At 61.6% G+C, this 111,189-nt stretch carries 107 protein-coding genes, 1 tRNA gene and 3 pseudogenes (1 of these 111 only partly in view); 60 read left to right on the forward strand and 51 right to left on the reverse strand.

Features of this window, described 5'->3' with window-relative positions; all coding sequences use genetic code 11:
• Positions 1 to 16: 16 nt before the first annotated feature.
• Positions 17 to 93 (forward strand) — tRNA-Met (locus ILFOPFJJ_RS04450).
• Between the two features lie 33 nt (positions 94 to 126).
• Here the strand turns inward: ILFOPFJJ_RS04450 and ILFOPFJJ_RS04455 are convergent.
• A complete protein-coding gene (locus tag ILFOPFJJ_RS04455) occupies positions 127 to 621 on the reverse strand; it encodes a hypothetical protein (RefSeq protein ID WP_173509327.1) in 495 nt (164 codons plus the stop codon).
• A 111-nt stretch (positions 622 to 732) separates the two neighbouring features.
• Here ILFOPFJJ_RS04455 and ILFOPFJJ_RS04460 point away from each other — a divergent pair, with 111 nt between their 5' ends.
• Positions 733 to 4,122 (forward strand): AAA family ATPase, encoded by a 3,390-nt coding sequence (locus ILFOPFJJ_RS04460; RefSeq protein WP_173509328.1) that lies wholly within the window; start codon positions 733 to 735, stop codon positions 4,120 to 4,122.
• 245 nt (positions 4,123 to 4,367) lie between these two features.
• On the opposite strand, the pseudogene ILFOPFJJ_RS04465 reads toward ILFOPFJJ_RS04460, so the two are convergent.
• The 7 genes and pseudogenes from ILFOPFJJ_RS04465 to ILFOPFJJ_RS04500 all read right to left on the reverse strand — a co-directional run.
• Positions 4,368 to 4,679, reverse strand: a pseudogene (locus ILFOPFJJ_RS04465) (tyrosine-type recombinase/integrase); the annotation flags it as partial.
• A 60-nt stretch (positions 4,680 to 4,739) separates the two neighbouring features.
• Positions 4,740 to 5,307: pseudogene (locus tag ILFOPFJJ_RS04470) on the reverse strand (pyridoxal-phosphate dependent enzyme); the annotation flags it as partial.
• A gap of 308 nt (positions 5,308 to 5,615) precedes the next feature.
• Positions 5,616 to 6,617, reverse strand: a pseudogene (locus tag ILFOPFJJ_RS04480) (mechanosensitive ion channel family protein); the annotation flags it as partial.
• 76 nt (positions 6,618 to 6,693) lie between these two features.
• On the reverse strand, positions 6,694 to 7,113 hold the full coding sequence (locus ILFOPFJJ_RS04485; RefSeq protein ID WP_173509330.1) for a cupin domain-containing protein: 420 nt from the start codon (positions 7,111 to 7,113) through the stop codon (positions 6,694 to 6,696).
• A 59-nt stretch (positions 7,114 to 7,172) separates the two neighbouring features.
• Positions 7,173 to 7,925, reverse strand: coding sequence for an SDR family oxidoreductase (locus tag ILFOPFJJ_RS04490; RefSeq protein ID WP_173509331.1), 753 nt, complete (start codon positions 7,923 to 7,925; stop codon positions 7,173 to 7,175).
• Between the two features lie 157 nt (positions 7,926 to 8,082).
• Entirely contained in the window at positions 8,083 to 9,051 is a 969-nt protein-coding gene (locus ILFOPFJJ_RS04495; protein ID WP_173509332.1) for an MBL fold metallo-hydrolase, read from the reverse strand.
• A 255-nt stretch (positions 9,052 to 9,306) separates the two neighbouring features.
• Positions 9,307 to 9,762 (reverse strand): carboxymuconolactone decarboxylase family protein, encoded by a 456-nt coding sequence (locus tag ILFOPFJJ_RS04500; RefSeq protein WP_173509333.1) that lies wholly within the window; start codon positions 9,760 to 9,762, stop codon positions 9,307 to 9,309.
• A 277-nt stretch (positions 9,763 to 10,039) separates the two neighbouring features.
• Here ILFOPFJJ_RS04500 and ILFOPFJJ_RS04505 point away from each other — a divergent pair, with 277 nt between their 5' ends.
• The 7 genes from ILFOPFJJ_RS04505 (at position 10,040) to ILFOPFJJ_RS04535 (ending at position 18,153) form a co-directional block, all read left to right on the forward strand.
• Positions 10,040 to 10,825, forward strand: a complete 786-nt coding sequence (locus ILFOPFJJ_RS04505; protein WP_173509334.1) for an alpha/beta fold hydrolase — start codon at positions 10,040 to 10,042, stop codon at positions 10,823 to 10,825.
• Between the two features lie 230 nt (positions 10,826 to 11,055).
• Complete coding sequence (locus ILFOPFJJ_RS04510) at positions 11,056 to 12,036, forward strand: alpha/beta fold hydrolase (RefSeq protein ID WP_173509335.1); 981 nt, start codon at positions 11,056 to 11,058, stop codon at positions 12,034 to 12,036.
• Positions 12,037 to 12,148: 112 nt separating this feature from the next.
• On the forward strand, positions 12,149 to 13,009 hold the full coding sequence (locus ILFOPFJJ_RS04515) for an SDR family oxidoreductase (protein WP_173509336.1): 861 nt from the start codon (positions 12,149 to 12,151) through the stop codon (positions 13,007 to 13,009).
• 222 nt (positions 13,010 to 13,231) lie between these two features.
• The gene (locus ILFOPFJJ_RS04520) at positions 13,232 to 16,438 is read left to right on the forward strand and encodes a PAS domain-containing protein (protein ID WP_173509337.1); all 3,207 of its coding nucleotides are present in this window, start codon (positions 13,232 to 13,234) and stop codon (positions 16,436 to 16,438) included.
• Positions 16,435 to 17,076, forward strand: coding sequence for a response regulator transcription factor (locus tag ILFOPFJJ_RS04525; RefSeq protein ID WP_173509338.1), 642 nt, complete (start codon positions 16,435 to 16,437; stop codon positions 17,074 to 17,076). Before ILFOPFJJ_RS04520 ends, ILFOPFJJ_RS04525 begins: the two co-directional genes overlap by 4 nt.
• Positions 17,077 to 17,078: 2 nt before the next feature.
• Entirely contained in the window at positions 17,079 to 17,456 is a 378-nt protein-coding gene (locus ILFOPFJJ_RS04530; protein WP_173509339.1) for a response regulator, read from the forward strand.
• A 1-nt stretch (position 17,457) separates the two neighbouring features.
• A complete protein-coding gene (locus ILFOPFJJ_RS04535; RefSeq protein ID WP_173509340.1) occupies positions 17,458 to 18,153 on the forward strand; it encodes a response regulator transcription factor in 696 nt (231 codons plus the stop codon).
• A gap of 50 nt (positions 18,154 to 18,203) precedes the next feature.
• Here ILFOPFJJ_RS04535 and ILFOPFJJ_RS04540 read toward each other — a convergent pair whose 3' ends face one another.
• Positions 18,204 to 19,136: a LysR family transcriptional regulator gene (locus tag ILFOPFJJ_RS04540; protein ID WP_173509341.1), complete on the reverse strand. Its 933-nt coding sequence runs from the start codon at positions 19,134 to 19,136 to the stop codon at positions 18,204 to 18,206.
• Between the two features lie 58 nt (positions 19,137 to 19,194).
• Here ILFOPFJJ_RS04540 and ILFOPFJJ_RS04545 point away from each other — a divergent pair, with 58 nt between their 5' ends.
• From ILFOPFJJ_RS04545 to ILFOPFJJ_RS04555, 3 genes are all read left to right on the forward strand, one after another.
• Positions 19,195 to 19,944, forward strand: coding sequence for an SDR family NAD(P)-dependent oxidoreductase (locus ILFOPFJJ_RS04545; protein WP_173509342.1), 750 nt, complete (start codon positions 19,195 to 19,197; stop codon positions 19,942 to 19,944).
• A 1,100-nt stretch (positions 19,945 to 21,044) separates the two neighbouring features.
• Positions 21,045 to 21,989: a glutathione synthase gene (gene gshB, locus ILFOPFJJ_RS04550; protein WP_173509343.1), complete on the forward strand. Its 945-nt coding sequence runs from the start codon at positions 21,045 to 21,047 to the stop codon at positions 21,987 to 21,989.
• Between the two features lie 311 nt (positions 21,990 to 22,300).
• Positions 22,301 to 22,936: a LysE family translocator gene (locus ILFOPFJJ_RS04555; protein WP_173509344.1), complete on the forward strand. Its 636-nt coding sequence runs from the start codon at positions 22,301 to 22,303 to the stop codon at positions 22,934 to 22,936.
• A gap of 96 nt (positions 22,937 to 23,032) precedes the next feature.
• Here the strand turns inward: ILFOPFJJ_RS04555 and ILFOPFJJ_RS04560 are convergent, their stop codons facing one another.
• Positions 23,033 to 23,974: a LysR family transcriptional regulator gene (locus ILFOPFJJ_RS04560; protein WP_173509345.1), complete on the reverse strand. Its 942-nt coding sequence runs from the start codon at positions 23,972 to 23,974 to the stop codon at positions 23,033 to 23,035.
• 357 nt (positions 23,975 to 24,331) lie between these two features.
• On the opposite strand from ILFOPFJJ_RS04560, the gene omp10 reads away from it, so the two are divergent.
• Both omp10 and ILFOPFJJ_RS04570 read left to right on the forward strand, forming a co-directional pair.
• Positions 24,332 to 24,745, forward strand: coding sequence for an outer membrane lipoprotein Omp10 (gene omp10, locus ILFOPFJJ_RS04565; protein ID WP_376741381.1), 414 nt, complete (start codon positions 24,332 to 24,334; stop codon positions 24,743 to 24,745).
• Positions 24,746 to 24,825: 80 nt separating this feature from the next.
• On the forward strand, positions 24,826 to 25,104 hold the full coding sequence (locus ILFOPFJJ_RS04570) for an ArsR/SmtB family transcription factor (RefSeq protein WP_173509347.1): 279 nt from the start codon (positions 24,826 to 24,828) through the stop codon (positions 25,102 to 25,104).
• A gap of 96 nt (positions 25,105 to 25,200) precedes the next feature.
• Here the strand turns inward: ILFOPFJJ_RS04570 and ILFOPFJJ_RS04575 are convergent, their stop codons facing one another.
• From ILFOPFJJ_RS04575 to ILFOPFJJ_RS04610, 8 genes are all read right to left on the reverse strand, one after another.
• Positions 25,201 to 26,115 (reverse strand): TIM barrel protein, encoded by a 915-nt coding sequence (locus tag ILFOPFJJ_RS04575; protein WP_173509348.1) that lies wholly within the window; start codon positions 26,113 to 26,115, stop codon positions 25,201 to 25,203.
• Between the two features lie 28 nt (positions 26,116 to 26,143).
• The gene (locus ILFOPFJJ_RS04580) at positions 26,144 to 26,893 is read right to left on the reverse strand and encodes a glycerophosphodiester phosphodiesterase family protein (RefSeq protein WP_173509349.1); all 750 of its coding nucleotides are present in this window, start codon (positions 26,891 to 26,893) and stop codon (positions 26,144 to 26,146) included.
• Between the two features lie 30 nt (positions 26,894 to 26,923).
• Complete coding sequence (locus ILFOPFJJ_RS04585) at positions 26,924 to 27,805, reverse strand: ABC transporter permease (protein ID WP_376741393.1); 882 nt, start codon at positions 27,803 to 27,805, stop codon at positions 26,924 to 26,926.
• 24 nt (positions 27,806 to 27,829) lie between these two features.
• Positions 27,830 to 28,756 (reverse strand): ABC transporter permease, encoded by a 927-nt coding sequence (locus ILFOPFJJ_RS04590; protein ID WP_173509351.1) that lies wholly within the window; start codon positions 28,754 to 28,756, stop codon positions 27,830 to 27,832.
• A 12-nt stretch (positions 28,757 to 28,768) separates the two neighbouring features.
• Entirely contained in the window at positions 28,769 to 29,755 is a 987-nt protein-coding gene (locus ILFOPFJJ_RS04595) for an ABC transporter ATP-binding protein (protein WP_173509352.1), read from the reverse strand.
• Entirely contained in the window at positions 29,752 to 30,753 is a 1,002-nt protein-coding gene (locus tag ILFOPFJJ_RS04600) for an ABC transporter ATP-binding protein (RefSeq protein WP_173509353.1), read from the reverse strand. Before ILFOPFJJ_RS04600 ends, ILFOPFJJ_RS04595 begins: the two co-directional genes overlap by 4 nt.
• Positions 30,754 to 30,868: 115 nt before the next feature.
• Positions 30,869 to 32,497, reverse strand: a complete 1,629-nt coding sequence (locus tag ILFOPFJJ_RS04605) for an ABC transporter substrate-binding protein (protein ID WP_173509354.1) — start codon at positions 32,495 to 32,497, stop codon at positions 30,869 to 30,871.
• Between the two features lie 128 nt (positions 32,498 to 32,625).
• Positions 32,626 to 33,342: an HAD family hydrolase gene (locus ILFOPFJJ_RS04610; protein ID WP_173510154.1), complete on the reverse strand. Its 717-nt coding sequence runs from the start codon at positions 33,340 to 33,342 to the stop codon at positions 32,626 to 32,628.
• Between the two features lie 223 nt (positions 33,343 to 33,565).
• On the opposite strand from ILFOPFJJ_RS04610, the gene ILFOPFJJ_RS04615 reads away from it, so the two are divergent.
• On the forward strand, positions 33,566 to 34,504 hold the full coding sequence (locus ILFOPFJJ_RS04615; RefSeq protein ID WP_376741394.1) for a sugar-binding transcriptional regulator: 939 nt from the start codon (positions 33,566 to 33,568) through the stop codon (positions 34,502 to 34,504).
• Positions 34,505 to 34,654: 150 nt separating this feature from the next.
• Entirely contained in the window at positions 34,655 to 35,662 is a 1,008-nt protein-coding gene (locus ILFOPFJJ_RS04620) for a serine hydrolase domain-containing protein (protein WP_173509356.1), read from the forward strand.
• A gap of 34 nt (positions 35,663 to 35,696) precedes the next feature.
• On the opposite strand, the gene ILFOPFJJ_RS04625 is transcribed toward ILFOPFJJ_RS04620, so the two are convergent.
• The 15 genes from ILFOPFJJ_RS04625 to ILFOPFJJ_RS04695 form a co-directional block, all read right to left on the reverse strand.
• On the reverse strand, positions 35,697 to 36,035 hold the full coding sequence (locus ILFOPFJJ_RS04625; RefSeq protein ID WP_173509357.1) for a cytochrome C oxidase subunit IV family protein: 339 nt from the start codon (positions 36,033 to 36,035) through the stop codon (positions 35,697 to 35,699).
• A 10-nt stretch (positions 36,036 to 36,045) separates the two neighbouring features.
• Positions 36,046 to 36,768, reverse strand: coding sequence for a heme-copper oxidase subunit III family protein (locus ILFOPFJJ_RS04630; RefSeq protein ID WP_173509358.1), 723 nt, complete (start codon positions 36,766 to 36,768; stop codon positions 36,046 to 36,048).
• Positions 36,769 to 36,778: 10 nt separating this feature from the next.
• Positions 36,779 to 37,477: a cytochrome c oxidase subunit 3 gene (locus ILFOPFJJ_RS04635; protein ID WP_173509359.1), complete on the reverse strand. Its 699-nt coding sequence runs from the start codon at positions 37,475 to 37,477 to the stop codon at positions 36,779 to 36,781.
• Positions 37,474 to 39,255 carry a cytochrome c oxidase subunit I gene (ctaD, locus tag ILFOPFJJ_RS04640; protein ID WP_376741382.1) on the reverse strand — a complete coding sequence of 594 codons (1,782 nt, stop codon included), beginning with the start codon at positions 39,253 to 39,255 and terminating at the stop codon, positions 37,474 to 37,476. The genes ILFOPFJJ_RS04635 and ctaD overlap by 4 nt, the downstream gene beginning before the upstream one ends.
• A gap of 141 nt (positions 39,256 to 39,396) precedes the next feature.
• Positions 39,397 to 40,239, reverse strand: a complete 843-nt coding sequence (locus ILFOPFJJ_RS04645; protein WP_173510155.1) for a cytochrome c oxidase subunit II — start codon at positions 40,237 to 40,239, stop codon at positions 39,397 to 39,399.
• Positions 40,240 to 40,383: 144 nt separating this feature from the next.
• Entirely contained in the window at positions 40,384 to 40,770 is a 387-nt protein-coding gene (locus ILFOPFJJ_RS04650) for a c-type cytochrome (protein WP_173509361.1), read from the reverse strand.
• Positions 40,771 to 40,999: 229 nt separating this feature from the next.
• Positions 41,000 to 42,067, reverse strand: a complete 1,068-nt coding sequence (locus tag ILFOPFJJ_RS04655) for an ABC transporter ATP-binding protein (RefSeq protein WP_173509362.1) — start codon at positions 42,065 to 42,067, stop codon at positions 41,000 to 41,002.
• Positions 42,068 to 42,073: 6 nt separating this feature from the next.
• Complete coding sequence (locus ILFOPFJJ_RS04660; protein ID WP_173509363.1) at positions 42,074 to 42,907, reverse strand: carbohydrate ABC transporter permease; 834 nt, start codon at positions 42,905 to 42,907, stop codon at positions 42,074 to 42,076.
• A gap of 5 nt (positions 42,908 to 42,912) precedes the next feature.
• Positions 42,913 to 43,848 carry a carbohydrate ABC transporter permease gene (locus ILFOPFJJ_RS04665; RefSeq protein WP_173509364.1) on the reverse strand — a complete coding sequence of 312 codons (936 nt, stop codon included), beginning with the start codon at positions 43,846 to 43,848 and terminating at the stop codon, positions 42,913 to 42,915.
• A gap of 101 nt (positions 43,849 to 43,949) precedes the next feature.
• The gene (locus ILFOPFJJ_RS04670) at positions 43,950 to 45,212 is read right to left on the reverse strand and encodes an ABC transporter substrate-binding protein (protein ID WP_173509365.1); all 1,263 of its coding nucleotides are present in this window, start codon (positions 45,210 to 45,212) and stop codon (positions 43,950 to 43,952) included.
• Between the two features lie 92 nt (positions 45,213 to 45,304).
• Entirely contained in the window at positions 45,305 to 46,477 is a 1,173-nt protein-coding gene (locus ILFOPFJJ_RS04675) for a PLP-dependent transferase (protein ID WP_173509366.1), read from the reverse strand.
• Positions 46,474 to 47,190, reverse strand: coding sequence for a FadR/GntR family transcriptional regulator (locus ILFOPFJJ_RS04680; protein WP_173509367.1), 717 nt, complete (start codon positions 47,188 to 47,190; stop codon positions 46,474 to 46,476). Before ILFOPFJJ_RS04680 ends, ILFOPFJJ_RS04675 begins: the two co-directional genes overlap by 4 nt.
• 322 nt (positions 47,191 to 47,512) lie before the next feature.
• Entirely contained in the window at positions 47,513 to 48,616 is a 1,104-nt protein-coding gene (locus ILFOPFJJ_RS04685) for a M24 family metallopeptidase (protein ID WP_173509368.1), read from the reverse strand.
• Between the two features lie 70 nt (positions 48,617 to 48,686).
• Positions 48,687 to 49,367 (reverse strand): helix-turn-helix domain-containing protein, encoded by a 681-nt coding sequence (locus tag ILFOPFJJ_RS04690; RefSeq protein WP_173509369.1) that lies wholly within the window; start codon positions 49,365 to 49,367, stop codon positions 48,687 to 48,689.
• A gap of 149 nt (positions 49,368 to 49,516) precedes the next feature.
• A complete protein-coding gene (locus tag ILFOPFJJ_RS04695) occupies positions 49,517 to 50,209 on the reverse strand; it encodes a GntR family transcriptional regulator (protein WP_173509370.1) in 693 nt (230 codons plus the stop codon).
• A 118-nt stretch (positions 50,210 to 50,327) separates the two neighbouring features.
• On the opposite strand from ILFOPFJJ_RS04695, the gene ILFOPFJJ_RS04700 reads away from it, so the two are divergent.
• The 7 genes from ILFOPFJJ_RS04700 (at position 50,328) to ILFOPFJJ_RS04730 (ending at position 57,447) form a co-directional block, all read left to right on the forward strand.
• Positions 50,328 to 51,695, forward strand: a complete 1,368-nt coding sequence (locus ILFOPFJJ_RS04700) for a glutamine synthetase family protein (protein WP_173509371.1) — start codon at positions 50,328 to 50,330, stop codon at positions 51,693 to 51,695.
• On the forward strand, positions 51,692 to 53,005 hold the full coding sequence (locus tag ILFOPFJJ_RS04705; protein ID WP_173509372.1) for an NAD(P)/FAD-dependent oxidoreductase: 1,314 nt from the start codon (positions 51,692 to 51,694) through the stop codon (positions 53,003 to 53,005). The genes ILFOPFJJ_RS04700 and ILFOPFJJ_RS04705 overlap by 4 nt, the downstream gene beginning before the upstream one ends.
• 299 nt (positions 53,006 to 53,304) lie before the next feature.
• Complete coding sequence (locus ILFOPFJJ_RS04710) at positions 53,305 to 54,219, forward strand: transglutaminase-like domain-containing protein (protein ID WP_173509373.1); 915 nt, start codon at positions 53,305 to 53,307, stop codon at positions 54,217 to 54,219.
• Between the two features lie 129 nt (positions 54,220 to 54,348).
• Entirely contained in the window at positions 54,349 to 54,498 is a 150-nt protein-coding gene (locus ILFOPFJJ_RS04715) for a hypothetical protein (protein ID WP_173509374.1), read from the forward strand.
• Between the two features lie 197 nt (positions 54,499 to 54,695).
• Positions 54,696 to 54,944, forward strand: a complete 249-nt coding sequence (locus ILFOPFJJ_RS36180) for a hypothetical protein (RefSeq protein WP_312032680.1) — start codon at positions 54,696 to 54,698, stop codon at positions 54,942 to 54,944.
• 16 nt (positions 54,945 to 54,960) lie between these two features.
• A complete protein-coding gene (locus ILFOPFJJ_RS04725; RefSeq protein ID WP_173509375.1) occupies positions 54,961 to 56,394 on the forward strand; it encodes an aldehyde dehydrogenase family protein in 1,434 nt (477 codons plus the stop codon).
• 162 nt (positions 56,395 to 56,556) lie between these two features.
• Positions 56,557 to 57,447: a DMT family transporter gene (locus ILFOPFJJ_RS04730; protein WP_376741383.1), complete on the forward strand. Its 891-nt coding sequence runs from the start codon at positions 56,557 to 56,559 to the stop codon at positions 57,445 to 57,447.
• Between the two features lie 6 nt (positions 57,448 to 57,453).
• Here ILFOPFJJ_RS04730 and ILFOPFJJ_RS04735 read toward each other — a convergent pair whose 3' ends face one another.
• Together ILFOPFJJ_RS04735 and ILFOPFJJ_RS04740 are read right to left on the reverse strand one after the other, a co-directional pair.
• Positions 57,454 to 58,632, reverse strand: coding sequence for an aminotransferase (locus tag ILFOPFJJ_RS04735; protein WP_173509376.1), 1,179 nt, complete (start codon positions 58,630 to 58,632; stop codon positions 57,454 to 57,456).
• A gap of 69 nt (positions 58,633 to 58,701) precedes the next feature.
• Entirely contained in the window at positions 58,702 to 59,745 is a 1,044-nt protein-coding gene (locus tag ILFOPFJJ_RS04740) for a LysR substrate-binding domain-containing protein (protein ID WP_173509377.1), read from the reverse strand.
• Between the two features lie 219 nt (positions 59,746 to 59,964).
• Here ILFOPFJJ_RS04740 and speB point away from each other — a divergent pair, with 219 nt between their 5' ends.
• From speB to ILFOPFJJ_RS04790, 10 genes are all read left to right on the forward strand, one after another.
• Positions 59,965 to 61,026: an agmatinase gene (gene speB / locus ILFOPFJJ_RS04745; RefSeq protein WP_173509378.1), complete on the forward strand. Its 1,062-nt coding sequence runs from the start codon at positions 59,965 to 59,967 to the stop codon at positions 61,024 to 61,026.
• A 233-nt stretch (positions 61,027 to 61,259) separates the two neighbouring features.
• Entirely contained in the window at positions 61,260 to 61,466 is a 207-nt protein-coding gene (locus tag ILFOPFJJ_RS04750) for a hypothetical protein (RefSeq protein ID WP_173509379.1), read from the forward strand.
• Positions 61,463 to 62,542, forward strand: a complete 1,080-nt coding sequence (locus ILFOPFJJ_RS04755) for an ABC transporter substrate-binding protein (protein ID WP_173509380.1) — start codon at positions 61,463 to 61,465, stop codon at positions 62,540 to 62,542. Before ILFOPFJJ_RS04750 ends, ILFOPFJJ_RS04755 begins: the two co-directional genes overlap by 4 nt.
• Positions 62,543 to 62,767: 225 nt before the next feature.
• Positions 62,768 to 63,805 carry an ABC transporter ATP-binding protein gene (locus tag ILFOPFJJ_RS04760; RefSeq protein WP_173509381.1) on the forward strand — a complete coding sequence of 346 codons (1,038 nt, stop codon included), beginning with the start codon at positions 62,768 to 62,770 and terminating at the stop codon, positions 63,803 to 63,805.
• The gene (locus ILFOPFJJ_RS04765) at positions 63,802 to 64,656 is read left to right on the forward strand and encodes an ABC transporter permease (protein WP_173509382.1); all 855 of its coding nucleotides are present in this window, start codon (positions 63,802 to 63,804) and stop codon (positions 64,654 to 64,656) included. Before ILFOPFJJ_RS04760 ends, ILFOPFJJ_RS04765 begins: the two co-directional genes overlap by 4 nt.
• Complete coding sequence (locus ILFOPFJJ_RS04770) at positions 64,653 to 65,453, forward strand: ABC transporter permease (RefSeq protein WP_173509383.1); 801 nt, start codon at positions 64,653 to 64,655, stop codon at positions 65,451 to 65,453. Before ILFOPFJJ_RS04765 ends, ILFOPFJJ_RS04770 begins: the two co-directional genes overlap by 4 nt.
• Positions 65,450 to 66,235 carry a carbon-nitrogen hydrolase family protein gene (locus ILFOPFJJ_RS04775; protein WP_173509384.1) on the forward strand — a complete coding sequence of 262 codons (786 nt, stop codon included), beginning with the start codon at positions 65,450 to 65,452 and terminating at the stop codon, positions 66,233 to 66,235. Before ILFOPFJJ_RS04770 ends, ILFOPFJJ_RS04775 begins: the two co-directional genes overlap by 4 nt.
• A 155-nt stretch (positions 66,236 to 66,390) precedes the next feature.
• Positions 66,391 to 67,344, forward strand: coding sequence for a ring-cleaving dioxygenase (locus ILFOPFJJ_RS04780; RefSeq protein ID WP_173509385.1), 954 nt, complete (start codon positions 66,391 to 66,393; stop codon positions 67,342 to 67,344).
• 148 nt (positions 67,345 to 67,492) lie between these two features.
• Positions 67,493 to 68,068, forward strand: coding sequence for an NADPH-dependent FMN reductase (locus ILFOPFJJ_RS04785; RefSeq protein ID WP_173509386.1), 576 nt, complete (start codon positions 67,493 to 67,495; stop codon positions 68,066 to 68,068).
• A 137-nt stretch (positions 68,069 to 68,205) separates the two neighbouring features.
• Positions 68,206 to 69,528 (forward strand): DUF6161 domain-containing protein, encoded by a 1,323-nt coding sequence (locus ILFOPFJJ_RS04790; protein ID WP_173509387.1) that lies wholly within the window; start codon positions 68,206 to 68,208, stop codon positions 69,526 to 69,528.
• A 79-nt stretch (positions 69,529 to 69,607) separates the two neighbouring features.
• On the opposite strand, the gene ILFOPFJJ_RS04795 is transcribed toward ILFOPFJJ_RS04790, so the two are convergent.
• The 3 genes from ILFOPFJJ_RS04795 to cysQ all read right to left on the reverse strand — a co-directional run bounded on the left by ILFOPFJJ_RS04795 (position 69,608) and on the right by cysQ (position 73,074).
• Entirely contained in the window at positions 69,608 to 71,164 is a 1,557-nt protein-coding gene (locus tag ILFOPFJJ_RS04795) for a VOC family protein (RefSeq protein WP_173509388.1), read from the reverse strand.
• Positions 71,165 to 71,337: 173 nt separating this feature from the next.
• Positions 71,338 to 72,189: an SDR family NAD(P)-dependent oxidoreductase gene (locus ILFOPFJJ_RS04800; protein WP_173509389.1), complete on the reverse strand. Its 852-nt coding sequence runs from the start codon at positions 72,187 to 72,189 to the stop codon at positions 71,338 to 71,340.
• A gap of 108 nt (positions 72,190 to 72,297) precedes the next feature.
• Positions 72,298 to 73,074 (reverse strand): 3'(2'),5'-bisphosphate nucleotidase CysQ, encoded by a 777-nt coding sequence (cysQ, locus tag ILFOPFJJ_RS04805; protein ID WP_173509390.1) that lies wholly within the window; start codon positions 73,072 to 73,074, stop codon positions 72,298 to 72,300.
• Between the two features lie 224 nt (positions 73,075 to 73,298).
• On the opposite strand from cysQ, the gene ILFOPFJJ_RS04810 reads away from it, so the two are divergent.
• The 10 genes from ILFOPFJJ_RS04810 (at position 73,299) to ILFOPFJJ_RS04855 (ending at position 84,232) form a co-directional block, all read left to right on the forward strand.
• Positions 73,299 to 74,549 (forward strand): sarcosine oxidase subunit beta family protein, encoded by a 1,251-nt coding sequence (locus ILFOPFJJ_RS04810; RefSeq protein WP_173509391.1) that lies wholly within the window; start codon positions 73,299 to 73,301, stop codon positions 74,547 to 74,549.
• A gap of 69 nt (positions 74,550 to 74,618) precedes the next feature.
• Positions 74,619 to 74,897, forward strand: coding sequence for a sarcosine oxidase subunit delta (locus ILFOPFJJ_RS04815; protein WP_173509392.1), 279 nt, complete (start codon positions 74,619 to 74,621; stop codon positions 74,895 to 74,897).
• Positions 74,894 to 77,851 (forward strand): sarcosine oxidase subunit alpha family protein, encoded by a 2,958-nt coding sequence (locus ILFOPFJJ_RS04820; RefSeq protein WP_173509393.1) that lies wholly within the window; start codon positions 74,894 to 74,896, stop codon positions 77,849 to 77,851. Before ILFOPFJJ_RS04815 ends, ILFOPFJJ_RS04820 begins: the two co-directional genes overlap by 4 nt.
• Positions 77,852 to 77,861: 10 nt before the next feature.
• On the forward strand, positions 77,862 to 78,416 hold the full coding sequence (locus ILFOPFJJ_RS04825) for a sarcosine oxidase subunit gamma (RefSeq protein WP_173509394.1): 555 nt from the start codon (positions 77,862 to 77,864) through the stop codon (positions 78,414 to 78,416).
• 304 nt (positions 78,417 to 78,720) lie between these two features.
• Positions 78,721 to 79,623: a branched-chain amino acid ABC transporter permease gene (locus ILFOPFJJ_RS04830; RefSeq protein ID WP_173509395.1), complete on the forward strand. Its 903-nt coding sequence runs from the start codon at positions 78,721 to 78,723 to the stop codon at positions 79,621 to 79,623.
• A 4-nt stretch (positions 79,624 to 79,627) separates the two neighbouring features.
• On the forward strand, positions 79,628 to 81,013 hold the full coding sequence (livM, locus tag ILFOPFJJ_RS04835; protein ID WP_173509396.1) for a high-affinity branched-chain amino acid ABC transporter permease LivM: 1,386 nt from the start codon (positions 79,628 to 79,630) through the stop codon (positions 81,011 to 81,013).
• Positions 81,013 to 81,906 (forward strand): ABC transporter ATP-binding protein, encoded by an 894-nt coding sequence (locus ILFOPFJJ_RS04840; protein WP_173509397.1) that lies wholly within the window; start codon positions 81,013 to 81,015, stop codon positions 81,904 to 81,906. Before livM ends, ILFOPFJJ_RS04840 begins: the two co-directional genes overlap by 1 nt.
• Entirely contained in the window at positions 81,903 to 82,628 is a 726-nt protein-coding gene (locus ILFOPFJJ_RS04845) for an ABC transporter ATP-binding protein (protein WP_173509398.1), read from the forward strand. Before ILFOPFJJ_RS04840 ends, ILFOPFJJ_RS04845 begins: the two co-directional genes overlap by 4 nt.
• A 24-nt stretch (positions 82,629 to 82,652) precedes the next feature.
• Positions 82,653 to 82,997 (forward strand): DUF6867 family protein, encoded by a 345-nt coding sequence (locus tag ILFOPFJJ_RS04850; protein WP_173509399.1) that lies wholly within the window; start codon positions 82,653 to 82,655, stop codon positions 82,995 to 82,997.
• A gap of 116 nt (positions 82,998 to 83,113) precedes the next feature.
• A complete protein-coding gene (locus ILFOPFJJ_RS04855) occupies positions 83,114 to 84,232 on the forward strand; it encodes a branched-chain amino acid ABC transporter substrate-binding protein (RefSeq protein ID WP_173509400.1) in 1,119 nt (372 codons plus the stop codon).
• Between the two features lie 208 nt (positions 84,233 to 84,440).
• Here the strand turns inward: ILFOPFJJ_RS04855 and ILFOPFJJ_RS04860 are convergent, their stop codons facing one another.
• The gene (locus ILFOPFJJ_RS04860) at positions 84,441 to 84,893 is read right to left on the reverse strand and encodes a MarR family winged helix-turn-helix transcriptional regulator (RefSeq protein ID WP_173509401.1); all 453 of its coding nucleotides are present in this window, start codon (positions 84,891 to 84,893) and stop codon (positions 84,441 to 84,443) included.
• 192 nt (positions 84,894 to 85,085) lie between these two features.
• On the opposite strand from ILFOPFJJ_RS04860, the gene ILFOPFJJ_RS04865 reads away from it, so the two are divergent.
• The 15 genes from ILFOPFJJ_RS04865 to ureG all read left to right on the forward strand — a co-directional run bounded on the left by ILFOPFJJ_RS04865 (position 85,086) and on the right by ureG (position 95,692).
• A complete protein-coding gene (locus ILFOPFJJ_RS04865; protein WP_173509402.1) occupies positions 85,086 to 86,078 on the forward strand; it encodes an alpha/beta fold hydrolase in 993 nt (330 codons plus the stop codon).
• Between the two features lie 220 nt (positions 86,079 to 86,298).
• Positions 86,299 to 87,273, forward strand: coding sequence for a 2-hydroxyacid dehydrogenase (locus ILFOPFJJ_RS04870; protein ID WP_173509403.1), 975 nt, complete (start codon positions 86,299 to 86,301; stop codon positions 87,271 to 87,273).
• Between the two features lie 139 nt (positions 87,274 to 87,412).
• Entirely contained in the window at positions 87,413 to 88,246 is an 834-nt protein-coding gene (locus ILFOPFJJ_RS04875; RefSeq protein ID WP_173509404.1) for an urease accessory protein UreD, read from the forward strand.
• A 26-nt stretch (positions 88,247 to 88,272) separates the two neighbouring features.
• A complete protein-coding gene (locus tag ILFOPFJJ_RS04880) occupies positions 88,273 to 88,575 on the forward strand; it encodes an urease subunit gamma (protein WP_173509405.1) in 303 nt (100 codons plus the stop codon).
• Between the two features lie 65 nt (positions 88,576 to 88,640).
• Positions 88,641 to 88,895: a DUF1272 domain-containing protein gene (locus tag ILFOPFJJ_RS04885; RefSeq protein WP_173509406.1), complete on the forward strand. Its 255-nt coding sequence runs from the start codon at positions 88,641 to 88,643 to the stop codon at positions 88,893 to 88,895.
• Between the two features lie 14 nt (positions 88,896 to 88,909).
• A complete protein-coding gene (locus tag ILFOPFJJ_RS04890) occupies positions 88,910 to 89,215 on the forward strand; it encodes an urease subunit beta (protein ID WP_173509407.1) in 306 nt (101 codons plus the stop codon).
• Positions 89,212 to 89,634, forward strand: a complete 423-nt coding sequence (locus tag ILFOPFJJ_RS04895) for a lysozyme inhibitor LprI family protein (RefSeq protein WP_173509408.1) — start codon at positions 89,212 to 89,214, stop codon at positions 89,632 to 89,634. The genes ILFOPFJJ_RS04890 and ILFOPFJJ_RS04895 overlap by 4 nt, the downstream gene beginning before the upstream one ends.
• 3 nt (positions 89,635 to 89,637) lie before the next feature.
• The gene (locus ILFOPFJJ_RS04900; RefSeq protein ID WP_173509409.1) at positions 89,638 to 90,285 is read left to right on the forward strand and encodes a Urease operon accessory protein; all 648 of its coding nucleotides are present in this window, start codon (positions 89,638 to 89,640) and stop codon (positions 90,283 to 90,285) included.
• 4 nt (positions 90,286 to 90,289) lie between these two features.
• The gene (gene ureC / locus ILFOPFJJ_RS04905; RefSeq protein ID WP_173509410.1) at positions 90,290 to 92,002 is read left to right on the forward strand and encodes an urease subunit alpha; all 1,713 of its coding nucleotides are present in this window, start codon (positions 90,290 to 90,292) and stop codon (positions 92,000 to 92,002) included.
• A gap of 26 nt (positions 92,003 to 92,028) precedes the next feature.
• Complete coding sequence (locus tag ILFOPFJJ_RS04910; protein ID WP_173509411.1) at positions 92,029 to 92,700, forward strand: TIGR02117 family protein; 672 nt, start codon at positions 92,029 to 92,031, stop codon at positions 92,698 to 92,700.
• A 191-nt stretch (positions 92,701 to 92,891) separates the two neighbouring features.
• Positions 92,892 to 93,431, forward strand: coding sequence for a peroxiredoxin (locus tag ILFOPFJJ_RS04915; protein WP_173509412.1), 540 nt, complete (start codon positions 92,892 to 92,894; stop codon positions 93,429 to 93,431).
• 166 nt (positions 93,432 to 93,597) lie between these two features.
• On the forward strand, positions 93,598 to 93,894 hold the full coding sequence (locus ILFOPFJJ_RS04920; RefSeq protein ID WP_173509413.1) for a putative quinol monooxygenase: 297 nt from the start codon (positions 93,598 to 93,600) through the stop codon (positions 93,892 to 93,894).
• Between the two features lies 1 nt (position 93,895).
• On the forward strand, positions 93,896 to 94,384 hold the full coding sequence (gene ureE / locus ILFOPFJJ_RS04925) for an urease accessory protein UreE (RefSeq protein ID WP_173509414.1): 489 nt from the start codon (positions 93,896 to 93,898) through the stop codon (positions 94,382 to 94,384).
• Complete coding sequence (locus ILFOPFJJ_RS04930; RefSeq protein ID WP_173510157.1) at positions 94,377 to 95,048, forward strand: urease accessory protein UreF; 672 nt, start codon at positions 94,377 to 94,379, stop codon at positions 95,046 to 95,048. The genes ureE and ILFOPFJJ_RS04930 overlap by 8 nt, the downstream gene beginning before the upstream one ends.
• A gap of 32 nt (positions 95,049 to 95,080) precedes the next feature.
• Positions 95,081 to 95,692: an urease accessory protein UreG gene (ureG, locus tag ILFOPFJJ_RS04935; RefSeq protein WP_173509415.1), complete on the forward strand. Its 612-nt coding sequence runs from the start codon at positions 95,081 to 95,083 to the stop codon at positions 95,690 to 95,692.
• Positions 95,693 to 95,720: 28 nt separating this feature from the next.
• On the opposite strand, the gene ILFOPFJJ_RS04940 is transcribed toward ureG, so the two are convergent.
• The 9 genes from ILFOPFJJ_RS04940 to ILFOPFJJ_RS04980 all read right to left on the reverse strand — a co-directional run bounded on the left by ILFOPFJJ_RS04940 (position 95,721) and on the right by ILFOPFJJ_RS04980 (position 106,077).
• The gene (locus tag ILFOPFJJ_RS04940) at positions 95,721 to 96,401 is read right to left on the reverse strand and encodes a Crp/Fnr family transcriptional regulator (RefSeq protein ID WP_173509416.1); all 681 of its coding nucleotides are present in this window, start codon (positions 96,399 to 96,401) and stop codon (positions 95,721 to 95,723) included.
• A 146-nt stretch (positions 96,402 to 96,547) separates the two neighbouring features.
• Positions 96,548 to 99,853, reverse strand: a complete 3,306-nt coding sequence (locus ILFOPFJJ_RS04945; protein ID WP_173509417.1) for an efflux RND transporter permease subunit — start codon at positions 99,851 to 99,853, stop codon at positions 96,548 to 96,550.
• 14 nt (positions 99,854 to 99,867) lie between these two features.
• On the reverse strand, positions 99,868 to 101,055 hold the full coding sequence (locus ILFOPFJJ_RS04950) for an efflux RND transporter periplasmic adaptor subunit (protein WP_173509418.1): 1,188 nt from the start codon (positions 101,053 to 101,055) through the stop codon (positions 99,868 to 99,870).
• Between the two features lie 539 nt (positions 101,056 to 101,594).
• Positions 101,595 to 102,587 (reverse strand): ABC transporter substrate-binding protein, encoded by a 993-nt coding sequence (locus ILFOPFJJ_RS04955; protein ID WP_173509419.1) that lies wholly within the window; start codon positions 102,585 to 102,587, stop codon positions 101,595 to 101,597.
• Between the two features lie 144 nt (positions 102,588 to 102,731).
• Complete coding sequence (locus ILFOPFJJ_RS04960; RefSeq protein ID WP_173509420.1) at positions 102,732 to 103,601, reverse strand: ABC transporter permease; 870 nt, start codon at positions 103,599 to 103,601, stop codon at positions 102,732 to 102,734.
• On the reverse strand, positions 103,598 to 104,482 hold the full coding sequence (locus ILFOPFJJ_RS04965; protein WP_173509421.1) for an ABC transporter permease: 885 nt from the start codon (positions 104,480 to 104,482) through the stop codon (positions 103,598 to 103,600). The genes ILFOPFJJ_RS04960 and ILFOPFJJ_RS04965 overlap by 4 nt, the downstream gene beginning before the upstream one ends.
• Positions 104,483 to 104,484: 2 nt before the next feature.
• On the reverse strand, positions 104,485 to 104,820 hold the full coding sequence (locus ILFOPFJJ_RS04970) for a hypothetical protein (protein WP_173509422.1): 336 nt from the start codon (positions 104,818 to 104,820) through the stop codon (positions 104,485 to 104,487).
• On the reverse strand, positions 104,817 to 105,296 hold the full coding sequence (locus ILFOPFJJ_RS04975) for a GNAT family N-acetyltransferase (protein WP_173509423.1): 480 nt from the start codon (positions 105,294 to 105,296) through the stop codon (positions 104,817 to 104,819). Before ILFOPFJJ_RS04975 ends, ILFOPFJJ_RS04970 begins: the two co-directional genes overlap by 4 nt.
• Positions 105,286 to 106,077 (reverse strand): ABC transporter ATP-binding protein, encoded by a 792-nt coding sequence (locus ILFOPFJJ_RS04980; RefSeq protein WP_173509424.1) that lies wholly within the window; start codon positions 106,075 to 106,077, stop codon positions 105,286 to 105,288. Before ILFOPFJJ_RS04980 ends, ILFOPFJJ_RS04975 begins: the two co-directional genes overlap by 11 nt.
• Positions 106,078 to 106,189: 112 nt before the next feature.
• On the opposite strand from ILFOPFJJ_RS04980, the gene ILFOPFJJ_RS04985 reads away from it, so the two are divergent.
• The gene (locus ILFOPFJJ_RS04985) at positions 106,190 to 106,603 is read left to right on the forward strand and encodes a cupin domain-containing protein (protein WP_173509425.1); all 414 of its coding nucleotides are present in this window, start codon (positions 106,190 to 106,192) and stop codon (positions 106,601 to 106,603) included.
• A gap of 58 nt (positions 106,604 to 106,661) precedes the next feature.
• Here ILFOPFJJ_RS04985 and hydA read toward each other — a convergent pair whose 3' ends face one another.
• Both hydA and ILFOPFJJ_RS04995 read right to left on the reverse strand, forming a co-directional pair.
• Entirely contained in the window at positions 106,662 to 108,116 is a 1,455-nt protein-coding gene (gene hydA / locus ILFOPFJJ_RS04990) for a dihydropyrimidinase (RefSeq protein WP_173509426.1), read from the reverse strand.
• Positions 108,117 to 108,198: 82 nt separating this feature from the next.
• A complete protein-coding gene (locus ILFOPFJJ_RS04995) occupies positions 108,199 to 109,449 on the reverse strand; it encodes a Zn-dependent hydrolase (RefSeq protein ID WP_173509427.1) in 1,251 nt (416 codons plus the stop codon).
• Positions 109,450 to 109,822: 373 nt separating this feature from the next.
• Here ILFOPFJJ_RS04995 and rutR point away from each other — a divergent pair, with 373 nt between their 5' ends.
• The gene (gene rutR, locus ILFOPFJJ_RS05000) at positions 109,823 to 110,494 is read left to right on the forward strand and encodes an HTH-type transcriptional regulator RutR (protein ID WP_173509428.1); all 672 of its coding nucleotides are present in this window, start codon (positions 109,823 to 109,825) and stop codon (positions 110,492 to 110,494) included.
• Between the two features lie 106 nt (positions 110,495 to 110,600).
• Here the strand turns inward: rutR and ILFOPFJJ_RS05005 are convergent, their stop codons facing one another.
• Positions 110,601 to 111,189: the end of an adenylate/guanylate cyclase domain-containing protein gene (locus ILFOPFJJ_RS05005; RefSeq protein ID WP_173509429.1), read on the reverse strand. The gene runs 1,088 nt beyond the window's last position; only the last 589 of its 1,677 coding nucleotides appear in the window; its start codon lies beyond the right edge, outside the window — the gene reads right to left on this strand; its stop codon occupies positions 110,601 to 110,603.

The following is a 111,189-nucleotide window of genomic DNA, read 5'->3' on the forward strand; positions in this document are numbered from 1 at the left end:
TGCTTTGAAACAATAACGCGGGGTGGAGCAGCCCGGTAGCTCGTCAGGCTCATAACCTGAAGGCCGCAGGTTCAAATCCTGCCCCCGCAACCACTGAAACTTGAATATTTTGCCATTCAAGTCGCTTCACAGAAAGCTCCTCCGCGTACGCGTCGAGGAGCTTTTTCTTTTTGTGCTCCGTGTCGACCTCTCCCGACGCGATCTTCGCCATAAGATCGTTCTGTGCCGCAGCGATGAACTGCTGCTCAAGCAGGTCGAGCCCTCCATCGACGCCATGATGTTGGCGATCGAGCCATGGACCTGCAGGGATGCCGGCTGGTGGCCGGGCGTCTTGCCGATCACAACGGTCTGGATGAAATCGCGCACGATCGGCATCAGGCGCTGCTTGGCATGTTCGTCGGCATGGTTGCGGGCGAGGAAGAGCAGCTTGCGGATGCTGATCTCGATATCGGCCGGATTGAACAGCGCCTTCAGCTTCGCGATCTTCACCTGAAAATCCTCCGCCGGCGCTTCGGCGTTGGCGAGTTCCAGAACCAGCTTCTCGCGGGTGGCTTCCAGTTCGTCCAATTGGTCATCCAGGATGGCGAGACGAGCATCGAACTCACGGGTCATTTCGATCATTCGACGACCAGACGGCGCTGGCCATGGTCCTCTTCGCTTAGGGTCGTGCGGCTTAGAGACTTCTGGAGTATGCTGAAGAACCTTGCACTCCGAGCAGACGGAGGAGGAGCCATGGACGTCGGTGCCTGGCTGCGCGATCAAGGGCTGGGACAGTACGAAGAAACGTTCCGCCAAAACCACATCGATCCTGAAGTCCTAAGAGATCTTACTGCCGAGGACCTGGTTGGTCTTGGCGTAACTTCGGTGGGGCACCGTCGTAAACTGCTTGCTGCCATCGCCGCACTGCGTGAGGTCGCTCAACAACCGAGCGGCCAAGCTGGGGTTGGCGGCACACCTGTAATCCTCCCGGAGCCGGAGCGCCGGCAGCTCACCGTGATGTTCGTCGACCTTGTCGACTCGACCACGCTTTCCTCACGACTCGATCCAGAGGAGATGGGCGAACTGCTGCGGGGCTACCAGCGTGCGGTGGCGGGCGCTATTGCGCGATTCGAGGGCCACGTTGCCAAGTACATGGGCGATGGCGTGCTCGCTTACTTTGGCTATCCGCGCGCTCACGAGGATGAGGCCGAACGAGCAGTGCGAGCGGGGCTTGCGGCCATCGACGCAGTGGGAAACCTGCGACCACCGCATGGGGAGACGCTGCAAGCCCGCGTCGGCATCGCGACCGGCTTGGTGGTTGTCGGCGAACTGATCGGCGAAGGTGCAGCGCGTGAGGAGACGGTAATCGGCGAGACGCCCAATTTAGCGGCACGACTGCAAAGTGTCGCCGAGCCGGGAGCGGTGGTGGTGGCATCCACCACCCGGCAGCTGATCCGCGGCCTGTTCGAGCTCGCCGAGCTCGGGTTCCACTCTTTGAAGGGCTTTCCTGCGTCCGTACCCGCTTGGCGCGTGCTCGGTGAAAGCTCTGCGGAAAGCCGTTTCGAAGCCCTGCACGGGGCGAGCCTGACTCCGCTCGTCGGTCGCGAGCACGAGATCGGACTCCTGCTTAAGCACTGGGAAGCGGCCAAAGAAGGGGAAGGCCGCGTGGTGTTGCTAGCGGGCGAACCCGGCATCGGCAAGTCGCGCCTTGTTCGTGCCCTGCGGCGGCGTCTGGAAGGCGAGCCGCATACGACTGTAAGTCACTACTGCTCGCCCTATCATCAGACCAGCCCGCTTCATCCGGTTATCCGTCTTCTGGAGCGGGCGGCTGGCTTCGCCGCGGAGGATCCCCCCGACGTAAAACTGAGCAAGCTCGAAGTGCTGCTCACGCAATCGACCGAAGACGTCGCCGAAGCGGCCGCGTTGCTCGCGGCGTTGCTGTCGGTTCCAGCGAACGATCGCTATCTACCGTTGGAGTTAAGCCCGCACCGGCAGAAGAAGCGGACGCTGGAGGTACTCGTCGATCAGCTCATCGGACTCGCGGCCCGTCGGCCCGTCCTGGCAGTATATGAGGACGTGCATTGGGCGGATCCGACCTCGCTCGAGTTGCTGGATCTCGTTGTTGACCGCGTGCAAGACTCGCCAGTGCTGGTGCTCATCACGTTCCGTTCCGAGTTTCTCCCACCGTGGATGCGCTATCCTCATGTTACCGCATTGACGCTTAGTCGTTTGAGCCGTCGGCAAGGCGCAGATATGGTCGAGAGCCTGACCGGCGGCAGGGCTCTGCCTACCGAAGTGCTCAACCAGATCGTCGGACAGACAGACGGCGTGCCGCTCTTCGTTGAAGAGCTGACGCGCGCGATATTGGAGACCAAGTTGCTCAAAGACGAGGGCGATCACTACGCTCTCGCGAGTCCGCTGTCGGCAATCGCAATTCCAGCTACGCTTCAGGAGTCGTTATTAGCCCGGCTCGACCGACTTGCGCCCGCCAGGGAGGTGGCGCAGGTGGCGGCCGCAATCGGTCGAGAATTCTCGCATGAGTTGCTGGTGACCGCCGCGCCGTTGCAGACGAGCGAGGTAGAGGAAGCACTCGACGACCTCATTGCGTCGGGATTGGTGTTCCGCCACGGGACTCCGCCGCAGCTAACCTACAGCTTCAAGCACGCGCTCGTACGCGACGCCGCCTACGCCACCCTTGTGCGCTCGAAACGACAACGGTTGCACGCGGCGATAGCTGCAGCGATCGAGCAACGCTTCCCCGAAACGGTCCAGACGCAGCCCGAACTTCTAGCCCAGCACTATGCGGAGGCGGGGCGGGTAGAACCCGCGGTCGATTACTGTCTCAGGGCCGGGCAAGCCGAGATTGCGCGCTCCGCAACGGCCGAAGCGATCACCCATCTGACAAGAGGGCTGGACCTGCTTGAAGGGCTGCCTGATGATGCCGTGCGATGGCGGCAGGAAGTCGACCTGCAAGTCGCTCTCAGCGTCGCCCTGATGACTGCCAAGGGTTGGGCAGCGCCAGAGGTTGGGCGGGCCAATACGCGAGCACGCGAGTTGTGCGAGCGGCTCGGGGACACGAGTAGGCTCCTCCCTGTTCTCTACGGAGACTGGGTCTTCCACGTCGTGCGCGCTGAACTGGAGGCGGGGAGGAAGGCGGGAGAGGAACTGCTCCGGCGCGCGCAGGAAGAACGCGAGGTGTCCGGCGAGACCGTCGGCAATCGCATCGTCGGAACCGATGCCTTCCTTCGCGGCGAGATACCTACTGCCCGCGAATATCTGGAACGGTCGCTCGCCCTTTATGACCCGCGGCAACACCGCTCCCTCGCGTTCCTGTTCGCCCAGGACCCTCGGGTGGCGGGACTGTCGGTGCTCTCCTGGACCCTCTTCGCTCTTGGTTATCCCGAGCAGGCTGAGGCCAGGAGCAACGAGGCATTGGCGGACGCAAGCGAACTTTCCCACCGCAACACGCTCGGTTACGCCCTGCTTTACGGCTGCACCCTGTCACAGCTTCGCGGCGATTGGCGAGAAGCCCGAGATCGGGCGGATTCACTGATCGCGCTCGCAAGAGCGCAGGGCTCTCCGCACTTTCTCGGCGCAGGTGCGATCATTCGAGGCTGCACGCTAGCCGAGACGGGTGAATTATCGGCGGCCCTCACACAGGTTCGAGAAGGCTTGGCGTCGTGGCAGATGACTGGAGCGAGATTCCTGGTTCCATTCTTTTTGAGCTTGCTCGCGCGCCTCGAGGCGCATACCGGGGGAGCAAGGCAAGGCTTGGATTTGCTGACCGACGCGCTGGACCGAGTTGGCGCAACGGGCGAGCGGTGGTTCGAGGCGGAATTGCATCGGCTGACGGGCGAGCTAATGCTGCAGGTGCCCGAGTTTGATCGTGCCGAGGCGGAAGCACGACTCCGCCACGCGGCCGAGGTAGCACGAGGGCAAAGCGCTGACTTATGGGAGTTGCGCGCGGCGACAAGCCTGGCCCGACTATGGATCGTGCAGAACCGGTTCGGCGACGCGCATCACCTGCTAGCGCCCCTCTGCGGCAAGTTTACGGAGGGATTCGCGACATCGGATCTGCAATCGGCCCAAGGGGTGCTTCGCGCGACAGCCGGTGTCAATGGCGCGACCAAGTCATCCGACTAGTCAGCCGAGTTGCAATGTTCTACGCCAAACCACGCTGACAGCACTGTCGGACGGCAAGGGCGTCGTGTGATGGAGCGTCGCCGAGTCGTCCGCTTTCCGGCAACGAATTAGAGCCCCTGAGTGTCCGATCCGGGGGTCAAGACCTGGCGGCGCACTCACCAAACGAAGTTCCGCTTCGGGGTCGATGTTTGGGTTTCAGCAGGCCAGGGGGGCGGCACTTAGCCGAGAAATGCCACCCCTGAGTGCTAGAGGTCAACTTGCTCAGAGAATGCGTCGTCCACGTCAATCCCGAGGTACTGCACAGTGCTCTCCAGCTTCTTGTGACCGAGCAAGAGCTGGATGGCGCGCAGGTTGCCCGTCTTCTTGTAGATGTGCGCCGCCTTCGTCCGTCTCATCGAATGCGTGCCGTAGCGCTTGGGATCAAGCCCGATGCTCGACACCCACCTTTCGACGACCCTGCTATATTGCCGCGTCGATAGATGCGGCAATATATGCACGCGGCTTGGAAACAGCTAATCCCGTTCACCGAGCCGGCGACTTCCAATCCATGCAGCGACATGAGGATCTCAGACGTTCAACTGCGATCGGGGTGGTGAACTGACCGAAGCTGGAACTGACTACCCCGCTACATTGTATATCTCGGCAAGGTCGCGTAGATCCCAGTTCCCGCCAGACAACACCGCACAGACTTTTTCATCGGGCTTGACGTCTATGGTGCCCGCCAACAGTGCTCCGACACCAATCGAGGCGGCTGGTTCAGCGATCAATTTCGCATCCTTCGCAAGAGCACGCATCCCGGCGATGATGTGCTCGTCTTCAACAAGAACAATCTCGTCCACATACTTTTCGATAATCGGATACGGGTTTTGACCCGGAGCGCTTATCCTCAAGCCATCCGCAATAGTTTTTTCAAGGGAAGCGATGTGCGCCCTTGTTGATCCGGCTGTGAAAATACTTCGGTGTCAAGGCCGGCTCTGCTCCGACAACGCGCACCGATGGTTTCGTTTCTTTTATGGCGGTAGCGATTCCCGAGATTAGGCCTCCGCCGCCTACGGGAACGATGACCGTATCTACATCGTCCAGGTCCTGCAGTATTTCACACCCGATCGTTCCCTCACCGGCCATCACGATGGGGTCCTCAAAAGCGTGAACAGCCGCGTATTTGTTTTCTTCAGCGATTTCATGTTTCGGTATCCCCTGACGCGCGCCATCTCCTTGACGGCTTGAGTCAGCGGAACAGGAAACGAAGCCGGATCTCCTCGTGGCTGGCGCGGCCGTGCATGCCGCCAGATGAAGCATGCCACCTACGACGCGCGTCACAAGCGCCGTTTGACCACCGAGCAGCCGCCGCGAGCTCTCAGAAATGACGTCGAAAACCGGTTGCACGTCGGTTCGCGACATGGAGATGACGTTGAGAATTTGCGCGGTGATGGTCTGGCGTTCCAGCGCAATCGCAAGCTCCGATTGCAGGTTGGCATTCTCGGATGAGAGCGGCTGAAGATAGCTGCGGGCTCACCGTCCATAACGGCTGGCCCCCAGAGCAGGCTCTCGGGCGGCATTGCCAGAGAAAGGCCGTTCGTCTTGCAGCCGCGGTAGACGAGATCGATGACCTCATTTTTGGCCGGCATTCGGCTCGCCGGACTCGCCACCCAGAACTGCAGCTCGACCTCGATAGCCATCGCATCGATCGCTTTGAGCGCAATGGCTGGCGGAGGAACCTTGACGATTCGCTCGCAGTCCCGCAGAACCCCCAGCATGACCTCTTCAACGACGGACGGCACGTGGGTGTGGCAATGTGCACGGCAAACGCAATGCAGTGCGTTTCGTCAGGACGGCTGAGATTGGTCACCCCTTGCTTCGCCAGGACGCTGTTGGGTACCATCACCAAATTGTGCGCGCCGGTCAGCAGATTCGTCGAGCGCCAGTTGGTTTCGGCGACGCGTCCTTCCGTGCCGTCGCTGAGCCGGATCCAGTCGCCGATGAGATAAGCCCGCCCGAGCGTGAGCGCGATCCCCGAAAAGACGTCCGCAAGCGTATTCTGCAGCGCCAGGCCGATGATGACGGCGACCACGCCCGAGGTAGCAACCAAAGGGGCCTATTGGCGCGCCAAAGACGAAGCCGATGATCGACAGCGCCACGCCGAGATAAACGACGGCGATGATCAGATCCTGCAGAAGATGTGCCTCCCGCGGCCTGTGATTGAGACCGATATAGATGTGCACGAAGCCGATGATCGTCCAAGCAAGATGAGTCCACCAGAGGATCCTCGCCGACTTGGCAATCAATAGGCCGGCGCCCTGAAGCTCGGTCTGGTCGAGCCGGTAAGGCGAAATTCTGCCCAGGCCGAGCACAAGGCTCATGGTGGCGAAGAACAGAATCTGCACGATCAGGCGACCGGTCGGACGGCTGCGCCCCTGAATGTGCCATACGAGAATGCCGGCAAGCCCCAGAATATTGATCAGGACGAGCGGCAGGAAACGATCTTCACCGAACATGGCTCGGGCTCACCGGCAGTGATTTCGAACGATCGGGAAAGGGCCAGATGCCGCAGACGACAGCTGGCCCTTTCGCCTACTCCTCGATCGGGAAGGTCAGTTCCTTCTCGCTGCTGTCGACGACGAAAACAGCCAGCAGCTTCGCCGGTTCGGTCTCGCTGGCATTCTCGCTGACGCCGTGGCGGTCTCCCGGCATTTCAGAGAAGCTCTCGCCCGCCTTGTAGGTCTTGACGGGACCGTCGTTGACCTGACTGCGGATGGCGCCCTCCAGGACAGTCGCATAGATGAAGGCCGACTCCGGATGCGTGTGGGCCGAGGAGAAGCCGCCGGGACCATATTCAACGAGAACACCCTTCATGCTCTTGCCCGGAACATTCGGCAGTTCGTGCTCGTAAACCAGCGTGACCGAAGCATCCTTATCGCCGACGTCGTGAGCAGCGGCGGCAGCGGACAAGAGAGCCGTCATGGCAACGGCGGCAAAGATTGACTTGATCATGTCGAAACTCCTTTCGTGAGGTCGGAAGGTGCGCCGCCTCATGCGACGCGCCGGATCGGTCATTTCCGCGCCGCGGTTGCGAACCACTGCTCGAAGGTGATGCTGCCGAGGCGGGGATTGTTGTCGGAAACGAGCGAGCCATCTTCCAGTTTGGCGCCGAAGTAGCGAGCCTCCGGATCTGCCCCGACCTTGCGGGCGTCGCCCATTGCTTTGAGGTAGCGGGCGACGAGCTCGTTCAGCCGGACACGCTCCGGCCCCGAGATCTCCACAACGCCATTGATCGGCGCGACCGTCGCAACGGCGGCCATGTTGTCGGCCACATCGTCCGAGGCGATGGGCTGGACGTAGGCTGGCGACAGATGCACCGTGTCGCCGATCGTGCCGGACTGGGCGATGCCGCTGAGGAATTCCATGAACTGCGTCGAGTGGACGATCGTATAGGGAATGCCGGATTCCCGGATGATCTTTTCCTGGGCCACCTTGGCGCGCATGTAGCCGCTGTCAGGCAGCCGATCGACGCCGACGATGGAAAGCGCGACGTGATGCTTTACGCCCGCGGCCTTTTCCGCAGCCATCAGATTGCGGCCCGACGTCTCAAAGAATTCCAGCACGGCCTTGTCTTCGAAGGACGGCGAGTTTGCGAGATCGATAACGACAGAGGCGCCAGCGAGCGCCTCGGCGAGACCTTCGCCGGTGATCGTGTTGACGCCGGTGTTCGGAGCGGCGGCAATGACTTCATGGCCTTGCTTGCGAAGGCGGTCGGCTGTCTTTGAACCGATCAGGCCGGTTCCGCCGATGATGACGATTTTCATGAGCTTCTCCATTCGCGGGCGCTCGGCGCGCCGCATTGTCATTCGTTTCCAGAAGGTGGTTGGGCGGTCTTAGCTCGGGCCGGTCCCGTCGAGGCCATAGACGTGTCGGCCGAACTGGAAGGATACGCACCCAGTTCGGCCCTGACCCAACAAGGGGTCAGTAGTCCCAGAAGGCCGCGACCCAACGAAAGTCGTCGCCGTCGACCGCCACCCGGCCGACGGACGGGAACGGCAGGTGAGTGGCGACCAGCTGTCCGCCGGTCTCCGCCAGCTCGCGCAAAAGACGGACCCGAACGCGCGCCGCCTCCTCGGGGTCGTGTTCGAAACCGTTGTGCCAGTCGGGGTGTTCGAACCCGACCGCGAACACGGCGTCGCCGGCGAACATCAGCCGGTCGCCGCCGGACGCCACGCGGACCACGCTGTGCCCGGGGGTGTGGCCGCCGGTACGAGAGACGACCACGCCCGGTGCCACTTCGTACTCCTCATCGAACAGCCGCAGCTGGCTTTGATACTCCTTCGCGAACCGCTTGGCGGTCGCGCGAAGCGCGTCCGGGAAGCCCGGCGGCATGGAGACGTGGGAGAAATCGGGCGACTCCCAGAACTTGACCTCGGCGGCGGCCACGTGGATCCGCAGGTCCGGACGCAGCTGCTCCTTCACCCCCTCGACGAGCAGCCCGCCGACGTGATCCATGTGCATGTGGGTAAGCACCACGTCGGTCACCGATGCAAGGTCGATGCCGGCGGCCTCCAGCCGCTTGATCAACTGCCCGGCCCGCGGCAAGTTCAGGTCCGGATCCAACCCTAGCCCAGCGTCGATGAGTATGGTCTGGTCGCCGCTCCGCACCACGACCACATTCAGCGCCCAGTCGAAGGCATCCTGCGGCAGGAACATGTCCTTCAGCCAGGCCGCCCGGGCGGCCGGGTCGGCGTTGTGTCCCAACATCTGGGTTGGGAGCGGCAGCACCCCGTCGCTGATTACCAGCACTTCAATCTCGCCGACCTGCACCGCGTAGCGCGAGGGAACCAACTCTTCGGGTCGCGATCTACCGGAGGGTGAGGTGTTGTCCAAGCTCATGTTTGTCTGCTGCTGAGCAATCGAACGGGGTTTTGTTTCTGTCTGCGACATGATGCGCTCCTGTTTTGCGTGATTGAAACGTGTCGGTTACAAGCCACGGCGCGGATTTTATGTTGAGGCGCGTTTGGCGGTCGATCCGGCCAAGGAAGAGGAAAGGCCATACCTGAGGATAGGGCAGCCTATGCTCTCAGTGCGGCCGCAGCGGAGATTTTGGCAGTGAAGAGGCTGGCATGAAGGAGCAGACGCTTTGCATTGGATGTTCCCGGGCGGATGAATCCGCCCGGTGCGTTCGCGTCTGCTCGGCGATCAAGCGGCGCGCTTGTGGTCTGCCGGATGCTGCAGCCGAAAGCCGATCGCCAGTCGGTTCCAAGCATTGATCATGGCGATGCCGATAGACAGCACCAAGAGTTCGTCTTCCGAAAAGACGCTGTGGGCAATTTCATAATCCGTATCCGGCGCACGGCTCTTTGCGATATTGGTCAGCGACTCGGCCCAGGCGAGTGCTGCGCGCTCACGGTCGCTGTAGAGCTGCGATTCGCGCCAGGCGCTCAGAAGAAGCATGCGCTCTTCCGTCTCGCCCCGTTTCAGAGCGTCCTGACGATGCATGTGCAGGCAATGGGCGCAGCCGTTGATCTGCGACACGCGCACCTTGACGAGCTCCATCAGTTTTGGATCGAAGCTCTTGGCAATCCAGGCCTCGACGGTGACGAGGCCATCGATGCCGTCATTCTTCCTGGCCAATATGTTCAAGCGTCTGGTCATCCTGCTCTCCGTAGATTGGTTGCGATCGGGTCGAAGCCACGCGCGTCGCCCGGATCACCCACTATCCACGGCATCGTGGATCATCCATCTGGCCGGAAGGCGCTCCCGGTTAGCATCTGATGGAGCTGAGCCTTGCCGATCGATCAGGTTTCCCCGCCGTTTGAGCCATCTCCTTCTATACTTCGGCAGTGGATGGGCGCGTCCCACGCAGAATGGTTTGCGACCGCAAACCCACGCATTCTCCCGGCATGGCAATCGCTGCGTTAGGAGAAAGCAGATGCTCAAACTTATCAAGGTCTTGGCGCTTGGCGCTGTGATCGCGACGCTGACTGTCGCCAGCGCACAGGCCGAAGATCGCGATCTCAAGCCGACAATCGTTCTCGTTCATGGCGCCTTTGCCGAATCGTCGAGCTGGGATGCTGTGATCGCCCGCCTGACCAAGGATGGCTATGTGGCGATCGCGGCGGCCAACCCGCTTCGCAGCGTCGCATCGGATGCAGCATCCGTCGCGGCGGTCGTTCGCGCCATCCATGGACCGGTGGTTCTGGTCGGCCACTCCTATGGTGGACCGGTCATCACCGAAGCCGCAAACGGCAATTCGAACGTGAAGGCCCTGGTTTATGTTGCAGGTTTCATGCCGGATACCGGCGAATCCAGCCTCACCCTGTCGGGCAAATTCCCGGGTAGTACGCTTGCCAGCGCGCTCGCACCCGTGATGCTGCCGGACGGCACGCAGGACCTCTACATCCAGCCGTCCAAATTTCATCTCCAGTTCGCCGCCGACGTTTCAGATGACAAGGCGGCGCTGATGGCTTCGGCGCAGCGTCCAGTCGCCCAAGCTGCGCTCGCCGAACCCTCCGGCGCCGCATCTTGGAAGCTGCTGCCCTCCTACATGATCTACGGGTCCGCCGACCGTAACATTCCACCAGCGGTCATGCAGTTCATGGCCGAACGGGCACACGCCGCGAAGACTGTCGTCGTCGACGGGGCCTCGCACGCGCTCATGGTCTCGCATCCCGCCGAAGTCACCGCTCTCATCGAAGAAGCGGCATCCGCCCGGTGAACAGCCATATTGTCGGTCCGGAGAAGTTCCGCCTCAAACGAAATTGCGGGCACGGTTCCTGACGTCGCTCGGCCGGCGTCTGGTAGCCGCGATCCTCTGGCACAAACGCCTAGTCGTTCGATGTGATCAGCTAAACTTTCGTACAGTTCCGCAGATGCTTGCGGCCAATAGTTTTCCGGGCCGCCGGTCGCCATTCTCGTTCGCATTTCAATCATCGTGAAGGATAAAATATGCAGGACATTTCAAACCCATCGGCCGTTAGCCTCTCACGCCGCGACGCCCTGCTCGGCGGCCTCACCGCCGGTATCGCAGCGGGCTTGCCCGCGGTTGCCGCCGCAAAGACTCCGAAGCAGCCTCTCCCCGCCACCATCAATCACGGAAAGCAAGCCATGAGCACGATCACCACCAAGGACGGCACAGAAATCTATTACAAGGACTGGGGCACCGGCCCGGTCGTTACCTTCTCGCACGGCTGGCCGCTGAACTCCGATGCCTGGGACGGCCAGATGCTCTTCCTCGCCCAGCAAGGCTTCCGCGTCGTCGCGCACGATCGCCGCGGCCATGGACGCTCCAGCCAGCCGACGTCGGGGAACGACATGAACGGATATGCCGACGATCTGGCCGCCGTTATCGAGGCGCTGGACCTCAGGGACGCAACGTTGGTCGGTCACTCCACCGGCGGCGGCGAGGTCGCCCGCTATATCGGCCGGCACGGTACGAAGCGTGTCGCAAAGGCCGTCCTCATCGCTGCTGTGCCGCCGGTCATGGTGAAATCGGCGACCAATCCAGAAGGCCTGCCGATTGAGGCGTTCGACGCGATCCGCGCTGGCCTCGTCAAGGATCGCTCACAATTCTACCGTGACCTTGCCTCGCAATTTTACGGCGCCAATCGTCCCGGCTCGAACGTTTCCGAGGGCACGCTCAACCAATTCTGGCTCTGGAGCATGCAGGCCGGCCTGCTGAACGCCTATGAATGCGTCAAGGCTTTCTCCGAGACCGACTTCACCGTGGATCTGAAGAAGTTCGACGTGCCGACGCTCGTCCTGCACGGGGAGGACGACCAGATCGTTCCGGTCAAGGATTCCGCCGTCAAGTCTGCCCGGCTGATCAAGGGCGCCAAGGACATCTACTATCCCGGCGCGCCGCACGGCATTACCGCCACGCATCAGGACCAGGTCAACGCCGACCTGCTCGCCTTCCTCAAGGCTTGAACCCACCACGGCTCGCGGAGCAAACCGCCGTGCTCCGCGTCCGGAACTGGCGCGGCCTTGCCGCGCCAGTTCCGCGATCCCTTTCTATCATCGCCTTTTTAGAGGTCATCCCATGCCGAAGACTTGGCTCATAACCGGCAGTGCCAGCGGAATCGGCCACAGCACGGCGGAACTGGTGCTCGCCCGCGGCGACAACCTCATCGCAACGGCCCGCAACGTCGACCGCCTTCTCGATCTTGCGCACCGCTATGAGGAGCACGTGGAACTCATCGAACTCGATGTGACAGACGCGTCCGCATCGCGCGGCGCAGTCGAAGCCGCGATGGAAAGGTTCGGACGCCTCGACGTGCTGCTGAACAATGCCGGCTATGCGCATCTCAGCCCTTTCGAACAGGTCTCTGAAGATGATTTCAGGGCGGAGATCGACACCAATTTCTACGGCGTGGTCAATCTGACGCGCGCAGCACTCCCGGTGATGCGCCAGCAGAAATCAGGACATATCATCAACATTTCGTCCAGCTCGGCGCGCTTCGGCAGTCCCGGTTCCACCGCCTATAGCGCTGCCAAATGGGCGGTGAGCGGTTTCACCGCTTCGCTCGCCAAGGAGGTCAAACCATTCGGCGTCAAGGCCATCGCCGTCGAGCCGGGCAGCATCCGCACGAACTGGACACGGGTCGCCCGCAGCCATGTCCCGCCGCTGCTGCTGGAATACGAACCAACCATCGGCGCAATCATGAGGTTAACGGAGGGCTATGCCGGCACCGAGCCCGGCGACCCCGACAAGGTGGCCTCCGTCATCTTCGATCTTTCACGCCGGGACGATCTCCCGGAACAGCTCGTCCTCGGAAGCGACGCGCTGGCGCGAATTGCCCAGAATGATGTGATCCGATCGACGGCCGCGCTCCAATGGAACGAGGTCAGCCGGTCGACGGACTTCGACGAGGATGCCACGCCCTTGCGGCTTTTGGACTGAGACAGGAACCATCCAAGCGGATGTCGGATATTATTGAGGCTTGACAGTTTTCTACCAGGGCGGTCAAGCGACGGCATCGCCGCCAATACATGGATTTCCATAAGTTGCGGCCGTGCAGTGGCGCGAATAGGGTACGACACGGGATCGCTGACGCTGCTATCGAGACTAGCCACTCGATATGCTGGCGCCGCCCAAGCTTTATTTTCCCTGCAGGAGTCGCCGATGACGCGCGTCTGGTCGTACCGCCCCCAACTCCTGCACCTGGGTCTGTTTTTTGCGGCCTATGTGCTGGGTTGCGGCTTCGCGCAGGCACTTGCAATCGTACCCGGAACAGGCATTTCCATATGGCCTCCGAGCGGGCTTTTCATTGCAACCCTTATCCTCGCACCCAAGCAGAGCTGGCAGTGGTGGGTGCTGGTCGGCTGCCTCGGCGAGCTATTCGGCAATGCCTTGTGGTTCCATAGCCCGCTGCCCGCCGCCGTCCTGATTTATGCCGGCAACGCGCTCGAAGCCATGGTCGGCGCGTGGCTCGTGAACCGGGTCCTGGGCCGGTCGGTCCGGCTGGAAACCCTGCAGGAAGTTCTCGTATTCGTCCTGCTAGGCGCCGGCGTTGCCTCAGTCGTGAGCGCGACGGTCGGAAGCGCGACGCTTGCCGGGTTCGGCATACTTTCGCAAACCTTCTCAGGGGCCTGGCCTCTCTGGTGGATCGGGGATGCCACTGGGGTCCTGATCGTCGCGCCGCTCGCGCTGGTCGTGATCCAGAACTGGAACGGCAAGGCAGAGCTATCGGCTGCGCGATGGATAGAAGCGTGTGCCGTGGGACTTATCCTTCTTGGCGTCGCGGCCCTTTCGCTCGGCGGCTACCTGCCCTTCGCCTATATCATCATGCCGCCATTGCTTTGGGCCGCGGTGCGCTTCGAGTTCAAGGGGGCTGCCGTTACTCTCGTCCTCCTCGCGCTAATAACCGCGATCTTCACGATATCCGGCGCCAGTCAGTTCGCCGGAAATGCCGAGAGCCAGCGCCACAACCAGATCATGCTACAACTCTTCCTGGCGATTTCGGCGTTTTCGGCCTTGGTCGTGGCCGCCATATCCCGGCAGCACCAGCTCGCGTTGCTGACATTGCGCCAGAGTGTGGAGGCCCTGCGCGACCGAGAGCGAGAGCTCTCGCAGATCGTGAACATGGTCCCAGTCCACATCAGACGGCTGACGCCCGAAGGCGAGCCGACCTTCTTCAACAAGCGGCTGGTGGATTTTTTCGGGTTTGACCTGCAACAGTTGAAAAGGCCGGGCACAAGCCAACTGGTGACAAACATTGAGACTCTTGCCCATCCGGATGATGCGCCCAGTCTGTTGCAGGCGGTGCGCCATGCCGTCGCCACAGGCGAACCATACTCGATGAAATATCGCATGCGCCGCGCGGACGGCGTGTATCGCTGGGTTGATGGCCGGGCGGAACCACTGCGAGACGAAGGCGGGAAGATCTTGCAATGGTACGCAATCTCCATCGACATCGATGATGAGGTGCGCGCACAGGAGGCCTTGCGCGACCGGGAGCGGGAGCTCTCGCAGCTTGTGGATGCCTTGCCAGTCCACATCTGGAGCTGGACGCCTGCTGGCGAGCTGGCCTACGTCAACAAGCGATCTTTGGAGGATCTCGGCATTTCCAAGGCGAACTTCGAAGATACCGTCCGGGTGGCGCAAAAGCTGGTTCACCCCGAAGATGCCCCCGAGGTGCTGCGAACGTCAGCCAACTCCCTTAAAACTGGCGACGCCTTCATGATGCGATATCGCCGGCGTTGGAAAGATGGCAACTATCGCTGGATAGAGGCGCGCGCGCAGCCTCTGCGCGATCACGATGGAGCGATCGTTCAATGGTATCAGGTGTCCATCGACATCGACGATCAGGTGCAGGCCGAAGAAGCGCTGAAGAGCAGCAAGCGGCAATTGGAACAAATGATCGACGCCATGCCTTTCAATATCCTGAGCTTCACCGCTTCAGGCAAGATGACCTACACCAGCAAGCGATATCTCGACGACGTTGGTTTGCCGACGGCGGACATTAAAGACTTCGATGCGCTGGCCCGAGACGTGGCTCACCCCGACGACTTTCCAACAATGTTTCAGAGAGCATCGGATGGCTTCGCGACCGGTCAGTCTTTCGTGAACCGATTTCGCCGTCGCAACAAGCAGGGCGTCTATCGCTGGATAGAGGCGCGCGCGCAACCGTTGCGCGATGCAGATGGCACAATCGTGCAATGGTACATTGCTTCGATCGACATTGAGGACGAGATGCGCGCGCAGGCGGCATTGCGCGAGAGAGAACGCTTCCTTTGGCAACTGGTGGAAACACTGCCGGCGATGATCGATTGTGCTGCGCCGAACGGCGAACCAGTCTATCGCAGCCAGCAACTGCGCGAGTTCCTTGGCTATGAGCTGGAGGAACTGGATGGGAAGGCCAAATCGCGGCTGAACGGCACGCTTGATGCCGGGGTCCATCCCGACGATGTCGCGGGCGTCAAGGAGCAATATGCCCATTGCCTCGCGACCGGCGAACCCTATCTCAGAAAGCACCGTCTGCGGCGCTTCGACGGCGAATATATCTGGGTCGAAACGCGCGCCGCGCCGATGCGCAAGGACGACGGCACCATCGTGCAATGGAACATGATCTGCCTGGATATCGATGGTGAGGTGCGGATGCAGGAAGAGCTGCGCCTGGCGCAGGAGCGGCTTGCGCGCGCCAGTCAGGCGGCGAGCCTTGCCGAACTTTCGGCCTCCATCGCCCATGAGGTAAACCAGCCTCTGGCGGCGATCGTCGCCAATTCGCATGCCTGTTACCGCTGGCTGTCAGCCGAGCCGGCCAATGTTGATCGAGCGAAGATCACGACAGAACGCGTCATCCGCGATGCCAATTCGGCGGCGGAAGTCGTCAGCCGCATCCGGGCGCTGTTCAAGCAGTCCGTGGAGAACAGGATCAGCCTGTCGCTCTCCGGCGTGATCGCGGAGGCGTGCAACCTCGTGGCAGGGGAGGCTTTGCGCCGTCGCATCCGGATCGACATCGACGTGGAAGGCAAGCTTCCGCCTATCGCGGTCGACCGCATCCAGATCCAGCAGGTCTTGGTCAATCTCATGCGCAATGGCATGGAGGCAATGGAGGCCGTCGCAGGGGAAAAATCGCTCACCGTGCGCGCCCGTCGCGTGGGTAGTGAGGTGCAGACCGAAATAGGCGACCAGGGAAACGGCATCGAGTTCCCGGATCAGATCTTCGAGCCCTTCTTCACGACGAAAGAGAATGGAATGGGCATGGGTCTCGCCATCTGCCGTTCGATCGTCGAGGCGCATGGCGGGCGTTTATGGGCCGAGAAAAATGAACCGCATGGCGCGCGGTTCATTTTCACCTTACCAATCGTGGGGAAAGCGGCGCCATGACAACGGATGACCATGTTGTTTTCGTCGTCGACGATGACGAACGCATCAGGGAGGCGCTCGGCGAGCTCCTGGAGACCCACGGCATGCGCGCCATCGCGTTCGGTTCGGCGGGCGACTATGTGGACGCTGAAAAACCGGATCTACCTGCCTGCCTGATACTCGACGTTGAATTGCCCGATATCAACGGCCTCGAACTGCAACGGCAGATCGCCGAGGGCGATCATCCGCCGATCGTCTTCATTACCGGCCATGGCGACATCCCCTCCTCGGTGCGGGCGATCAAGCATGGTGCGGTGGATTTTCTCACCAAACCGTTCAGCGACGCGGACCTTATGGCTGCGGTGCTCACGGCAATTTCCGAGGATCGGCGAAAGCGATCGGAGCGGGCTGAACTCGGCATGCTGAGACAACGCTATCTCGACCTGACGCCACGCGAACGCGACGTGCTGCCGCTCGTGGTCAGCGGCCTGCTCAACAAGCAGGCAGCATCGGAACTCGGAATCAGCGAAGTGACGCTGCAAATTCATCGGAGGAATGTGATGCAGAAAATGGCGGCGGCATCGCTCGCCGACCTCGTGCGCATAGCGGAGCGATTGGGAATACCGATCACTCATTCGCGCCGGGCTGGAGGAAACTGAGCATGGAGAAGACAGGACCGATCGTCGCGATAGTCGATGATGACCCGCGGCTGCTCGAGTCGCTGGAGGAACTGCTGGAATCCGCCGGCTATACAGCCTGCTGTTTCCGGTCGGCGGAGCATCTGCTCGCCCGTGACCTGTCGAACTTGGATTTGTTGATCACTGATATTGGCATGCCGGGCATGAACGGCTTTGAGCTTCGTGACATCGTCAAAAAGGCGCGTCCGGAACTACCGGTATTTCTGGTCACTGGCCGCCACGAGATCGCCGACCAGGGCCGCGTCAAGGGCGTCGACGGCTTTTTTCGAAAGCCATTCGATGCGCCTGCGCTACTCATTGCGATAAGCGAAGCTTTGCAGAAATCGAGAAATGGAGGGTGACATGAGAATTGACCAGCCGCTCCGCAGATCGGCACCGCTGTCGCGGCAGCACAAGAATGACACAAGTGAGCCTCTCGTTATCATCGTTGATGACGATGCGGCCGTTCGCGAGGCCTTGTCGGAGCTGATCCTCTCAGCGGGCCTGCAGCCCATGAGCTTCGCCTCGACCCATGAAGTCCTTGACGCCGACATACTGGACAGTCCGGGCTGTCTGATCCTTGACGTGCGCATGCCGGGGGCGAGCGGCCTTCACCTGCAGCACCATCTGGCGGAAAACGGCAATGCGAAGCCGATCATCTTTCTGACCGGACACGGCGATATTCCGATGACCGTGCAGGCGATGAAGGCTGGCGCGGTCGACTTTCTTACCAAGCCGGTGCGCGACCAGACGCTGCTCGACGCTGTGATAGCCGGCATCGCGCTCGACGCGGCCCGACGCGCCAACGCCTTGGTCGTCAGGCGCAATATCGAACGCCTGGAGACGCTGACGCACCGCGAGCGCGAGATCCTGCGCGAAGTGGCGCGGGGGCGGCTCAACAAGCAGATCGCCTTCGATCTCGGGATAAGCGAGGTCACGGTCAAGCTGCACCGCGCCAATGTCATGCGCAAGATGGAGGCCGGGTCGATCGGCGAGTTGATCAGGGCTTGGGAGACGCTGCCCATGGCGATGCGCGAGGATGGCGGCGCCTGGTTCTGACGGGATCGATCCTGCCCAAGGATGTCGATGTCGCCGATGATAGGTTGTACTCACATTGCTTCGATGGCTCTCGCCTCACGGGCTATGAAGTCGCAGAACAGTTTGACGCGCAAAGGCCCGGTGCGGCCGAAGGCGTGCAGCGCATTGAATGGCAGGCTCGGAAGCGCGATCTCCGATGCAAACGTGACAAGCGCACCGGCTTGCAACTCCTTCGCCACCAGACACCGCAGCAGATAGGCGGCACCCAACCCGGCGAGCGCCGCCTGGATGAGCGCGGCGCCTGAATCGCAATCGACGCGACCGGCGGGAACAAAGCTGCTGCCGTCTGCCAGACGTACAGGCTGGCTTAAGCCTCCGAGCACGTAGCGGGCAAAGGGCAAGGCTGCCAGATGTTCGACAGGCAGCGGATTGCCCCAGGTCTCAAGAAAAGCCGGAGAGGCGACGATCGCCATCGGCAGGTCGGCCAGACGGCGGACGATCAAATCGCCTTGCGTCGGATTGCCAGCGCGCAACACGACGTCATAATCCTCCCGGATCAGATCGACGAATCGATCGGTAAGGCCGATATCGAGATGTAAGTTCGGATTGTCGGCCGCAAAACCTGTAAACAGCCGCGGCAGCAGCAGGGGCGCCAGCTCGCTTGGCATGCTGACGCGGAGGCGGCCGGAGAGTGCGGCATCGGACCCGATCCCCTCGTCGCTCGAATCCAGATCCCGCAAGAGCGGTGCGACGCGCTCGAAGAAGATCTGGCCGTCCTGTGTCAACGTCAGTGCCCGGGTGGAGCGCAGGAAGAGACGCGCGCCGATCTTCTTTTCAAGCCGTGCCACGCTCTTCGACACTGCCGACGGGGTCGTATCGAGATTGCGTGCCGCGGCGCTGAAGGAACCGGCCTCCACCGTTCGCACAAAGGCCATCAATCCAGACGTCTCATTCAGCAGGTTCGGCATTTGCAACTCCGCGGCACAGATCATGTGCCCGCCCATGATCTAATGGATGAGAACGCTGACGTTTATCTCAAGCTCAGTTGAAAGGAGATAAACAATGCAACATCTGAAAGACAAGGTCGCCGTTATCACCGGTGGCAATAGCGGCATCGGCAGGGCGACCGCCAAGCTTTTCGCCGAGGAAGGCGCGCGGGTTATCATTACCGGTCGGCGGCAGGATGTCGTCGACCAGGCGGTGCGCGATATTGGTCATCATGCCATTGGCATCGTGGGCGACGTCGCCGACCTCGAACATCACCACCAGGTGGTGGACATGGTGGAGAACCATTTTGGTGGCCTCGATATCTATATTGCCAATGCCGGCGTCATCAAGCTCACTGCGTCCCACAATGTGACACCGGAGGACTACGACCGGCATTTCGCCATCAACACGCGCGGTGTGTTCTTCGGTGTGCAGACGATCGCGCCGCTAATCCATGATGGCGGCAGCGTCATCGTCACGAGCTCGCTGGCGGCAACAAAGGTCCTGCCGGACCACGCGGTTTACGCCGGCTCGAAGGCTGCCGTCGCCGCCTTCGCGAAGAACTGGGCGATCGAATTCAAGGCACGGCGCATCCGCGTCAACATACTTAGCCCAGGGCCGGTCGAGACGGAAATTCTCGGTAAGCTCGGCGTATCAGAGGCCGAACGCCCAGCATTCGATGATCACATGGCGTCGCTCATCCCGGCAGGGCGGATGGGACGGCCGGAGGAACTGGCGCGCGCCGCACTCTTCCTCGCCTCAGACGCGGGCAGCTTCGTCAATGGGATCGAACTTCATGCCGACGGTGGCATGACCTTGGCTTGAGGGGCGAGGAAAATGCCCGAGACGACTGGGTCGTCCTCGTTCGGTTACGCGCTGGCTCTGCAACGGGCCTAGTGTTTTGGGATGCCAACGATCTGGTCATCATGGCTCCTGCTGCGGACATTTCAGCCCGACACTGGGACCGCTGTGTTCTTCTGTCGGTTAGTCGAACATCCGCACGAGTCGCGGTAGGTCTACGACCGCAGAGGGGCGGGCACCGGAAAATCCGGGCCGTCTCTACGAGCGGCAGCAACGGGTCGAGACGCGACGATCGCAGCTTCTGAAGTAAGGTCTGGAAGTGGCGCACTTGAGACGTGCCACCGCGATCTGTGAGCGTTGGCTTCAGTCAGATTTCCATCAGGGCGAGTAAATCGAAGTCTCCGTGTAGTCGGGCCCCCGCAACCAAATCAATCCGCAAAAGGCGCCCCCTGGGGCGTCTTTGGCGTTAAAGCCACCATCAGCCCGCACGGCAAAGCGCGCAAACGGCAGGCAAAGATGGCCACGGCAAAGCCGATAAAAAAACAAGCCCTCGCAACAAAGCAGAACTGAAAAGCTGTCCGCAGGAAGATCCGATCCGACCGTCACGGCATTCTCGACATCGATCGCCGGCTATGCCGGGGGGAGGGGGAAGCGGCGCTCGTCCATGGCCAGCATACGCGCGAAATTCCGCGCGAATACGGTCACGGCGATGATTGCCATCGATAGCCTTCTGGGGCGCAAGGTGGCGGAGAAATCGTCGCCTACTGGATGTTTCCTGAAACCGTATTCGATTAAGAATAACACATGCATCGATTCAAAGTGCGACAGCGACCTTTGTGCGTCTGAAAAGACGCACCGCGCTGTAGAACACGATGATCTTAGGTTGCCTCGGCCTAAATCATAAACGCTTCGATGCGAAAAGGTCAGAGCGGGATGCGGGCGGATCGATCCGGCATTCTCCGAACGTTGCACGCGAGCCGAAGTCGTGCTTCAAGATGGCACGTGACTGGACATGCGGCATGGCGTTCGCAATGCTCGCTCAGACGCATGTTGCTTCGATGAGGCCGGCGAGCCCGCCAGCCGGCCTAATCCATTTTGGCGGCGGTTCTCCCGAGAGACACTCCATGGCACTCAAAGTTGCGGTCCAGATGGACCATATTTCCTCAATCAACATCGCGGGTGACAGCGCCTTTGCCTTGATGCTGGAGGCACAGGCACGCGGCCACGAGCTTTATCACTATACCCCCGACCGCCTTGCGATGATCGGCAACGACGTTTTCTGCGTGCTGGAGCCGGTCGATGTGCGCGACGAGAAGGGCAACCATTTCGTGCTCGGCGAGAAGCAACGCATGAATCTGGCCGATATCGACGTGGTGCTCATGCGCCAGGATCCGCCGTTCGACCTGTCCTACATCGCGGCGACCCATATGCTCGAAAAGATCCATCCCAGGACCCTCGTCGTCAACGATCCAGCCGAGGTGCGCAACGCCCCGGAGAAACTCTTCGTCACCGAGTTCGCAGATCTGATGCCGCCGACGCTCATCACGCGCGACAAGACGGAAATCGACCTATTCCGTGCCGAATACGGCGATATCGTCATGAAACCGCTTTTCGGTCATGGTGGCGCAGCCGTGGTCCGTCTCACCAGGGACGATCTCAACTACGGCTCACTCTATGATATCTTCGCCACGACCTTCCGTGAGCCTTGGGTCATTCAGCAGTTCCTGCCGAACGTGAAGCATGGCGACAAGCGCATTCTCCTCGTCGACGGCGAGTTCGCGGGTGCGGTCAACCGGGTGCCTGCAGCCGGCGATCTGCGCTCCAACATGGTGCGCGGCGGTGCGCCGACCGTCGCCGACCTCACCAAAAAGGAGCGGGAAATCTGCGAGCGTTTGGGCCCTTCACTGCGTGAGAAGGGGCTCATTCTCGTCGGCATTGACGTCATCGATGACAAGCTCACCGAAATAAATGTCACCGCGCCAACTGGTATCCGCGCAGTGAGGAAGCTTGGCGGTCCGGACGTGGCGGCGAAAGTATGGGACGTGCTGGAGGCGAAGCTGGCGGGGTGAGGATCGTCTGACGATATCCGCAGCCATTGGCGGCGGGATGCTAAGCGCCTCCGCGAGCGGCGATCGTTACGCTAACGCGATCGTCCTATGGGGCGCGGGTTAAGGGCGGTCACGGTCTCTCCGGAGATCGCCGGCCGCCCGCCGCTTACGTCGGGGGAGATCGAGTGCAGACAGGATTGATCCGGTGAAACTCTGTCGATGCGATGAAGATGGGAAACGAACAGCCGAAAAGAAAATCAATCAATACTAGTCATTTTTCCATCAGATGATGGAATGGTAGAGTAAAAGGATCCTCTTCTATTGGATCGCCTATGCTCGAATATTCTCTTGCCCATTGGATCGCATTCCTCACGGCCGCCGTTCTTCTGAACCTGTCGCCCGGTCCAGATATGGCTCTCATCCTCGGCCATACGATCAGGAGCGGAACAAGGGCTGGATTTTCAGCACTCTTCGGCATTTGGACCGGCTCGCTCGTCCACGTGCTTCTAGCTGCATTCGGTCTCTCCGCCGTTCTCGCCGCGTCGGCAACCGCCTTCACAGCCGTCAAGTGGATTGGGGCGCTCTATCTCGTGTGGCTCGGCATCCAGGCGCTGCGGGCAGGCGGCGGGACGGCTTTTGCGAAAGCCCAGGGCGAAACCTCAAGTTGGAGGCAGATTTACCGACAGGGTGTTCTCGTTGCGGCGCTCAACCCGAAGGTCGCCATCTTCTTTCTCGCGTTCCTGCCGCAGTTCGTCGTCGAAGGCGCTGGCCCAGCCTGGTTGCAACTCGCCGTGCACGGCCTCCTGATCATTGTCGTGGCGGCGTTCATCGAGCCGCCGCTTATCCTTGCCGGCGGACGGTTCACGGATCTTATCAAGAGGAATGGCCGCATCTCTGTTTGGCTTGACCGTGGCCTTGGCGCGCTTTTCGTAGCACTCGGCATCCGCTTGGCGTTGACGACCCGCTAGATCATCTCACCGCTTTCGTTGAAAACGGTGAAATGATCTCTCTGAAACCACGCAATCCCGAACGGAAAACCGTTACACGCTTTTCGTGGCACTGCTTTAAAATATGGGCTCCGTCGGGGCGGATTGAACTCTTGCCCATGGCGCGACGGACAAGCACTCGACAAGGTAATCCATGAGCGCCACCACACGCGCCGGCCGCAAGGTGCCAGGCGGGGTCAGAAGATTTAGCGCAATGTCATTGATGCGCCACCCAGGCAACACTTCTTCGAGCTTTCCCTCGGCCAGATCTTTCCAGACCATGAATTCCGGCTGAAGCGCCAGGCCATATCCCGCCATCAGTGCCGGAGTGAGCGCTTCAGCATTATTGAACTTCAGCCTCCCCCGCACAGAAACGATGTACTCGTCGCCGCATCGGTGGCGAAAGCGCCAGAGTTCGGGTGAGGGGAGATTGGTGTAGATCAGGCAGGCGTGCTGCTCCAGGTCGCGAGGGTGGGTGGGCCGGCCCCATTGATCGAGGTAGGCGGGGGACGCGACGAGCGGGCGACGCACAGCGCACAGCTTGCGGGCGCGAAACGAAGAGGTTGTCAGAGCCGCAATTCGCAAGGCGAGATCAAAGCCGCCGGCAACGAGATCTTCAATGTGATCGCTGAGCGAGAGCTCGATATCGACCTGGGGATAGCGCTCGAGGAAGGCCGGAATGAGGGGAGCCAGATAGCTCACGCCAAATGACATGGGAGCGGTGACGCGGACCAGTCCGCGCGGATTGAGCGCCTGTTCCGTTGCTTCGGCTTCGATGGTTTCGCCGTCGGCAAGAATGCGTGCCGCCTTGTCGCGTGCGGCTTCTCCCGTTGTGGTGAGCGATATCCGGCGGGAAGTCCGGTGCAGGAGTGCCGCGCCGAGCCGTTGTTCGAGACGGCTGATTGCCTTCGAGATCGTCGGCTGCGACATCCCAAGAGATTCAGCTGCTTTTGCAAAAGAGCCGGTCTCCGCAACACGGGCAAAGACTGCCCAGGCCTCAAGGTCAGGAAGTTTGCTCATGTAAATCTTGGAATGAATGTCTTTCCGCGCGTTCAATTCTGCATGATCCGAGATCATGCTATTTGAGGAGAGGCGTCAAGGAAAACTTCAAGATGTCTCTCAGGCTTCCTCGTCAACATCGAAATCCGGGACATGGTCGCCGAACGCCAGGCTTTTCGGCGTCCTGCGTTCATGACGTGTGGGCAATGGCATGGTCAGGCAAGTATTTCAGGTCGCCACCTATAATAGAATTGCTTACGCGGCCGGCGGTCCTCGTACGCCGGCGGAACACGTCAATCGACCTCACTTTCGGCACCCATGATATCCCTTGTCCCGACTGAAGCCGAACGGCATCACTTGAGAAGCACGCTAACCACAATGGCGCTCTGTACCGGTACTGCAATTCTCTCCGCATGTGTCGCGCCCGAGACCATGCTACGCGGCGTTGGGGGGAATCCAGTCGCGGCGCTGCCGCTCGAGCCGCAGGGTGTGGCAGGGGAGTGGCTGGACCCGAACGGATTCGTCTCAAGCTTCAGCGGGGGAGAATTCAAAACTCGCACGACCGACACCAACCAGGTGCTCGCCTACGGCACCTATGTCAGTTCCACCCCGCATCTCATCGAGATTCGCATGACGTCCCTGCTGCGCAACCGCACGACCAGGGTCAATTGTGCGCTTGTCGGTCCGAGCCAGTTGAACTGCACGGCCGAATCCGGATCGCGTTTCACGCTCCAGCGCCGGGCGGCGGTCTCCGATTCGGGCACGGCGAACGCGATCGTCGGTCCCGGCTAACGCCGGTCGGCGGTCGCCAAAGTGTGCGGATCGTTGTCGCGCGCGCCGTGCGAACAGAGACAGTAATCCGGAGGCTGGATATGGAAACGAGCTTCGATGTAGGACACGCCTCTCACGCGCTTGGGGCCATGGCGCATGCCCATCGGCTGCTCATCCTCGAATTGCTACTCGAGCGCGAATGGTCCGTTGGCACGCTCGCCGTTCGGGTCGGGCTCAGGCAGGCGACATTATCGCAGCATCTGGCGAAACTACGCGTGGCAGGCGTTGTCCAGTATCGGCGAGAAGCGCAGACGGTTCTTTATTCATGCCGTTCCGACTTCGTCATGCGTATCATGGATGCATTGAAAAAACGTCGATGAGGCGCTGTTGAGCCAGGAAGAGCGTTCTGAATTGTAACCTGGTTTCGCGCAGGCGCGGATCAGGCGCGGCAGCCGGAAGCCGCCGCGCCTTGCTAATCACTCGGCCGCGAGCGTCTGCTCGCCGCTGTTCAGCGTCATCAGCCTCCTGGCGCGCGCGAGGCTTTCGGGCTGTTCGTTGCCGTACCGAGCGCCGATTTCCATCATCAGGACGGTGTCGGGCAGGAATTCGAGTTCGCTGAAAATGCTATCCCAGTCGATATCACCCCAGCCGAGCGGCATGTGCAGGTCGCCTATGCCGAGCGCAGTCGATTCCTGAGGGTGGAACGCCTTGTAAAACCCTTGCGGGCGGCCGAAGGAATCATGGACATGCAGATGCCCGGCAACCGGTGCCATGGCGCGAAGCTGTTCGCGGAAATCGAGTCCGCGATAGGTCGATTCGATATAGGCATGGCTGAAGTCGATCAGCGCCACCAGGTTAGGGTGATCGACCGCCTTCACCGTTTCCGCCAGCTCGACGGGCGTCTGCCGGTATTGGCCCGGTTCAGTGGTGAAGATGTTCTCGAACGCGATGCGCACTCCATAGGGTTTGCAGAACTCGGCAAGCTCGAACAGGGCTTCCCGCTCGCGCCGATCTGCGGCCGCCCGGTCGAAGATCTGGTCGGCACGCAGAAAGCCGCCGTGCTGGACGAGGACACGCGCATCGATCCGGTCACATAGCTCGACCAGCGCCTTCGCCGCGTCGATCTGGTAGCGGCAGGTGACCGGGTCCATGAAATTTGACGATACGAGGCCGTGGACCGTATAGCGGAACTCGAACTGGCTGGTGAGCGCCACGAGCCTGTCGGCCCTTTCCTTGATGATGCGGCCGCCGGCGATAAGGTCGAGGCTGGTGAGCCCCAGTTCAACCGTGTCGACGCCGATTCCGGCGAGGCGGTGCAGGTCCGCTTCGAGACTGTCCAGTTCGCCGTCGGTCGAGCCGGAATTGAAGCCTGTCGCGATGATGTTGCCCATTGTTCGTCTCCGATCGTAGGATTTTGGGTTATGCGTTGACCAGTGTTTCCGCGCGCAGTCTCAGGGCCAGATCCGGACTGTCGGAGGTGAGGTGTCCGATACCGCGGTCGAGCCATTTGCGGATGAGTTCCTCATCGTTCAGCGTCCACACGCAGAGCCGGTCGAGCGGCATGGTCCTGGTGACGAGGTCCCATTCGCGCCCCATCAGTTCATGATGGACGGCGACGATCTCGACCAAATCGTCGACGCGGCCGAGAAAGCTCTGCAGTCCATCCTGCTTGTCGGCCCACGCCGCGTTGACGGAGACGAGCCGCCGGATGTGCGGCGCACGGCGACGGCAAAGCTCGAGGACCGACGTGTCGAAGGAGGTGAGATAGCTGCGGTCGTCGAGGCCGAAGCGGGCGATCTCTGACGCCACCTTCTCGACGATGCCCGGGTAAGGCGTGCCGGTTGTGTGCGACTTGATCTCCACATGCAGCGTCTTGTCCTTTGCCGGGGCGAGCACCGAAAGCACGTCGGCAAGGGTGGGGATGTTCTCGTCAGTGCCTCTCAGCTTGATCCGTGCACGGGTTTCGGGCGTGAGCGCGCGCACCGGACCGTCGCCCTCGGCCGTCCGTTCGAGCGTTGCGTCATGGATGACGACGAGCTCTCCAGCGTCTGTGAGGTGCACGTCGAATTCGACGGCGTCCACGTTGAGCGCAAGCACGTTGCGAAAGCCCGTCAGGGAGTTTTCCGGCCAGAGATTGCGGCCGCCACGATGTCCGGTGATGAGTGTCATTAGCTGGTCCTGTTGGAGTATCTGAACGGTTCAGCGCACCGTCGGATCGAGCTTGTCGCGCAGCCAGTCTCCGACGAGCGAGATCGACAGCGTGGTCAGCATGATGACGAGTGCGGGGGCAAGCATGATCCAGGGTGCGCGCGTGAGGTATTCGCGTCCGAAGCCCACCATGTTGCCGAGGCTGGTTTCCGGCGGTTGCACGCCGAGGCCAAGGAAGGAGAGGCCGCTTTCCATCAGGATGATCTCGGGGAAGGTCAGCGTCATCGACACGATGAGCGTGGAAGCGACGTTGGGCAGGATGTGACGCAGATAGACTCTCGCCGGTGTCGCCCCCAACTGCACCACGGCGGCTGCATAGCCCTGCGCGCTTGCGGAAATCGCCAGGCCACGGGCGATGCGCGCGTAGCGCTCCCAGCCGTAAAAGCCCATCAGGCAGACCAGAAGCACCATTGACGAGCCGAAAAAGGCGAGAACGGCGAGCGACATGATCAGAAACGGCAGGGCCGCTTGGAAGTCGGCCAGCACCAGCACGAGATGTTCGACCGCACCACGGAATTTGGCAGCGGCAAAACCAAGCGCCGTTCCGAAGACCGCCGACAGGATCGTCGCGCCAAAAGCGATGACGAGCGAGACGCGGATCGACTGGATGAGGCGGGAGAGCACGTCGCGGCCCAGCTCATCGGTGCCCAACCAGTGCTTGGCATTACCGGGTGATGCGAGCCGGTTGGTCAGATCCATCGCGGTGATGCCGTAGGGTCTCAAGGCGTCGGCAAAGCAGGCCACCAGGACCATGGCCGCCAGCCAGAAAATGCCGAGCCCGACCGAAAAGGGTACGTGGCGGCGAAGATACGAGATCAGCCCGAGAACGCCGCTGCGTGCCGATTGTGTTTGGGCCGATTGCTTTTGTGCCATGTCTGCCGAGGTCATCGCCGTTCCTCAATGTGCAGTTTGCGCGCGCAGGCGCGGGTCGAGCCAGCCGTAGAGCAGATCGACGACAAGATTCGAGATAACCATGGTGGCCGCGATCATCAGGAGGATGCACTGGACGACAGCCAGATCGCGGTTGCTGACGGAGACCACCAGAAGGCGGCCGATGCCGGGCCATGAAAAAATCGACTCGACCACGACGGCGCCGGCGATCAGCGAACCGACCATGAAGCCGACAATGGTGACGATCGGCACTGCCGCGTTCGGCAAAGCATGGCCCCAGACGACGTCCGACCACTTCAGCCCCTTTGCGGAGGCCGTCCGGATGTAGGGCTGGCCCATCACTTCGATCATGGCGCTGCGCGAGAAGCGTGCCAGGATGCCGATGCCGCCGATGCTCATGGTGATGGTCGGGAGGATGCTATGCATCCACGTGTCCTGACCCCCAGAGGGAAGAACGCCGAGGATCACGGAGAAGATCAACACCAGCAGCAATCCCATGACGAAGGAAGGGATGGTGAAGCCAAAAATCGCCAGCAGGATCACGCCGCGATCAGCAAAGCTCTGCCGATGAAGGGCCGCGTACACACCCGCCGGGATGCCGATCAGGAGCTTCAGCAGGAGCGCCGGAACGGTCAGTTGCAGCGTCGCCGGAATACGCTCCAGAACGAGATGCAGGGCCGAGGCCTCGTCGCGCATCGAGACGCCGAAATCTCCGGAGAAGATCGATTTGATGTAGGCGAGATATTGCACCCAGAGCGGCTGATCCAGGCCCCAGGCCTTGCGGAAGGCGTCCACAGCGTCCTGCGGAACATCCGGGCCGAGCATCACCTGTGCCGGATCGCCCGACATGCGCAGCACGACGAAAGCGAAGGTGACGACGGCGAAAATGGTGATCACGGCGCGAAGCAGGCGGGTAAGAACGAAGCGTATCATCGTCACCTCCCGTTATGCGGCGACCGGCGCGGTTTCGCCGGGGACCAGGTGACAGGCCGCGGTTCGGCCGCCTCCGATCGAACGAAGATCCGGCGCGCTTGTCCGGCAGATGTCGCTCGCCAGGGGGCACCGCGGGTGGAATGCGCATCCGGAGGGACGGTTGGCGGGGTTCGGCGGCTCGCCCTGCAGGATCCTGCGCCCCTCGAGTATCCTGCCCGGAACAGGTACGCTCGATACCAGGGCCTCAGTGTAAGGATGTCTGGGCGACTGAAAAATCACGTCGGAGGATGCCTCCTCGACGATCTGTCCGAGATACATCACGGCGACACGGTCCGCGATGTTGCGCACGACTTTCAGGTCATGGCTGATGAAGATCATGGCGATCCGATTCTGTTCCTGAAGGTCGCGCAGCATATTGACCACTTGCGCCTGGATGGAGACGTCCAACGCCGAAACAGGTTCATCGCAGACCAGTAACCGCGGACGGGAAGCGAGCGCCCTTGCGATGACCGCGCGCTGGCGCTGGCCGCCCGAAAGCTCGTGCGGAAAACGGCCGGCCTGATCTCGGCGCAAGCCGACGGCGGACATGAGTTCCTCGACACGGGCGGCACGATGTTCCTTCGGAATGAGCTTGTGAATATCCAGGGGCTCTCCGATCTGGGTGGCGATCGTCAACCGCCGGTCGAGTGCGGCAAGCGGATCCTGGTAGACGAATTGCATTCTGGCGCGTAGCGCCCGCCATTCGGCTGTCCCGGGGGCTGCCATCGGCTTGCCCTCGAATTTCACCTCACCGGATTGCGGCGGATCGATGCCGAGGAGCATGCGCCCCAGCGTGGATTTTCCGGATCCCGATTCGCCGACAATGCCAAGGGTTTCGCCCGGCATCAGTTTGATCGAGACCCCGTTCACGGCGCGAACGGGTGTCGGCGTGCCAAGGAGGCCACGGCGGACCTGATAGACCCGCACCAGGTTATTGGCTTCGAGGAGGGCGCTAGTCACGATACGGCTTCCAGAGTTCGTGTCCTGACCGGTGGCGCCGAGACGACGGGGACAGGCCGGTGGCAGGCCAGCTGCCGGCCATCATGCATCGGCGCGAGGCTCGGCAAGTCACTGCGACAAGCCTCCACGGCGCGCCCGCAGCGGGGAGAGAAGGCGCATCCGGCGGGAAGATTTTTCGGATTCGGCACGGTGCCGGGAATCGGGACCAGCCGTTGGCGGGGACCATCGATCCGCGGGATCGCGTCGAACAGGCCGCGGGTATAGGGATGGCGCGGTTCGGAGAACAATTGCTCCATGCGGCCCTGTTCGACGATGCGGCCCGCATACATGACGCAGACGCGCTCGCAGACCTGTGACACGGCGCCAAGATCGTGGCTGATGAACACCATCGCCATGCCGGTTTCCGCCCGAAGCTGGACGAGAAGATCGAGGATTTGCGCCTGGATCGTCGCGTCGAGCGCGGTCGTTGGCTCGTCGGCGATAAGGAGATCAGGTTGACCGGCAAGCGCCATCGCGATCATTAGGCGCTGGCATTGGCCGCCGGAAAATTCGTGGGGATAGAGATCGAAGCGGCGCCGGGCATCCGGAATGCCGACCATATCCATCAGTCTGAGGGCTTCAGTCTTGGCCGCCTCACCATGAAGCCCGCGATGGATCGCCAGTGCTTCGGTAATCTGTCGTCCGATACGGATCACGGGATTGAGGGAACTCGATGGGTCCTGGAAGATCATTGCGATACGGCCACCGCGAACCTCCTCCAGCACATGGCGGGAGGTACCGCAGATTTCGCGGCCCTCGATCCGAACGGAACCGGTGACGCTCGCCTTGCCCGGAAGCAGGCCCAGCGCCGCAAGCCAGGTCACCGATTTGCCGCATCCGGATTCGCCGACAAGCCCCACGGACTCGCCGCGCCCGACATCAAGGTCGATGCCGTGCAGGACCTGGACGCCGTCAAAGGCAACTCTCAGGCTGCGCAATTCCACGAGGTTGGGGATCATTCCACTGACCTCCTTCGATGTCCGCGCTTGCGTGCCTTCCGGTTCGCAACGGCGCGTGCTGAAAAGGGGAAAGACACCGGGACCTTCGGGCCGCCGGTGTCTTTTTGTTTGCGGATCACATGGTCCAGTTGCTGGCGCGGAAGTCCATTGCGAAGGCCGGAGCAGCCTTCCACTTCAGCGACGACTTCATGCCGGTGAAGACGGCGTTCTGGTGCAGAACCTGATAGACCGGGTCTTCGCGCTCGCAGATTTCGAGCATGCGGGCGAATGCCTTCTTGCGCAGGGCCGGATCGGTGCTGGTTTCCAGAACGACCGACAGTTCGTTTGCCTCGGCATTGGTCCAGTCCTTCTTCTGCTGGACTTCGCCGTTCGGGCCGAACTGGGCGACCATCGGCGTTACCGGGTCGTTGATATTGGCCGAGGCCGACCAGTCGCGGACGCCCTTGACGCCGGACGGATCGTGGATCTGGCCCCAGTTTTCCTTCATTTCGATCTCGACGTTCAGGCCCACCTGTTTCCACATCTCCACCATGACCTGACCGTTGGCGGTCTGGTTGGTGTAGTAGTTGTTGAGCAGGCGGAAGGGGATCGGATCACCTTTGTATCCCGCCTGTTTCAGAAGGTCCTGGGCCAGTTGCGGATTGTATTCGGGCGCTTTCCAGTCCTTGATGAACATGTCGCCATAGGACGAGAATTGAAGCCCGTCCGGAACCACGGTCTGGCCGGCCCAAAGCGCATCGACGATCGCCTGGCGGTCGATCGAATGCGTCATGGCGCGGCGCACGAGCGGATCGGCCAACACCGGATTCTGTACGTTGAAGACCGAAATGCGATGGTTGAGAATGGTGGAACCCTGCACCTCGAAGCCCGATGCGGCGCGAACGGCGCCGATCTGATCCGGCGGCAGGTCGCAGGCGAAATCATATTCTCCGGAGAGCAGACCGTTTACACGGGACGAAACCTCGGGAACTTCCACGAAACGGATCTCTTCGAGCGGCGGGCGGCCACCCCAATATTCGTCAAAGGCGACCAGCGTCAGGGAAACGTCCGGCTTGTACTCGCCGACCATATAGGGGCCGGTCGTGACCGGCTTGCGGGCCCAATCGGCGTAGGTCGCAGCTTCGTCCCAAGCACGACGGTTTGCGATCTGGCTGCCGAATGCATAGAGGCGACCTTCGAGCGTGATGTCCGGTGTCGCATTGTGGAAGCGCACGGTATACTTGTCGACCGCTTCGACGCCGGCGAGCGCCGGCCAGAGACGACGGCCGATGCCCGGAACGGAGGCAGGCAATTCCTTCGCCGTCGTGGGCTTGTGTTCATCGGCGAAGATCGTCTTGCCGCCGGCGGGCTGCGTATCGCCGAAGAGGCGTTGGGCCGAGAAGCTGAAGACGACATCGTCGGAGGTCAGTTCGTCGCCATTGTGGAACTTGACGCCCTGGCGCAGCTTGAGTTCAAGCGTCTTGTCGTCGATCCGCTTCCATTCGGTGGCGAGACCCGGGACCGGACCCTGGCTGCCCATCCAGTCGCGCAGGATCAGGCCCTCCCAGAAATTGGGAAAGAAAATGCGCTCGCCGACGTTCGACTGTTCGTTCCAGATGTCGAGCGTGTTGTTGTTGGTGATCTTCTGGACGGCGATCGTGACGGACGGGCGCTTGCCCTGGCTGAAGGCCATGCGCGGCAGTATCAGGCTGCCGGCGGTGGCTCCCATTAGTCCAAGCGCGCTGCGTCGGGTGATTGAAAGCATCTGGATCCTCTCCTTCTACAAGGGACAACTCAAAAAGCGCAGAAATCTGTCTTGTGCATTCCGGGTGTCGGCTTCTTGATAATCCTGTGAATTTTCAGTGACATCGCCTGCACCCGCGAGGGCGCCAGTCATACCGGCGTTGGAATCTTCACCGCGCGCTCGGCCGGATTAACGGGTGCTGCGGAAAAGACGGTGCTCAAGGCCGCCGACAGTTCCTCGACGCCGGTAGCGACCAGTGTCGCGCCCGCCTCGGCGAGCACCGCGCTACGCCCCTCGCGAGGGTCCGCAGGGTCGACGAAGCCGATCCCGCTCATTCCGGCGGCGACGGCGCCGGCAATTCCGTGAGGGCTGTCGTCGATCACCAGGCACTTGGCTGGGTCGACGCCAATGGTTTCGGCACACAGCAGGAAGAGATCGGGCGCAGGCTTGGCACGCGCGACCATGTCGGCGCTGAAGATGTTCGGGGCGAATTCATCCCAGAGATCGAAGAGACCGAGACTGTTCTCCAAGCGCTCCATCGTGCTGTTGGATGCGACACATTTCATGTGCGGCAGGGAGCGGATGAGCTCTGCAATGCCCGGCATCGGCGCCAGCGAACGGGCGAACTCGGCGTAGAGATTGTCGCGGGCATCCGCAAAAATACCGTCGACGTCCTTAAGCCCCAACTCCTGGATACAAATGTCTCTTGCATCCGCCTCCGAATAACCGGTGAACCGCTTGTGGACCTCGGCGTGGGACAATGTTGCGCCAGCGCTCTGCAACGCCTTCCAAAAGACACGGCTTGCGACAGGTTCGCTGTCTATCAACACGCCGTCGCAGTCGAAAATAAGCAGTTCTGGGGTCATCATGATGCACGTGCCTGGTGGTTTATGCGGGCATGTTGGAATGCAGGAAGGCGAACTCCCGAAGAGTTTCGGATTGCCGTTTTCCAATTCGGTTGCTGACCGGCTGGCTCGGCGTGAGAATTGTCTTCGACCGAGCAACCGTGTTGCGCTGCTTCTAGGTTACAATTGTTACGCCGGTGTGACATTTGCTCAGGAGGAATTGAGCTTGGACATCCAGGAACTGATGGTGAAGGCGTCGTGGCTCTACCACGTGGAAGGTCTCACGCAGGCAGAGATCGGCGAACGGATGAACCTCACGCGGCGTCGGGTGAATGAGCTGCTCGCCGCCGCGCTACACAAGGGCATCGTGCGGGTCAGCTTCAATTCCCCGCTTGCGGAGAGCGTCGAACTGGAAGCGCAGCTATGCAGCCGCTTCGGCCTCCAGGAAGCTGTGGTCGTGCCTACGCCCTCGGATTCTGGCCAGATGCATGCCGTGCTCGGCCGTGCCGCCGCCGCTTTCCTCGATCGCCTGATCCAGGTCCGCAAACCAGGGGCCATCGGTGTCGGCTGGGGTGCGACATTGCGTGAGACGGTGCAACATCTGACGACCAGGAACGAGCCGCATATCGAAATCTGCTCCATGATGGGTGGGCTGACGCGCGGTTCTGAAATCAACACCTTCGAAATCGTGCGTAGCTTCGCTGAGGTTCTCAATGCCAAGTGCCACTATTTCGCGGCACCGATCTATGCGAGCAGCGAGCAATCGCGCGATGTCATCATCGCGCAGCCGGTGTTCCAGGAGCTGCTTCGGGAAAGTTCAAACGTCGATATGTCCTTCCTGAGCGTCGGCGATGTCTCCGACCAGTCCCTGCAGGTCCGCTACGGACTGCCGTTGCAAAGCGACATACGGGAGCTTGTTGCGACCGGTGCCGTGGGCGATTTGCTCGGGCGCTACCTCGATGCCGAGGGGAGACCTGTCGATCATCCGCTCAACCGCCAGGTCATCTCGCCAGACCTTGCGGACTATCGCGGCATTCCCTGTCGCATAATCGCATCGGGTGGATCCCATAAGCGCGCCATTCTCTTGGCCACGCTGAAGGCGCGCTTGGCAACGGCGCTCGTTACGGACTCGGATAGCGCCCGTTGGCTGCTCATGCAGCCCCCGGCGGAGGTCGGCCGTTGATCAGCCGCGCTGGCAGCTCGATCAATGGCCGAACCAGTTTGAGGGCGAGGTCTGTCGCCCGCCGGGAGTCGCAATAAACTGGTTTCACATCGACGTGAGCTTCGGGGTCGGCGTGATGATTTCCTCGAGCATCCACCCTAGGGTGCGTCGATGATCAAGATGGTTGCTGCATTTCTGTCGTTCTTGGCGTTCCTGCCGTTTGCGATCGCACAGGAGGTCCCCTCCGTGCCTTCGCTGCTCGATGGCCTTGCTGCCCGCGACGATCTGAATGCATTGAAAACCGTCGTCATTGCCCGCGGCGGCAAGGTCGTCGCGGAACGCGGCTATCGCGGTCATACGCCTCGGGAATCGACCAATATCAAATCGGCATCGAAGGCTATCGTATCGGCGCTTGTCGGGATTGCGATCCACAAGGGTCTGCTCGAAGGGCCGGATCAGAAGATCGCGCCGATCCTGAAAAGCGAGCTGCCGGCTTCACCGGACCCGCGGATCAACGACATCACGATCGGCAACCTGCTTTCGATGCAGGCGGGACTTGGGCGGATGTCGGGGCCGAACTATGGACGCTGGGTCTCCAGCCGCAATTGGGTTCGTTTTGCGCTCGCGCAGCCCTTTGACGACGAGCCGGGAGGGCGGATGCTTTATTCGACGGCCTCTACCCATCTCCTTTCGGCGATCCTGACGAAAGTCGGCGGCAAATCGACCCTGGCGCTTGCGCGCGAATGGCTGGGACCGGTCGAAGGCTTCCGGATCGGCGCCTGGGAGCGCGATCCGCAGGGCATCTATCTCGGCGGCAACCAGATGGCGATGAGCGCCCACTCGCTGCTTGCTTTCGGAGAACTTTACCGCAATCGCGGCAGGACGGCCGAAGGCCGGCAGATCGTTCCGGAAGATTGGATCGATCTCTCATGGCAGGCGCGCACCAATTCCCGTTTCTCAGGCGACGCCTATGGCTACGGCTGGTTCGGACGGCAGATCGGCGGCGAGGACGTGTATTTCGCCTGGGGATATGGCGGCCAGATGCTCTATATCGTGCCGTCGCTGCAGCTCACCGTGGTGATGACCTCGGCGGAGAGCGGACCTTCGGCGCGCAATGGCTATCGTGACGCGCTGCACGGCGTCATGGCCGATATCGTAAGAACGGTTCGCGCATCCTGAAGGTGAGCCCACCGCAGGAATGGCATCCGCGCCTTCACTGTCCCGCGCCGAAGAACGCGTGCCGGGTGAAGAGCACGTAGTTCGATTCCGACACCATCAGTGCCACGAAAACCAATACGAGGAGGGGCGGCAGCAGGATCGCGTAGGTCAGCGCGAGGCGCTCCCAGGCCATGTGCATGAACACAGCGACGATGAGACCGGCCTTGAGCATCATGAAGATCAGGATCAGCGACCAGCGCAGATAACCCTCGAGGCCGAGGTAGTCCACCATGTAGGAGAAAGCGCTGAGGACGAACAACAGTCCCCAGACCAGAAGATAGAGCTTGATCGGGTGGTGTTGCTGCTGCTCGGCATGCGCCTCTACCGGAGCCATGATGCCCTCCTCACCAAAGATAGAAGAATGCAAAGATGAAGACCCAGACCAGATCGACGAAGTGCCAGTAGAGGCCGGTGATCTCGACGATTTCGTAGTGACCTTTGCGGCTGGTGAAGAAACCGCGCCGCTCCGTATCGAAATCGCCGCGCCAGACCTTGCGGGCAATGATCAGCAGGAAAATCACGCCGAACGTGACGTGGGTGCCGTGAAAGCCGGTGATCATGAAGAAGGTCGAGCCGAACTGCGCCGCTCCCCAGGGGTTGCCCCAGGGCCGCACGCCTTCAGCAATGAGCTTCGACCATTCGAAGGCCTGCATGCCGACGAAAGTGGCGCCGAACAGCGCCGTCAGAAGCATCAAAGCGGCCGTCTTGCGCCGGTCGCGGCGGTAACCGTAATTGACGGCCATCGCCATGGTGCCGCTGCTGGAGATGAGGACGAACGTCATGATCGCGATAAGGATCAGCGGCACATGGACGCCGCCGATCTCCAGCGCGAAGACCTCGCTCGGGTTCGGCCAGGGCACGGTTGTCGACATGCGCGCCGACATGTAGGCGATCAGGAAGCAGCCGAAGACGAACGTATCGCTCAGGAGAAAGATCCACATCATGGCCTTTCCCCAGGAGACGTTCTTGAATGCCCGCTGGTCCGAGGCCCAGTCGGAGGCAAAGCCGGCGAGGCCGGACGAGCGGGGCAGCGGTTCCAAGGCAGACGGCTTTAGCGGAGCAGACATGTCAGCGTTCCTATGTCAGCAATTGACGGCAGAGGTCGACGACGTCGTTGGCCCAACCGGAAAAGAGGGCGAAGAGAACCACCCAGACGGCCAGCATGAAATGCCAATACGTGGCGCAGAGCCCGATCGCGAGACGCGTCCGCCGGTCGATCGGCGCGTCCCATGTGCGCAGCGCGACGCGCCCCAGCGCCGCAAGTCCGCCGACGATGTGCAGGCCGTGCATTCCGGTGATCATGTAGAAAAAGCTGTTGGCTGGGTTGCCGCTCAAGAGGTAGCCGGCCGAAGAGAGCGCTCGCCAGGCGAAAAGCTGTCCAACGAGAAAGGCGAGGCCAGCGGCGAGCGCGACGAGCAGACTGGTCCGTGCCGCTTCGTCGTTCCGCCGCTCGGCTTCGACCTTTGCCCAATGCAGGGTCACGCTGCTCAAGACGAGAACGCCGGTATTGATCCAGAGGAAGCGCGGCAGCGGCATTGGCGACCAGTCGGACGAGGCCATGCGCATGAAGTAGGCGCTGATGAAAAGCGTGAAGAGCGCGCCGACGACCGCGAGAAAGACGCCGAGACCGATCTTGGCGGCCGGCACCGGCTCGATGCCACGGTGGTCGTGCGTGTGCCCAACTTCCAGCCACGGTTTCGAGGCCAGTCGCTGCTGTGCCAGCCACCAGGCGATGATGACGGCGATGACCGCCAGGAAGACCATCACGACCGTCATAAAGTGGCCTCATGGGACATGCGTCCGGGCGCCGGCTGGTTCTGCGGAATGAAGTCCTCGGGCGCGCCCGGGACGCTATAGTCGTAGGCCCAGCGATAGACGATCGGCAGTTCCTTGCCCCAGTTGCCGTGGGGCGGCGGCGTTTCGGGTGTTTGCCATTCGAGCGTCGTTGCGCGCCAGGGATTGCCGCCGGCCTCTCTGCCATGGCGCAGGCTCCAGACCAGGTTGAAGAGAAAGACGATCTGGGCCGCGCCGACGATGAGCGCTGCGACGCTGATGAACGCGTTGAGGCTGTGAACGGAGTCCGTCACGAACGACGCATCGCCAAGCTCGTGGTATCGCCGCGGCACGCCAACAAGGCCGAGATAGTGCATCGGGAAGAAGATCGCATAGGCACCAAGGAAGGTGATCCAGAAATGCAGTTGACCGAGCGCCTCGTTGAGCATGCGTCCGGTGACCTTGGGATACCAATGGTAAATCGCGCCGAAGATGACGAGAATCGGCGCAACGCCCATCACCATGTGGAAATGCGCCACCACGAACATGGTATCGGAGAGCGGCACATCGATGACGACATTGCCGAGGAAGAGGCCGGTCAGCCCGCCATTGACGAACGTGACGATGAAGGCGAGCGCGAAAAGCATCGGCAATGTCAGGTGAATGTCGCCGCGCCAAAGCGTCAGCACCCAATTGTAGACCTTGATTGCCGTCGGCACGGCGATGATCAGGGTCGTGGTCGCGAAGAAGAAACCGAAATACGGGTTCATGCCGCTGACATACATATGGTGCGCCCAGACCACGAAGGAGAGCGCGCCGATGATGACGATCGCCCAGACCATCATCCGGTAGCCGAAGATGTTCTTGCGGGCATGGGTGCTGATGAGATCGGAAACTATGCCGAAAGCGGGCAGGGCGACGATATAGACTTCCGGATGGCCGAAGAACCAGAAGAGGTGCTGGAACAGGATCGGACTGCCGCCGCCATATTCCAACTGCTCTCCCATCTCGGCGATCGCCGGCATGAAGAAGCTCGTACCGAGCAGGCGGTCGAAGAGCATCATGACGCAGGCGACGAACAGCGCCGGGAAGGCGAGGAGCGCCATGACCGTGGCGGTGATGATGCCCCAGACCGTCAGCGGCATGCGCATCAGCGTCATGCCACGGGTCCGGCCCTGCAGGACCGTGACGACATAATTGAGGCCGCCCATCGTGAAGCCGATGATGAAGATAATCAGCGAAGAGAGCATGAGGATGATGCCCCAGTCCCTGCCGCCCGGTGTGTTGGAGAGGATCGCCTGCGGCGGATAAAGCGTCCAGCCCGCTCCAGTCGGTCCGCCGGGCGCGAAGAAGCTTGCGGCCAGCACCAGCACCGCGAGCAGATAGATCCAATAGCTCAGCATGTTCGCGTAGGGAAAGACCATGTCGCGAGCGCCGACCATCAGCGGAATGAGATAGTTGCCGAAGCCGCCGAGGAAGAGCGCGGTGAGCAGATAGATCACCATGATCATTCCATGCATGGTGATGAACTGGTAGTAGCGTTCCGCATCGATCAGTTCGAAGGTGCCGGGAAAGCCGAGTTGCAGGCGGATCAACCAGGAGAGCACCAGCGCGACCATGCCTATGGCGATTGCGGTCGTCGAATATTGGATGGCGATGATCTTCGCGTCCTGGCTGAAAACGTATCGGGTCCACCAGCTGTGCGGATGATAAAGTTCAACATCCTCGACTTCGGCGGGCGGGACCGCCTCGCCAATACCTGACCGGACGTCGACCATCATGTTCCTCCCCGTTCCCTACCGCATGCTTCCTCAAACCGGAGCCGATTCAGGGGCAAAAACATGCAGTAATTCAAAGTGCTACAGCGACCCTGTGCATCTGATTAAGACGCCCGGCGCCGTAGTGTTCTGTCCTGGCGCCTCCTATTGCGCCGACGAGGCGTCGGCCGTGGCTGCCGTCGGGCTCCCAGCGGCCGATGCCGTCAATTGCGAAAAAGTCTGCTGCTCGGCGAGCCACGTCTGGTAATCGGCCTCGGTGTCGACCACCACCGTGCCGCGCATCTGCGGATGGCCAACGCCGCAGAGCTCGGCACAGAGGATCTCGAACGTGCCCGTCCGCGTCGGCGTGAACCAGAAATAGGTTACCATGCCGGGCACCATGTCCATTTTGGCGCGGAATTCCGGCACATAGAAATCATGCAGGACGTCGACCGAGCGCAGAAGGACCTTGACCGGTTTGCCGATCGGCAGGTGCAACTCGCCGCCTTCTATAATGAGGTCGTCCAGAGTGGCCGCGTCGTTGCGGTTGAGGCCGAGGGAGTTCTCGGGCGCGACGTCCCGGGTTTCCGATGTTCCGAGCTTTCCGTCCGCGCCCGGCAGCCGGAAGCTCCACAACCACTGCTGGCCGACCACTTCGACTTCCGTGGCCTCCGCCGGGACGGTGACAAACTGGTTCCAGACGAACAGGCCGGGCGCGAGCATTGCGATGACGCCAACCGTCGTGCTCATCGCGAGCCAGCCTTCAAGCCGCTTGTTTTCGGGTTCGTAAGCGGCCTGATTGCCCGGGCGATGGCGGAAGCGCAGAACGCAATAGGCCATGAACAGGACGACCGCGACGAAGACGAAGCCGGTAATCCAGAAGGTTATGATCAGGGTATTGTCTATGTAATTCCAGTTGGAGGCGATTGGTGTCCACCACCAGGGACTCAACAAATGGAACAACACTGATCCGGCGGCCAACAACACCAGAATCACCACCACGGCCATTTCTTGTCCCTCCTCGCCGTGATCGGCTGTGGGCATGAATACGCAATCCGCAGAGTTCCGATCACGATTATTGCACGAACGGAAAATAGTCGCAAATCGCCCGAAAGGGTTGTTGTCAGGTTCCCTTTCGCGCGTGAGTTTTGGCTATTGAGAATGTTGTTTGAGGTAGGCAATCACGTTCGAGATATCGGCTTCTTCCTTCAGGCCGGGAAAGACCATCTTGGTTCCTTTCACCTTTGCCTTCGGATTCTGGAGGTATTCACGCAGCGTCGCCTCATCCCAGACCAAGCCGCCCTTGCCGGCCTCGACCATAGCCGTTGAATAGCGGAAATTGGGATGCGTGCCGGCTGTCCTGCCCATGACATGATTGAGCGATGGGCCGACTTTGTTGGTGTCTTTGTCGACGACGTGACAGACCGAGCATTTCTTGAAGACGACCGCGCCGGCCTCGGCGTCACCCTCTTGCGCGAGGGCCGTCACGGGACAGAGTGAGAGTGCCGAAAAGGAGAGGGCAACAACAGAAATTCGCATGACACTTCCTCAATTTCGCCGGGCGCGGGGCAAGGAGGACTATCGTCAATTCGTCGTATTGGCGGTGCTTGCTTCTCTCAATGGTGGCGCGCCGAGGGCGGTTGATACTTGCGACAAGAACAAAACTAAGGCCCGCTTGGCAGAAGTCAATTGCCATGTCGGGGCGCGTCCAGCGGTGCCAAGGCCCGGGAGATGCGCTCCTTGACGGCTTCCGCGACGCCGCGCCGGGTCAGACGCGGTTTCCCGCCACGTCGAAGAAATGCAGGTAGTGCGCGGGAAAGTGGACCGGGATCGTGCCGGAGGTCGTCAGAAACGACCGGTCATTGGTGAAGGCCTTGAAGCTTGTCCGGCCGAGCGACAGGTGCAGGATGATGCCGAAGCCGGTGGGCTCGACAAGTTCCACCGTCGCGAGCAGGCTGTCCGGGCCGTGCCCCGCAAGCACGACGTGCTCGGGACGGATGCCGAGCGTCGCCTTGGCATTGTCCGCGGCCGAGGCGGACGCATCGAGCGGAATGCTGACGCCGCTCTCCGTCTCGAAGCTCGGCCTTTCTCCGGCACGGTATGTGCCCTCGAAGAAGTTCATGCCGGGGGAGCCGATGAAGCCTGCAACGAAGAGATTGGCGGGTCGGTCGTAGAGTTCGAGCGGGCTTCCCACCTGTTGGACCACGCCGGCATTCATGGCGACGATGCGGTCGGCCAGCGTCATCGCCTCGATCTGGTCGTGCGTCACGTAGATCGACGTGGCGCCGAGGTCCTTGTGCAGTTTCTTGATCTCGGCGCGCATCTGTTCGCGCAGGCGAGCGTCGAGGTTGGAGAGCGGCTCGTCGAAGAGAAAAGCCTTCGGCTGGCGGACGATCGCGCGCCCCATGGCGACGCGCTGGCGCTGGCCGCCAGAGAGCGCACGCGGGCGGCGCTCCAGCAGGGGTTCGAGACCGAGCTTGGCGGCGGCGCCGGAAACGACGGTCGTGATTCTGTCCTTGGCCGTCTTACGAAGGCGCAAGCTGTAGCTCATGTTCTTCTCGACCGACATATGCGGGTAGAGCGCATAGGACTGGAAAACCATCGCGATGTCGCGGTCCTTCGGCGCAAGTTCGTTGACCCGCTTGCCGGCAATCCGGATCTCGCCGGCCGTCACGCTTTCAAGCCCCGCGATCATGCGCAGGAGGGTGGACTTGCCGCAGCCGGACGGGCCGACGAGGACGACGAACTCACCGTCGCGGATCTTGAGGTCGACGTCGTGCAGCACCGGGTGGATGCCGTAGGATTTCTGGATATTGGCGATATCGATGGAAGCCATGGGTAATCAGCCTTTGACCGCGCCGGCCGTGAGGCCCTGGACGAGATAACGTTGAATGAGCAGGAAGAAGAGGCAGGCGGGGATCAATGCCAGCACGCCGGCCGCCATCATCTGTCCGAAATCGACCGAAAACTTCGAGACGAAGGAGAGGAGCCCGACCGGGAAGGTCGCCTGCTCGTTGCCGGAGATCAGCATCAGCGAGAAGAGCAGTTCGCTCCAGGCGGCGGTGAATACGAAACCGAGCGTTGCGGCGATGCCGGGCAGCGTCAGCGGCAGAATGATCTGGCGGAAGGCGACGAATTGCGTGGCGCCGTCGATCATCGCCGCTTCCTCAAGATCCTTCGGAATGCCATCGAAGAAGGACTGCATCAGGAAGGTGGCGAAGGGTACGTTGAAAGCCGTGTAGACGACCACGAGGCCGGTGAGGCTGTTGGTCAGCCCCATCGGTGACAGGATCTTGAAGATCGGCGCGACCAACATCACCAGCGGGAACATCTGAGTAAGCAGCATCAACGTCACCAGCCAGTACTTGCCGCGGAAACGGAAGCGCGAGAGCGCATAGCCGGAGAGCGAGGCAAGGATCGTCACGATGAGCGCGGTCGAGCCCGAGACGATCAGGCTGTTGCGGAAGAAGACCGGAAAGGCGCTGTGCCTGAGCACAAAGTCGAAATGCTCGAAACTGGCGCGCGACGGCCAGAGGCGAACGCCCTCGGTATAAAGCAGGTCGTTCGGTGTGACCGCTACCTTGAGCAGCCAGAACAAGGGGAAGAGCGCAAAGGCGATATAGGCGAGGATCGCCAGGCGGTGCGCAATGGTGAGGAAGGCTGATTTGGTGCGCATCGGTTTCAATCCTTGCTCAGCAGCCACTGTCTCAGGATGACGATCAGCAGCGAATAGGCGAGCAGCAGTGCGAGCAGCACCAGCGCGATCGCCGAGGCATAACCGAAATCGAGCCGCTTGAAGGCTTGGGTGAAGATGTAGCTGGCGACGATCTGTGTCCGGTCGGCCGGCCCGCCATTGGTCATGACGATGATGAGGTCGGCGAAGTTCGAGATCCAGACCGTGCGCAGGAGGATGGTGATCGCGATCGTCGGCGCCAGGAAGGGAAGGGTGATCGAAAGAAAGCGCTGGCCCGGTCCCGCGCCGTCGATGCTGGCGGCTTCGTAGAGATCGCGCGGGATTGCCTGCAGCGCGGCAAGCAGGGTGATCGCGAAGAAGGGGATGCCCCACCAGATATTGGCGACGATCGGCCCCCACATGGCGAGCTGCGGATCAGAGAGAATATTGGCTGGCTGGCTCATCAGGCCGAGCCCGTAGAGCCAATGCGGCAGCGGACCGACGACGGGATTGAAGAGCCAGGCCCAGTTGAGGCCGGCGAGAAAGCTCGGGACGGCCCAGGGCAGGAAGACGAGCGCCTGAGCGACGGCGCGGCCGTGGAAAGGTTTGTCGAGAAGCAGGGCGAGGATCAGCCCGAAAGTGAACTGCAGCAGCACGGAAGCGCCGGTCCACCAGAGCGTGTTGCCGAGCGCGCGGAAAAACGCTTGGTCCTGCGACAGCGCCCTGAAATGATCGAGCCCGACGAAGGCGCCGGAGAAGGGGTTGAGCAACTGGATGTCGCGGAAGGCATAGGAGACGCCGAGCACGAGCGGCACGAGCATGACCGCTACGATCAGGATCAGCGCCGGCGCGCTGTAAAGATAGGGCGCGGACGCGTCGGCGATGCGTTTCATCAGCGGCGGTCGAATTGCGGGCAGGCCGTTATGGCGTGCGGCATAGGCCATCGATCGTATTTTCCCCTTTTTGACCGCCGTTATCGATCGGCGTGCCTTCTTGTCGTTACGGCGGTCGACCGGCGGCGGCACGAACCGCCGCCGGTGCCGGTTTACTTCTTGTTCGCCAGGTACTTCTGCTGCGCCTTGGTCAGGTAGTCGGCCCACTGGTTGGCGAGTTCTTCCGGCGTGATGTCGCCAAGCAGCGCTTCCTGGGTCGTCTTGATCGCCAGCGAATCCTTGAAGAAGGCGAATTCTTCGAGGTAGGTCGGCATGACGGTCAGCACGACGTCCTTGTCGGCAAGTTCATCGAACCAGCCCTTGAATTGCGGGCTTGCGTAGAAGGGGTCCTTCTCGGCCGACCTGTGGACCGGAAGCGCGCCGGTGCGCTTGTTCCACTCGATATTGCCTTCCGGGCCCTCGAGCGTTTCGATGAGCTTCCAGGACAGGTCCTTGTTCTGGCTTGCGGAAAGCATCGACCAGCCGGCAAAGCCGATCGTGGTGAAGGCCTTGCCGCTCGGACCCTTCGGCATCGTGGTGACGCCGAAGTCGTCCGGCTTCATGCGCTGGGCAATCGCGATCAGCGCATCCGGATCCTGGTCGAGGAAGGCGCAGGTGCCGCTATAGAAGCCGGCAACGATTTCATTGAAGCCCCAATTGACGCTATCCTTCGGCGCGAGCCCCTTCTTGTAGAGATCGATGACCCACGTCAGGCCCTTCACCCAGCCCTCGCTGTTCATCGTCGACGTGCCGTCTTCGTTGAAGAACTTGTTGTCGCCGGCCATGGTCGCGCCGAACATCACCCAGCCGTTGAGGCCGCCCGGACCACCGCGCAGGCAGTAGCCGGATTTGCCCGGCAGCTTGGAGACCGCTTCCGATGCCTTGACGAAATCGTCCATCGTCTTCGGTGGCTCGGCAACCCCCGCTTCGGAAAGCAGCTTCCTGTTGTAGAACATTGCCCGCAGATAGAAGCCGTAGGGCAGCATGTAGGCGGTATCGTTGACGTCGCGGCCGAGTTCGAGCGCACGCTCGGTCAGGCCGGATGTGTGCTCCCACTTTGCGAGATAGGGCTCGAGGCTTTCGAGCATGCCGTTATTGGCATAGAGCGAGAGCCAGGTGTCAGGCATTTCCATGACGTCGGGGATCTCTCCGGCCGAGACCATCGTCGCGAACTTCTGGAACGCTTCGCCCCAGGGCAGCGAAATGATCTCGACAGTGGTGCCGGGGTTTGCGGCCTCGAACTTGGCGACGATCGACTTCAGGGTTTCCGTGCGCTCGGGGCTGGTGATGACCTCGACGAGCTTCAGCTTGGTGTCGGCGAGCGCGCTGCCGGCCATCAGCGTCGCAAGCAGCGTGGCGGTGATCAGTTTCCTCATTTCAGTTCCCCTTTTTCTTGGGTGGTTGATCGCTTCTCTGAGAACGGGATGCGGGCGGAAAACCGCTTGTACTTTCCCCATCCCGCTCGTCGTCAGCCTGACGAAGCGGCGGCAATCGCCGCTTCGAGATCGCTCCAGAGGGCCTCCGTTCCCTCCAGGCCAACATGGAGCCGTACCGACCGCGGAGAAATGCCGAAGGCGGCCGCGGAATTGGGCTGGGCTTTCTGCGCCAGAACGACTTCGCCCGGCACGATGAGGCTTTCGTGACCGCCCCAGGAAACGCCGAGCTTGAACAATTGAAGATGATCGGCAAAGCGGCGCACGTCGACGCCCTCGCTGAAGATGAACGAGAACAGGCCGGACGTGCCGGAAAGACCCGGCGGCAGATGATTGGCGAGGCCGGGATGGCAAACCGTTTCGACCAGCGGATGGCTTTGAAGGCGCTGCGCAACAGTGAGTGCCGAGCGTTCGTGCGCCTTCATCCGGATCGGCAGCGTCCGAAGCCCGCGGATCAGGAGCCAGGCATCGAAAGGTGAAAGCTTGCCGCCGAGATAGGGGTAGGCTTCGGAGCGGATGCGGCCGATCAGTTCCTTCGAGCCGGCGACGACGCCGGCTACGACATCGCTGTGGCCGCCGAGATACTTCGAGGCCGAATGTATGACGAGATCGACGCCGAGCGCGATCGGCTGTTGGAACACCGGGCTCGCCCAACTGTTGTCGATCACGGTGACAATGCCCTCGGCCTTGGCAAGTGCGGCCAGGGCGGCAACGTCGTGAGTGTCCATGACCCAGCTCGTCGGGCTTTCCATATAGAAAAGTTTGGCGCCGGGCAGAGCCTTCGCCACCGCCTCTTCGTCACGCCCGTCGACATAGGTGACTTCGACGCGCATGCGCTTCAGATGCGTGCCGAACAGCCGGAAGGCGTCGGGATAAACATGCTTCACGGCGACGATGCGGTCGCCCGGCTCGACGAAGGAAAGAACGGTGGAGGAAATCGCCGACATGCCGCTGGCAAAGCCGATTGCGTCCTCGGCACCTTCGAGTTTCGCCAGCATCTCCTCGAACATCCTGACCGTCGGGTTGAGGCCGCGTGTATAGATCGGCCGCACCCGCTCGCCCCGGTAGGAGGCGACCATGTCGTCATAGTCCTTAAAGGTGAAAAGCGACGTCTGGACGATCGGCGGCACGACCGCATCGAAGGCATTGCCTTCGTCATGCGCGACGATGAGGGAGGCTGCATCGAACGGATCGAGGCCGTTGTTCATTTGGACATTTCCTTGATGTCTTCCTCGACGATCGCGAGGATTTTCAGTGTTTCCAAGCGCGCTGCGTCGGAGTCCTGCGCCGCGATCGCGTTGAAGAGCGTGCGGTGGAACGGGAAGGAGCGCCGCGCGAAATCCGGCCGGTCGAAAGGCTTCTCCCAGAAGCGCTCGAAGGCTTCGCGCATCTGTTCGAGAAGCTGGCGGAAGAGCGGATTGTGGGTGGCGTCGTAGATCGCCAGGTGGAAAGCCAGGTCTTCCGGACCAGACGTGCCCTTGGCGAGATGCACGCGTTCCATCTCATCGAGTTTTGCTTGGATGTTGATGAGGTCCGTATCCGTGCGGCGGCGCGCGGCCACCATGCCGGCCTCGGCCTCGATCCCACGCCGCACCTCGAGCGTCTGCAGAAGCGCGTCGCGAAGGTGCTGGGTATCGAGCGTCAGCGGCATGTGGATCGTCGCGCCGGAAATGGTGCGCAGAAGATAGGTGCCGCTGCCCTTGCGCGCCTCGACGACGCCGAGTGCCTGGAAATGGCTGAGGACCTCGCGGACCGTGGAACGCCCGACGGCGAGCGCCGCCATCAGCTCGCGCTCGGCCGGCAGCCGATCGCCCTGCTTCAAGCCGGAATGCTGGATGTAGTCGGCAAGAGCGGCAATGACCTGCTGCACCCGATCGACCGGGGGCAGGGGCAGGAGCGTCGCCTTGTCTTGCTGCGGCATCCGGTTCTCCCCATGACGTCAAATTGGTCTGACATCTGAGCAATATGCCGCCCGCGAGTTGGGCGGTCAAGCCCGGTTTTCTCGCTGACATTGCGGGACTTGAGTTCTGGAGCGCCGGATCATACGGCCATCTCCGGTGCGCCCGAAAGGAAGCGGGTGCCACCCAAAGCCAGCAGCCGGTATCCAGCCCATGATCTAACTCTTTGAAACAACGCAATTCCGGACGGAAACCGTTACACAATTTTCCTGGAATTGCTCTCAGCTTGAATGCAAAGGACGCCGGCGCGTTGCACCGGCGTTCTGCAAGACACGGAAAGGCGCGTCAGACCTTGGCGACATGGGCCTCGCGCGGCAGCGAGGAAAGAACCTCCGGCCCGTCGGCGCGCAGGATGACGATATCCTCGAGCCGGATGCCGAAGCGGCCGGGCAGGTAGATGCCAGGCTCGATCGAAAATACCATGCCTTCCTCAAGGATCGTTTCGGAAGTCGCGGTGATGTAGGGCGGCTCGTGACCGTCGATGCCCATGCCGTGGCCTGTGCGATGCACGAAATATTCGCCATAGCCGGCATCCGTAATCACCTTGCGGGCCGCCGCATCGACCTCCTTCGCCGGCACGCCGGGGCGGGCTGCCTTCATCGCCGCCTGCACGGCCTTCTCGACGATCGTGTGGATCTGGCCATAGCCCTCCGGCGCGCGGCCGACGACCGCCATCCGGGTGATATCGCTCGGGAAGCCCTGTTTGCGGCCGCCGATGTCGATCACCACGGCGTCGCCTTCTTCGATGATGCGGTCGCTGGCGGAGTGGTGCGGAAAGGCGCCATTGCCGCCTGCACCGACGATCCAGAAGGCCGGTGCCGCGCCTTCCGAGGAAAAGTGCGCACGGATCTCGGCGGCGAGTTCCTTCTCGGTCATGCCGGGGCGGATCTTCGAGAACGCGGCCTGCATCGCCCGGTCGGCGATCGCTGCGTTCATCTTGAGCAGTTCGTATTCACCGCGATCCTTGCGCATGCGCAGTGCACCAAGCGTGCCCGGCGTAAAATCGCGCGCGGTGTCTTCCGGCAGATTGTCGAGAAGCAGCAGCGCAAAGTCGGCGCGCATCGTCTCATCGAGAACGACGCGGCCGGGCTCTCCAGCGCCGATGCCGGAGAGCGCCGTCCTGAGCGCCTGAACGGGACCTTCCGCGTCCGACCAGCTGTAGAAGTCAATGTCGGTGTGTTCGCGCGTGCCCTCGGCATTGAGCGCCGGCATCAGAAAGGCTTCGCGTTCCGGCGCGATCAGAAGCAGGCAGGGGCGTTCGTCCGGGTGCGGATGGAAGCCGAGAACCCAGTCCATGTGCGATCCCGGTGCGATTGCGATCAGTCCTGTGCCGGTTTCCTTCATTCGCGCGCGCAATGCGGCAACCCGCGTCTTCGTCTGCTCGTTCATGTGGTTCCGTCCTGTGTTGGTGGGGAAAATGCTGTATGCGAGGCGGGTGTCGGGCGGCGTGTCTTATGCGTCAGCGCGACCCTTGTTTCTTCACTGTTCCGCGGCGGCCTGCGGCGCGGGTCACCGCCAGGCTGTTGTCCGGGTCGCCGAAAGGCTCGCCGTCGCCGAACACATCCATCGTGCAGGTATGCAGAATGGTCGCAGGCTCGTTCGTGTGGTTCCAGGTTGCGTGGGTGCGCGTGGAGGGGAAATGGGCTGAATCGCCGGCCTTCAGAACGACCCGCTCGCCGTCTATTTCCAGCGTCAGCGAACCCTCGAGGATGAAGTAGATTTCCTCGCCCTCGTGCGACATCGGCTCGCTCCGGCGCCCGGGCGGTTCATGTATGATCGTGCTTCGAAGGACGTTGCCGGGGAAGGCGGCAGAGAGGCGTTCGTAGGAGACGTTGCCGTCGCCTTTGCCGAGCGCGTAGACCGGGCGATGTGCGCGGCGGGTGACGGGCGAGGCGACCTTCGGCGGCGAGAAGAAGGTGCCGACTTCGACGTTCAAGGTGCGGCAGACGGCGATCAGCGATGTCAGGGAGGGCACGGTGATGCCGCGCTCGATCTGGGAGATGAAGCCAACGGAAAAGCCGGAGCGGTCGGCGACGTTCTGAAGCGTCAGCTTCAGTTCCTTCCGGCGCCGGCGCAGCCGCTCGCCGAGCGGCGGGTCGCCTCCACCGATGCGCGCTTCTGAACAGTTCTCCGTCTCCAAAGGCTTCTCCCGCTTTTTAGTATTTCTTCAAAGCTGGAGCAGTCATGAACCGCTGTCAACGAGATTTTTTTAGCTATACTAAAAATCTTCGTCGGATGTACTTGAGCGGGCCTGCGCCTTGGTTGCCTGTCAGTGCGTTGAGATTGGATTCATCTGGCGAGGCTGAGCAGCTTACCGATCGCCTGCTGGTCAAAGCCGCCGATGCCTTCGCGGATATCGGCTCCGATTGCTTCGGCGACAGCGTCCTCGTCGCGTCGTCTCAGCGCCTCGATCGCCTCGCGATGGCGATCGACGACGTAGAGTTCCGTGACATGCTCCATGGCAATGCCGAGAATGGGTCCGAGCTGCAGCCACACGCTCTCGATCAGCGGCATGGCGACCTGGTCCGGATTGGCCATGTAGATCTGCCGATGGAATTCCTGATTGGCGATCAGCGCCGCAGCCTTCTGGCCATCGAGGATTGCGGCCTCGATAGCTTCGTCGATTGCGACGATGCGGTCGATCTGCCGGTCGGAAAGATGGGCGACCGCCCGGCGCGCGGCGTGGCTTTCGAGCACGATCCGTAGCGAGATCAGTTCCTCGAAGCGCGCCGGCGTGATGCGCGGCACGACGATCCGCCGGTTTTCGAGGAAGTCCAGTGCGCCGATAGAAGTCAGCTGCCGCAGCGCTTCGCGTATCGGCGTCGGGCTGCTCTCCAGCGCTTCGGCCAAACCGCGGATCGTCACCGAGGTCCCGGGGCGAAAGGCGCCGACCATGATCGCCTGTCTTAGGCGTGCAAAGGCATAGTCATGCGTCGTCATGCCTTCCGGCCGTTCCAACACCGGCAAAACCAGGGCCTTCAAGATTGCGTTTCCTCCTGCCGCGTCGGTTCCCGCGGCTGATAGCACCGGCCAAGCTTGACTTCAAATCGTGAATTATGTCAATTTTCCAAAAATGTGATCACAAAATAAGAATTGAGATATGTCACTAGAGGCGGAAGATCCAAGCGCATTCAAGGTCTGGCTGGAACAGAACGGTCCGATCGAAAGCATCCAGGCGGTCATCTGTGACTTGAACGGCATCATGCGTGGCAAGCGCGTGCCGGTCGAACAGGCCTCCAAGGTGCTTGGCGGCGGCATCCGCATGCCGCTCTCGATCGTCGGCGTCGATGTATGGGGAGAGGATATCATCGGCAGCGAACAGGTTTTCGCGACCGGCGACCGCGACGGAATCTGCGGTGTCACCGGGCGCGGTGCACTGCCGGTCAACTGGACGTCCCGGCCGAGCGCCCTGGTGCCGCTCTGGCTCTTCGTCGAGGACGGCAAGCCGTTTCTTGCCGATCCTCGTCAGGCGCTTGCGGCGATCGTCAGGGAGTACCGCGAACTGGGCTTGCGTCCCGTCGTCGCCACCGAGATGGAATTCTACCTGATCGACCCGGAGCCCGACAGCGCCGTGCCGCCGATCTCGCCCTATACCGGCAAGCGACTCGATTCCGACGCGATCCTGTCGATCGACGAGCTCGACGATTTCGGCGAGTTCTTCTCCGACGTCTACAAGGAATGCACACGGCAGAACGTGCCGGCGGACGCGGCGATCGCCGAGAACGGTATCGGCCAGTTCGAGATCAACCTGCTCCACACCAACGATCCGCTGAAGGCGGCGGACGACGCGATTTTCTTCAAGCGCATCGTCAAGGGTGTCGCCCGCAAGCATGGGCTTGCCGCGACCTTCATGGCCAAACCCTACGGCACGCGGTCCGGCAATGGCATGCACGTCCATTTCAGCCTGCTCGACGAGGAAGGCAACAATGTCTTTGACGACGGCAGCGACGAAGGGTCGTCCGTGCTGAAGCATGCGGTCGCCGGACTGTTGCGCGGGATGGCGGAGACGACGCTGCTCTTCGCGCCGCATTTCAACTCCTATCGGCGGCTGCGGCCCGACACCCATGCCCCGACCTCGATTTCCTGGGGATACGAGAACCGCACTTCGGCGATCCGTATTCCGGGCGGAAATCCGGCGGCGCGGCGCATCGAGCATCGCGTGGCCGGTGCCGACGCCAACCCCTACCTCGTCATCGCCGCGATCCTTGGTGCAGCACTCGTCGGCATCCGCAACAAATGGAAGCCAGCGGCACCTGTTGAGGGGCGGGCCTACGATGCGGAGAAACTGCCCAAAATTCCTGCCGAGTGGGGGCAGGCGGTCGATGCCTTCGAGGCCGGACCGATTGCCGCCGAAATCTTTGATCCCGTGCTTCGCTCCATGCTGATCGCCTGCAAGCGCCAGGAGATCGCCGGCTTTGCCGAGCAGGTTACGGACTATGAGTTCAGCGCCTATCTGGAAATCGTATGATGGCAAGCGCAACGAAATCCTACGCCGGTGACGGCAGCTATCCGACGAGCTATTACGCCGCTTCCCGCAACATTATCCGCACCCCGGTCAAGCTGGAGGGGCGCGTCGAAACCGACGTTTGCGTCGTCGGCGCCGGCTATTCGGGCCTGTCGACGGCAATCCACCTCGCCGAAAAAGGCTACGAGGTCACTGTGATCGAAGGCGCGCAGGTGGGGTGGGGCGCCTCGGGTCGCAATGGCGGTCAGGTCGTCAATGGCCTCAACGCGAGCCTGTCGACGATCCAGAGTCGCTACGGCGAGGATGCGGCCCGTTTCATCGGCGGCCTGGTGCAAGAAGGCGGTCGGATCATCCGACGGCTCGTCAGCCAGTACCAGATCGACTGCGACCTGAAGCCCGGCAATATCTATGCCGCCTATACCGCCGCGCATATGACGGAACTGGAGGCCAAACAGGCACTCTGGCGCAAGTACGGGATGGACGACCACCAGCTTCTCGACCGCGAGGCGCTCAGAAAGCTCGTCAATTCCGATGCCTATTGCGGCGGCATGCTCGACACAACGGGCGGCCACATGCATCCGCTTAATCTCGTGCTCGGCGAGGCCCGCGCCTTCGAGAGCCTGGGCGGCACGATCTACGAGATGTCGCCAGTGACACGCGTGGACCATGAGGCGGCGCGACCGACGGTCTATACGCAGGAAGGCGAAGTCAGTGCCCGCATCGTCGTGCTCTGCGGCAACGCCTATCTCGGCGACGCGGTGCCGAAGCTCGTCTCGCGCGTCATGCCCGTCTCGACGCAGATGATCACCACGGCCCCGCTCGGCGAGGAGCTCGCCCATTCGCTGATCCCGAGCGACATGTGCGTGGAAGACGTGCGCTATATCCTCGATTATTTCAGGCTCTCGGCTGACAAGCGGATGATTTTCGGCGGGGGCACCGTCTATGGCGGCACCGACCCGGCGGATGTCGTCGCCAAGCTCAAGCCCAATCTCGAAAAGGTTTTTCCGCGGCTCAAGGGTGTGAAGATCGACTATGCCTGGAGCGGAAACTTCGCGCTCTCCTTCACGCGCGTGCCGCAGATGGGACGGATCGGCGCCAACACCTATTTTGCCCATGGCTATAGCGGTCATGGCGTCACCGGTTCCCACCTCTTCGGCCGCACGCTCGCCGAGGCGATCGACGGCGACACCGCGCGCTTCGACGTCTTCGAGAAACTGCCGTGGTATCCGTTCCCGGGCGGACGAATGTTCCGCGCCCAATATTCGACAATCGGCTCCTGGTGGTATTCCTTCAAGGATGCCGTCGGCTGGTGAAATGCCTGCCGCTGTTCCGAGGTGATTGGTTGCCGCGGGTGCCGTCTTTCCCTCCCAAATCGATTCCGCTCGTCCCGATCATGCGCTAGAATTTCTCGGCTGAACCGTCTGACCGGCGCGTTCAGCGGGGCGTGATACCCGGCGTACCGCAACGGTGCGCGACCGGTTTTTCCTCGGCCCGGATCTCAACAAATCGAGATCGCGGCAAACGCGACGCGTGGACATCCATTTCGGGGCATGCACGCCCTGACCGCGGGCCAGAGCCATGACACGGTCGCGGTCGATCAGGGAGGTCGGAAATGTTCATACGCTTCGGTTACGAGATCGGCGTTCGGTGCACCCAGCCAACGCCCATGATGACCTATCTTTCGGTCGTACCCGAACGGCGTGGAAGCATTGTCCGGGAGCACGGTCCGGTCGCGTCACCGATGCTGGCGATGGAGGAAATCACCGATCCCCACGGCAATGCCTGCCTGCGGATGGTCTTGCCCGAGGGCGAAACCGGGCTCAGCTATGACGCGGTGATGAATGATGACGGCAGGCCGGACGCCTCGGATCCGTTGGCGGAAGCCGTGCCGGTGGAAAGGCTTCCGCCCGCCTGGCTGCCTTATCTTTCCGCCAGCCGCTATTGCGAGACGGACCGGCTCGGCGCGCTGGCGTGGAAGCTTTTCGGCGATGTTCCGGCGGGATGGCTGCGCGTCCAGGCGATCTGTGACTATGTCCACGACCGGCTGGTTTTCAGCTATGGCTATGCGCAGGCAATGCGCACGGCACTGGAAGCGCATGAGGATCGCTTGGGTGTGAGCCGCGATTACGCCCATCTCGCTATCGCTTTTTGCCGCTGCATGAACATGCCGTCGCGTTTCGTCAACGGCTACATGACTGATGTCGGCGCGCCGGAAAGCCCGGCGCCGATGGATTTCAATGCCTGGTTCGAGGTTTATCTCGGCGATCGCTGGTATACCTTCGACGCCAAGAACAATGCGCGGCGCATCGGCCGCATTCCGGTCGCGCGCGGCCGCGACGCGGCAGACATCCCGCTGATGCAGACTTTCGGCAAACACGACCTCACCGCCTTTACCGTGTGGACCTCGGTCGAAAGCGACGTGTCGCTTGCCCGCTCGCACCGGGCCGCCGATGTCTCGCTGCTGACCCCGTGGTTCAGCGAAACCTGGTCGCGACATCTACAGGAACGTGACCGCAATCGGCATTGAACGTACCAGGCTCCGTAAAACAGATTTTTCGTTTCCGGCGCGATCGGCAGAAAATAATATCTATAAACTCAATGGATAATATAGGAGAACGAAGCTGCTCGTGGAGTTGCGAAACAGCGGAGTGGCAAGATGAACGCGATCAAGGCGACAACCCAATCCCGCTACACGATCTACACAGCACAACCGGCGCGACGCGCGCGGGGCAATCTCATTCCTCACACCGTCGCTATTGCAGCGGCTTTCGGTTTTCTCTCGGCGCTCATCATCGGCGCGATCTGAAACGCCAGTGGTGGGCTAACCTGACCGCGACAAATGCTCGTCCACGGCGAGCCATCCCCGCCGCGGCGTAATCTCGAACGCGATCATTTCCATTTCCTCAGCCCTGCCGGGAGGCCGCGGACGGCGAGATCGTTCCCCTTGCGGTCCGGGCTGCTGGCGTCGTAGCCTTGCCCTCGGCAAGCGGGAATCTATGACGTATGCGGCGGATTGCTCCGGAAGACTGGTATGCGGTGAAGCGTCTCGAAGATGACGTCACCTCCATTTCGGCGCCGTTCATACAGGAGTTCTTCCGCTGCAACGTCTGGCACGTGCGCGGCCGTGACCGCGACATGCTGGTCGACAGCGGCCGGCGCGCATTGTCGATGGCGGGCATCTTCCGAGTTTTTCCGGCGAACGCTATCGGGTGCCGATCAAGGACTGGCTCGACCAGAAAGAAGACAATTTGACGGGAAGGAGAAGTGAATGCTCGACAAGAGAAAGTTCTACATCAACGGCGAATGGATCGACCCCATCGAGCCCAAGGATCTGGAGGTCCTGAACCCGGCGACCGAGCAGCCGATCGCAGTGATTTCCATGGGCACCGCCGCCGATATCGATCGTGCCGTTGCCGCCGCGAAGAAGGCCTTTGCAAGCTACAGCCAGACCAGCGTCGAGGAACGTCTGGCGCTGCTCGAAAAGCTGCTTTCGATCTACAAGCGTCGCTATGACGAGATGGCCGCGACGATCACGATGGAACTCGGCGCCCCGGCGACGATGGCGCGCGAACAACAGGCCGATGTCGGGGTCGGTCACCTGCAGGGCTTCATCGACGCGCTGAGACGCTTGAAAACACGTGACCGGCTTCCGAACGGCGATGTCATGCTGCGCGAGCCGATCGGCGTCTGCGGGCTGATCACGCCCTGGAACTGGCCGATCAACCAGATCGCTCTCAAGGTCGTGCCGGCGCTTGCGACCGGCTGCACCTGTGTGCTGAAGCCAAGCGAATTCACGCCGCTCAACGCCATGCTCTATGCGGAGATGATTGACGAGGCGGGCTTCCCGGCGGGTGTCTTCAATCTCGTCAACGGCGATGGGGTCAGTGCCGGTGCCGCGCTCTCGAAGCACAAGGACATCGACATGATGTCGTTTACCGGTTCGACTCGGGCGGGCATCGCCGTCAGCAAGGACGCGGCCGAAACGGTCAAGCGCGTCACGCTGGAGCTTGGCGGCAAGTCGCCGAACATCGTCTTTGCCGACGCCGATCTCGAGGATCGCGTCACCGGCAGCATTCTCGAATGCTTCAACAATTCCGGCCAGTCCTGCGACGCGCCGACGCGCATGCTGGTGGAGCGCAGCGTCTACGACAAGGTGGTGGAGATTGCGAGACGTGTCGGCGCCGAGGCGAAGGTCGGCGACCCGACAAAGGAGGGCTCGCACATCGGCCCGCTCGTCAGCCACGTCCAATACGGCCGCGTCCAGGCGCTGATCGAGGCGGGTATTGCCGAAGGCGCCAAACTGCTCATCGGCGGCGTGGGCAAACCGGAAGGCTTCGAGACCGGCTATTTCGTCAAGCCGACGATTTTTGCCGACGTCGACAATACCATGCGCATCGCGCGCGAAGAGGTATTCGGTCCGGTGCTGGCGATCATTCCCTTCGACACGGAAGAGGAAGCGATCCGGATCGCCAACGACACCAATTACGGGCTCGCGGCCTATGTTCAAACGGGGGACCCGAAACGGGCGGAACGCGTCGCCGCAAGGCTGCGCGCAGGCATGGTGCACATCAATGGCGGACCGCACCGCTACGGCAGCCCCTTCGGCGGTTACAAGCAGTCCGGTAATGGCCGCGAAGGTGGCATGTTCGGACTTGAGGATTTCCTGGAAGTGAAGACCGTCCACGTCCCGGACGCGGCATGATCTGCCGCTAGGCTACATTCAGCCGGTGCCGCCGCGCCGGCTGATTTTTATCGCTAATTTAGTGGTTGGCCGCTGTTGTCGGCAGCAGGCTTCTGATAGCTGGCTTGCGGGTGCCATTGAGCTCGTGGCGCCCGCAGTAAGTCGACCCCTCTGGACATCGCCGTGACCCAAGCCGCCGGTTCCGTTTCTTCCCGCAACTCGATTGCGATGACAGCGCTGCTGCTCGGTGGTGTCGCCATCGGCGGGTCGCCGATCTTCGTTCGGCTTTCCGAAGTCGGGCCGATGGCGACGGCGTTCTGGCGCGTAGCCTTGGCTCTTCTCCCGCTCGTCGCCTGGTCATGGCTGCGCAACGGATCGGCGAGCGACAGGCGGCCGGAGCAATTCTCCGATTACGCCATGCTCATCCTGCCCGGCGTCTTTCTCGCGATCGACCTCGCCGCCTGGCATCTCGCACTGACCATGACGTCCGTTGCGAACGCGACACTGCTCGCAAACCTTGCGCCGGTCTTCGTCACGCTCGCGGGCTGGGCGCTGTTTCGCACGCCGGTCAGCGCCGTCTTCGTCGCGGGGCTTGCCACGGCCGTCGCCGGCGTCGTGATCTTGAAGGGCGGGCCTGCCGCGCTCGCTGACGGCGACGTCCTCGGCGACGGCATCGCTGTCGTCGCCGCGATGTTCTATGCTGGCTATATCCTGGCGATCGGCAAATTGCGGAGCCGGTTCAGCACCAACCGGATCATGATCTGGAGCACCGCCTCGGCTGCCGTGTGCATGCTGCCGATGACGCTTGTCGCAGAACCCTCGCTGTTCCCGGCAAGCGCCTTCGGATGGGCGATGCTGTTCGGTCTCGCCTTCGTCAGCCATGCGGGCGGGCAGGTCGCGATCACCTATGCGCTCGCCTATCTGCCGGCCGCCTTCTCCTCGCTGACGCTGTTGTTGCAGCCCGTTGTGGCGGCGATCCTCGCCTGGGTGCTGCTCAGCGAACCGGTGGGCCTCGCCCAGGCGATCGGCGGCGCGATCGTGCTCGTCGGGATCTTGATCGCCCGCCGCGGATAACCCTCTTCAGATGCCGGGCAGTTCGAAGCCAGCGAGCCGTTCCTCGAGCTTGCGGATCGTCGCGACATCGGCATTGGCGAAGGCGAAGCGCAGGTAGTTTTCCTGACCTTCACCGAAATAGTCCCCGGGCAGGCAGACCACGCCGGCGAGCTTCGCCAGTTTTTCGGCAACGAATTGCGAATCGATGTCGGGGAAGGGGTGGCGGATATAGGCAAAATACGCCCCGACTGCCTGCAGCTTCCATTTTGCCAGGCGGCTCATGACGTCCTTGAGCGCGTCGGCACGTGCGGCAATTTCGGCACGATTCGCAAGCCGCCAGTCCGCGAGTGCCGGAATGGCCTTGGCGACGGCCGCCTGTGCGGCCCGCGGCGCGCAGATCTGCAGGTTATCCATAACCTTGGTGATCTGTTCGACGAGCGCCGGACCGGCGGTGATCGCACCGAGGCGGTGGCCCGGAATGCAGAAGGATTTCGAGAAACTGTACAGGCCGATGAAGCTGTCCTGCCAGCCCTTCGTCTGAAGCAGGCCGTGCGGCGCAATGTCGGCCGACGGCAGGAAGTCGCGATAGGTCTCGTCGAGGATTAGCCAAGCGCCGTTCTTGCGGCAGGCTTCGTGGATGCGCTGGAGAAGTTCCGGCGGATAGACGGCGCCGGTGGGGTTGTTGGGGGAAACGAGGGCAAGCGCGCGAATGCCCGGCCGAAGCGCCGAGACGATCGCGTCGACTTCCGGCAGGAATCCGGCGCCGGCGTCGCAGGGTACCAACTCGACATTGATGTCGAGCATCGCCAGCGTCGTTTCCTGATTGAAATAATAAGGGTTGGTCATCAGCACCGTGTCGCCGGCACCGGCGATCGCCATGACGGCACACATGAAAGCCTGGTTGCAGCCCGAGGTAATGTGAATGTTGTCGGCGGTGATCGCCGCACCATAGAGAGAGGCGACATGGGCAGCATAGGCGGTGCGCAATTCCGCCTCGCCCTCGATCGCACCGTAGCCGGTAAAGGCGGTCGATGCGGAAGCCTCGCCGAGCCATTTCAGCATGTCCGGATGTGCAGGATAGCCCGGCACGGCCTGCGAAAGATCGATCAGCGGACCTCTCGCCCCATCATAGGCCTTCGCCCAGGCAAGCACGGAGGGAACCGGCGGCGGCGAGAGCTTTTCGACGAGAGGATTGAAATGCGGCATTTTGAACCTTCCTGTTGCTGCTAGCGGTGGGCGAAGTGCTGGCGGAGAGAACTGCGCAGGCGCTTCGCTCTATGATTTGGCCTTGCGTTTCGGGGGGCGTTCCGGGCGCCGATTCCGCGTCGGCGACGAGATCGGCTGAAAGCTCTCCGCTTTCGACTTTTGCGCGGCTTCCGGCCTCGACATGCGGCTGCGAATGATCGTACGGGCCGAGACTTGGAGCTCCGGCATAGGATCGCTTTCGAGCGCGGCGAACAGCCAGTCGATGAAAACGCGGACGATCGGCGCGGCGCGGATTTCGTTGCGGCAGGCGACGAAAAAAGCGTCGTTGGCAGGCACCGTCAGATCGAAAGGGGCGATCAGCTCGCCGCGCGCGATCAGGCTTCCGGCGGTGATCGTATCGCCGAGCGCCACGCCCTGATTGTGCAGTGCCGCCTCGGTCGAAAGCCGCGCATCGCTCATGAAATGCTGGCGGCCGCGCTGCAGGTCGATGGCATCGGCTGCGGCGAGCCAGGTGTTCCACTCTCGGCCGTCGTCGCCGTGAAGCATCACGTGATCGCGCAGATCCCGTACCGAGCGCAGCGGCCGCATGTTGAGGAGTGTCGGGCTTACGACCGGGAAAAGCTCGAGCCGGCTCCAGAGCTTCGCCCAGCAGTCGTTCCAATTGCCATCGCCATAGAGCAGGCAGACGTCGACATCGGGGGAATGGAGGTGCGCCGCGTCGTTGGAGGCGATCAGCGTCAGCCTGACATCGGGGAACTGCTCGGTGAACTGGTGCAGGCGCGGGATCATCCAGAAGGAGAGCAGCGCCGGCACGCAGGTGATCCGGAGCTCGCCGCTCGTTGCTGGCCGGGTCATGGCGGCGGTCGCGGCGGCGATCTCCGCGAAGGCGTGGGTAACGGCCGGCAGCAGCAGGGCACCTTGTGGCGTCAGTCTTAGCCGCTTGCCGCCGCGCTCGAACAGAGTGGCGTTGAAGGAAAGTTCGAGCGCGCGGATCTGATGGCTGATCGCACCGTGCGTGACGTTGAGCTCACGTGCCGCGGCCGAAACGGAACCGCGCCGGGCGGTCGCCTCGAAGGCACGCAGCGGATTCAGCGGGGGCAGGCGGCTCGACAAGAAAGGCTCCGAAAAGCGGTGCAACAATGTGAATTTTTCTCACACGAAACGCTATAACAATGTCAATTGATTTTCCAGCAAAATTGTCTCCTAATATGCGCCAACAAGGGCAAAAGCCTGGGGAACGTGGCCGCGCCGGCGAAACCGGCGAAATCGCAGATCGTCATTTGCGGTGCTTCGCGCACATGTCCCCGGCTGAACACACGGAGGTTCGGGCGCATGGCCTGGGATGAACAGAAGCTCAACGAATTGAAAGCGAAATATGGCGAAAGCCACGGCGGTGAGCTCTTCGATCCGACGTTTCGCAAGGTCGCCGACAAGATCTTCACCAAGAGCGGCACGCGGCTGGCGCCTTATTCCGGCATCCCGACCTTCCTGACCGCTCCCTATATGCCGGTCGACGCCGAAAATCCGGATTTCGGCAATCTCCAGGTGGCAATCGTCGGCATACCGATGGATCTGGGTGTCACCAACCGTCCGGGTTCCCGTTTCGGACCGCGCGCCTTGCGCGCCATCGAGCGCATCGGTCCGTACAACCATGTTCTCGGCTGCGCGCCCGTCCACGATCTCCGTGTCGCGGATATCGGTGACGTAGCCTTCCAAAGCCGCTATCGGCTGGAACTCAGTCATGAAGACATCGAAAAGCGCATCAACCAGATCGTCGATGCCGGCGTCGTGCCGCTGTCGGTCGGCGGAGACCATTCGATCACCCATCCGATCCTGAAGGCGGTCGGCAAGAAGCGCCCGGTCGGCATGATTCATATCGACGCCCATTGCGACACCGGCGGCGCCTATGACCTCACCAAGTTCCATCACGGCGGTCCGTTCCGCAACGCGGTTCTCGACGGCGTGCTCGATCCTACCCGCGTCGTGCAGATCGGCATCCGCGGCTCGGCCGAATATCTCTGGGAGTTCTCCTACGAGTCCGGCATGACCGTGATCCATGCGGAAGAGGTTTCCGGTCTCGGCATTTCGGCGATTATCGAGAAGGCGAAGAAGATCGTCGGCGATGGTCCGACTTATCTCTCCTTCGACATCGACAGCCTCGACCCGAGTTTCGCTCCGGGCACCGGTACGCCGGAAGTCGGCGGGCTTACGACCCGTGAGGTGCTTGAACTCATTCGCGGGTTCAAGGGCGTCAATCTCGTCGGCGGCGACGTCGTCGAGGTCGCCCCGCAATACGACGCGACGACGAATACGGCGCATGCCGGCGCGCAGGTGCTCTTCGAGATCCTGAGCCTGATGGTTTTCAGCCCGGCGATCACCGGCAAGGCCGGCTGAGCCTTTGACGCTCGTTCTGCCGCCGAACTGGAAGCGGCGGCAGGGCGAGAGCCGGAACAAACAAGCTTCCAGACACGGGAACCACGATGTCGTCCTTTTTCCGGAACCGGGACAGTTTGCCGGTTACATCGGGAACGAAGCGATCGTCCGCGCCGACGAAGCCGGATGCGGTCGTGTCTGGCATCGCCTTTGACACGCATGGGGAGCAATGATCGGATGCCAGGCTTCTCAGGATGGCCAATGCGGTCGATAATGCGGACGTGGAGTTTTTTGCGGCCGGCAGGCTGATTGCGGCCTTGTTCGCGCTTTGCAACGCGCTGATCGAACATGGGACAATTCTCCGGCGACAAAGGCTGGCGGAGCGAGCCGAAAAGATGCAAGGAATCAACTACAACAGGGAACGCGGCGGTAGCCGCCAAAACAAAGGAGACATGCGATGAACATCAATTCCATCAAGCGCCGCACGCTGCTGGGGGCAGGGCTTGCCGGCGCGTCGATGCTGGCGATGCCGGCCGTCTTGAGAGCGCAGGACAAGTCGCTGAAGGTCGGCGTCTACGGCGGTTACTTCAAGGATTCCTTCGACAAGAACATCTTCCCGGAATTCACCAAGGCGACGGGCATTGCGGTCGAGTCGGTGGCAGAGCCGACCGGTGAGGCCTGGCTCGTCCAGTTGGAACAGGCCGCTCGTGCGGGCCAGGCTCCGGCGGACGTCTCGATGATGTCGCAGGTCGCAATGCTCAAGGGTCAGGCGACCGATCTCTGGACGCCGATCGATGTGGCGAAGATCAAGAACAGTTCCAACCTGCTCGACCGGTTCGTCAACAAGTATCCGGACGGTCGCGTCGCAGGTATCGGTGCCGTTTCCTGGTACATCACTCTCGTCACCAACACCGACGTCTACAAGGAAGCGCCGACATCCTGGTCCGCCTTCTGGGATCCGGCGAATGCCGATAAGCTCGGGCTGCTCGCGCTTGTCTCGAACTCCTTCCTGCTCGAGGTTACCGCGAAGACCTTCATGGGCGGCACCAATGCGCTCGACAGCGAAGAAGGCATTCTCAAGGCTTTCGAAAAGCTCGCGGAAGTGAAGCCGAACGTACGCCTCTGGTATCGTGACGAAGCGCAGTTCGAACAGGCGCTGAAGTCCGGTGAAATTCCGATGGGCCAGTACTACCACGACGTGACCGGCCTTGCCGCGGCCGATGGCCATCCGGTGCGCTCTACCTTCCCGAAGGAGGGCGGCATCCAGGATTCCGGTTGCTGGGCATTGTCGCGCGCCTCGCAGAAAACAGAGGAAGCGCACATTTTCATCGACTATATGTGCCAGTCATCGATTCAGGCGACCCTGTCGCGCAAGGTCGGAACCGCGCCCACGGTCAAGCGCGAATCGACAGATCTCACGGACAAGGAGTTTGCAGCCGTTTCATCGGACATAGAACCGATTGTCCCGCGCTACGATCTCTACCAAACCAAGTCGGATTGGCTGAACCAGAAGTGGACGGAACTGATCGTCGGCTGATCGCCAACAGGTCTCCCGCCGGCCGAGCGCCGGCGGGAGACCCTATTGCAGCGGCCATTGCGCGTCCGAAAAGACACGCGGCGCTGTGGAAACCATCTGCGCATGAGGCGCTACTGCATGGTTTCTTAAACCGGAAACCGATTTAAGAAACCGTGCAGCAATTCAGAGCGATACAGCGGCCATTGCGCGTCTGAAGAGACGCACGGCGCTGTGGGACGGGGATATATGTCGGGACTTGCCCTTCAGAACGTCGTCAAGGAATTCGGATCCTTCACGGCCGTCAACAATGTCGAGCTCACCGTGCCGCACGGCACCTTCGTTTGCATGCTCGGCCCATCGGGCTGCGGCAAGACGACGTTGCTGCGCATGATCGCCGGGCTTGATCTCCCGACGGGAGGTGCGATCCATCTCGACGGCGAAGACATCACCCGCGTGCCGACCCACAAGCGCAATCTCGGCATGGTGTTTCAGTCGCTGGCGCTCTTTCCGCACCTGACCGTCGGCGAAAACATCGCCTATCCCTTGCGCATCCGAAACGCACCGAAGGAGGACCAGAAGCGGCGGGTCGAGGAACTGCTGTCGATGATCCATCTCTCGGGCTATGCGGACCGGCCGGTTTCCAAGCTTTCCGGTGGCCAGCGCCAGCGTGTCGCGATCGCCCGCGCCCTGGCGATCTCGCCGAAGCTTTTCCTGCTCGACGAGCCGCTCTCGGCGCTCGACGCGAAACTGCGCGAGGCGATGCAGGTGGAGCTCCGGCAACTGCAGCAGAAACTCGGGATCACGACGATCGTCGTCACGCACGACCAGCGCGAAGCGATGACCATGGCCGATACGGTGGTGGTCATGAACGGCGGAGAAATCCGCCAGGCGGCCTCGCCGATCGAAATCTACCGTCGGCCGGCGGACAGTTTCGTCGCCGACTTCATCGGCCAGACCAACTTGATCGAAGCCGAAGCGGACTCGCTCGGCCATGTTTCCGTGCTCGGCCAGCCAGTGCCGGGTCTCGCGCTGCTCCCCGGCGCGGCCAAGGCGACGCTGTCGATTCGTCCCGAGGACGTGCACCTGACGGCGCCGGGTGCCGGTGCAATTTCCGGCACGGTCACCTTCGTGCGCGATCTCGGCGGGACGATCGAGACCTTCGTGGATGTTGCCGGCCGCCAGATTGTTGCCGTTTCCACGCCGCGCGAGCGGCCGGACGTCACCGTTGGCCAACAGGTCGGCGTCGCGCTCACTCCCGATGTTTGCGTGGTGCTCAGGAAATGAGACGCGAACCGCCCCAGACCATCGGCGATTACGCGCCGCTTCTTTTCCCCGCGGCGATGCTCACCATCTTCTTCGTCGTGCCCTTTGGCACGATGATCGCCGTCAGCTTCTTCCAGCGCCAGCAGGGCGGCTTCTATACGCCGGCCTTCGTTTACGACAATTACGCCCGCTTCCTCTCGGCCTTCTTCGGCGGCGTGCTCGGCTTCTCGCTCATGATGGCGATCGCGGTCGCGATCTGCTGCGTCGTGCTGGCGCTGCCCTTCACTTATATGCTGACGCGGATGGCGCGCAGCGTGCAGGTCGTCTGGCTGGTCGCTCTGCTCTCGGTGCTTTCGCTCTCCGAGGTTATCATCGGTTTCGCCTGGTCGACGCTCTTCTCGCGCACGGCCGGCATCACCAACATCCTTGTCGCGCTCGGCATCATGGGTGAGGCCAAGGCGTTGACGCCAAGTTTCGCAGCAGTGCTGACGGGGATGGTCTATCAGGCCTTCCCCTATACGGTGCTCGTCCTGTTCCCGGCGCTCGTCCGCCTCGATCCAACCTTGACCGAGGCTGCTCGCACGCTCGGCGCCTCGCCGCTCAGGGCCTTCTTCACCGTCGTCGTTCCGGCGCTCAGGAACACGATCGTCGCGACGCTGATCATGGTCTTCATCTTCGCGCTCGGTTCCTATCTGCTGCCGCAGCTTCTCGGACGGCCCCAGCACTGGACCCTGTCCGTCCTGATCACCGACCAGGCGATCTACCAGTCGAACATGCCCTTCGCTGCGGCGATGGCGGTGTTCCTCGTGCTGGTGACGCTCGGGCTGGTCGCCTTGACGGTAATTGCGGGACGGAAGGGAGAAGCGGCATGACATCCATTTTCCGCAACTTCTATTTCTTCCTGATCGCCCTTTTCCTCGCGCTGCCGCTGATCGTGGTTGCCGGCGTTTCGATAAACGAAAAGCAGACGCTCGCCTTCCCGCCGCAGGGCTTCTCGACATCCTGGTATGGCGAGATCTTCCTGAATCCCGAATGGCGAAACGCGCTGATGGCCTCGGTGACGCTCGCCGTGCTTTCGGCGGCGCTTGCCGTCGCCATTGCCCTGCCGCTTGCCTGGTTCCTGTGGCGGCGCGTGGCGCCTTGGGCGAATATCTTCCAGCTTCTGGGCGTCGCACCCTTCACGCTGCCGCCGGTCATCACGGCGCTCGGGCTTCTCACCTTCTGGGCGACCGCCGGATTCTATGGCCAGCCCTGGACTGCAGTCGTCAGCCACGCGATTTTCTTCGTGACCTTGCCGCTCGTCACCCTGTCGCTCGGTTTCACGTCGATCGATCGTTCGCTGGTCGAGGCGGCCTCGACCATGGGCGCGGACGAGCGTACGGTTTTCCGTACGGTGGTGCTGCCGCTGATCCTGCCCTACATTGTTTCGGGCTATGCCTTTGCCTTCGTGCTATCGCTCAACGAATATATCGTCGCCTACATGACCGTCGGCTTCACCATGGAGACGCTGCCGATCAAGATCTTCAACGCGCTGCGCTACGGCTACACGCCGACCATGGCGTCGGTGACGATCCTCTTCGTCACGACGGCTGCGGTCATCTTCGGTCTCGTCGCCCGTTTCGGAGACCTACCGAAGCTGCTCGGCGCCATGTCATCGGATGGTAAATGATGAGGCTTGCCGCTCTGCAGATGAAATCCATTGGCGGCGACGTTGCCGCCAATCTCGGCCGGATCGGCGGGGCGGCAGCGGAGGCTTCGCTCCAGGGCGCGACGTTGCTGATCACGCCCGAGCTCGGCATTACCGGCTACGGCGCGGGCGATGTAATCCGCGACATCGCCGAACCCGCCGATGGCCCCATCGTGCGGCGATTGCAGCAGATTTCGGCCGAAGCCGGTATCGCGATCATTGCGGGCTTCGCCGAGCGCGAGGGCGATGCCATCTATAACAGCGCGGTCCACGTCAACGGCGACGCCGCCCCGACCGTATATCGCAAATCGCATCTTTATGGCGACTATGAGCGCGCGCTGTTCACGCCGGCCGAACCGTCGACGCGCCTCTTTGAACACCGGGGCGTCACCTGCGGCATGCTGATCTGCTACGACGTCGAGTTTCCCGAAAATGTCCGGCGGCTCGCGTTTGCCGGCGCCGAGGCGGTACTGGTGCCAACGGCGCTTCCGGCCGGCTGGTCGGGAACCTTCATCACCGAGCACATGATCCAGACAAGGGCGTTCGAAAATCAGGTCTTTGTCGCCTACATCAATCATTGCGGTTCCGATTCGATGTTTTCTTTCGCCGGCTTGTCGCGGGTTGCCTCGCCGGACGGCCAACTCCTGGCGAAAGCCAATTCCGCGGACGAGACCTTGATCTTTGCCGAGATCGACCCGGAGGCATTTGCCATTTCGCGCTTGGAGAATACTTATCTCAAGGACCTGCAGCGTCCACGCCGCTAGATCGTTCGCCTTTGGAGAACAATCTGTTCGCGTCGTTCCCTCTTTTTGAAACGACCTGGCCGACCGATATTCTGCTCAACGAAATGCCCGCCTTACGGCGCCGCGCGTCCCCGGACGCGCAAAGTCCGCCGTAACGCTTCGAACTGGAGGCAATCATGAGCTTGCAACTAACAGGTATCCACCATCTCACGGCGATCACGGCCAATGCACCGGAAAACCTGCGCTTCTACACGAAGACGCTGGGTCTGAGGCTGGTCAAGAAAACCGTCAATCAGGATGATACGACCGCCTACCATCTCTTCTATGCAGACGGAAAGGCGACGCCCGGCACGGACCTGACGTTCTTCGACTGGCCGGTCGGCCCCGAGGGACGCGGCACGCACAGCATTTCGCGCACCGGCCTTCGCGTTGGCAGTGCTGAAAGCGTCAGATGGTGGAAGCGCCGGTTTACCGAACTGAACGTCTCCGCCGGCGAGGTCACGGAGATCGATGGCCGCACCTCGCTCGACTTCGAAGACGGCGAAGGCCAGCGTTTCCGGCTGCTCGACGATGGCGGGCTGATGCCGTCGCATCCTTGGGACAGGAGCCCGGTTCCAGCCGAGCATCAGATCAAGGGCCTCGGTCCCATTACCATCAGCGTGCCTGACATCACCAACACGGCGCTCGTGCTCACCCACGTGATGAACATGGCGGAGGTGCGCCGCTACGTTTCGCCCGACGGCTCTGGCGAAGTACACGTCTTCTCGATGGGCGAGGGTGGTCCGGCGGCCGAATTGCATGTCGCGGTTCAACCGGACCTGCCGATTGCGCGCCAGGGCGCCGGCGCCGTTCACCATGTGGCGTTCCGCGCGCCGGACATGGACGCGCTCCATCAGTGGACGGAACGCCTGAACGGCTTCCGCCTGCCGTCGAGCGGTGAGGTCGAACGCTTCTATTTCCGCTCGCTCTACTTCCGCGAGCCGAACGGCATTCTGTTCGAGATCGCGACCGACGGGCCCGGTTTTGCTGTCGATGAACCGATGGAGACGCTCGGCGAAAGCCTGTCGCTGCCGCCCTTCCTGGAGCCCAAGCGGGCTCAGATCGAGGCCAGGCTGAAACCGCTGGAATAATGCCAACGCAAAGCCGGGACGCTGCTCTCGGCTTTCTTTTTGTCCTTTGACCTCTAGTTCTAATGAATGCGGACTGCAGTGCCGCGCGTCTGATCAGACGCGCAAATGATGCTGTACCGAGGCATAAACAAGAGGAAATCAGGCATTCATGACGAAGATACTCGGCATATCGGGCAGTCTGCGGAAGGCTTCCTTCAATACGGCCTTACTGAAGGCTGCAAAGTCCGTCGCGCCGGACGACATCGAATTCGAGACCGCGACGCTGCATGGCATCCCGCTCTACGATGGTGATGTGGAGGCTGAGAGCGGCGTTCCGGCGGCGGCGGCCGATCTCAAGCGGAAGATCATGGCGGCGGATGGCGTGATCCTTTTCACGCCGGAATACAACAACTCGATGCCCGGCGTTTTCAAGAACGCGATCGACTGGCTCAGTCGCCCGCCGGCTGACATCCGTAATGTGTTCGGCGGTCGCCCCTTTGCCTTGGCCGGTGCCTCTCCCGGCAATTTCGGGACCATTCTCAGCCAGAATGCCTGGCTCGCCGTGATGCGGACGCTCGGAGCCGATCTTTGGTCGGGCAAGCGGCTGATGCTGCCGAAGGCCGACACGCTCTTCGACAGCGAGGGGCAGTTGACCGACGACCAGACCCGGGAGCGGTTGCGCGGCTTCGTCAGGGCTTTCGCCGACCATGTCGCGACAGTGAAAGCAACGGGCGCAGACATTTAGTGCCGTATTAGGCGTTCGCGATCTCGTTGAAACAGTGAAATTGCGCCAACCCTTTGAATGAGCGGGATGAGTCGGAAGACTCGTCATGCACGCCCCCATTGCAATGACGCTCCGAGGTCACTAATCGAAAGCATTGGATGGCAAAGGGGGCGGTAGTGGATCATCAGCATTATGAGTGGGTGCGATTTCCGTTCGAGGAGTCTCACGTTCGGCATCGCGGCGGACAGACGATTCCGCCAAATGGCGTTGGTAACGCCTACCAGCAGTTGATTAGGGTCGGTCGAGAGATAGTCGCGAGGCATCTGCCCAACGATCACCTAAACAATCTCTACGGGACATTGGGAAAGGCGATCGATACCCACACGAGACAGGGCCTTACAGAGCTTGCGTCATTGCGCGTACCAATCTTGTACACTGAGGCGATAACAGAATTTTCTGCGCGCATTAATGGCAGCGAACCACCACTGGATTCAGATCAGTTGCGCCGGCTCGGCGTTGCATTGTTCAGTGCAATCTATGTGGAATGTGCAGACCTGCCCCTGGGTATCGATTTTCAGAATTCGACGAGCAGTGCGGCGCTTACCGCTGATGTCGGCAGCTACGCAGCGTTGAAGGCCTTTGCAGAGACCAAGAGCAGAACCGAATCGGACCTCGCTCTCATAACGACACGTACGGAGGAGCGGGTCCAATCCCTTGTGGGCACCGCACAAAGCCAGTTGCAAGGAATGATAGAACGCAACAGCACCCTGCAGAAACAAGACACTCATCTCCGGGCGCAGATTCAACAGACCATCGGTGATCTCAAGATAGATGTCGAGCAGCTGGGTGAGACCGCCACCGCTGCAAAAGTCGTTTTTGATGAAGTGCTGAAACAGAGTAAGGAGAATGAGGCCAGGATCTCGCTCTCTCGGGAAAACATCCAAAGATATGCGGATGCGGTTCGCGAAGAACTGCAGATCGATACGACCAAGAAGCTCTGGAAGAGCCGCGCACAATGGAGCGCAGCATCATTCTGGCTTTCTGCTGGTGTAATCTTCGCGGCGCTGGCCGCCCCTATCCACGCGGCATACACAAATATGGACGGGATTATTGAAATCCTGCGGCATATCGGTGATGCCGCAACGCAAGGACTACCTGCCGATGCCACGACTGCGCAACTGACCACCGCCACCATCAGTCGGCTGGTCATCATTACGGTACCGCTTGCGATCTACTTCTGGGCGATAAAACTCTTGGTCCGCTTCAATGCTCGCTCGATGATACTGATGGACGATGCGCGACAGCGTGAAACGATGATGGACGTGTATTTCCACCTCATCGAAAAGAACGGCGCTACATCGGAGGAAAGAGCACTGGTCCTTAATGCTCTCTTCCGACCTGCGCCTGGACATGGGCCAGAAAACGTCGACCCGCCGAACTTCACGGAGTTGCTCAACAAAGCAGCGGCGGGCAAATCCTAAAAACACAGCCTCACCCTCGCCTCCCCTCGCGATGACAAAGCTTGGATGGAGAACCGCACGCACTTCTCCTGAATCTGCGTCAGATACCGTTTTTCCCCATCCAGCGGCGAATGGCTGCAACATCGTCGTCGCCGATGCCGTGATGGGTATCGATATCCAGTGCCTCGAGACTGGCGCCGGTATCGGCGAGGACCTTCTTCAAAACCGGCGCATGTTTGCCGTAGGGATCCTGCTTTCCGGTGAGCACCAGGATGTTTGCTTCGGCAAGATCGGGCTTCGGCACGTCTTCGAGCGCCGACATCGCGCGCATCATCACCACGTTCCTGAGCAGGCCGGGATAAAGCAGCATGACGGCGGCCAGCATGTTGGCGCCGTTGGAATAGCCGATGAATATTGTCTTGTCGGGAGCGAGCCCGTAGCCCTCGCGCGCGCCTTCGACGAAGGCTGCGAAGGCCTCTGCTTCCGAGCGGATGTCCTGCTGGTCGAAGGTCGTCATCGACAGGCGGCGGAACCACCGCGGAAAACCTTCCTCGTTGCTTCGGCCACGCATTCCGAGCAAGGTGGCGTGCGGATCGACCTGATGTCCGAAGGGAAGCATATCCGTCTCGTTGCCGCCGCTGCCGTGCAGCAGCACGAAGGTGCGATCGTTCGGCTGATCCGGATGATAGAACCGGTGGATGAAGGGCAGGTCGCGCGGCGTCAGCCGCGGCTCGCCGGGCATGGCGAATTGCGGCAGCTTGACCAAAGTCGCGACCGCGTCGGCATCCAGATGCGATGGCAGGAACAGCTTGGATCCGAGCGTGTCGGAAGGCTCGTCGACAGAAAAACCCGGACCGTCGGTCGCCAGCTCGTAGAGCGAGCCGCCCGGCTCACGGACATAGAGCGAGAAGAAATACTTCCGGTCATGCGCGTTGGTGGCGCCGGCGTGCTCCTGCTCGAGATCGGCGCGCACGGCAAGCACCGTCGCCTCGTCCGGCGCGCGAAAGGCTATATGGTCGATCGTGCCCGTGCCGGGCGCCGACGTCCAGAAGCCGGTGGCGTCGCGTACGTCGATAACGTCTCCGGAAGTGGAGGTGAAGCGCCGGATCGTGGCTGTTGCGCCGATCTCCGAATAGCCGAAATGGTTTTGAAGGAAGTGAGCGGTTTCCTTGGGCTTCTCGGTGAGAATGGTCGCACCGCGCAGCCGCCGGACCGCGTCCGTTTCGGGGATGTCCCGGCTCGCCCACGGGGCAGGTTCGGCGAGCGCGTTCGTTCCGACCAGTTTCACGATCACGCCGTCCGGATCTTTCAGACGCAACACCGGTTCGCCGAACTCCTGTGCCGGGCCGGTCGCCTGAATGTTGAATTGCAACGCGCGCGTCAGCCAGAAGCCGATGCTCTCCGGCGGGATGGCAAAGGCGATTTCGCTCGGCTGGCCGTGCCCGACGCGTCCTGGCGCGCCGTCTTCCCACATAAGGAAGGTGACGAGCGAGCCCGGCGATCCCACCGCATCGCCGTAAAAGAGATGTAGTTGATTAGGGTCCTCGTAGCCGCCGGTTCGCTTGACGAGGCGCAGCCCGAGGAAGCCGACATAGAAATCGACATTTGCCTGCACCTTGCGGGCGATCAGGGTGATGTGGTGAATACCGCTAGTCACGGTCTTGTCCTTCCTGCTGTTCCCCTGCTGCATGATCCCTTAAATCGGAATCGATTTAAGGACAAAATCATGCAGCAATTCAAAGTGCTACAGCGATTTTAGTGCGTCCGATTGGACGCGCGGCGCTGTCGAACCGCCCGTCGGGTTGCCTTGTTTCGTCGGACGGCCGTTTCTCAATCGCGGTCGAGGAATGCCTTGAAAGCGTCGCCGTGATCGGGGTGCCAGCGCGAAAGCGGCGGCCGGTTCTCGACGATATCACCGGCGGCCCACAGGATGCGTTTCTCGTCCGTCGAGCGGACGACTTCGTTGTCCGGGCAGAGGATATAGAAATCGCCGCGTTCGAGGCTATCCATCATGAAGTCCACCGTCTGCTCAGGAGTCCACGCTCCCGCCGGCTTCTCGGTCCGTCCCTGGGCGGTCAGCGACGTGTAGACGAAACCGGGGATCAGCAGGTGGGCGGCAACCTTGCAGCCTTCGGTATTGCGCAACTCGTGCTGCAGCGCCTCGGTGAAGACCTTCACGCCGGCCTTCGAGACATTGTAGGCGGGGTCGCCGGGCGGCGTCGTGATGCCTTGTTTCGAACCGGTGTTGATGATCAGCCCGGGCTCACCATGGGCGATCATCGCAGGCGCGAAAATTCGCGAGCCGTTGATCACGCCCCAGAGATTGACGGTGATCACGGCTTCCCAGTTCTCCAGCGGGCCGAACATCGAGCTGCCCGGCTGGATGCCGGCATTGTTCATCAGCACATGCACGTGGCCGAAGCGCTCGCGCACCGAACGCGCCAGCGCCACGAGCTCGTCGGGCTGTGAGACATCCGTCGCGATTGCGGCGACATCGTTCGCTCCGCCTGCGGCGACCTTCGCTACCTCGGCCGCAGCCGCCTGCAAGCGCTCGCCCGGCAGGTCGGCAAGGACAACTTTCAGCCCGAGATCGGCGAAGCGCTTCGCCGCGGCAAGTCCGATGCCGGAGGCGGCCCCGGTGACGACGGCGACATGGTTTTTCGAAAGAGCGGCGTGGGGCATTGAGATTGCTCCTGATAACGAAGGTGCCCGAAGAAATAGGACGCCCCTTCCGCGAAGTCCATCGCACTTCCGCGTTTGGCTGTCGGCATGCTGCCGCCGTATTTTCGATCAGGGTTTGCCGCGGGCGACGAACCAGGGATTGGCAAAATCGCTGTCGTGGCGCTGGTTGCGCTTGCCATAGGTAAGCGGCGTTCCGTCCATGGTCAGAGTCTCGCCGCCGGCAGCCCGCAGAATGGCGTCGCCGGCGGCCGTATCCCATTCCATCGTGCGGCTGAAGCGCGGGTAGATGTCGGCAAGGCCTTCGGCCAGCAGGCAAAATTTCAGCGACGAGCCGACAGCCTCGTAATCGGTGATGCCGTGATCGGCGAGATAGGCGATCGTCTCTGCGCTGTTGTGCCAGCGGCTGGTCAACGCCACCGGCCGGTCGCCGCAGATGCGGCAGCCGATATCCGCCTGAGGACTGGCAATTCGATCGTCCACGACCAAGGCCTTCTTCGCCTTCCTGGAACTTGTCGAATAGAGGATCCCGAGCGCGGGTGCATAAACCACGCCGGTAACGGGCACGCCGTTCTCGATCAATGCGATATTGACGGTGAAATCGCTGCTGCGGCCGACGAATTCCTTGGTGCCGTCGAGCGGATCGACCAGAAAGAAGGGTTTTCCGGAAATATCCGGCACATGCCCGGCGGCGGCGGCTTCCTCGGCGACGACGGGAATATCGGGAAAGTTCGCCGCGAGATCGGCGAGGATTATGCGTTCGGCGCTGTGGTCCGCGTCGGTGACCGGCGAGGCATCGGCTTTGTAGGCGACGGCCGGCCCGGCGTTATATATGTCCAGGATCGCCCTTCCGGCCGCGATCGCCGATCTTTCCAGTATTTCCAGCATCGTCACTCTTCTTTTCCACGCCATTGCTGCGATTCGCATGAGACGGGCGGAATACCGATAGGCTTCTTCCGTTCATACTCAAACCTTTCTGTTTGCCGCAATCGCGGACGCTCGACGCCGTGGCGATCCATCACCGCGGCATTTTGCAGCCGCAGAGCCTCTTGCATCTTTGCGTTGCGCTTCGCTTATGCAAAAGTGGCCGCGCAAGTGAACTGGATGCCTTCATGCGCTATTCCGCATTCTCGATCGTCAAGAACGCTCTCTCCGGAAATCTGAATTGGAAGCCGCAATGGCGACAGGCCGAGCTGAAATCGCATTACGATGTGATCATCGTCGGCGGCGGCGGTCATGGCCTTGCAACTGCCTATTATCTCGCCAAGGAATTCGGTGTCAAAAACGTCGCCGTGCTGGAGAAGGGCTATCTCGGCTCCGGGAATGTCGGCCGCAACACGACGATCGTGCGTTCCAACTACATGCTGCCGGGCAACGAGCCGTTCTATGAGTTCTCCATGAAGCTCTGGGAAGGGCTGGAGCGGGAGCTGAACTATAATGTGATGCTGTCGCAACGCGGCGTCATCATGCTTTACCACAGCGACGGCCAACGCGACGCCTATATACGGCGCGGCAACGCCATGTGGATGGAAGGCGTGGCGGCCGAGCTGATCGAGCGCGACCAGCTGAAGAAGATGATCCCCTTCCTCAACTACGACCACGCCCGCTATCCGATCCTCGGCGGGCTCCTCCAGCGGCGCGCAGGCACGGCCCGACACGATGCGGTCGCCTGGGGCTATGCGCGCGGCGCCGACCGGCATGGTGTCGATATCATCGAGCACTGCGAGGTGACCGCGATCCGTCGCGAGAACGGCGTCGTCACCGGTGTCGAGACGACCAAGGGCTTCATCGGCTGCGGCAAGCTCGCGCTGGCGGCCGCGGGAAACAGTTCCCGCGTCGGGCAGATGGCGGATCTGAAGCTGCCGATCGAGAGCCATGTGCTGCAGGCCTTCGTCACCGAAGGGCTGAAGCCTTGCATCGATCATGTGATCGTCTATGGCGGCGGCCACTTCTATATCTCGCAGTCGGACAAGGGCGGCCTCGTCTTCGGGGCGGAGATCGACGGCTATTCCTCCTATGCGCAGCGTGGAAACCTCGCGACCGCCGAGCATGTGATGGAGGAAGGCGTGACGATGATCCCCGGCCTTTCGCGCGTCCGCGTGCTGCGCTCCTGGGCCGGCGTCATGGACATGAGCATGGACGGGTCGCCGATCATCGACCGTACGCCGGTCGACAATCTCTACCTGAACTGCGGCTGGTGCTACGGCGGCTTCAAGGCTACCCCCGCATCCGGTTACTGCTTTGCCCACCTGATCGCCAAGAACGACACGCATCCGGTCGCACGTTCCCTGAGGCTCGACCGTTTCGCTCGCGGCTATGCGGTCGACGAGGCCGGTTCCGGTCCCCAACCCAATCTTCACTGATAGAAGCGGCGAGCCCGCAGCGGCCGCATTTCGAGCCAACTGGACCCGTTCGGGCCTAAGGACAAGACGATGGCAAGCCTGATCACCTGTCCCCATTGCGGGGTCCGTCCAAAAGAAGAGTTTTCGATCCGCGGCGATGCGTCGCTCGTTCGTCCGGCGCCGACCGCATCGGACGAGGCCTGGCACTATTACGTCTATGTGCGCGCCAATCCGCGCGGGCGCACGCACGAGCACTGGCAGCATGTGGCGGGCTGCCGCCGTTTCCTCGTGGTCGAGCGGGACACGTACACCCATGAGGTCCATTCCGTGACCGATGGCGCGGTCGTCGCCCGGGAGAACGGCCGATGACCGCCTACCGCCTGATGGCCGGAGGGCTGGTCGATCGCAGCCGTTCGCTGAGTTTCAGCTTTGATGGCCGCCCCTTGCGTGGTTTTGCCGGCGACACGCTGGCCTCGGCGCTGCTTGCCAACGACCAGATGCTGGTCGGCCGCAGCTTCAAATATCATCGTCCGCGTGGGATCGTCAGCGCAGGCTCGTCAGAACCGAATGCGCTCGTCACCATCGGCTCCGGCGCGCGCAGCGATCCCAACACAAAGGCGACCGTTGCCGAGCTCTATACCGGATTGACGGCGCGCAGCCAGAATCGCTGGCCGTCGCTCGGCTTCGATATCGGCGCGGTAATTGATCGTTTCTCACCATTCCTCGGTGCGGGTTTTTACTACAAGACCTTCATGTGGCCGGCGCAACTTTGGGAAAGGCTCTACGAACCGCTGATCCGCCGTGCTGCCGGTCTCGGTCGTGCGGTGCTCGAACGCGACCCGGAAATCTACGAGAAATCCTGGGCACATTGCGATCTGCTCGTCGTTGGCGGCGGCCCGGCCGGGTTGATCGCCGCGCTGACCGCGGGACGCGCGGGGCTTCGCGTCATTCTCGCCGACGAGGATTTTCGCCTGGGCGGATCGCTCCTTTCGGAGACGCAGCCGATAGACGGTGCGCCCGCGCATGTCTTTGCCGATCGCGCCGTTGCCGAATTGCAGGCGCTGCCGAATGTAACCTTGCTGCCGCGGACGACGGTCTTCGGCTGGTACGACGACAATGTCTTCGGCGCGGTCGAGCGGGTCCAGAAGCATGTCGCCGAGCCCTCGGCCAAGCTGCCGACGGAGCGGGTCTGGCGCATTGTCGCGAGGCGAGCGCTCCTCGCGACCGGCGCGGAGGAGCGCCCGCTTGTCTTCGGCGGCAATGACCGGCCGGGGGTCATGATGGCCGGGGCACTCAGCACCTATGCCAACCGTTACGGTGTGGCGGCCGGCAGGTCGGTTGCGATTTTCACCAACGGCACCGCGGGATATCGCGCCGCCCGCGATCTCCACGCGAAGGGCATCGCCATTGCTGCAATCGTCGACAGTCGCGCAGCGGAAGCGGACGCCGCGCCGGAAGGCGTCCGCGTGATCCGTTCGGCCGCCGTCGTTGATACGCGTGGACGCCTGCGGGTTTCCGGGCTTGTGGTCGAACGGTCGGGTTTCGAGGAGCTCGTCGCCTGCGATGCGGTCGGCATGTCCGGCGGCTGGAGCCCGGTCATTCACCTCGCCTGCCAGCGGGGAGCGAAGCCTGTGTGGTCTGAAGCCCTGAACGCGTTCGTCGCGCCGGATGTCGGCGGTGGATTGCGCGTTGCCGGTTCGGCGAATGGTGTTTACACGCTCTCGGGTTGCCTCGGCGACGGTGCCGCCAAGGCATCGGCGATCGCGTCCGAGCTGGGATTCAAACCCGCTCAGGACGTCTTGCCGGCAACGGGAGAGGAGACCGATCCGTCGTTCACCGCGCTTTGGTACGCACCCGGTGCAAAGTCCAAGGCCTTTGTCGATTTCCAGAACGACGTTCACGCAAAGGATCTGGGTCTTGCGCTCCGCGAAGGGTTTGGCCACGTCGAACACGCCAAGCGCTACACCACCAGCGGCATGGCCACGGACCAGGGCAAGCTCTCGAACATCAATGCAGTCGGCATTCTTGCCGGTATGCGAGGAGTAAGCCCCGCGGATGTAGGGACGACGACATTCCGCCCGTTCTACACACCGGTCTCCTTCGGCGCGCTTGCCGGCACGGCGCGCGACAAGCACGCAGCACCTGTCCGCAAATCGCCGTTGCATGAATGGGCACGGAAAAACGGGGCGAGCTTCGTCGAAGCGGGCCCTTGGTATCGATCCGCCTGGTTTCCCCGGGCGGGCGAAAAGACCTGGCGCGAGAGCGTCGATCGCGAGGTGCTGAACGTGCGCGCGAACGTCGGCATTTGCGATGTGTCGACATTAGGCAAGATCGAACTTTTCGGACCGGACGCGGCTGAATTCCTCAATCGGCTTTATTCCAACGCGCTGTTGAAGCTCCCGGTCGGAAGGGCGCGTTATGGCCTGATGCTGCGCGAAGACGGCTTCGTCTATGACGATGGCACCGTCAGCCGGCTCGCGGAGGAGCATTTTCTCGTCACGACGACGACCGCGCTCGCGGGTGGCGTGATGTCCCACATGGAATATTGCTCGCAGGTGCTCTGGCCGGACCTGAAGGTCCGCTTCTGCTCCGTCTCCGACCAATGGGCGCAGATCGCGATCGCTGGTCCGAAGGCGCGCAGCGTGCTGCAGCAGCTTGTCGAGGACGACATCTCCAACGCGGCATTCCCCTTCCTCGCTGTCGGAACAGTAACGCTCAAAGGCGGCCTGAAAGGGCGGTTATTCCGCATATCCTTCTCCGGCGAACTGGCTTTCGAACTGGCAGTTCCGGCAGGATTTGGCGTGGCGGTCGCCGATCAGATCATGGAAGTGGGCCGTGCCTTCGATATCTGCGCCTATGGCGTCGAAGCGCTCAACGTCCTACGGCTGGAGAAGGGCCTGCCGACGCATGCCGAGTTCGACGGCCGGGTGACGCCGGACGACGCCGGACTGGGCCGAATGGTTTCGGCACAGAAGACGGACTTCATCGGCAAGCATCTTTCGGCACGATACGGGCTGACCGCCGCAGACCGCTCGCAACTCGTGGGACTGAAGCCGGTGGACAAGGAAAAGGATATTCGCGCGGGTGCGCATTTGCTGCGCGAGGGCATGAAGCCATCGACCCTCAACGACCAGGGCTGGGTGAGCTCTGCCTGCTTCTCGCCGGTGCTCGGACACCACATTGCGCTTGCCTTCCTCAAGTCGGGCCGTGAGCGCTATGGCGAACGGATTGTTGTCTGGGACAAGCTGCGCGATCAGGAGGTGATGGCCGAGGTCTGCAATCCGGTCTTCGTCGATCCCGAAAACGCCAGAATGAAAGCCTGAGGGAACGCTGATGATCCGCGATTACTACAACCGTCATGCGCTCGATGAGAAGCTGCGCGGCGCGCCTCGGCCAGCAGGTGTCAATCATCTGGCCATCGCCCACAGACAGGCGGTCGCTATGGTGCTGGCCCAAGCCGGCGAGGAGGACACCGTCCAAAGGGCGTTGTCACAGACAACCGAATTCATCTTGCGCTTCTGTGCGTCAGGCGAATGGCTGGTTGTTTCCGAAAACGACACCCCGGAAGGGCTGCAGCGTCGTCTCGACGCCTTATGCGCCGGCCGGGCGTATATCGTCGACCAAAGCGAGGCGCGTGTCCTGTTCCGGCTTTCCGGTCCGTCAACGCGCCGGATACTTGCAAAGGGCGTCGGCCTCGACCTGCATCCCGCAGCCTTTGCGACCGGCGCCAGCGCGAATGCGTTGTGCGGCCACGTCGCCGTCAATCTGGCCCGAACGGGAGACGACACGTTTGAACTGATAGCTCCACGCTCTTTTGCCGAATCCCTTTTCGACGACCTCATGGCGATGGGACGCGAATACGATCTGACGGCGGCATTCGCCGGTTGACGAGGCAGGCCGCGGCGAGAATTCGCCCTGATATGATACGCTCGCTAGATCGGCACGCTAGCCACCGATTTCCGCGCTTTTGCATTCAAAGTTGCCCATTTGGCGTGCGAATGCTGCTAAAAATTTGATTTTTCTGGCTTCGAAAGCGCCAAATCGATTTTATCGCCGAAGAATCTGGCGAAGAAGCATTTTTTAGCTTTCATTTTCGTTTGAAAGAGGTATGGAATCGGGGCAAATAGCACGCTCACAATGAGCGCCAATAACAAGAGATCGGACCGCTAGGATCTGGTCCAGGGGAAGATTGATGGAGTATTTCGTCCAGCAGCTCGTCAACGGGCTGACGCTTGGGTCTATTTATGGTATGATCGCAATTGGTTATACCATGGTCTACGGCATCATCGGCATGATCAACTTCGCCCACGGCGATATCTTCATGCTTGGCGGCTTTGCCGCTTTGATTGTCTTTTTGCTTCTCACCTCATTCATAGCAGGCGTGCCGGTTGTACTGGCGCTTTTGCTTATGATCATCGTCGCGATGCTCGCGGCGTCGCTGTGGAACTGGACGATCGAGCGAGTGGCCTACCGTCCGTTGCGCGGGTCTTTCCGCCTGGCGCCGCTGATTACCGCGATCGGTATGTCGATCGTGCTGTCGAACTTTGTTCAGGTGACGCAGGGACCGCGCAACAAGCCGATCCCGCCGCTCGTCTCCTCAGTCTATGATATATTCGACATTGCCGTATCGTTGAAGCAGATCATCATCATCATCATCACGGCAATCCTGCTTTCGAGCTTCTGGTATATCGTCAACAAGACGCCGCTTGGGCGCGCGCAACGGGCCACCGAGCAGGATCGCAAGATGGCGGCGCTGCTCGGCGTCGATGTCGACCGCACCATTTCAGTGACCTTCATCATGGGTGCCGCGCTCGCTGCCGTAGCGGGTACCATGTATCTCATGTATTATGGCGTCGTTGTTTTCACCGACGGCTTCGTTCCGGGGGTGAAGGCATTCACCGCCGCCGTTCTCGGTGGCATCGGCTCGCTGCCAGGCGCTGTCTTGGGCGGACTGATGATCGGCCTCATCGAATCCCTGTGGTCGGCCTATTTCACCATCGACTACAAGGACGTTGCGACATTCTCGATTCTCGCAATCGTCCTGATCTTCAAGCCGTCGGGTATTCTCGGACGACCGGAAGTCGAGAAGGTATAATTCCATGGCAAATATTGCATCTACTACTGCAAGCGCCGGCACTGAGGTGACGGCGCGGGCCCTACGCGAGGCTGTCTTCGCGGGCCTCATCACCCTCGGTCTGTTCGTGCTCTTCGTCGGCCTCAAGACCGACCAGAACATCCGTAACGAGCTGATCCTTACCCAGCGCTGGGGTCTGCTGGCGATCTTCGTGATCATTGCCATGGTCGGTCGCTTCCTGATAGTCGCCTATGTGCAGCCCCGGCTCGTGCAGAGAAAGGCGGCGAAGGCCGCTGCCGAAGACGTCGCCAAGGAAGAAAGCTTCTTCAGTCGCAACTTCTCGAAGATCGCGATCGCCGCTCTCATTCTCTATCCGCCCGTGATCCTCGCCCTCACCGGCGTCCAGGGATCACTGAAATGGGTGGACAACTTCGGTATCCAGATCCTGATCTATGTGATGCTCGCCTGGGGCCTTAACATCGTCGTCGGCCTGGCCGGTCTCCTCGACCTCGGATATGTGGCCTTCTACGCGGTCGGCGCCTATTCCTATGCGCTGCTTTCCACCTATCTGGGCCTGTCCTTCTGGGTGCTGCTGCCGGTTGCCGGTCTTCTCGCGGCCTGCTGGGGCGTGGTCCTCGGGTTCCCGGTGCTGCGCTTGCGCGGCGATTATCTCGCGATCGTGACACTCGCCTTCGGTGAGATCATCCGTCTCGTGCTGATCAACTGGACCGAGGTGACCAAGGGTACTTTCGGTGTATCCGGTATCGCCAAGGCAACCCTGTTCGGCATCAAGTTCGATGCTTCCAAGGATGGCTTCGCGGCGATGATGGGCCTGCCGATCTCGTCGGCCTATTACAAGATCTTCCTGTTCTATCTGATCCTCGGCCTCGCCCTGCTGACCGCCTTCGTCACCATCCGGTTGCGCCGGATGCCGATCGGCCGTGCCTGGGAGGCTCTTCGCGAGGACGAGATCGCCTGCCGTTCGCTCGGCATCAACACGGTCACGACGAAGCTGACGGCCTTTGCGACGGGCGCCATGTTCGGCGGCTTCGCCGGCTCGTTCTTCGCCGTGCGCCAGGGCTTCGTGTCGCCCGAATCCTTCATCTTCCTGGAGTCGGCCGTCATCCTCGCGATCGTCGTGCTCGGCGGCATGGGATCGCTGACCGGCATCGCGATCGCAGCGGTGGTGATGATCGGCGGTACGGAAATCCTGCGCGAACTCTCCTTCCTCAAGATGATCTTCGGACCGAACTTCACGCCTGAACTCTACCGCATGCTGATCTTTGGTCTTGCCATGGTCGTCGTCATGGTCTGGAAGCCGCGCGGCTTCGTCGGATCGCGCGAACCGACCGCGTTCCTGCGTGAGCGCAGGGCCGTCTCCGGCAGCTTCACCAAGGAAGGGCACGGCTGATGGCGATCGACACAATGACGAGCACAATGACAAAAGACCCCATTCTCAAGGTTGAGCACCTGTCGATGCGCTTCGGCGGTCTCATGGCCATCAACGACTTCTCCTTCGAAGCCTATCGCGGCGACATCACCGCGCTGATCGGCCCGAACGGGGCGGGCAAGACGACGGTGTTCAACTGCATCACGGGTTTTTACAAGCCGACGATGGGCATGATCACGATGAAGCAGAAGTCCGGGCAGGAGTTCCTGCTGGAGCGTCTGCCTGACTTCGAGATCACCAAGCATGCCAAGGTTGCGCGCACCTTCCAGAACATCCGGATGTTCTCCGGCCTGACCGTCCTGGAAAACCTGCTCGTGGCCCAACACAACAAGCTGATGCTGGCCTCCGGCTATACCATTCTCGGCCTGCTCGGATTTCCGGCCTATCGCCAGGCTTCCAGGGAAGCGATCGACGTTGCGAGACATTGGCTCGAGCGGGCTTCGCTGATCGACCGCGCCGACGATCCTGCCGGCGACCTGCCTTACGGCGCGCAGCGGCGGCTCGAGATCGCACGTGCGATGTGCACGGGGCCGGAGCTTCTCTGCCTCGACGAGCCGGCGGCCGGCCTCAACCCGCGCGAGTCGCTGGCGCTCAACGAATTGCTGCAGAACATTCGCCGCGACACCGGCACCTCCATCCTTTTGATCGAACACGACATGTCCGTGGTCATGGAGATTTCCGATCACGTGGTGGTGCTCGAATACGGTCAGAAGATTTCCGACGGCAACCCGGATTTCGTGAAGAACGATCCAAGGGTCATTGCGGCCTATCTGGGTGTCGAGGACGAAGAGGTTGAAGAGGTGATCGAACAAATCGAGGAAATCGAAGGCGAGCAGGGAGGCACCAAGCAATGAGTGCGCCGCTGCTGCATGTAAGAGCCGTCGAAACCTATTACGGCAATATCCGGGCGCTGAACGGCGTCGATGTCGAGGTCCACCGCGGAGAAATCGTCAGCCTGATCGGCGCCAATGGCGCCGGAAAGTCGACGCTGATGATGACGATCTGCGGCAGCCCGCAGGCGCGCACCGGCTCCATCTTCTTCGAGGGGCAGGACATCACGCGCCTGCCGACGCACGAGATCGCACGCCTCAGGATCGCCCAGTCGCCGGAAGGGCGCCGTATCTTCCCGCGCATGACCGTTCTGGAAAACCTGCAGATGGGGGCGAGCCTCGACAATCTGAAGCATTTCAACGAGGACGTCGAAAAGATCTTCACGCTCTTCCCGCGTCTCAAGGAACGGCAGGCGCAGCGCGGCGGTACGCTGTCGGGCGGCGAACAGCAGATGCTGTCGATCGGGCGTGCGCTGATGGCGCGACCGAAGCTCCTGTTGCTCGACGAGCCGTCGCTCGGCCTTGCGCCGCTGATCGTGAAAGGCATCTTCGAAGCGATCAAGAAACTCAACAAGCAAGAGGGCCTGACGGTGTTCCTCGTCGAACAGAACGCCTTCGGGGCGCTCAAGCTGTCGGATCGCGGCTATGTCATGGTCAACGGCAGGGTGACCATGAGCGGGACAGGCAAGGATCTTCTCGCCAATCCGGAAGTCCGTTCGGCCTATCTCGAAGGCGGCCGTCATTGATGCGCCGCGCCTGGAGTATGTGACATGCAGGGAATTCTCTACGAAGAAGCGTCGATCTGGCAGTTCCTCTTCATCACCTGTGTACTGGGCGGCTGGACCGCCTGGCGGACGGGCAAGAGCGTCGCCGAGAGCTGGCATAACTTTCCGCGACTGCTGGTCTACGTGGCGCTGCTGGGCTGGGGCATTCGCTTCATCCATCACGCGCTCTTCGAAGGCACGATGTTCAGCCTCCAATACTATGTCGTGGACACGATCGTGCTTTTGTTGTTTGCTACCGCCGGTTTCAGGTACTACCGGACCAGGCAAATGACCAACATCTACTACTGGCTTTATGAAAAAGCTTCGCCTTTCTCCTGGAAGGCCAAATAAGGGAACAGCGCGTGCCGGTCCGCCGCGGCCGGTGCGAAAGAAACACCGGCGCAATTAAAGTGGGCATTGCGCAGGCTTGGAAAACGAGACCCGCTCGAATATTTGGGAGTAACAAGATGAAAAAGTCTCTTCTGTCGGCCGTTGCGCTGACGGCAATGGTCGCCTTTAGCGGCTCTGCATGGGCTGACATTCTGGTCGGCGTTGCCGGCCCGCTGACCGGCCCGAACGCTGCCTTCGGTGCCCAGCTCCAGAAAGGTGCCGAGCAGGCTGCTGCCGATCTCAACGCTGCAGGCGGCATCAACGGTGAACAGATCAAGGTCGTGCTCGGCGACGACGTGTCCGACGCCAAGCAGGGCGTTTCGGTCGCCAACAAGTTCGTTGCTGACGGCGTGAAGTTCGTCGTCGGCCACTTCAACTCGGGCGTGTCCATCCCGGCTTCGGAAATCTACGCCGAAAACGGCATCCTGCAGATCACGCCTGCCTCCACCAACCCGCAGTTCACCGAGCGTGGTCTGTGGAACACCTTCCGTACTTGCGGTCGCGACGACCAGCAGGGCGCGGTTGCCGGTGCTTACCTTGCCGCCAACTTCAAGGACGCAAAGATCGCCGTCGTTCATGACAAGACCCCCTATGGCCAGGGCCTTGCCGATGAAACCAAGAAGGCGATGAACGAAGCCGGTCTGACCGAAGCCCTCTACGAAGGCATCAACACGGGCGACAAGGACTTCTCCGCGCTCATCGCAAAGATGAAGGAAGCCGGTGTTTCGATCGTCTATTACGGCGGTCTGCACACGGAAGCCGGCCTGATCATGCGCCAGATGAAGGACCAGGGCCTGAAGGCAACGATGATGTCGGGCGATGGTATCGTCTCGAACGAACTGGCCTCGATCGCTGGTGACGCCGTCGACGGCACGCTGATGACCTTCGCGCCGGATCCGCGCAAGAACCCTGAGGCCAAGGAACTCGTCGAGAAGTTCCGCACTGCCGGCTTTGAACCGGAAGCCTACACGCTCTACGCCTATGCTGCCCTCCAGGTCATCGCCGAAGGCGCCAAGGCTGCCGGCGGCAACGATCCCCAGGCTGTCGCCGAAGCGATCAAGGCCAAGGGTCCGTTCAAGACCACGATCGGCGAGCTCGGCTACGACGAAAAGGGCGACATCACCCGCCCGGACTACGTCATGTACACCTGGAAGAAGGGTGACGACGGCAAGTACAGCTACTTCCAGAACGAATAGTCATCGTTCGACCCGCTTTGGAGGACCCGGCGTGCAAGCGCCGGGTCTTTTTGTTCTACAGCGCCGCGCGTCTAATCGGACGGGCCAAGATCGCTGTAGAACTGTGAGTTCCTGCACGATTCCTTAAATCGATTCCGATCCAAGGAACCATGGGGTAGGGCGGCATCCGCGCCGTTCGATGCGCATGTCTTCGTGATTGGAAGCAGCGTTATTTCAGCAGCGATGTGCGCAGCGTCGCGATCTCCTGCTTGAGCCGGACGAGCTCCGCAGGCTCCATCCCGGTCGCGCTGGCAATGCCGTACGGTACGTTGTCGGCCTTTTTCCGCAAGGCACGGCCGGTTTCCGTCAATTTCACGCGCACCTGCCGTTCGTCGGTCCTGTCGCGGACCCGCGAAAGGTAGCCCATGCTTTCGAGGCGCTTCAGCATGGGGGTGAGCGTGCTCGATTCCAGAAAAAGCTTTTCACCCAAATTGCCGACGGTCTGGTCGTCCTTTTCCCAAAGGACGACCATCACGAGATATTGCGGATAGGTGAGGTCCAACTCGTCAAGCAGCGGCTTATAGACGCGCGTGAACGCATGGTTCGCCGAATAGATTGCGAAGCACAGGAAATTGTCGAGCTTCATAAGGTCTTCGTGAGAAGGACTTTCTGCCTTGGTCATTGTTCTAACCCAGATTTCGGGACGCGATAAAAATAAATCGTTCGCGATCTAATCGCAAGGTATTGACACGCGAAATTCGTCGCGATAACTATCGTGCACGATTTAATTGATGGCGATTCAAGTATGTATGTCGCGCACGATTTAATCGTGTATTTCGGATCAGGCTCTTCAACGGGAAACAGGAGCACTCCCATGACAAAGATACAGGCAAACGCAATCGCGAACGGCATCTCTCGAAGAGGCGTGCTGGCTGGCACTCTGGGCGCCGTTGCGGCAGTATCTGCCGTCCGCCCGGCGTCGGCGGCAACCCCCGCGAAGACAGCAACCAGCAACAGCGAAGGAGCAAGGACCATGGGCAGCAGGATCATCACCCGCGACGGCGTCGAAATCTACTACAAGGACTGGGGCCCGAAGGACGGCCCCGTGGTCGTGCTTAGCCACGGCTGGCCGCTGTCGTCCGACAGCTGGGAGGCCCAGGCCTTCCACCTCGCTCAAAACGGTTTCCGCGTCATCACCCATGACCGCCGCGGCCATGGCCGCTCCAGCCAGCCCTGGGATGGCAACGACATGGACCACTATGCCGACGATCTCGCCGAGCTGATCGAGCAGCTGGATCTCACCAACATCTTCCTCGCCGGCTTTTCGACCGGCGGCGGCGAGATCTCCCGCTATATCGGCCGCCACGGCACCAAGCGCGTCGCCAAGGCCGGACTGATCTCGGCGGTGCCGCCCTTGATGGTCAAGACCGAGGCGAATCCCGGCGGGCTGCCGAAGGAGGTGTTCGACAATCTGCAGGCAGCAAGCCTCGCCGACCGCTCGCAACTCTACAAGGATGTCGCCTCCGGCCCGTTCTTCGGCTTCAACCGGCCGGGAGCCAAGGTCTCTCAGGGCATGATCGACAGCTTCTGGCTGCAGGGCATGATGGGCGGCCACAAGAACACTTACGATTCGATCGCCGCCTTCTCGCAGACCGACTTCACCGAGGACCTGAAGAAGTTCGATGTGCCGACGCTGATCATCCATGGCGACGATGACCAGATCGTGCCGATCGATGCGGCGGCGCGGGCCTCGAAGAAACTGGTGCCGCACGCGACGCTGAAGGTCTATCCGGGCGCTCCGCACGGCATCACCGACACCCACAAGGATCAGCTCAACCAAGACCTGCTTGAATTCGCGAGGTCGTAATTCGCGCGAAAGAGAAGAGGGCGCCCGCCGCGCGTCTTATAAGACGCTCAAAGGACGCCATAGCACTTTGAACTGCTGCATGTTTTCATCCTTAAATCGGCTACGATTCAAGGGAACATGCAGTAGCGGCGCCCTCTTACTTTTCATGGGAACAGGCTGTCCGCAGGCGCGATTTTGTGCACTATCCGGAGCCGATTCTTCATTCTCGGAGGGTAATCCCATGACCGCAAAGCCGCGCATTCTTCTCACCCGCCGCTGGCCACGAGCCGTGGAAGAGATTCTTGCCCAACGGTTCGAGACAGTCTTCAACGAACGGGATGTGCCCCTCGATGCCGCCCAGCTTGCAGAGGGGCTTCGCAAGTTTGATGCCTTGCTGCCGACAGTATCCGATCGGCTGCCTGCACCACTCTTCAAGAACGGTGACCTTCGCTGCAGGATTCTCGGCAACTTCGGGGTAGGCTACAACCACATTGACGTCGAAGCAGCGAAGGCCTCTGGCGTCGTGGTGACGAATACGCCGGGGGTCCTCACCGATTGCACGGCGGATCTCGCCGTTTCGCTGCTGCTGACCGTCGCGCGGCGTGCCGGCGAGGGCGAGCGCCAGGTGAGGGCAGGCGAATGGGAAGGCTGGCGCCCCACGCATATGATCGGAACGAAAGTCACTGGCAAGACGCTAGGCATCGTCGGTTTCGGCCGCATAGGCAAGGCGATGGCCAAGCGCTGCCACTTCGGCTTCGACATGGACGTGGTCTTCTACAACCGGTCGAAAGTCGCAGAAGAGGAAGCGCAGCGCTTCGGCGCCCGTCAACTCGACACGATCGAGGATGTCCTGAAGGAATCCGACTTCGTCTCCCTGCATATCCCCGGCGGCGGCGAAAACCGGCATCTGATCGATGCGGCGCGCCTCGCGGCCATGAAGCCGGGCGGCTATCTCATCAATACCGCCCGCGGGGACGTGGTCGATGAGGAGGCGTTGATCGAGGCGCTTGAAAGCGGCGTGATCCGTGGGGCCGGCCTAGACGTCTACGAGGCGGAACCGCAGGTGCCCACGCGGCTGCGGGCGCTCGAGAACGTCGTGGTCCTGCCGCATCTCGGCAGCGCCACGGAGGAGACGCGAACCGCGATGGGCATGAAGGTCGTCGACAACGTCACGGCATTCTTCGCCGGTCGTGAACCGCCGGACAGGGTGGCTTGAGTTGCCCGCCTCTACAGCGCGAGTCCCGTAAGGTCGCAGGAATTCTCGTTGCGAAACAACGTCTTGACTTTGGGGGTCGGCGCACGGACGATACCGCCATCGGTGCATGCCGTATCACAAGGATATACGACGGCCGCTCATGAATGATGCAGTGATCATCGCTCCGCAGCGGGCGTGGGGAAGGGGGCGGCTGGTTGCCAAATCCCGGAGCGGCCGCGCGTGCATTGCCGAACTCTATCAGGAAGGCTGCGCCAAGATCCGCCTGCCGCGAACCTTTGATGCATCGATGGAAGCAGTGCTCATCAACTCGTCCGGAGGGGTCACCGGCGGCGACCGGATAAGCTGGGCTTTCGAAGCGGGAGAAGGCACGGCGCTGACGTTGACGACGCAGGCCTGCGAAAAGATCTACAAGGCAAGTGCGGGAACGGCCGATATTTCGACGCGGATTTCTGTTGCGAGCGGAAGCCGGGTCGATTGGCTGCCGCAGGAAACCATCCTCTTCGACCGCGCATCCATGTCGCGATCGCTGGAGGTCGACCTTGCCGAAGACGCGACCTTTCTGGCGGTCGAGGCGGTTCTCCTCGGCCGCAAGGCCATGGGCGAGGTGGTCCAGGCTGGTCTCTTTCGTGACCGATGGCGGGTGAGAAGCGGCGGCCGGCTGCTGCATGCCGAGAACCTGACGCTCGCCGACGATATCGCAGCACTTGCCGGGCGCTCGGCGGTGCTCCGTGGCGCGGCTGCCTTTGCGACGCTGCTCTATGTCGGGACGGATTGCGAACCGATGCTTTCGAGGCTGCGAGGAACGATCGGCGACCGCGCGAGCGCCGGTGCCAGTCATTTTCGGGTTGCCGGTCGCGACAAGCTGGTTGCCCGCGTTGCGGCGACCGACGGCTTCGCTCTCAGAAAAATTCTCGTCCCGCTTATTTCGCACTTGCGTAACGATGCGTCTGTGCCGAAAGTCTGGACTCTCTGATCCCACAACCCATTGGACGGCGACGCATGAATCTCACTCCGCGCGAAAAAGACAAGCTGTTGATTTCCATGGCGGCGATGGTCGCTCGCCGGAGGCTGGAGCGGGGCGTGAAGCTCAATCATCCGGAGGCGATCGCCCTCATCACCGATTTCGTCGTCGAAGGCGCGCGCGACGGGCGGTCTGTGGCTGAGCTGATGGAAGCCGGCGCGCATGTGCTGACCCGCGACCAGGTCATGGAAGGAATTCCGGAAATGATCCACGACATTCAGGTCGAGGCGACTTTCCCCGACGGAACGAAGCTCGTCACCGTCCACGAACCGATCCGTTAGGAATGACAGGCGACGAGGAGCAGCTTTCCGACTGGAGCGACATGAACATTTGAAGAGGGGCAACCATGCTGAGCCTGCGTCCGAACTGCGAATGCTGCGATCGCGACCTGCCGCCCGCGAACCGGGACGCGATGATCTGCACCTTCGAGTGCACATTCTGTGCCGACTGCGCCGAAAATAGACTTGGCGGCGTCTGCCCGAATTGCAGCGGAGAACTGGTCCGCCGTCCCGTCCGCCCAGCGGCGATGCTCGTGAAATATCCGGCGTCGACGGAGCGCGTGCTGAAGCCGCAGGGTTGCGCGGGCGGCGAAGCGGCGTGAGAAGGAGAGGGAACATGATTCCAGGCGAAGTCATCGCGGCCGACGGCGAAATTGAACTGAACGCCGGTTTCGAGGCCGTCACCATCGAGGTTTCCAATTCGGGCGATCGTCCAGTGCAGGTCGGGAGCCACTATCATTTTGCCGAAACCAACCCGGGCCTGATCTTCGATCGCGATGCCGCCCGCGGTAAACGGCTCGACATTCCGGCGGGCACGGCTGTGCGCTTCGAACCCGGCCAGACGAGGCAGGTGACGTTGATCCAGCTTTCAGGCAAGCGCGAGGTGTTCGGCTTCCGTCAGGCGGTGATGGGCAAGCTATGAGGATTTCCGCCCCTCTCGTCGGCTTGCTTCTGCTGTCAGCGGTCTCCGCAGTCGCACAGGAACAGCCAACGGTCGATTGCCAGAATGCTGTGACGCAGACGGACATGAACATCTGCGCTGGCCAGGACTATGACAGAGCCGACGCGGAACTGAACAAGGTCTACAAGCAAGCGGTCGCTGCCACGCAGGCAATGGACAAGGAGCTTGGCGAAATCGATGCCGCCTATGTCGGGGCCAACGAGGCGTTGAAGAAGGCGCAACGGGCCTGGATCGGCTATCGCGACGGCCAGTGCGAACTGGCCGGGTTCGAGGCGCGCGGGGGCTCGATGGAGCCGATGCTGGTTTCCGGCTGCCTGGCGGAACTGACCCGCAAGCGAACCACCGAATTGAAGCAACTCCTGGAACCGAGCGGAAACTGATCGTTGAGCGGCCGCACCATCACGATCGTGGGTAATGGCGACGTGCCGGAAGGGGTGGCGGCCGTGATCGATGCCGCCGACCTCGTCATCCGCTTCAATGATTGCCGCTCGGTCGGCAAGGGCGGCTCCAGGACCGATATCGTCGCGGTCTGCAATACCGGCCGTCCTGCGCTTTCGATGCTCGGCGGCGGTCGATGGAAGACCAGCGAGGCAGTGCGCCAGGCGAGCGAGATATGGAGCGTTCGTTCCGGTGCGAAGTTCGCCGCCATGCGCGCGGATCTGGCGAGGACGCATCCCGACCTCGACGATCTTTGCGACGATTATACGACAGGTTTCGAGGCTTTCGCGCGCGCGACCGGTCGGCGCCATCGGGCGATCCCGATGGAAACGCATGAGCGGCTCGACCGCGATCTCGCTCTTTTCGAGCCGGCCCCTTATGTCGTACCGTCGAGCGGCTTGGTGGTGATCGCCGACATCCTGTCCGATTTCGTCCATCCTGGAGATGACGTCGTGCTTGCCGGTTTCGGCCACAGCGGCTGGGAATGGCATCCCTTTGCCGCCGAGCGCCACTACGTCGACGCACTTGTCGCCGAAGGCCGCCTGCGCCGTCTCGGCCAATCCCAATCTTCAGACTTTTCCCAAGGAGCCTGAGCCCATGCCTTACAAGATGTCGCGCGCAGCCTATGCCAACATGTTCGGTCCGACTGTGGGCGACAAGGTACGCCTCGCCGATACCGAGCTTTTCATCGAGGTCGAGAAGGATTTCACGACCTATGGCGAAGAGGTGAAGTTCGGCGGCGGCAAGGTTATCCGCGACGGCATGGGGCAAAGCCAGGTAACGCGCGAGGCCGGCGCCGTCGATACGGTGATCACCAATGCACTGATCGTCGACCATTGGGGGATCGTGAAGGCGGATATCGGTCTCAAGGATGGGCGGATCGCGGCGATCGGCAAGGCCGGCAATCCGGACACGCAGCCCGGAGTAACGATCATCGTCGGGCCGGGCACGGAAGTCATTGCCGGCGAGGGCAAGATCGTCACGGCCGGCGGCATGGACAGCCATATTCACTTCATCTGCCCGCAGCAGATCGAAGAGGCGCTGATGAGCGGCCTCACCTGCATGCTCGGCGGCGGCACCGGCCCGGCGCATGGCACGCTCGCAACGACCTGCACGCCAGGCCCTTGGCACATCGCCCGTATGATCGAGGCGGCGGACGCCTTTCCGATGAACCTTGCGTTTGCCGGCAAGGGTAATGCGTCTCTCCCCGGCGCGCTCGTGGAAATGGTGCTGGGCGGGGCCACTTCGCTGAAGCTGCACGAAGACTGGGGGACGACGCCGGCGGCGATCGATTGCTGCCTGTCTGTCGCCGACGAATACGACGTTCAGGTGATGATCCACACCGATACGCTGAACGAGAGCGGCTTTGTCGAAGATACGATCGCCGCGATCAAGGGCCGAACGATCCACGCTTTCCACACGGAAGGGGCGGGCGGCGGCCATGCGCCTGATATCATTAAGATATGCGGCCAGCCGAACGTCATTCCGTCTTCGACCAACCCGACGCGGCCCTACACGCTCAATACGCTGGCGGAACATCTCGACATGCTGATGGTCTGCCACCACCTGTCGCCCTCCATCCCGGAGGACATCGCCTTTGCCGAAAGCCGCATCCGCAAGGAAACCATCGCGGCAGAGGACATCCTGCACGACATCGGCGCTTTCTCGATCATCTCGTCCGACAGCCAGGCGATGGGCCGCGTCGGCGAAGTGGCGATCCGCACCTGGCAGACGGCCGACAAGATGAAGCGCCAGCGCGGGCGACTCAAGGAGGAGAGCGGCGACAACGACAATTTCCGCGTGAAGCGCTACATAGCCAAATACACGATCAACCCCGCGATCGCGCACGGTCTCAGCCATGAAATCGGCTCGCTCGAAGTCGGCAAGCGCGCTGATCTCGTCATCTGGAACCCGGCCTTTTTCGGCGTGAAGCCGGATATGGTGCTGCTCGGTGGCTCGATCGCCGCGGCACCGATGGGCGATCCGAATGCCTCGATCCCGACGCCGCAGCCGGTTCATTACCGGCCGATGTTCGGAGCCTATGGGCGGAACCGCACCAATTCCTCGGTAACCTTCGTTTCGCAGGCATCGCTCGATGCCGGGCTCGCGGGAAGGCTCGGCGTTGCCAAGCAGCTCGTTGCCGTCCAGAACACCCGCGGCGGTATCGGTAAGGCGTCGATGATTCACAACAGCCTCACGCCGCATGTGGAGGTCGACCCGGAAACCTACGAGGTGCGTGCCGACGGCGAGTTGCTGACCTGCGAGCCGGCGACGGTGCTGCCGATGGCGCAGCGTTATTTTCTGTTCTAGGTCGGGCTGCTCTGGGGCATTTGTGAATGAAGCGAACGGTCAAGCGGTTCTTCACGGCCGTTGTGCTCCTGCTGCTCGCCATCGCGTGCGGGGCTTTGATCCCGCGTCCCTTCATGCCTGTCCACGCCTCGTCCGAAATCGCGGGATCGCGACGAATCCTACTGCTATCCGGGCCGATTCACACCGACATCGCAATTCCCCTGGACGACGCGTTGCGCGCAAGGTTCGATTTTGTTGAAAGCGCTGGCGTGCCTCTTCGGCATCCAGACGCGGAATGGCTGATTTTCGGGTGGGGAGGGCGCGCCTTTTACCTGGAAACGCCGACCTGGGGCGATCTTAAACCGCTACCGGTTTTGCGGGCACTGAGCCTCGATCGTTCCGTGATGCACGTCGACATCGCAGCACGCATCGTCGAACCGCAGGCATCAGTTGCTGGATTTGAAGTCGACCATGCGGAGTTCGAGCGGCTTGTGACCTTCATATCCGACAGCTTCCGCACAGAAGCCGGCCAAGCCGTCCCCATTCGTAACTTCTCCTATGGTCCGGACGATCGGTTCTTCGAGGCGAGGGGCTATTTCAACGCCCTGTTCGGCTGCAACACCTGGACTGCCAGTGCATTGAGATCAGCCGGCATCCGGACCGGAATCTGGAATCCCTTTCCGGCGACACTTGGCGTCTCGCTCGACCTCTATAATTAGCAGCGCGAAAGACCGACGGGCGGGCCAGAAAGCCATGCAGTCGCCGCATGGCAGCCATGCCAGCCACCGAAATCGGCTCTTCGATGCTGCACTGCAGTGGAATCTTCGGTAGGAAAAGCTCTCACTTTTTCGCCGGCTGCGCTTCCTCCAAGACCGATCGCGGCCGGCAGCCTGTCCTGAAGGAGATGATGATGCTCGGCAGAAAAGTTCCCGCTGTAACCTTCCGCACCCGCGTCCGCGACGAAGCCGTCGGCGGCTCCAATCCGTTCCGCTGGCAGGACGTTTCGTCGGACGAGTATTTCGCCGGCAAGCGCGTCGTGCTGTTTTCGCTCCCGGGTGCCTTCACGCCGACCTGCTCGACCTACCAGCTTCCGGACTTCGAAAAGCTCGTTGCCGAATTCCGCGCCGAAGGCATCGACGAGATCTATTGCATCTCGGTCAACGACGCCTTCGTGATGAACGCCTGGGGCAAGTCGCAGAATCTCGAAAACGTCAAGCTGATCCCGGACGGCTCCGGTGAATTCACCCGCAAGATGGGCATGCTGGTCGCGAAGGACAATCTCGGCTTCGGCATGCGCTCCTGGCGTTATGCCGCCGTCGTCAACAACGGTGTCGTCGAGCAGTGGTTCGAAGAGGAAGGCTACTCCGACAATTGCGACAGCGACCCATATGGCGTTTCCTCGCCGCAGAACATTCTGGCGGCTCTGCGGTCGCAGAAGATCGCTGCCTGATAAAGCCGATCGCCGGCGCGTCCGGAAAGGCGCGCAGGCGCTGAAATAGAGAGAAGGCCCCCGTTTGCTCCGGCAGGTTGCGTGAAACCATTTCGCTTTCCGCCTTCCCGCTGGCGCCGGGGCCTTTTCTTGTTACATTGGTGCTGGAGAGGCGCGGCGAGAATCGATGGTTTACGTTATCGCATATCTGAAGGCACATGCGGGCAGGGGCGATGACGTTGTCGCCTTGGCGGCACCGCTGGTCGAGGCCACCCGCAAGGAAGCGGGCTGCGTCAGCTACGATCTCTACCGCAAGCCTACGGAACCGGACACCCTGGTCTTCGTCGAGAACTGGAAAGATCGCGCGGCCGTGGACGCACATTTTGCCGAGCCGCATCTGAAAGCCTTTCAGGCGGCGATGGCGGACGTTCTGGCGGACGCTCGCATCGAGGTCATGCACCCGGAAAGGATAGAGGTGATCTGACGTGCCTTATCGCTCGACCGAAGTTCTCTCGCCAGGCCCCGCAGACAAGGTGCCGCTCCACAGCGTGACCTTGGCGCATGACGAACGCCATCTGCGGCGCAAGCTGTTGCATCTCGAAAACGACGACGTGGTGATGCTCGACCTCAAGCAGCCGGTGATGCTCGCCGATGGCGATCTGCTCGTGCTGGAAGGAGGCGGCTATATCCGGATAAAGGCCGCCGACGAGGCGCTTTACGAGGTTCGTGCGCGAGACATTCTGCATCTCATCGAACTCGCCTGGCATCTCGGCAATCGGCATCTTCCGGCAGCGGTCGAGCAGGGACGGATCCTGATCGGCCGCGATCCCGTCATCCGCGTGATGCTCGAAGGCCTCGGTGCCACCGTCAGCGAAGTGACGGAACCCTTCCAACCACTGCGCGGCGCCTATCATGGTGGCGGGCACGGCCACGACAATCATGGGCATGGCGGTCACCACCACAATCATGGCTGACCAGGCCGACACACGGGCGCTCCTGCGTCTCGCCACCTGGCTATCGCCTGCTTTTCCGGTTGGTTCGTTTTCCTATTCCGGGGGGCTGGAGCAGGCGGTCCACGATGGCCTGGTGACCAGTGCCGAAGAGCTGCGGCTTTGGCTCGAAACGCTTCTGACGCGTGGTGCCATCTGGAATGACGCCCTTCTGCTGGCCGAGTGCTATCAGGCGCATGACGATCCACAACGACTGAAGGCGGCGAGCGAGTTGGCCGAAGCGATGGCCGGTTCGTACGAGCGTCACATGGAAACCATGCTGCAGGGCGAAGCGTTTCTTGTCGCTGCTCGCAACTGGCCGGGCGCCGTATTCGACCTGCTTGGGCCTGTAGCAGCCTATCCGGTGGCGGTCGGTGCCGTGGCGGGCGCGCATCGAACGGGACTGCGAGCTGCGCTTGCTGCCTATCTCGGTGCCGCGACATCGAATGCCGTTTCTGCCGCCATCCGTTCCGGCGTCATCGGCCAGCGCGATGGCGGCGGTGTATTGGCCGGTCTCGAAAGCACGATTGCCGCTATCGCCGATCGTGCTGCGAAAGCCCCGCTGGACGAGCTTGGCTCGGCGACAATCATGGCCGATATTTCGTCGCTGAGACACGAGACCCTGCACACCCGCCTGTTCCGCTCCTGATGGGCGGCCGCGTTCTGAAAGGACAAGCAAAGATGCCATCGAAAAACGGTCCCCTTCGCGTCGGTATCGGCGGCCCGGTCGGTTCCGGCAAAACGGCGCTGACCGACAAGCTGTGCAAGGCGATGCGCGAGAAATATTCCGTCGCCGTCGTCACCAACGACATCTACACCAAGGAAGACGCGGAGGCGCTGGTGCGCATGCAGGCGCTGCCGTCGGAGCGGATCGTCGGCGTCGAAACCGGTGGCTGTCCGCACACGGCGATCCGCGAGGACGCATCGATCAATCTCCAGGCGATTGCCGATCTCAATCGCCGGATTCCCGATCTCGACGTGATCTTCATCGAATCGGGCGGCGACAATCTGGCGGCGACCTTTTCTCCCGACCTCGCCGATCTCACGATCTACGTCATCTCGGTCTGCCAGGGCGAGGAAATTCCGCGCAAGGGCGGACCGGGGATCACCAGATCCGATCTCCTTGTAATCAACAAGAAGGATCTCGCACCTTATGTCGGGGCCGATCTCGATGTGATGGAGCGGGATGCGGAGCGGATGCGTGCGGCAAAGCCCTTCGTGTTTTCGGATATGAAGCGCGGCGACGGTGTCGACCGGATCGTCGAATTCCTGACGGTGGAGGGAGGGCTTTAGTCGGTCTAGACTGCGCGACGCGGACGGGTCAGAACTTCTCGAGCGCCTGCCGATCGCGGATTTCAATCACACGGCCTTTTACGGTGACGCCCGACTGGCGGAGCATCGAAAAAGCGCGCGACAAGGCCTCCGGCGCAAGGCCGAGCTTGCCCGCAAGGACGTTCTTCTGGAACGGCAGGCGGAAAGAGAAACTGCTCAGCCCATCCGGACAATGGCTGAGGATATAGCTCGCGACCCGCTGGGGCGCGGTGAGCAGACGGTCCTCGGCAAGGCAGTCTTCTGTCATCTTGCCATGGTGGCAGAGAAGTTCGATAAGCGCCTGGGCGACGTCGGTATTTTCCGCAGCAAGCTGGCGGAGCTTGCGGCTTTCAAGCCGCGCGACGATCAGAGGCTCCGCCGCCTGCGCGTTGGCGGTGGCGCGATGCTCCAGGAACATGGCGTTTTCGCCGAAGATCTCGCCCTTGGGGAAAACGGCGATATCGGCTTCGCGACCGTCCTTGCCCAATCGGTAGAGACGAACAAGTCCCGAGAGCACGAAGAAGACGTGGTCGACCGGCTCGTCCTGACGAAACAGGATATCGTGCTCTTCGTGGGTGGAAGCGATTGTCCCGTCGAGGATGGCCTCTGCCGTCGCCCGCGGTAGTCTCGCGAAGAAACGTGAATCGAAAAGAACGGCTCTATCGTTCGAGGTCAGTCGCAGGGTCTTCATCGTGCCATCCCGAATGGATCGAACCGACCCTAATCGGTCATCGAGACATGCGGATTGACCCTAATCAAATAATTTTCACAAAATATGGCCCGCGCATGGCTGCGCGGGCTTCAGGTGACGGTTCGCGTCTGCTGACGCAGACGCCTCTATTCTGCAGCAAGCGCGGGATGGTTGATGACCTTGCGGTCGGATTTGCCGTCACGCTGCGCTTCCAGCGTCTTGATGCGCTGCTGCAGTTCCTCGATCGTATCGCCATGCTCGGCCACCCGTTCGGTGAGCGCCGCGCTGTCGAGCGGCAGGTTTTCCTCGTCCTTCTTGCCGACGAACCGACCGAAGATGCGGGCAAGCAGCCGCGACAGGTCGTCCATGATCAGGAAGAAGGAAGGAACGACGACGAGGCTCAGCACGGTCGAGACGATGATGCCGCCGATCACCGCGATCGCCATCGGCGCACGGAAGGAGCCGCCTTCGCCGACGCCAAGGGCCGACGGCAGCATGCCCGCGGACATGGCGATCGACGTCATGACGATCGGGCGGGCGCGTTTGCGGCCGGCCTCGATCATCGCCAATCCCCGGTCCATGCCGTGATGCATCATTTCGATTCCGAAATCGACGAGCAGGATCGCGTTCTTGGTGACGATGCCCATCAGCATCAGGATACCGATCAGGACGGGCATCGAGAGCGCGTTCTGAGTGAGGATCAGCCCGGCCGCCACGCCGCCGATCGCGAGCGGCAGCGAGAACAGGATTGTGAACGGCTGGATGACATCCTTGAACAGCAGGATGAGCACCACCAACACCATCATCAGGCCCAACAGCATGGCGTTGCCGAAGCTCTCCTGCATCTCGGCCTGCACTTCGGCATCGCCGCTTTCGAGGAACTCGACGGTACCCGGCAACTTCGCTTCGGCCGCGATCTGCTTGAAGCGATCGGACGCGGTGTTGAGCGCAACGCCGATCGGCAGGTCCGCGCCAAGTGCCACGACGCGGTTGCGGTCGTAGCGCTTGATCGAGCTCGGGCCTTCCGAATAGTTGATGTCCGCGACGCTTGAAAGCGGAACTGTAGCGCCCGATGCGGTCTGGATCTTCAGGTTGCGGATCGCCGCGATATCGGTGCGGAAATCGCGGTTGAGCTGAACCCGGATCGGAATCAGCCGGCCGTCGAGCGCGATCTTCGTGAGCGCGGCGTCGATATCGCCAATCGTAGCGACACGGATCACCTCGGAGATCTGGGCGGTCGTGATGCCAAGGCGGGACATCTGGTCAGCGCGTGGACGGATCTGCAGCTCCGGCCGCGGCAGCGCGCCATCGGGGCTGACATTGGCGAGCAGCGGATCGCTGCGCAGCTTCGCCTCGAGGGTCGCCACAGCCGCGTCCAGATCCGCCTCGTTGTTCGAGAGCAGGTTAAAGGACAGGTCGCGTTCGCCGCGGTCGTTCAGCTTAATGACCCGAACGTCGGGGATCGATTGCAGTCGCGCAAAGATCTCCTTTTCGATCTGCGACTGCGGCTTGGTGCGCCCAGCGGGTGGCAGCTTCGGCAGGTATTGGCCGATCAGCGGCGTGCGGCCGATGACGTCGTTGACGATCTTGTTGATCAGCGAATGGTCCAGCTTCTTGAGAAGCACGGTCACGGCAGCGCGGCGCAGCTCCAAGTCACCCTTGGGCGATGCGCCGCCAAGCACGAAGACGTTTTCGACGCCTTCGATGTCCTTGACGCGGTTGTAGATTTCCGCTGTCGTCCGGTCCGTGTCCTCGAGCATCGCGTCCGGCGGAAGCTCAATCGACAGGCTGACGCGCGATGCGTCCTCGGGCGGGAGGAAGCTGCCCGGAACCTGGAACAGGAAGTAGACGGAAACGACGAGGCAGGCGATGGCGGCGAGAAGCGTCGTATAGCGCCAGCGCGTCGTCACGCGTATGAGGCCCGTATAGAGCTTCATGATCGCGCTGTCGTCGTCACCGTGGTGGCCGCCGCCGACGTCGGTGGGCTTCATCAAGTAGGCCGCCATCACGGGTGTGATCAGGCGGGCGACCAGCAGCGAGAAGAACACGGAAACAGCGACCGTAAGGCCGAACTGGATGAAGTATTGGCCCGGGATGCCCGGCATGAACGAGACCGGGACAAAGACCGCGATGATGGTGAACGTGGTGGCGATTACCGCAAGACCGATCTCGTCCGCCGCTTCGATCGCGGCCTTGTAAGGCGACTTGCCCATGCGGATATGCCGCTCGATATTCTCGATCTCGACGATCGCGTCATCGACGAGGATACCTGTCGCGAGCGTCATCGCCAGGAAGCTCACAAGGTTGAGCGAGAAACCGAGAAGCTCCATCACCCAGAAGGTTGGAATGGCCGAGAGCGGCAGCGCGACCGCCGAAATCAATGTCGCGCGCCAGTTGCGCAGGAAAAGCATTACGACGAGGACGGCGAGCAGGGCGCCTTCGATCAGCGTGTGAATAGCGGCCTCGTAGTTGCCGTAGGTGAAGTAGACCGAATCGTCCACCTTCTCGATAGTGACATCCGGATGTTTCGCCCGGATTTCGTCGAGCGTCTTGGCGACCGTTTCGGCGACGGTCGCTTCGCTGGCGCCCTTGGCGCGGAATACCGCGAAGGTGACGCCGGGGTTGCCGTTAAAGCGGGAAAACGACTTCGGCTCCTCATAGGTGTCGGTCACCGTGCCGAGTTGCGACAGGCGAACGAAGCGACCGTTCGGGAGCGAAATCATCGTATTGGAAAGCTCGGCTACGTCGCGCGTGTCGCCGAGCGTACGGATCGCCTGTTCGCTGCCGCCGACCTGGCCGCGGCCGGAACCGAGATCCATGTTCATCCGGCGAAGCTGACCGTTGACATCGGCGGCCGTGATGCCGAAGGAGTTCAGCCGGTCTTCATTGAGTTCGATGCGGACTTCGCGGTCGGAGCCGCCGTAACGGTCGACACGGCCGATGCCGCTTTTACCCTGGATCGCGCGCTTGATCGTGTCGTCGACGAACCAGGAGAGTTCCTCGAGCGTCATACCGGGGGAGGACACGGCGAACGTCTGGATCGCCTGGCCTTCGACGTCGACCTTGGAGACGATCGGCTCTTCGATCGAGGTCGGCAGGTCGCTGCGGATGCGGTCGATCGCGTCCTTGACGTCCTGCACTGCTTGAGTCGTCGGCACTTCCATGCGGAAGATGACAGCGGTGGTGGAACTGCCGTCGGTGATCGTCGATTGGATGTGGTCTACGCCCGAAACACCCGCGACCGCATCCTCGATCTCCTTGGTAACCTGGGTCTCGAGTTCGGCGGGGGCGGCACCGCTCTGCGTGACGCTGATCTGAACGATCGGCACGTCGATGTTCGGGAAGCGGGTGATCGGCAAGGAATTGAACGACTGCCAGCCGAGCACGACCAGTACAAAAAAGGCAAGGATGGGAGCGACCGGATTGCGGATAGACCAGGCGGAGAAGTTCATGGTCGCTGTTCCCGTCAGTTGGTTGCCGGTTGCGCGGATTTGACCGGCTTGATGCGGTCACCGTCGCGTACATAGGCGCCGGCCTTTGCCACTGCCTGTTCACCTGCCTTGAGGCCGGAAAGGATTTCGACGTACTGTCCGTCCTGGATACCGGTTACGACCGGAACCAGCCGGACCACGCCGTCTTCGACCTTACGGACGATCGCCTTACCGTCTTCTGCTGTAACAGCCGTTTGCGGCAAAACAACCGTTTGCTTCTGCTGAACGATGATGGTCGCGGCGGCATACATGCCGGAGCGGGCCTTGGAGGTGTCGCTGAGAGTAATATGCACTTTTCCAAGCCGCGTCTGCGGGTCCACGATCGGTGCGATCAGACGAATCTTGCCCTCGATCGTCGTGCTGCTGCCGGCAAGCCTTACGGTCGCCGGCTGGCCGACCGCAAGTTTGATGATGTCTGCTTCGGCGACATCCGCCTTCATCTCGATGATGCCATCGCGGATGATCGCGAACAGCGGCTCGCCGCTGCCGCTGGCGATGGCGCCGACCTTGGCGTTCTTGACGGAAATGACGCCGCTGACGGGCGCTTTCACCGCGGTGCGGGCGAGGCGGAGGTCGATGTCATCGATCTGAGCCTGGACCACCTTGATGTCGGCGGTGGCAACGCCGACGGATTGCTCGGCGGAGCGGACGCGGGCGCGTGCGGCGACCGCAAGTGCCCTCACGCGATCGGCCTCTGCCGTCGGCACGGTGCCGTTTTCAGATAGCCGCGCTGCACGGTCGGCGACCCGCGTTGCTTCCTCGGAATTCGCCGTGGCCTCAGCGAGCTGGGCGCGCAATTGCGCGAGAGCGGCTTCCGCTTTTGCGAGATTGGCTTCGAGCTGGCTCCTCTGCAAGAGAAGCGCATCGTCGTTGAGAACGACCAGGGTGCTGCCTTCTTCGACCGTGTCGCCGACATCGACATTCAGCGATCGGATGGAGAGACCGTCGACCAGCGGCGAAACATAGGTTTCCTCGACAGCCTCGATGGAGCCCGTCGCGATGACGCGGTCACTGATCGATTGCTGCACCGCCTCGGTAACGACGATAGAGGGCAGAGCCTGCGATTGTTGCGGCTTGACGGCTTCTTCGGCGAAGGCGCTGGAAAATGCGCTGAGCGTCATTGCCGCGCAGGCGCTGAAAAGAGGTAGGAGTCTCTGAGCCATCGGCCAATTTCCCAAAAAATGAAATGCCGGACATCGCCCTGGATGGCGAACGTCTGGCTTAATTCACGCTGTTTCTTGTGTTCCAGCGCCGGCGGCGGATCGCCAAGTGGCAGTCGTGGCCCACAAGCTTAAAAATCTTTGCCCCAATGCAGGCGGTTTCAAACCGCATACATCGAGTCCAGGAAAAAGTTCCCTAAACGGCAATGCTTAAGAAAACGATTTCCTCCCTGCGCCTGCCCACCCAAACGCTTTGGCCTATGTAATCGTCGCGCGAAATGCTTACAAGGTCGCTGAAGCGATGGTGCCTCATTATTACTATTCTTGTGTGTCTCGCGATGCAATACTGGTAGTGCGGCAAAGGGCTCAACTTAGGCGCGACCTTTTGTCTGCGGCCTCCGCTGATCCTGCTGCGCCGTCCCTTCCGATGCACAAAGGTCGCCGCAGCACTTTGAATTGCTGCAGCAGGACGGCGCCAGGCATCAAGAAAAAGAGCGCGCGGCAAGGGCCGCACGCTCCGCTTTTTATCGGTTTGGCGCTTTTTACTTGAGCGCTTCGTCCGTCACTTCGTGCGTCCAAGCGCCCGCCGGCTCCTTGGAGATGACGGGATCAGAGCCGCCGGCGAGCAGCGACTGGACCGTGCGCTTGTAGTCGGCCTCATCGAGAGCGCCGTTCGAGCCGGCCGTCAGCTTGGCGATTTCGCCCATCATGCGCTTCTGGTGCTTTTCCGTCTGGGCACCGGTGGAATCGTTCTCAAGAACGATATCGGCAGCCTCGTCCGGGTTCTCCTCGGCATATTTCCAGCCCTTCATGGAGGCGCGGACGAACTTCACCATTCTTTCCTTGAAGGCAGGGTCCTTGAGCTTGTCCTCGAGCACGTAAAGCCCGTCCTCGAGAGTTGCTACACCCTGGTCCTCGTATTTGAAGGTGACGAGGTCTTCCGCCTTGATGCCGGCGTCGATCACCTGCCAATACTCGTTGTAGGTCATCGTGGAGATGCAGGCGGCCTGTTTCTGGATCAGTGGATCGACATTGAAGCCCTGCTTCAAGACGGTCACACCTTCCGGACCGCCATCCGTCGGGATCTTCAACTGCGACATCCAGGAGAGGAACGGATATTCGTTGCCGAAGAACCAGACGCCGAGCGTCTTGCCCTTGAAGTTATCAGGGCTCGTCACGCCGGATTCCTTGAGACAGGTCAACATCATGCCGGACTTCTTGAACGGCTGGGCGATGTTGACGAGCGGCACGCCCTTTTCGCGCGTGGCGAGGGCGGAAGGCATCCAGTCGACGATGACGTCGGCTCCGCCGCCGGCAATCACTTGCGCCGGGGCGATATCCGGACCGCCCGGCTTGATATCGACGTCAAGGCCCTCTTCCTCGTAGAAGCCCTTGTCCTTGGCGACGTAGTAGCCGGCAAACTGAGCCTGGGTGACCCACTTCAATTGGAGCGTAACCTTGTCGGCGGCATTGGCATGGAAGGCGGCAAGCGAAAAGACGCCGGCTGCAAGCAGAGATGCAAGTTTCTTGTTCATGTCTGTTCCCTCTTATTGTTGGTTCATACTCATCGTCGCTTCGTTTTAAAGCGCGTCGCATTCAACAAGAGCCGGGCGACGCGCTTTAAATCTTTGTTTGCATGCATGTCGTTGTCCCGAAACCACCTTTTCGGGCGACATGCGTTAGGCCCGTCCACTGCGGATGGACGGATGCCAGAAGGTGACGGCCCGCTCGGCGAGCGCGACGACCCCGTAGAAGGCGGAGCCAGCCACCGCCGCAACGGCGATCTCGGCCCAAACCATGTCGACGTTCATGCGGCCCACTTCCGTGGAGATCCGGAAGCCCATGCCGACAATGGGCGTTCCGAAAAATTCGGCCACGATCGCGCCGATCAGCGCCAGCGTGGAGTTAATCTTGAGCGCGTTGAAAATGAAAGGCCAGGCGGCGGGCAATCGCAGCTTGACGAGTGTCTGCCACCATGTCGCCGCGTAGGTTCGCATCAGGTCACGTTCCATGTGGCTTGCGGCGGCAAGGCCGGAAACCGTATTCACCAGCATCGGGAAGAAGGTCATGATGACGACGACGGCGACCTTCGACTGCCAGTCGAAGCCGAACCACATGACCATGATGGGCGCCACGCCTATGACGGGCAGTGCGGAGACGAAGTTGCCGAGCGGCAGCAGACCTCTCTGCAGGAAGGGCGAGCGGTCGATCAGGATCGCCACGACGAAGCCGAGGCCGCAGCCAAGCGCATAGCCGGTCAGCACGGCCTTAAGAAAGGTCTGCCGGAAATCGGCCGCCAGCGTCGGGAGAGAGTTGACGAGGCGCTGCCAGATCATCGATGGCGCCGGCAGCAGCACCGACGGAATGCCGAAGCCGCGAACGACGCCTTCCCAAAGGACGAGGATGGTGATGCCGAAGAGGAGGGGAACGGCAAAGCGCGCGGCGCTGGCGGCCGTGCGGTGCGCAAAGTGCTGGCGCACGAGCCATTCGTTGAAAGCCCAGGCAGCGAGCCAGAAGAGCACGGCTCCGGCGAAAACAGGAATATTCATGGCTTGGCCCCCATGCGCTTGAGAACGGCCGTATGGGCGAAGCCGACAATCATGACGAGGACGGCCGCGAGCGCTGCCGCCATGAACAAAGCCGCCCAGATCTGCACGGTCTGGCCGTAATAGGATCCGGCAAGCAGGCGGGCGCCAAGCCCGGCCACCGCACCCGTTGGCAACTCGCCGACGATGGCGCCGACAAGCGAGATAGCGACCGCGACCTTCAGCGAGGTGAAGAGGTAGGGCATGGAGGATGGCCAGCGCAACTTCCAGAAGGTCTGCGCCGGTGAAGCATTGTAGGTGTGCATGAGGTCGAGCTGGATCGTTTCCGGGCTGCGCAATCCCTTGACCATGCCGACGACGACCGGGAAGAACGAAAGGTAGGTCGAGATCAGCGCCTTCGGCAGCAACCCTGCGATGCCGATGGCGTTCAGAACGACGATGATCATTGGCGCGATGGCGAGGATCGGGATGGTCTGGCTGGCGATCACCCAAGGCATCAAGGACCTGTCCATCGCACGGTTGTGGACGATGCCGACGGCGAGCAGGACGCCGAGCGCGGCACCGATGCCGAAGCCGAGCAGCGTCGCGGAAAGCGTGATCCAGGCGTGATAGATGAGGCTGCGCTTGGACGTGATCGCCTTGTTGGCGGTCGTATCCCAGATTTCGGCGACAACTTGGTGCGGGGCGGGCAGCACGGGCCGCTCCTGTGCCATCGTGTTCCGGACGATCTCGGAGAAACCGATTTCGGTGCCGGCACGCGCCGCCGTATCGCGCTCGAACGGCGCGTTGAGGAAAGCGGCCGCCACATACCAGACGGCGATCAATAGCAAGACGACGGTGCCGATCGGCAGCAGCTTGTCCTTGAGAAAGCTTTGCTCGCGCATGATCAGGCCCTTCCGCTCGTCGGCAGCAGCATCAGCCCCATCGCGGCGATTCCGAGCAGCACGCCCGCCATCTGCGTCGTGCTCAGCTTCTCACCGAAGAGCGTGAAGGCAATGAGGTTGACAAGCACCAGCTGCACAACGGCCGACAGGGAAATCGCGAGCCCCAGGCCTCCCTCGCGCATGAGCTTCACCATGATCAGGTTGCCGATCACATAGAGCCCCAGAGCGAGCAGCAGCACGGGAACGCTGTTGCTGGAGACGTAGGCGCGCGATGCGGTCGCGCCGCCGAGGAAAATGAACGTGGCGAGGAGAAGCCACAGAACGTAGGCGGGGTTCATGCGCGCTCACCTCCTGCGGCATACCAGCTGTAGAGTATGTCGGGCAAACCTTCCTCGTTCTCGCCGTCCGTTCTCTTCACTGCGACGAAGCCTTCGCGCTCGTAGAAGCGATGTGCGTCCGCGTTACGCTCGAAAGTCCATAGCTTGAGCTCGTCCGGGGCGCGTTTCTTTGCCTCGCGCAACAACCGGGCGCCGACACCGCCCTTTCGGTGGCGTTCATCAACGTAGAGCGCCGTGACGTAGGCCTCCGGTGACAGGGCGAGAAAGCCAACAACTTCACCCTCGCGGTCTGCAACGACGATCGCGCGATCCGCGAAGACAGTTTCGCGGTAATACCGCTCCACGTCGGCTGCAGCATGCACCCTCGGCATCCAGGGCGTAGCATCGATCCAGCGGTTGAGAATACCGGCACATGCCGTCATATCGGCGATGACGGCGTCCCGGCACGTGATGTTGGCGGAACCGCTACTCATCATAGCTATGCCCCGCTCTCAGGCCCTCTCGGACGCGATGGGCGATTTCCAGAAATTCCGGCGTCTCGCGAATGCCGAGCGGCCGCTCCCGGGGCAGAGTGGATTCGATGATATCGGTCACGCGGCCCGGGCGCGGGCTCATGACGACGATCTTGGTCGAAAGGTATACCGCCTCCGGAATCGAATGGGTGACGAAACAGATGGTTTTGTTGGTGCGTGCCCAGAGTTTCAGAAGCTGCTCATTGAGGTGGTCGCGGACGATCTCGTCGAGTGCGCCGAACGGTTCGTCCATCAGAAGAAGATCGGCGTCGAAGGCGAGTGCGCGGGCGATCGAGGCTCGCTGCTGCATGCCGCCGGAAAGCTGCCAGGGATACTTCTTGCCGAAACCCGAGAGATTGACGAGTTCGAGCGTCCGCTCGATCCGTGCCTTCCGCTCGTCCTTCGAATAGCCCATGATTTCGAGCGGCAAGGCGATGTTCTTCTCGATCGTGCGCCAGGGATAGAGCGCGGCGGCCTGGAAAACATAGCCGTAGGCGCGGTGGCGCCGGGCTTCTTCGGGTGTCATGCCGTTGACTGTGATAGCGCCGGATGTCGGTTTCTCGAGGTCGGCGATGACGCGCAGGAACGTCGTCTTGCCGCACCCGGACGGTCCGATGAAGGAAACGAAATCGCCCTTGGCCACGTCGAGGTTCACGCCCGTCAGCGCATTGACCGGCCCGTCGCTGGTCTGGAACGTGAGGCCGAGATCCCGAGCCGAGACCACGGAGGCAGAATTGGATGTCATGGGCGGATTCTCATTGTGGCTTGTCTGTGGCAGACTGCTATCCGAACCTGCAACATGCAATGCCGCCGATGTCGTCTGTTGCGGTTTTTTCAGCGAATTCTGGAGAGCGTTCATGTCTCGGTCATCCAATTCTGGCTGTCGCGTGGTTCGTCCGGGTGACATCTATGCCGGCAAGCAAGGGCTTAACTATTTCGAGGGCATAGCCCAGGAAACGGTCGGCTCGACCGGTATTTGCATGCATCTCTTGACCATGCCGCCTGGCGCGCGCGCCAAGGCGCATCTGCACGAGAGCCACGAGACCGCGATCTACATTCTTGCCGGCGAGGCGCATACCTGGTTCGGCGATCGGCTCGAGGAGCATGTGATCGTCAAGGCCGGCGAGATGTTCTACATCCCGGCCGGCGTGCCGCATCTGCCCGCCAATCTCTCCGACAAGCCGTGCTCGGCGGTGATTGCCCGGACAGATCCGAGGGAACAGGAAAGCGTCGTGCTGCTGCCCGAACTGGATGCGCTGGTGCCGGCCTAGCGCTCCGGAAAGCGACGTTGTCCATGACGTGGGTGACAGATGCGGCATCTGGTGTGCGTCAAACCCCGCTTGCCGGAATGCCGGTGCGCTGTACGGCGCGGGGCGCCGTCACTTCCTTCCATGTAGAAAGAGCCGTGCTGACGGCGGGGAAGGGTTCGCGCCTGACGAACTCTCCGTGGCCTTCCTGCGTCTTGACCATGCCTTCCTCGATCGAAACGACACCGCGGGTGAGGGTGAAGCGAGGCAGGCCCCTCACGGTTTTACCTTCGAAGACGTTATAGTCGATCGACGATTGCTGGGTCTTTGCCGAGATCGTCTTGGAGCGCTTCGGATCCCAGACGACGAGGTCGGCATCCGCTCCGACCAGGATCGCGCCCTTCTTCGGATAGATGTTGAGGATCTTGGCGATGTTGGTCGAGGTCACCGCGACGAATTCGTTCATGGTGATGCGGCCCGTGGCGACGCCATAGGTCCACAGCATCGGCATCCGGTCTTCCAGCCCCCCGGTGCCGTTCGGGATCTTGGTGAAATCCCCGACGCCGAAGCGCTTCTGGTCGGTGGTGAAGGCGCAATGGTCAGTCGCCACCACCTGCAGTGAACCGGAGGCGAGCCCGGCCCAGAGGCTGTCCTGATGCAGCTTGTTGCGGAAAGGTGGCGACATCACGCGGCGGGCGGCGTGGTCCCAATCCTTGTTGAAATATTCGCTTTCGTCGAGCGTCAGGTGCTGGATCAAGGGTTCGCCGAAGACGCGCATGCCCTTGGCGCGGGCACGCCGGATCGCCTCGTGCGCCTGTTCGCAGGAGGTGTGGACGATATAGACCGGACAACCGGCCATGTCGGCGATCATGATCGCACGGTTGGTGGCCTCGCCCTCGACTTCGGCCGGCCGCGAATAGGCGTGCGCCTCGGGGCCATCGTTGCCCTCGGCGAGCAGCTTTGCTTGCAACTGAGCGACGACGTCGCCGTTTTCGGCGTGGACAAGCGGCAGGGCACCAAGCCCGGCGCAGCGCTGGAACGAGGAAAACATCTCGTCGTCATCCACCATCAGAGCACCCTTGTAGGCCATGAAGTGCTTGAAGGTGTTGATGCCCTTATCCTTGACGATGGTCTCCATCTCGTTGAAGACCTGCTCGCCCCACCAGGTGATCGCCATGTGGAAGGAATAGTCACAATTGGCGCGCGTCGACTTGTTGTCCCACATGGTGAGCGCTTCGAGCAGCGACTGGCCGGGCGAGGGGAGCGCGAAATCAACGACCATGGTCGTGCCGCCAGCGAGTGCCGCACGTGTGCCGCTTTCGAAATCGTCCGAGGAATAGGTGCCCATGAAAGGCATCTCGAGATGGGTATGCGGGTCGATGCCGCCGGGCATGACATAGCAGCCGCTCGCATCCAGCGTTTCAGTGCCGGAGAGGTTCGGGCCAATCTCGACGATCCTGCCGCCCTCGACCTTGATATCAGCCTTGTAGGTGAGGTCGGCCGTGACGATGGTTCCACCCTTGATCACAGTGCTCATTGGCTATGTTTCCCTTGCGATTGTGTTTTCGGCCGCCGGAGGGGCCAAGAAAAAGGGCGGAACTGTCGTCCCGCCCATGATGTCACTTCACGATTTCGGCCGTTTCGACGACGGCGTGGAAGAGGACATCGGCCCCCGCGGATGCCCATTCCTTGGAGATGTCTTCCGCCTCGTTGTGGCTGAGCCCGCCGACACAAGGGCACATGATCATCGTCGTCGGGGCGACCTTCGCCGCCCAGCAGGCGTCGTGGCCGGCGCCCGAGATGAGATTCATGTGGCTGTAGCCGAGCTTCTCGGCGGCGCCGCGAACGGTTGCGACCAGTTTCGGATCAAAGGTCACGGGATCGAAATGGCCGACCGCCTCGATCGAGCAGCCGACGCCCAGCGCCTCGGCGATCTTCGGCGCCTCGGCCTCGATGCGCGCGCGCATACCGTCGAGCTTGGCCTGGTCGGGCGAGCGAATGTCGATGGTGAAGACGACCTTGCCGGGCAGCACGTTGCGCGAATTGGGTGAAAAGAACACCTGGCCGACACCGCCGACAGCGCCCGGCTGGTTCTCCATGGCGACCTTCTGCACCATTTCGAAGATGCGTGACATGGCGAGACCGGCATTGAGGCGCATGTCCATCGGCGTCGAGCCGGTGTGGGCTTCGCGGCCGGTGAGTGTGACTTCCAGCCACCACAGGCCCTGACAGTGCGTGACGACGCCGATCTGCTTGTTCTCGGCTTCCAGGATCGGCCCCTGTTCGATGTGGTACTCGAAATAGGCGTGCATCTTGCGCGCGCCCACTTCCTCGTCGCCGAGCCAGCCGATGCGCTTCAGTTCGTCGCCGAAGGCCTTTCCGTCCGGGTCCTTGCGGGCGTAGGCGTAGTCGAGCGTATGAACGCCGGCAAAGACGCCCGAGGCGAGCATTGCGGGCGCAAAACGCGCGCCCTCCTCGTTGGTCCAGTTCGTCACAACGATCGGGTGCCTGGTCCGGATGCCGAGATCGTTCATCGTGCGGACGACCTCAAGGCCGCTTAAGACCCCGAGCACGCCGTCGAACTTGCCGCCGGTCGGTTGTGTGTCGAGATGGGAGCCGATGTGCACGGGCAGTGCGTCGGGATCGGTGCCGGGGCGAGTAAAGAACATGGTGCCCATCTTGTCGACACCCATGCTGAGCCCGGCCGCTTCGCACCAGGACTGGAAAAGCCGGCGACCCTCGCCGTCCTCGTCCGTCAATGTTTGGCGGTTGTTGCCGCCGGCGACACCGGGGCCGATCTTCGCCATATCCATCAACGAATCCCACAGGCGGTCAGCGTTGACGCGCATGTTCTCGCCAGGTGCTGCCATGGCGTTCTCCTCATTTTTCGGTTTGCCCCTTGCGGTGCAGCCCTCATGTTCCCGCCGGTCAAATCCAGGCTTTGTTGTTGGTGCCTTTCGATCAGTCGTTGCCTTTGTCGACAAACTGGCTGATAATTTGACCGGTTGGTAAACATTACAACTTCCGTGGCGGCACTCAAGCCGGAAAAACAAAAAATCGGAGTTGCTGCCCAAAAAGATGGCGCGTCCGAATTTTGGGCAAGTCAGGCTGCTGCATGTTCATTGGATCATATTCGATTCAAGGACAAAAACATGCAGCAATTCAAGGTGCTACAGGTTTGTGCGTCCGCAGAAGACGCACGGCGCCATTGTTGTTGTGCGCAAGCAGCGGGCAGGGGGCAAGATGGTACTTCCGAGAGCGGCCAGAACCCAGAGGCGTACACGCATACAGGAGGAGAAGGAGGAGCAGATCCTCGAGGCGGCGTTGGAAGTTTTTTCGGCCCACGGCTTTCGCGGCTCGACCATTGACCAGATCGCGGAAGTGGCGGGCATGTCGAAGCCGAACCTGCTTTATTATTTCCGCACCAAGGAGGCGATGCACCGTGCGCTGATCGACCGCGTGCTCGATACCTGGCTAGATCCGCTGCGGGAGTTCAATGCCGACGGAAACCCGGTTGCCGAGATCCGTAGCTACATCCGTCGAAAACTGGAGATGGCGCGCGATTTCCCGCGCGAAAGCCGGCTGTTTGCCAACGAAGTGCTGCAGGGGGCGCCTCGTATCGAGGACGAGCTGAAGGGCCCGTTGAAAGCGCTCGTCGACGAGAAGGCCGAGGTGATCCGCGCATGGGCAAAGGCCGGCAAGATCGCCAAATGCGATCCCTATCATCTGATCTTCGCAATATGGTCGACGACGCAGCACTATGCCGACTTCGATGTGCAGGTTCGCGCCGTGCTCGGCCAGGAGAACGCCGGCGACGGGCGCTTCGAGGATGCCGCACGCTTCCTCGAGCGGCTGTTCGTCGACGGCCTGCAGGTAAGCGAGCAACCCTCGTCGGAGCACGACGAAGGAGAATAGGGTCGCTGGATAGCCTTTTCCGCTGCCGCACCTTCTCCGCTGGAGCAGCGTACCCTTACCCCGCGCGTGGGGAGCAGGTCATTCAGATGCGGTCGCTCCTCGCGGCTCAACCCTGCGCCGGCAGCACTTCGGAAATCTGCGCCGCATCGCCAATGATCCAGGTCTCGAGCTTCGCCTGACGGCCGCGTAGGCCGATATCGAGCCGCATGTTGCCCTCGAGATCGAGGCCGGCGCGACGGACGAGTTCCACCGAAACCGCGAGTTCGGCATCATGCTCCTTCGCCAGGCCCTCGAGCCGGCTTGCGGTGTTGATCGTATCACCGACCGCCGTCAGCGAGGTCGCCCGGCCATAGCCCATCTCGCCGATGATTGCCGGACCCGCGTGCAGTCCGATCGCCAGTCGCAGCGGTTGCTCGAGCTCGCCTTGGAATGTCTGATTGAGCGCCCGAACCCCCTTGGACAATCGCACTGCGGCCGCGAGTGATTGAAGGCATGCTTCCTGGAATGGGCTCTTCAACCCGAAGATCGCGAACGCGCCGTCGCCGATGAACTTGTCGATCACGCCGCCGGAGCTTTCGACGGCCTCGCCGACCATTTCGAAATAGCGGTTCAGCAGGAACACCGTATCGAAAGGCAGTCTGTGCTCGGCGATGCGGGTAAAGTCACGCAGATCGCAGAAGAGCACTGCGATCCGG

It is taken from the genome of Sinorhizobium psoraleae, from assembly GCF_013283645.1.
In the GTDB taxonomy this organism is placed as follows: domain Bacteria; phylum Pseudomonadota; class Alphaproteobacteria; order Rhizobiales; family Rhizobiaceae; genus Sinorhizobium; species Sinorhizobium psoraleae.

What these genes read in the sequence shown, in the direction of transcription:
- ILFOPFJJ_RS04575 (WP_173509348.1), bottom strand. Translation starts at nt 26,115, where the DNA reads ATGGGCAACATCATCGCGACAGGCTTCAATTCCGGCTCGACCGACGGC.
- ILFOPFJJ_RS04950 (WP_173509418.1), bottom strand. Translation starts at nt 101,055, where the DNA reads ATGGCTCAGAGACTCCTACCTCTTTTCAGCGCCTGCGCGGCAATGACG.
- livM (WP_173509396.1), top strand. Translation starts at nt 79,628, where the DNA reads ATGGCAAATATTGCATCTACTACTGCAAGCGCCGGCACTGAGGTGACG.
- ILFOPFJJ_RS04775 (WP_173509384.1), top strand. Translation starts at nt 65,450, where the DNA reads ATGATGAGGCTTGCCGCTCTGCAGATGAAATCCATTGGCGGCGACGTT.
- ILFOPFJJ_RS04505 (WP_173509334.1), top strand. Translation starts at nt 10,040, where the DNA reads ATGCTCAAACTTATCAAGGTCTTGGCGCTTGGCGCTGTGATCGCGACG.
- ILFOPFJJ_RS04830 (WP_173509395.1), top strand. Translation starts at nt 78,721, where the DNA reads ATGGAGTATTTCGTCCAGCAGCTCGTCAACGGGCTGACGCTTGGGTCT.
- ILFOPFJJ_RS04865 (WP_173509402.1), top strand. Translation starts at nt 85,086, where the DNA reads ATGACAAAGATACAGGCAAACGCAATCGCGAACGGCATCTCTCGAAGA.
- ILFOPFJJ_RS04920 (WP_173509413.1), top strand. Translation starts at nt 93,598, where the DNA reads ATGGTTTACGTTATCGCATATCTGAAGGCACATGCGGGCAGGGGCGAT.
- ILFOPFJJ_RS04635 (WP_173509359.1), bottom strand. Translation starts at nt 37,477, where the DNA reads ATGACGGTCGTGATGGTCTTCCTGGCGGTCATCGCCGTCATCATCGCC.
- ILFOPFJJ_RS04960 (WP_173509420.1), bottom strand. Translation starts at nt 103,601, where the DNA reads ATGAATATTCCTGTTTTCGCCGGAGCCGTGCTCTTCTGGCTCGCTGCC.
- ILFOPFJJ_RS04685 (WP_173509368.1), bottom strand. Translation starts at nt 48,616, where the DNA reads ATGAACGAGCAGACGAAGACGCGGGTTGCCGCATTGCGCGCGCGAATG.
- ILFOPFJJ_RS04490 (WP_173509331.1), bottom strand. Translation starts at nt 7,925, where the DNA reads ATGAAAATCGTCATCATCGGCGGAACCGGCCTGATCGGTTCAAAGACA.
- ILFOPFJJ_RS04790 (WP_173509387.1), top strand. Translation starts at nt 68,206, where the DNA reads ATGGCAAAGGGGGCGGTAGTGGATCATCAGCATTATGAGTGGGTGCGA.
- ILFOPFJJ_RS04965 (WP_173509421.1), bottom strand. Translation starts at nt 104,482, where the DNA reads ATGCGCGAGCAAAGCTTTCTCAAGGACAAGCTGCTGCCGATCGGCACC.
- ILFOPFJJ_RS04675 (WP_173509366.1), bottom strand. Translation starts at nt 46,477, where the DNA reads ATGAACAACGGCCTCGATCCGTTCGATGCAGCCTCCCTCATCGTCGCG.
- ILFOPFJJ_RS04755 (WP_173509380.1), top strand. Translation starts at nt 61,463, where the DNA reads ATGAACATCAATTCCATCAAGCGCCGCACGCTGCTGGGGGCAGGGCTT.
- ILFOPFJJ_RS04545 (WP_173509342.1), top strand. Translation starts at nt 19,195, where the DNA reads ATGCAACATCTGAAAGACAAGGTCGCCGTTATCACCGGTGGCAATAGC.
- ILFOPFJJ_RS04485 (WP_173509330.1), bottom strand. Translation starts at nt 7,113, where the DNA reads ATGATCAAGTCAATCTTTGCCGCCGTTGCCATGACGGCTCTCTTGTCC.
- ILFOPFJJ_RS04585 (WP_376741393.1), bottom strand. Translation starts at nt 27,805, where the DNA reads ATGGCACAAAAGCAATCGGCCCAAACACAATCGGCACGCAGCGGCGTT.
- ILFOPFJJ_RS04495 (WP_173509332.1), bottom strand. Translation starts at nt 9,051, where the DNA reads ATGTCGCAGACAGAAACAAAACCCCGTTCGATTGCTCAGCAGCAGACA.
- ILFOPFJJ_RS04875 (WP_173509404.1), top strand. Translation starts at nt 87,413, where the DNA reads ATGAATGATGCAGTGATCATCGCTCCGCAGCGGGCGTGGGGAAGGGGG.
- speB (WP_173509378.1), top strand. Translation starts at nt 59,965, where the DNA reads ATGGCCTGGGATGAACAGAAGCTCAACGAATTGAAAGCGAAATATGGC.
- ILFOPFJJ_RS04985 (WP_173509425.1), top strand. Translation starts at nt 106,190, where the DNA reads ATGTCTCGGTCATCCAATTCTGGCTGTCGCGTGGTTCGTCCGGGTGAC.
- ILFOPFJJ_RS04820 (WP_173509393.1), top strand. Translation starts at nt 74,894, where the DNA reads ATGACCGCCTACCGCCTGATGGCCGGAGGGCTGGTCGATCGCAGCCGT.
- ILFOPFJJ_RS04510 (WP_173509335.1), top strand. Translation starts at nt 11,056, where the DNA reads ATGCAGGACATTTCAAACCCATCGGCCGTTAGCCTCTCACGCCGCGAC.
- ILFOPFJJ_RS04500 (WP_173509333.1), bottom strand. Translation starts at nt 9,762, where the DNA reads ATGACCAGACGCTTGAACATATTGGCCAGGAAGAATGACGGCATCGAT.
- ILFOPFJJ_RS04600 (WP_173509353.1), bottom strand. Translation starts at nt 30,753, where the DNA reads ATGATCCCCAACCTCGTGGAATTGCGCAGCCTGAGAGTTGCCTTTGAC.
- ILFOPFJJ_RS04650 (WP_173509361.1), bottom strand. Translation starts at nt 40,770, where the DNA reads ATGCGAATTTCTGTTGTTGCCCTCTCCTTTTCGGCACTCTCACTCTGT.
- ILFOPFJJ_RS04460 (WP_173509328.1), top strand. Translation starts at nt 733, where the DNA reads ATGGACGTCGGTGCCTGGCTGCGCGATCAAGGGCTGGGACAGTACGAA.
- ILFOPFJJ_RS04915 (WP_173509412.1), top strand. Translation starts at nt 92,892, where the DNA reads ATGCTCGGCAGAAAAGTTCCCGCTGTAACCTTCCGCACCCGCGTCCGC.
- ILFOPFJJ_RS04895 (WP_173509408.1), top strand. Translation starts at nt 89,212, where the DNA reads ATGAGGATTTCCGCCCCTCTCGTCGGCTTGCTTCTGCTGTCAGCGGTC.
- ILFOPFJJ_RS04620 (WP_173509356.1), top strand. Translation starts at nt 34,655, where the DNA reads ATGATCAAGATGGTTGCTGCATTTCTGTCGTTCTTGGCGTTCCTGCCG.
- ILFOPFJJ_RS04945 (WP_173509417.1), bottom strand. Translation starts at nt 99,853, where the DNA reads ATGAACTTCTCCGCCTGGTCTATCCGCAATCCGGTCGCTCCCATCCTT.
- ILFOPFJJ_RS04850 (WP_173509399.1), top strand. Translation starts at nt 82,653, where the DNA reads ATGCAGGGAATTCTCTACGAAGAAGCGTCGATCTGGCAGTTCCTCTTC.
- ureC (WP_173509410.1), top strand. Translation starts at nt 90,290, where the DNA reads ATGCCTTACAAGATGTCGCGCGCAGCCTATGCCAACATGTTCGGTCCG.
- ILFOPFJJ_RS04560 (WP_173509345.1), bottom strand. Translation starts at nt 23,974, where the DNA reads ATGAGCAAACTTCCTGACCTTGAGGCCTGGGCAGTCTTTGCCCGTGTT.
- ILFOPFJJ_RS04940 (WP_173509416.1), bottom strand. Translation starts at nt 96,401, where the DNA reads ATGAAGACCCTGCGACTGACCTCGAACGATAGAGCCGTTCTTTTCGAT.
- ILFOPFJJ_RS04870 (WP_173509403.1), top strand. Translation starts at nt 86,299, where the DNA reads ATGACCGCAAAGCCGCGCATTCTTCTCACCCGCCGCTGGCCACGAGCC.
- cysQ (WP_173509390.1), bottom strand. Translation starts at nt 73,074, where the DNA reads ATGCTGGAAATACTGGAAAGATCGGCGATCGCGGCCGGAAGGGCGATC.
- ILFOPFJJ_RS04710 (WP_173509373.1), top strand. Translation starts at nt 53,305, where the DNA reads ATGTTCATACGCTTCGGTTACGAGATCGGCGTTCGGTGCACCCAGCCA.
- ILFOPFJJ_RS04530 (WP_173509339.1), top strand. Translation starts at nt 17,079, where the DNA reads ATGGAGAAGACAGGACCGATCGTCGCGATAGTCGATGATGACCCGCGG.
- ILFOPFJJ_RS04815 (WP_173509392.1), top strand. Translation starts at nt 74,619, where the DNA reads ATGGCAAGCCTGATCACCTGTCCCCATTGCGGGGTCCGTCCAAAAGAA.
- ILFOPFJJ_RS04880 (WP_173509405.1), top strand. Translation starts at nt 88,273, where the DNA reads ATGAATCTCACTCCGCGCGAAAAAGACAAGCTGTTGATTTCCATGGCG.
- ILFOPFJJ_RS04845 (WP_173509398.1), top strand. Translation starts at nt 81,903, where the DNA reads ATGAGTGCGCCGCTGCTGCATGTAAGAGCCGTCGAAACCTATTACGGC.
- ILFOPFJJ_RS04995 (WP_173509427.1), bottom strand. Translation starts at nt 109,449, where the DNA reads ATGGCAGCACCTGGCGAGAACATGCGCGTCAACGCTGACCGCCTGTGG.
- ILFOPFJJ_RS04625 (WP_173509357.1), bottom strand. Translation starts at nt 36,035, where the DNA reads ATGGCTCCGGTAGAGGCGCATGCCGAGCAGCAGCAACACCACCCGATC.
- ILFOPFJJ_RS04555 (WP_173509344.1), top strand. Translation starts at nt 22,301, where the DNA reads ATGCTCGAATATTCTCTTGCCCATTGGATCGCATTCCTCACGGCCGCC.
- ILFOPFJJ_RS04705 (WP_173509372.1), top strand. Translation starts at nt 51,692, where the DNA reads ATGATGGCAAGCGCAACGAAATCCTACGCCGGTGACGGCAGCTATCCG.
- ILFOPFJJ_RS04645 (WP_173510155.1), bottom strand. Translation starts at nt 40,239, where the DNA reads ATGGCCGTGGTGGTGATTCTGGTGTTGTTGGCCGCCGGATCAGTGTTG.
- ILFOPFJJ_RS04715 (WP_173509374.1), top strand. Translation starts at nt 54,349, where the DNA reads ATGAACGCGATCAAGGCGACAACCCAATCCCGCTACACGATCTACACA.
- ILFOPFJJ_RS04970 (WP_173509422.1), bottom strand. Translation starts at nt 104,820, where the DNA reads ATGAACCCCGCCTACGTTCTGTGGCTTCTCCTCGCCACGTTCATTTTC.
- hydA (WP_173509426.1), bottom strand. Translation starts at nt 108,116, where the DNA reads ATGAGCACTGTGATCAAGGGTGGAACCATCGTCACGGCCGACCTCACC.
- ILFOPFJJ_RS04610 (WP_173510154.1), bottom strand. Translation starts at nt 33,342, where the DNA reads ATGACCCCAGAACTGCTTATTTTCGACTGCGACGGCGTGTTGATAGAC.
- ILFOPFJJ_RS04840 (WP_173509397.1), top strand. Translation starts at nt 81,013, where the DNA reads ATGGCGATCGACACAATGACGAGCACAATGACAAAAGACCCCATTCTC.
- gshB (WP_173509343.1), top strand. Translation starts at nt 21,045, where the DNA reads ATGGCACTCAAAGTTGCGGTCCAGATGGACCATATTTCCTCAATCAAC.
- ILFOPFJJ_RS04930 (WP_173510157.1), top strand. Translation starts at nt 94,377, where the DNA reads ATGGCTGACCAGGCCGACACACGGGCGCTCCTGCGTCTCGCCACCTGG.
- ILFOPFJJ_RS04735 (WP_173509376.1), bottom strand. Translation starts at nt 58,632, where the DNA reads ATGCCGCATTTCAATCCTCTCGTCGAAAAGCTCTCGCCGCCGCCGGTT.
- ILFOPFJJ_RS04765 (WP_173509382.1), top strand. Translation starts at nt 63,802, where the DNA reads ATGAGACGCGAACCGCCCCAGACCATCGGCGATTACGCGCCGCTTCTT.
- ILFOPFJJ_RS04825 (WP_173509394.1), top strand. Translation starts at nt 77,862, where the DNA reads ATGATCCGCGATTACTACAACCGTCATGCGCTCGATGAGAAGCTGCGC.
- ILFOPFJJ_RS04725 (WP_173509375.1), top strand. Translation starts at nt 54,961, where the DNA reads ATGCTCGACAAGAGAAAGTTCTACATCAACGGCGAATGGATCGACCCC.
- ILFOPFJJ_RS04615 (WP_376741394.1), top strand. Translation starts at nt 33,566, where the DNA reads ATGGTGAAGGCGTCGTGGCTCTACCACGTGGAAGGTCTCACGCAGGCA.
- ureG (WP_173509415.1), top strand. Translation starts at nt 95,081, where the DNA reads ATGCCATCGAAAAACGGTCCCCTTCGCGTCGGTATCGGCGGCCCGGTC.
- ILFOPFJJ_RS04670 (WP_173509365.1), bottom strand. Translation starts at nt 45,212, where the DNA reads ATGAGGAAACTGATCACCGCCACGCTGCTTGCGACGCTGATGGCCGGC.
- ILFOPFJJ_RS04760 (WP_173509381.1), top strand. Translation starts at nt 62,768, where the DNA reads ATGTCGGGACTTGCCCTTCAGAACGTCGTCAAGGAATTCGGATCCTTC.
- ILFOPFJJ_RS04570 (WP_173509347.1), top strand. Translation starts at nt 24,826, where the DNA reads ATGGAAACGAGCTTCGATGTAGGACACGCCTCTCACGCGCTTGGGGCC.
- ILFOPFJJ_RS04975 (WP_173509423.1), bottom strand. Translation starts at nt 105,296, where the DNA reads ATGATGAGTAGCGGTTCCGCCAACATCACGTGCCGGGACGCCGTCATC.
- ILFOPFJJ_RS04580 (WP_173509349.1), bottom strand. Translation starts at nt 26,893, where the DNA reads ATGACACTCATCACCGGACATCGTGGCGGCCGCAATCTCTGGCCGGAA.
- rutR (WP_173509428.1), top strand. Translation starts at nt 109,823, where the DNA reads ATGGTACTTCCGAGAGCGGCCAGAACCCAGAGGCGTACACGCATACAG.
- ILFOPFJJ_RS04680 (WP_173509367.1), bottom strand. Translation starts at nt 47,190, where the DNA reads ATGCCGCAGCAAGACAAGGCGACGCTCCTGCCCCTGCCCCCGGTCGAT.
- ILFOPFJJ_RS04910 (WP_173509411.1), top strand. Translation starts at nt 92,029, where the DNA reads ATGAAGCGAACGGTCAAGCGGTTCTTCACGGCCGTTGTGCTCCTGCTG.
- ILFOPFJJ_RS04520 (WP_173509337.1), top strand. Translation starts at nt 13,232, where the DNA reads ATGACGCGCGTCTGGTCGTACCGCCCCCAACTCCTGCACCTGGGTCTG.
- ILFOPFJJ_RS04540 (WP_173509341.1), bottom strand. Translation starts at nt 19,136, where the DNA reads ATGGGCGGGCACATGATCTGTGCCGCGGAGTTGCAAATGCCGAACCTG.
- ctaD (WP_376741382.1), bottom strand. Translation starts at nt 39,255, where the DNA reads ATGATGGTCGACGTCCGGTCAGGTATTGGCGAGGCGGTCCCGCCCGCC.
- ILFOPFJJ_RS04780 (WP_173509385.1), top strand. Translation starts at nt 66,391, where the DNA reads ATGAGCTTGCAACTAACAGGTATCCACCATCTCACGGCGATCACGGCC.
- ILFOPFJJ_RS04855 (WP_173509400.1), top strand. Translation starts at nt 83,114, where the DNA reads ATGAAAAAGTCTCTTCTGTCGGCCGTTGCGCTGACGGCAATGGTCGCC.
- omp10 (WP_376741381.1), top strand. Translation starts at nt 24,332, where the DNA reads ATGGCGCTCTGTACCGGTACTGCAATTCTCTCCGCATGTGTCGCGCCC.
- ILFOPFJJ_RS04785 (WP_173509386.1), top strand. Translation starts at nt 67,493, where the DNA reads ATGACGAAGATACTCGGCATATCGGGCAGTCTGCGGAAGGCTTCCTTC.
- ILFOPFJJ_RS04535 (WP_173509340.1), top strand. Translation starts at nt 17,458, where the DNA reads ATGAGAATTGACCAGCCGCTCCGCAGATCGGCACCGCTGTCGCGGCAG.
- ILFOPFJJ_RS04955 (WP_173509419.1), bottom strand. Translation starts at nt 102,587, where the DNA reads ATGAACAAGAAACTTGCATCTCTGCTTGCAGCCGGCGTCTTTTCGCTT.
- ILFOPFJJ_RS04660 (WP_173509363.1), bottom strand. Translation starts at nt 42,907, where the DNA reads ATGCGCACCAAATCAGCCTTCCTCACCATTGCGCACCGCCTGGCGATC.
- ILFOPFJJ_RS04770 (WP_173509383.1), top strand. Translation starts at nt 64,653, where the DNA reads ATGACATCCATTTTCCGCAACTTCTATTTCTTCCTGATCGCCCTTTTC.
- ILFOPFJJ_RS04525 (WP_173509338.1), top strand. Translation starts at nt 16,435, where the DNA reads ATGACAACGGATGACCATGTTGTTTTCGTCGTCGACGATGACGAACGC.
- ILFOPFJJ_RS04655 (WP_173509362.1), bottom strand. Translation starts at nt 42,067, where the DNA reads ATGGCTTCCATCGATATCGCCAATATCCAGAAATCCTACGGCATCCAC.
- ILFOPFJJ_RS04800 (WP_173509389.1), bottom strand. Translation starts at nt 72,189, where the DNA reads ATGCCCCACGCCGCTCTTTCGAAAAACCATGTCGCCGTCGTCACCGGG.
- ILFOPFJJ_RS04515 (WP_173509336.1), top strand. Translation starts at nt 12,149, where the DNA reads ATGCCGAAGACTTGGCTCATAACCGGCAGTGCCAGCGGAATCGGCCAC.
- ILFOPFJJ_RS04860 (WP_173509401.1), bottom strand. Translation starts at nt 84,893, where the DNA reads ATGACCAAGGCAGAAAGTCCTTCTCACGAAGACCTTATGAAGCTCGAC.
- ILFOPFJJ_RS04980 (WP_173509424.1), bottom strand. Translation starts at nt 106,077, where the DNA reads ATGACATCCAATTCTGCCTCCGTGGTCTCGGCTCGGGATCTCGGCCTC.
- ILFOPFJJ_RS04885 (WP_173509406.1), top strand. Translation starts at nt 88,641, where the DNA reads ATGCTGAGCCTGCGTCCGAACTGCGAATGCTGCGATCGCGACCTGCCG.
- ILFOPFJJ_RS04590 (WP_173509351.1), bottom strand. Translation starts at nt 28,756, where the DNA reads ATGATACGCTTCGTTCTTACCCGCCTGCTTCGCGCCGTGATCACCATT.
- ILFOPFJJ_RS04665 (WP_173509364.1), bottom strand. Translation starts at nt 43,848, where the DNA reads ATGGCCTATGCCGCACGCCATAACGGCCTGCCCGCAATTCGACCGCCG.
- ILFOPFJJ_RS04605 (WP_173509354.1), bottom strand. Translation starts at nt 32,497, where the DNA reads ATGCTTTCAATCACCCGACGCAGCGCGCTTGGACTAATGGGAGCCACC.
- ILFOPFJJ_RS04750 (WP_173509379.1), top strand. Translation starts at nt 61,260, where the DNA reads ATGGCCAATGCGGTCGATAATGCGGACGTGGAGTTTTTTGCGGCCGGC.
- ILFOPFJJ_RS04890 (WP_173509407.1), top strand. Translation starts at nt 88,910, where the DNA reads ATGATTCCAGGCGAAGTCATCGCGGCCGACGGCGAAATTGAACTGAAC.
- ILFOPFJJ_RS04700 (WP_173509371.1), top strand. Translation starts at nt 50,328, where the DNA reads ATGTCACTAGAGGCGGAAGATCCAAGCGCATTCAAGGTCTGGCTGGAA.
- ILFOPFJJ_RS36180 (WP_312032680.1), top strand. Translation starts at nt 54,696, where the DNA reads ATGCGGCGGATTGCTCCGGAAGACTGGTATGCGGTGAAGCGTCTCGAA.
- ILFOPFJJ_RS04630 (WP_173509358.1), bottom strand. Translation starts at nt 36,768, where the DNA reads ATGTCTGCTCCGCTAAAGCCGTCTGCCTTGGAACCGCTGCCCCGCTCG.
- ILFOPFJJ_RS04810 (WP_173509391.1), top strand. Translation starts at nt 73,299, where the DNA reads ATGCGCTATTCCGCATTCTCGATCGTCAAGAACGCTCTCTCCGGAAAT.
- ILFOPFJJ_RS04455 (WP_173509327.1), bottom strand. Translation starts at nt 621, where the DNA reads ATGATCGAAATGACCCGTGAGTTCGATGCTCGTCTCGCCATCCTGGAT.